The 115,343-nt window shown below is 66.4% G+C and carries 93 protein-coding genes (2 of these 93 cut by a window edge); 35 read left to right on the forward strand and 58 right to left on the reverse strand.

All coding sequences use genetic code 11. The features are described from left to right. From ACFWF1_RS07715 to ACFWF1_RS07735, 5 genes are all read left to right on the forward strand, one after another. A protein-coding gene (locus tag ACFWF1_RS07715) for a GntR family transcriptional regulator (protein WP_379290780.1) crosses the window boundary here: on the forward strand, positions 1–36 show its final stretch. It extends 759 nt beyond the left edge of the window; 36 of the gene's 795 nt are visible here — the last part of the coding sequence; its start codon lies off the left edge, out of view; the stop codon is at positions 34–36. 1 nt (position 37) lies between these two features. After that, positions 38–847, forward strand: a complete 810-nt coding sequence (locus tag ACFWF1_RS07720; RefSeq protein ID WP_379290778.1) for a glycosyltransferase — start codon at positions 38–40, stop codon at positions 845–847. Positions 848–903: 56 nt separating this feature from the next. Then, the gene (locus ACFWF1_RS07725; protein ID WP_379290776.1) at positions 904–1,224 is read left to right on the forward strand and encodes a hypothetical protein; all 321 of its coding nucleotides are present in this window, start codon (positions 904–906) and stop codon (positions 1,222–1,224) included. A gap of 1,537 nt (positions 1,225–2,761) precedes the next feature. After that, positions 2,762–4,126 (forward strand): AAA family ATPase, encoded by a 1,365-nt coding sequence (locus ACFWF1_RS07730; RefSeq protein WP_379290774.1) that lies wholly within the window; start codon positions 2,762–2,764, stop codon positions 4,124–4,126. Beyond that, on the forward strand, positions 4,123–4,977 hold the full coding sequence (locus tag ACFWF1_RS07735) for a hypothetical protein (protein WP_379290772.1): 855 nt from the start codon (positions 4,123–4,125) through the stop codon (positions 4,975–4,977). Before ACFWF1_RS07730 ends, ACFWF1_RS07735 begins: the two co-directional genes overlap by 4 nt. A gap of 472 nt (positions 4,978–5,449) precedes the next feature. Here the strand turns inward: ACFWF1_RS07735 and ACFWF1_RS07740 are convergent, their stop codons facing one another. The 8 genes from ACFWF1_RS07740 to ACFWF1_RS07775 all read right to left on the reverse strand — a co-directional run bounded on the left by ACFWF1_RS07740 (position 5,450) and on the right by ACFWF1_RS07775 (position 12,824). Next, complete coding sequence (locus ACFWF1_RS07740) at positions 5,450–6,547, reverse strand: glycosyltransferase (RefSeq protein WP_379290770.1); 1,098 nt, start codon at positions 6,545–6,547, stop codon at positions 5,450–5,452. A 29-nt stretch (positions 6,548–6,576) separates the two neighbouring features. Beyond that, on the reverse strand, positions 6,577–7,557 hold the full coding sequence (locus ACFWF1_RS07745) for an alpha/beta hydrolase (RefSeq protein ID WP_379290768.1): 981 nt from the start codon (positions 7,555–7,557) through the stop codon (positions 6,577–6,579). Continuing rightward, entirely contained in the window at positions 7,554–8,420 is an 867-nt protein-coding gene (locus ACFWF1_RS07750; protein WP_379290766.1) for a PIG-L deacetylase family protein, read from the reverse strand. The genes ACFWF1_RS07745 and ACFWF1_RS07750 overlap by 4 nt, the downstream gene beginning before the upstream one ends. A gap of 155 nt (positions 8,421–8,575) precedes the next feature. After that, the gene (locus tag ACFWF1_RS07755; RefSeq protein ID WP_379290765.1) at positions 8,576–9,091 is read right to left on the reverse strand and encodes a DUF2231 domain-containing protein; all 516 of its coding nucleotides are present in this window, start codon (positions 9,089–9,091) and stop codon (positions 8,576–8,578) included. 45 nt (positions 9,092–9,136) lie between these two features. Beyond that, the gene (locus ACFWF1_RS07760; protein ID WP_379290763.1) at positions 9,137–10,402 is read right to left on the reverse strand and encodes a sensor histidine kinase; all 1,266 of its coding nucleotides are present in this window, start codon (positions 10,400–10,402) and stop codon (positions 9,137–9,139) included. Beyond that, positions 10,399–11,079, reverse strand: a complete 681-nt coding sequence (locus tag ACFWF1_RS07765; protein WP_379290761.1) for a response regulator transcription factor — start codon at positions 11,077–11,079, stop codon at positions 10,399–10,401. Before ACFWF1_RS07765 ends, ACFWF1_RS07760 begins: the two co-directional genes overlap by 4 nt. Before the next feature lie 125 nt (positions 11,080–11,204). After that, positions 11,205–11,741 carry a sigma-70 family RNA polymerase sigma factor gene (locus ACFWF1_RS07770; RefSeq protein WP_379290863.1) on the reverse strand — a complete coding sequence of 179 codons (537 nt, stop codon included), beginning with the start codon at positions 11,739–11,741 and terminating at the stop codon, positions 11,205–11,207. A gap of 192 nt (positions 11,742–11,933) precedes the next feature. Next, positions 11,934–12,824: an alkaline phosphatase family protein gene (locus tag ACFWF1_RS07775; RefSeq protein ID WP_379290759.1), complete on the reverse strand. Its 891-nt coding sequence runs from the start codon at positions 12,822–12,824 to the stop codon at positions 11,934–11,936. Positions 12,825–12,992: 168 nt separating this feature from the next. On the opposite strand from ACFWF1_RS07775, the gene ACFWF1_RS07780 reads away from it, so the two are divergent. Both ACFWF1_RS07780 and ACFWF1_RS07785 read left to right on the forward strand, forming a co-directional pair. Then, positions 12,993–13,556 (forward strand): superoxide dismutase, encoded by a 564-nt coding sequence (locus ACFWF1_RS07780; RefSeq protein ID WP_379290757.1) that lies wholly within the window; start codon positions 12,993–12,995, stop codon positions 13,554–13,556. A 62-nt stretch (positions 13,557–13,618) separates the two neighbouring features. Continuing rightward, on the forward strand, positions 13,619–14,317 hold the full coding sequence (locus ACFWF1_RS07785) for a histidine phosphatase family protein (protein ID WP_379290756.1): 699 nt from the start codon (positions 13,619–13,621) through the stop codon (positions 14,315–14,317). Positions 14,318–14,348: 31 nt separating this feature from the next. Here the strand turns inward: ACFWF1_RS07785 and ACFWF1_RS07790 are convergent, their stop codons facing one another. The 3 genes from ACFWF1_RS07790 to ACFWF1_RS07800 all read right to left on the reverse strand — a co-directional run bounded on the left by ACFWF1_RS07790 (position 14,349) and on the right by ACFWF1_RS07800 (position 17,731). Then, a complete protein-coding gene (locus tag ACFWF1_RS07790; RefSeq protein WP_379290754.1) occupies positions 14,349–15,770 on the reverse strand; it encodes a threonine/serine exporter ThrE family protein in 1,422 nt (473 codons plus the stop codon). Between the two features lie 647 nt (positions 15,771–16,417). Next, on the reverse strand, positions 16,418–16,966 hold the full coding sequence (locus tag ACFWF1_RS07795; RefSeq protein WP_379290753.1) for a carbonic anhydrase: 549 nt from the start codon (positions 16,964–16,966) through the stop codon (positions 16,418–16,420). A gap of 15 nt (positions 16,967–16,981) precedes the next feature. After that, complete coding sequence (locus ACFWF1_RS07800; protein WP_379290751.1) at positions 16,982–17,731, reverse strand: alpha/beta fold hydrolase; 750 nt, start codon at positions 17,729–17,731, stop codon at positions 16,982–16,984. A gap of 66 nt (positions 17,732–17,797) precedes the next feature. Between ACFWF1_RS07800 and ACFWF1_RS07805 the strand changes: the two genes are divergently transcribed. Continuing rightward, positions 17,798–18,358 carry a TetR/AcrR family transcriptional regulator gene (locus ACFWF1_RS07805; protein WP_379290749.1) on the forward strand — a complete coding sequence of 187 codons (561 nt, stop codon included), beginning with the start codon at positions 17,798–17,800 and terminating at the stop codon, positions 18,356–18,358. Positions 18,359–18,477: 119 nt separating this feature from the next. Here ACFWF1_RS07805 and ACFWF1_RS07810 read toward each other — a convergent pair whose 3' ends face one another. Then, positions 18,478–18,861 (reverse strand): hypothetical protein, encoded by a 384-nt coding sequence (locus tag ACFWF1_RS07810; protein ID WP_379290747.1) that lies wholly within the window; start codon positions 18,859–18,861, stop codon positions 18,478–18,480. A gap of 674 nt (positions 18,862–19,535) precedes the next feature. On the opposite strand from ACFWF1_RS07810, the gene ACFWF1_RS07815 reads away from it, so the two are divergent. Further along, positions 19,536–21,083, forward strand: coding sequence for a S8 family serine peptidase (locus tag ACFWF1_RS07815; RefSeq protein WP_379290744.1), 1,548 nt, complete (start codon positions 19,536–19,538; stop codon positions 21,081–21,083). A gap of 17 nt (positions 21,084–21,100) precedes the next feature. On the opposite strand, the gene ACFWF1_RS07820 is transcribed toward ACFWF1_RS07815, so the two are convergent. After that, entirely contained in the window at positions 21,101–22,156 is a 1,056-nt protein-coding gene (locus ACFWF1_RS07820; protein ID WP_379290742.1) for a helix-turn-helix transcriptional regulator, read from the reverse strand. A 76-nt stretch (positions 22,157–22,232) separates the two neighbouring features. Further along, a complete protein-coding gene (locus ACFWF1_RS07825) occupies positions 22,233–24,263 on the reverse strand; it encodes a BTAD domain-containing putative transcriptional regulator (protein WP_379290740.1) in 2,031 nt (676 codons plus the stop codon). A 358-nt stretch (positions 24,264–24,621) separates the two neighbouring features. Here ACFWF1_RS07825 and ACFWF1_RS07830 point away from each other — a divergent pair, with 358 nt between their 5' ends. Continuing rightward, positions 24,622–25,254 (forward strand): TetR/AcrR family transcriptional regulator, encoded by a 633-nt coding sequence (locus ACFWF1_RS07830; protein WP_379290738.1) that lies wholly within the window; start codon positions 24,622–24,624, stop codon positions 25,252–25,254. A 2-nt stretch (positions 25,255–25,256) separates the two neighbouring features. Here the strand turns inward: ACFWF1_RS07830 and ACFWF1_RS07835 are convergent, their stop codons facing one another. From ACFWF1_RS07835 to ACFWF1_RS07965, 27 genes are all read right to left on the reverse strand, one after another. After that, positions 25,257–28,457 (reverse strand): arabinosyltransferase domain-containing protein, encoded by a 3,201-nt coding sequence (locus ACFWF1_RS07835; protein ID WP_379290736.1) that lies wholly within the window; start codon positions 28,455–28,457, stop codon positions 25,257–25,259. A 9-nt stretch (positions 28,458–28,466) separates the two neighbouring features. Next, positions 28,467–28,883, reverse strand: a complete 417-nt coding sequence (locus ACFWF1_RS07840; RefSeq protein ID WP_379290734.1) for a VOC family protein — start codon at positions 28,881–28,883, stop codon at positions 28,467–28,469. Then, on the reverse strand, positions 28,880–29,116 hold the full coding sequence (locus ACFWF1_RS07845) for a phosphopantetheine-binding protein (protein WP_379290732.1): 237 nt from the start codon (positions 29,114–29,116) through the stop codon (positions 28,880–28,882). Before ACFWF1_RS07845 ends, ACFWF1_RS07840 begins: the two co-directional genes overlap by 4 nt. Next, on the reverse strand, positions 29,109–31,016 hold the full coding sequence (locus ACFWF1_RS07850; protein WP_379290731.1) for an HAD-IIIC family phosphatase: 1,908 nt from the start codon (positions 31,014–31,016) through the stop codon (positions 29,109–29,111). The genes ACFWF1_RS07845 and ACFWF1_RS07850 overlap by 8 nt, the downstream gene beginning before the upstream one ends. Continuing rightward, a complete protein-coding gene (locus ACFWF1_RS07855) occupies positions 31,013–33,100 on the reverse strand; it encodes a 3-oxoacyl-ACP synthase III family protein (RefSeq protein WP_379290729.1) in 2,088 nt (695 codons plus the stop codon). The genes ACFWF1_RS07850 and ACFWF1_RS07855 overlap by 4 nt, the downstream gene beginning before the upstream one ends. Further along, positions 33,097–34,431: an MFS transporter gene (locus ACFWF1_RS07860; protein WP_379290727.1), complete on the reverse strand. Its 1,335-nt coding sequence runs from the start codon at positions 34,429–34,431 to the stop codon at positions 33,097–33,099. Before ACFWF1_RS07860 ends, ACFWF1_RS07855 begins: the two co-directional genes overlap by 4 nt. A gap of 39 nt (positions 34,432–34,470) precedes the next feature. Further along, positions 34,471–40,689, reverse strand: a complete 6,219-nt coding sequence (locus ACFWF1_RS07865; protein WP_379290725.1) for a condensation domain-containing protein — start codon at positions 40,687–40,689, stop codon at positions 34,471–34,473. Then, positions 40,686–43,661, reverse strand: coding sequence for a type I polyketide synthase (locus ACFWF1_RS07870; protein ID WP_379290723.1), 2,976 nt, complete (start codon positions 43,659–43,661; stop codon positions 40,686–40,688). Before ACFWF1_RS07870 ends, ACFWF1_RS07865 begins: the two co-directional genes overlap by 4 nt. Continuing rightward, positions 43,658–46,834: an amino acid adenylation domain-containing protein gene (locus tag ACFWF1_RS07875; protein WP_379290721.1), complete on the reverse strand. Its 3,177-nt coding sequence runs from the start codon at positions 46,832–46,834 to the stop codon at positions 43,658–43,660. Before ACFWF1_RS07875 ends, ACFWF1_RS07870 begins: the two co-directional genes overlap by 4 nt. 8 nt (positions 46,835–46,842) lie before the next feature. Continuing rightward, entirely contained in the window at positions 46,843–48,690 is a 1,848-nt protein-coding gene (locus ACFWF1_RS07880) for an amino acid adenylation domain-containing protein (RefSeq protein WP_379290719.1), read from the reverse strand. Positions 48,691–48,778: 88 nt separating this feature from the next. Continuing rightward, positions 48,779–49,846 (reverse strand): helix-turn-helix transcriptional regulator, encoded by a 1,068-nt coding sequence (locus ACFWF1_RS07885; protein ID WP_379290717.1) that lies wholly within the window; start codon positions 49,844–49,846, stop codon positions 48,779–48,781. Between the two features lie 190 nt (positions 49,847–50,036). Then, on the reverse strand, positions 50,037–51,215 hold the full coding sequence (locus ACFWF1_RS07890; RefSeq protein ID WP_379290715.1) for an MFS transporter: 1,179 nt from the start codon (positions 51,213–51,215) through the stop codon (positions 50,037–50,039). Beyond that, positions 51,212–51,826 carry a thioesterase II family protein gene (locus ACFWF1_RS07895; protein ID WP_379290714.1) on the reverse strand — a complete coding sequence of 205 codons (615 nt, stop codon included), beginning with the start codon at positions 51,824–51,826 and terminating at the stop codon, positions 51,212–51,214. Before ACFWF1_RS07895 ends, ACFWF1_RS07890 begins: the two co-directional genes overlap by 4 nt. Further along, positions 51,823–55,656, reverse strand: a complete 3,834-nt coding sequence (locus tag ACFWF1_RS07900) for an amino acid adenylation domain-containing protein (protein WP_379290712.1) — start codon at positions 55,654–55,656, stop codon at positions 51,823–51,825. The genes ACFWF1_RS07895 and ACFWF1_RS07900 overlap by 4 nt, the downstream gene beginning before the upstream one ends. Further along, on the reverse strand, positions 55,656–56,894 hold the full coding sequence (locus tag ACFWF1_RS07905) for an ATP-grasp domain-containing protein (RefSeq protein WP_379290710.1): 1,239 nt from the start codon (positions 56,892–56,894) through the stop codon (positions 55,656–55,658). Before ACFWF1_RS07905 ends, ACFWF1_RS07900 begins: the two co-directional genes overlap by 1 nt. Before the next feature lie 42 nt (positions 56,895–56,936). Next, entirely contained in the window at positions 56,937–57,761 is an 825-nt protein-coding gene (locus ACFWF1_RS07910) for a 2,3,4,5-tetrahydropyridine-2,6-dicarboxylate N-succinyltransferase (RefSeq protein WP_379290708.1), read from the reverse strand. Positions 57,762–57,766: 5 nt separating this feature from the next. Then, positions 57,767–58,780, reverse strand: coding sequence for an isopenicillin N synthase family dioxygenase (locus tag ACFWF1_RS07915; protein WP_379290706.1), 1,014 nt, complete (start codon positions 58,778–58,780; stop codon positions 57,767–57,769). Between the two features lie 50 nt (positions 58,781–58,830). Next, positions 58,831–59,946: a pyridoxal phosphate-dependent aminotransferase gene (locus ACFWF1_RS07920; RefSeq protein ID WP_379290704.1), complete on the reverse strand. Its 1,116-nt coding sequence runs from the start codon at positions 59,944–59,946 to the stop codon at positions 58,831–58,833. Then, entirely contained in the window at positions 59,943–61,235 is a 1,293-nt protein-coding gene (lysA, locus tag ACFWF1_RS07925; RefSeq protein WP_379290702.1) for a diaminopimelate decarboxylase, read from the reverse strand. Before lysA ends, ACFWF1_RS07920 begins: the two co-directional genes overlap by 4 nt. Beyond that, on the reverse strand, positions 61,222–61,941 hold the full coding sequence (locus tag ACFWF1_RS07930) for a class I SAM-dependent methyltransferase (RefSeq protein ID WP_379290701.1): 720 nt from the start codon (positions 61,939–61,941) through the stop codon (positions 61,222–61,224). Before ACFWF1_RS07930 ends, lysA begins: the two co-directional genes overlap by 14 nt. A gap of 14 nt (positions 61,942–61,955) precedes the next feature. Next, a complete protein-coding gene (gene folE, locus ACFWF1_RS07935) occupies positions 61,956–62,573 on the reverse strand; it encodes a GTP cyclohydrolase I (RefSeq protein WP_379290699.1) in 618 nt (205 codons plus the stop codon). A 1-nt stretch (position 62,574) separates the two neighbouring features. Then, a complete protein-coding gene (locus ACFWF1_RS07940; RefSeq protein WP_379290697.1) occupies positions 62,575–63,354 on the reverse strand; it encodes a 7-carboxy-7-deazaguanine synthase QueE in 780 nt (259 codons plus the stop codon). Next, complete coding sequence (gene queD, locus ACFWF1_RS07945) at positions 63,351–63,716, reverse strand: 6-carboxytetrahydropterin synthase QueD (protein WP_379290696.1); 366 nt, start codon at positions 63,714–63,716, stop codon at positions 63,351–63,353. The genes ACFWF1_RS07940 and queD overlap by 4 nt, the downstream gene beginning before the upstream one ends. 5 nt (positions 63,717–63,721) lie before the next feature. Further along, positions 63,722–64,387 carry a 7-cyano-7-deazaguanine synthase gene (locus ACFWF1_RS07950; RefSeq protein WP_379290694.1) on the reverse strand — a complete coding sequence of 222 codons (666 nt, stop codon included), beginning with the start codon at positions 64,385–64,387 and terminating at the stop codon, positions 63,722–63,724. 173 nt (positions 64,388–64,560) lie between these two features. After that, a complete protein-coding gene (locus ACFWF1_RS07955; protein WP_379290692.1) occupies positions 64,561–65,199 on the reverse strand; it encodes a response regulator transcription factor in 639 nt (212 codons plus the stop codon). Positions 65,200–65,344: 145 nt separating this feature from the next. Further along, on the reverse strand, positions 65,345–66,277 hold the full coding sequence (locus ACFWF1_RS07960; protein WP_379290691.1) for a LysR family transcriptional regulator: 933 nt from the start codon (positions 66,275–66,277) through the stop codon (positions 65,345–65,347). A gap of 145 nt (positions 66,278–66,422) precedes the next feature. Beyond that, complete coding sequence (locus tag ACFWF1_RS07965; protein WP_379290689.1) at positions 66,423–67,139, reverse strand: DUF2306 domain-containing protein; 717 nt, start codon at positions 67,137–67,139, stop codon at positions 66,423–66,425. A 147-nt stretch (positions 67,140–67,286) separates the two neighbouring features. On the opposite strand from ACFWF1_RS07965, the gene ACFWF1_RS07970 reads away from it, so the two are divergent. Then, a complete protein-coding gene (locus ACFWF1_RS07970) occupies positions 67,287–67,895 on the forward strand; it encodes a TetR/AcrR family transcriptional regulator (protein WP_379290687.1) in 609 nt (202 codons plus the stop codon). Here ACFWF1_RS07970 and ACFWF1_RS07975 read toward each other — a convergent pair. Continuing rightward, positions 67,879–68,730 carry an IclR family transcriptional regulator gene (locus tag ACFWF1_RS07975; RefSeq protein WP_379290685.1) on the reverse strand — a complete coding sequence of 284 codons (852 nt, stop codon included), beginning with the start codon at positions 68,728–68,730 and terminating at the stop codon, positions 67,879–67,881. The genes ACFWF1_RS07970 and ACFWF1_RS07975 overlap by 17 nt on opposite strands. Before the next feature lie 146 nt (positions 68,731–68,876). On the opposite strand from ACFWF1_RS07975, the gene hsaA reads away from it, so the two are divergent. After that, positions 68,877–70,049: a 3-hydroxy-9,10-secoandrosta-1,3,5(10)-triene-9,17-dione monooxygenase oxygenase subunit gene (gene hsaA / locus ACFWF1_RS07980; RefSeq protein WP_379290684.1), complete on the forward strand. Its 1,173-nt coding sequence runs from the start codon at positions 68,877–68,879 to the stop codon at positions 70,047–70,049. A 40-nt stretch (positions 70,050–70,089) separates the two neighbouring features. After that, positions 70,090–71,028 (forward strand): VOC family protein, encoded by a 939-nt coding sequence (locus tag ACFWF1_RS07985; RefSeq protein WP_379290682.1) that lies wholly within the window; start codon positions 70,090–70,092, stop codon positions 71,026–71,028. Position 71,029: 1 nt separating this feature from the next. Here ACFWF1_RS07985 and ACFWF1_RS07990 read toward each other — a convergent pair whose 3' ends face one another. Continuing rightward, positions 71,030–71,503 (reverse strand): MarR family winged helix-turn-helix transcriptional regulator, encoded by a 474-nt coding sequence (locus ACFWF1_RS07990; RefSeq protein WP_379322159.1) that lies wholly within the window; start codon positions 71,501–71,503, stop codon positions 71,030–71,032. Between the two features lie 44 nt (positions 71,504–71,547). Here ACFWF1_RS07990 and ACFWF1_RS07995 point away from each other — a divergent pair, with 44 nt between their 5' ends. Next, positions 71,548–73,122 (forward strand): FAD-dependent monooxygenase, encoded by a 1,575-nt coding sequence (locus ACFWF1_RS07995; RefSeq protein WP_379291941.1) that lies wholly within the window; start codon positions 71,548–71,550, stop codon positions 73,120–73,122. Between the two features lie 220 nt (positions 73,123–73,342). Next, entirely contained in the window at positions 73,343–74,554 is a 1,212-nt protein-coding gene (locus ACFWF1_RS08000) for an FAD-dependent oxidoreductase (RefSeq protein ID WP_379291940.1), read from the forward strand. A 17-nt stretch (positions 74,555–74,571) separates the two neighbouring features. On the opposite strand, the gene ACFWF1_RS08005 is transcribed toward ACFWF1_RS08000, so the two are convergent. Beyond that, a complete protein-coding gene (locus ACFWF1_RS08005) occupies positions 74,572–77,946 on the reverse strand; it encodes a BTAD domain-containing putative transcriptional regulator (RefSeq protein ID WP_379291939.1) in 3,375 nt (1,124 codons plus the stop codon). Between the two features lie 167 nt (positions 77,947–78,113). Here ACFWF1_RS08005 and ACFWF1_RS08010 point away from each other — a divergent pair, with 167 nt between their 5' ends. Further along, entirely contained in the window at positions 78,114–79,625 is a 1,512-nt protein-coding gene (locus ACFWF1_RS08010) for an FAD-dependent oxidoreductase (RefSeq protein ID WP_379291938.1), read from the forward strand. Positions 79,626–80,190: 565 nt separating this feature from the next. On the opposite strand, the gene ACFWF1_RS08015 is transcribed toward ACFWF1_RS08010, so the two are convergent. Then, positions 80,191–81,036: a hypothetical protein gene (locus ACFWF1_RS08015; RefSeq protein WP_379291937.1), complete on the reverse strand. Its 846-nt coding sequence runs from the start codon at positions 81,034–81,036 to the stop codon at positions 80,191–80,193. A 96-nt stretch (positions 81,037–81,132) separates the two neighbouring features. Here ACFWF1_RS08015 and pnuC point away from each other — a divergent pair, with 96 nt between their 5' ends. The 3 genes from pnuC (at position 81,133) to ACFWF1_RS08030 (ending at position 84,565) form a co-directional block, all read left to right on the forward strand. Next, positions 81,133–81,774, forward strand: coding sequence for a nicotinamide riboside transporter PnuC (gene pnuC, locus ACFWF1_RS08020; protein ID WP_379291936.1), 642 nt, complete (start codon positions 81,133–81,135; stop codon positions 81,772–81,774). Then, the gene (locus ACFWF1_RS08025) at positions 81,771–82,856 is read left to right on the forward strand and encodes an AAA family ATPase (protein ID WP_379291935.1); all 1,086 of its coding nucleotides are present in this window, start codon (positions 81,771–81,773) and stop codon (positions 82,854–82,856) included. Before pnuC ends, ACFWF1_RS08025 begins: the two co-directional genes overlap by 4 nt. 116 nt (positions 82,857–82,972) lie before the next feature. Then, positions 82,973–84,565, forward strand: coding sequence for a PQQ-binding-like beta-propeller repeat protein (locus tag ACFWF1_RS08030; RefSeq protein ID WP_379291934.1), 1,593 nt, complete (start codon positions 82,973–82,975; stop codon positions 84,563–84,565). Between the two features lie 19 nt (positions 84,566–84,584). On the opposite strand, the gene ACFWF1_RS08035 is transcribed toward ACFWF1_RS08030, so the two are convergent. Both ACFWF1_RS08035 and ACFWF1_RS08040 read right to left on the reverse strand, forming a co-directional pair. Beyond that, complete coding sequence (locus ACFWF1_RS08035; protein ID WP_379291933.1) at positions 84,585–85,628, reverse strand: fused (3R)-hydroxyacyl-ACP dehydratase subunits HadA/HadB; 1,044 nt, start codon at positions 85,626–85,628, stop codon at positions 84,585–84,587. Between the two features lie 186 nt (positions 85,629–85,814). Next, a complete protein-coding gene (locus ACFWF1_RS08040) occupies positions 85,815–87,110 on the reverse strand; it encodes an alpha/beta hydrolase (RefSeq protein ID WP_379291932.1) in 1,296 nt (431 codons plus the stop codon). A gap of 273 nt (positions 87,111–87,383) precedes the next feature. Here ACFWF1_RS08040 and ACFWF1_RS08045 point away from each other — a divergent pair, with 273 nt between their 5' ends. Further along, positions 87,384–89,015 carry an alkaline phosphatase family protein gene (locus ACFWF1_RS08045; protein WP_379291931.1) on the forward strand — a complete coding sequence of 544 codons (1,632 nt, stop codon included), beginning with the start codon at positions 87,384–87,386 and terminating at the stop codon, positions 89,013–89,015. Between the two features lie 170 nt (positions 89,016–89,185). Here ACFWF1_RS08045 and ACFWF1_RS08050 read toward each other — a convergent pair whose 3' ends face one another. Together ACFWF1_RS08050 and ACFWF1_RS08055 are read right to left on the reverse strand one after the other, a co-directional pair. Continuing rightward, positions 89,186–90,724, reverse strand: a complete 1,539-nt coding sequence (locus ACFWF1_RS08050; protein WP_379291930.1) for a M4 family metallopeptidase — start codon at positions 90,722–90,724, stop codon at positions 89,186–89,188. A gap of 593 nt (positions 90,725–91,317) precedes the next feature. Then, positions 91,318–91,851 (reverse strand): DUF3558 family protein, encoded by a 534-nt coding sequence (locus tag ACFWF1_RS08055; protein WP_379291929.1) that lies wholly within the window; start codon positions 91,849–91,851, stop codon positions 91,318–91,320. A gap of 182 nt (positions 91,852–92,033) precedes the next feature. Here ACFWF1_RS08055 and ACFWF1_RS08060 point away from each other — a divergent pair, with 182 nt between their 5' ends. Next, on the forward strand, positions 92,034–92,660 hold the full coding sequence (locus tag ACFWF1_RS08060; RefSeq protein ID WP_379291928.1) for a TetR/AcrR family transcriptional regulator: 627 nt from the start codon (positions 92,034–92,036) through the stop codon (positions 92,658–92,660). 207 nt (positions 92,661–92,867) lie between these two features. Beyond that, positions 92,868–93,860: an amidohydrolase family protein gene (locus ACFWF1_RS08065; RefSeq protein ID WP_379322160.1), complete on the forward strand. Its 993-nt coding sequence runs from the start codon at positions 92,868–92,870 to the stop codon at positions 93,858–93,860. Positions 93,861–93,893: 33 nt separating this feature from the next. Here the strand turns inward: ACFWF1_RS08065 and ACFWF1_RS08070 are convergent, their stop codons facing one another. Together ACFWF1_RS08070 and ACFWF1_RS08075 are read right to left on the reverse strand one after the other, a co-directional pair. Next, on the reverse strand, positions 93,894–95,036 hold the full coding sequence (locus ACFWF1_RS08070) for a PLP-dependent lyase/thiolase (protein WP_379291926.1): 1,143 nt from the start codon (positions 95,034–95,036) through the stop codon (positions 93,894–93,896). A 61-nt stretch (positions 95,037–95,097) separates the two neighbouring features. After that, positions 95,098–95,928, reverse strand: a complete 831-nt coding sequence (locus ACFWF1_RS08075) for an SDR family NAD(P)-dependent oxidoreductase (RefSeq protein WP_379291925.1) — start codon at positions 95,926–95,928, stop codon at positions 95,098–95,100. A gap of 122 nt (positions 95,929–96,050) precedes the next feature. Between ACFWF1_RS08075 and ACFWF1_RS08080 the strand changes: the two genes are divergently transcribed. Next, the gene (locus ACFWF1_RS08080; RefSeq protein ID WP_379291924.1) at positions 96,051–96,653 is read left to right on the forward strand and encodes a TetR/AcrR family transcriptional regulator; all 603 of its coding nucleotides are present in this window, start codon (positions 96,051–96,053) and stop codon (positions 96,651–96,653) included. Positions 96,654–96,718: 65 nt separating this feature from the next. On the opposite strand, the gene ACFWF1_RS08085 is transcribed toward ACFWF1_RS08080, so the two are convergent. Beyond that, entirely contained in the window at positions 96,719–97,693 is a 975-nt protein-coding gene (locus tag ACFWF1_RS08085) for an ArsR family transcriptional regulator (RefSeq protein ID WP_379291923.1), read from the reverse strand. Between the two features lie 66 nt (positions 97,694–97,759). On the opposite strand from ACFWF1_RS08085, the gene ACFWF1_RS08090 reads away from it, so the two are divergent. The 4 genes from ACFWF1_RS08090 to ACFWF1_RS08105 all read left to right on the forward strand — a co-directional run bounded on the left by ACFWF1_RS08090 (position 97,760) and on the right by ACFWF1_RS08105 (position 103,166). Continuing rightward, positions 97,760–99,058, forward strand: a complete 1,299-nt coding sequence (locus tag ACFWF1_RS08090; RefSeq protein ID WP_379291922.1) for an MFS transporter — start codon at positions 97,760–97,762, stop codon at positions 99,056–99,058. Between the two features lie 69 nt (positions 99,059–99,127). Then, positions 99,128–100,111, forward strand: coding sequence for an aldo/keto reductase (locus ACFWF1_RS08095; protein WP_379291921.1), 984 nt, complete (start codon positions 99,128–99,130; stop codon positions 100,109–100,111). A 757-nt stretch (positions 100,112–100,868) separates the two neighbouring features. After that, complete coding sequence (locus ACFWF1_RS08100) at positions 100,869–102,017, forward strand: MAB_1171c family putative transporter (protein ID WP_379291920.1); 1,149 nt, start codon at positions 100,869–100,871, stop codon at positions 102,015–102,017. Between the two features lie 39 nt (positions 102,018–102,056). Continuing rightward, complete coding sequence (locus tag ACFWF1_RS08105) at positions 102,057–103,166, forward strand: serine hydrolase domain-containing protein (protein WP_379291919.1); 1,110 nt, start codon at positions 102,057–102,059, stop codon at positions 103,164–103,166. On the opposite strand, the gene ACFWF1_RS08110 is transcribed toward ACFWF1_RS08105, so the two are convergent. Then, positions 103,163–103,759, reverse strand: a complete 597-nt coding sequence (locus ACFWF1_RS08110; protein WP_379322161.1) for a hypothetical protein — start codon at positions 103,757–103,759, stop codon at positions 103,163–103,165. The genes ACFWF1_RS08105 and ACFWF1_RS08110 overlap by 4 nt on opposite strands. A 29-nt stretch (positions 103,760–103,788) precedes the next feature. After that, a complete protein-coding gene (locus tag ACFWF1_RS08115) occupies positions 103,789–104,241 on the reverse strand; it encodes a hypothetical protein (RefSeq protein ID WP_379291917.1) in 453 nt (150 codons plus the stop codon). Positions 104,242–104,609: 368 nt separating this feature from the next. Between ACFWF1_RS08115 and ACFWF1_RS08120 the strand changes: the two genes are divergently transcribed. The 4 genes from ACFWF1_RS08120 to ACFWF1_RS08135 are packed head-to-tail and all read left to right on the forward strand — an operon-like array spanning position 104,610 to position 109,841. Next, positions 104,610–105,479: an ABC transporter permease gene (locus tag ACFWF1_RS08120; RefSeq protein WP_379291916.1), complete on the forward strand. Its 870-nt coding sequence runs from the start codon at positions 104,610–104,612 to the stop codon at positions 105,477–105,479. After that, complete coding sequence (locus tag ACFWF1_RS08125) at positions 105,476–106,483, forward strand: ABC transporter permease (protein ID WP_379322162.1); 1,008 nt, start codon at positions 105,476–105,478, stop codon at positions 106,481–106,483. Before ACFWF1_RS08120 ends, ACFWF1_RS08125 begins: the two co-directional genes overlap by 4 nt. Further along, entirely contained in the window at positions 106,483–108,165 is a 1,683-nt protein-coding gene (locus ACFWF1_RS08130; RefSeq protein ID WP_379291914.1) for an ABC transporter substrate-binding protein, read from the forward strand. Before ACFWF1_RS08125 ends, ACFWF1_RS08130 begins: the two co-directional genes overlap by 1 nt. Then, complete coding sequence (locus tag ACFWF1_RS08135; RefSeq protein WP_379291913.1) at positions 108,162–109,841, forward strand: dipeptide ABC transporter ATP-binding protein; 1,680 nt, start codon at positions 108,162–108,164, stop codon at positions 109,839–109,841. The genes ACFWF1_RS08130 and ACFWF1_RS08135 overlap by 4 nt, the downstream gene beginning before the upstream one ends. A 119-nt stretch (positions 109,842–109,960) precedes the next feature. Here the strand turns inward: ACFWF1_RS08135 and ACFWF1_RS08140 are convergent, their stop codons facing one another. Continuing rightward, a complete protein-coding gene (locus tag ACFWF1_RS08140; RefSeq protein WP_379291912.1) occupies positions 109,961–110,347 on the reverse strand; it encodes a winged helix-turn-helix transcriptional regulator in 387 nt (128 codons plus the stop codon). A gap of 99 nt (positions 110,348–110,446) precedes the next feature. On the opposite strand from ACFWF1_RS08140, the gene ACFWF1_RS08145 reads away from it, so the two are divergent. After that, entirely contained in the window at positions 110,447–111,343 is an 897-nt protein-coding gene (locus ACFWF1_RS08145; protein ID WP_379291911.1) for an alpha/beta fold hydrolase, read from the forward strand. Between the two features lie 43 nt (positions 111,344–111,386). On the opposite strand, the gene ACFWF1_RS08150 is transcribed toward ACFWF1_RS08145, so the two are convergent. Together ACFWF1_RS08150 and ACFWF1_RS08155 are read right to left on the reverse strand one after the other, a co-directional pair. Then, positions 111,387–112,790, reverse strand: coding sequence for a DUF2252 domain-containing protein (locus ACFWF1_RS08150; RefSeq protein WP_379291910.1), 1,404 nt, complete (start codon positions 112,788–112,790; stop codon positions 111,387–111,389). Between the two features lie 117 nt (positions 112,791–112,907). Continuing rightward, positions 112,908–113,615 carry an SDR family oxidoreductase gene (locus ACFWF1_RS08155; RefSeq protein WP_379291909.1) on the reverse strand — a complete coding sequence of 236 codons (708 nt, stop codon included), beginning with the start codon at positions 113,613–113,615 and terminating at the stop codon, positions 112,908–112,910. Positions 113,616–113,744: 129 nt separating this feature from the next. Here ACFWF1_RS08155 and ACFWF1_RS08160 point away from each other — a divergent pair, with 129 nt between their 5' ends. After that, positions 113,745–114,245, forward strand: a complete 501-nt coding sequence (locus tag ACFWF1_RS08160) for a winged helix-turn-helix transcriptional regulator (RefSeq protein WP_379291908.1) — start codon at positions 113,745–113,747, stop codon at positions 114,243–114,245. A gap of 373 nt (positions 114,246–114,618) precedes the next feature. Then, positions 114,619–114,942 (forward strand): hypothetical protein, encoded by a 324-nt coding sequence (locus ACFWF1_RS08165; protein ID WP_379291906.1) that lies wholly within the window; start codon positions 114,619–114,621, stop codon positions 114,940–114,942. Between the two features lie 41 nt (positions 114,943–114,983). On the opposite strand, the gene ACFWF1_RS08170 is transcribed toward ACFWF1_RS08165, so the two are convergent. Beyond that, positions 114,984–115,109 (reverse strand): hypothetical protein, encoded by a 126-nt coding sequence (locus ACFWF1_RS08170; protein ID WP_379291904.1) that lies wholly within the window; start codon positions 115,107–115,109, stop codon positions 114,984–114,986. Between the two features lie 49 nt (positions 115,110–115,158). On the opposite strand from ACFWF1_RS08170, the gene ACFWF1_RS08175 reads away from it, so the two are divergent. Then, positions 115,159–115,343 carry the 5' end (the start) of a dipeptidase gene (locus tag ACFWF1_RS08175; protein WP_379291902.1) on the forward strand. Its footprint extends 1,015 nt past the window's final position, so 185 of the gene's 1,200 nt are visible here — the first part of the coding sequence; it begins with the start codon at positions 115,159–115,161; its stop codon lies beyond the right edge, outside the window.

Consider the following 115,343-nt stretch of genomic DNA (forward strand, 5'->3'; position numbering starts at 1 on the left):
TTGGTGTACACGACGAAACTGAGCCGATGGAGCTGATGTGGATCGACTGATCTCAGTCATAACACCGCTTCACAATCCGGATCCGGAGCATCTCAAGGCTGCCTGCGACTCCGTCACCACGCAGGACTTGCCCGCTGGATGGTCTCTTGAATGGGTAATTCAGGAGGACGGCGACAGCGGCATTGCCGAAGAAATTCTCCAAGGTGCCGACGACCGGATCGTGTTCCGGACCGGCCGCAAGGGCGGCGTCGCGCTGACCCGGAACCTCGCGCTCGCCAACTCCCGCGGCGAGCTGGTCAAGAACCTGGACGCTGACGACATTCTGACTCCTGGCGTCCTGGTTCGGGACATCACGAATCTGCTCCGGCCCGAGAACAGCGACGTTGGTTGGACCACTTGCCGACTACTTGACTTGTTGCCCGACGGAACGACGGTGGGATTCGACAACGATCCGCCTCATGGGAAGCTCGCACCCGGCGCGGTTCTCGATCATTGGCGGACACATAACTTCCGGCTACCGGTTCACCCAACAACCATCTGCATCCGCCGGCCGTTGGTGACGGCGCTCGGCGGATGGATGGGTGTTCCGGGTTCCGACGACACAGGCGTACTGATAGGCGCCAGCATCGTGTCGGCCGGATTCTTCGATGCCGAAGTCGGGCTGCTGTACCGGAAGTGGCCAGGACAGGTCACTGCACAGACCGATCACAATCACCCTGACGAGTGGCACGCACGAATGAGCCTCATCGACGAGCGAGCGAACGCCCTACTGCAACTTCGCTCGAGCTTTCCACTGCGTTTCGGACCTGACCAGGACTTCGTGTCTCCCGAAACGTGCTCCCGCTAATCCGGATGCTCGGTTTCTCGCGGAGGGCCTGGCGGGAGTAGCAAATCTCGTTCAGGGTGGCCCGCTCCGGTTACGGCGCCCTGAACTCCGAGGTCCTTTCGGGCCGCGTCATGAAAGTCGTTGATTGCCCGGAACACGGCACGACTCCGAGCGAGGTAATCCTGCTGCCCGCCTGCGACGTGACCCTCGGCAAGCCAGACAAGGTGGCCTGCAACGGCGTTCAAGTCATGTGCAGCCTCGACGACGTCGTCGCCAGCGAGCAACATCACACGCTCGAACGCGCGATCGCGTGTCCTGATCGCCTGCGCCAATTCTGCGCGGAGCCCGTCCTCAGTCTCACTGACCAGGCTGCGCCCTTCTACACGGTGTCCATATAGCCGTGAGGCAGCGAAGATCATCGTCCGAACCTTGTCAACGTAACCCTCGTACGCCTCGAGCTTCTTCCCATCCCATCGAGTGAGCAGCTCGTGCCGATTCCGCTGCCTCGACATCATGTAGGTAGTCAAATGCGACATCAGCGCACCCAACAGCACGGCGGCGATTGTGACGACCTGATCTACCAAGTTCGACTCCCCCAGACGCCGCCCACCGGACGGCACAGCGGCGACTGATCCAACGGCGCGTCTGTCCAGTCGCAAACCCACAGTGCTGCAAGACGATTAAGTGGAAAGGTTACGTCCTCGAACGATGGACCGCAGCCGTTCCCCTCCGACCGCGCCCGTCAACTGACTGTCGCGACGAGACGCTCGCGGCTCGCGTCCTGCAGCGCACAGACCTGTCTGGACCGCACATGGTTCAAGTTCAACACGAGTCGAACGAGCAATCGCTACAGACCAGTGCGACCTCGCCATCGCCGCCGTCGCGGACGTCTGGCAGGCCGATTGTTTGCTCCAGATCTTCGTCCCGTTCGATCGTCTCCACCCGCCCACATTCGGCACACCTCCACTGCTGACCGACTTCGTAACTGAACCCGCGCCTGTGCATGCGTCGACTACTACCGGAACATGCCCGCCTATGGGTGACGCGGCACTGATCGTTGTGGTTCCTTTGCGTACCGCGACTGCGCTACACGGCCCACCGACCGTGAGCTTGCGCGCTCGAAACTGCCACTACTGCACCTGAAACGAACTCCCGCACTGAGCGCGCCCTGTCGCGCGAACACGTCACCGTAGGTGACGCAGTCCTAGACGCAACTGACCCGCCTGACGCACCCGGCTCCCAACTCTCCCTTTGTGGTCTCTCTTTGTGGTCCTTCCTTCCTGATCTTCCTTCCTCTTGATCTTTTGTTTGGTGTTGTCTCTTCTTCTGCCCGGTCCCCACTCTCTATGAACAGCGAAGCCATAGAGAGTGGGGACCGGGCAGAAGAAGAGGCGGCGCCAAACACCGCAGGTAGAACCATATTTTCAGTAAAGAGTGCCGGGACTATGCCGGGACTCGCCAAGTCCCGGCACAGTCCCGTCCGACTCCCGGCATAGTCCCGGCACTGTCCCGGCAGCGGCGAGGGTTCTACCCTCTCCGGACCCTCCGTAGAGGAGTTCATCGGAGCGCCGCCGTTGGGCCTTCCGCGATAACCGGCACGGGGCGCGTTAGGCATCTAAGCCCCTCCGGACCTTGAACAAGCGACCAATACCCGAACGACGGACACAATCTGACTGCAGCGCGGCTCGATGTCACACGTAACACACCCGGCGGGTGGTAGATATTCCAGTTGTGGAAGGGAAAATTCACGCGCCGCTACCCAGGACGACCGCGAGTACTCACACCAAAGACCTGCCCCAAACCGTCGCCTAGAGACATTGAACTAGACGGTCGGTTCAGTGAGGCGAGCTCCGCGGGATGTTGCTACTCAACTCTCCATGCTCCTACAGCAAACCCGTAACGGGCGTTTCTAAAACCTAGAAAGGTGACGCACTCTTGGTCGACATTACTGGCATCGCGGTGACGCGGCTACTCGACGACTACGACCATTCCGTAGAATTTCCGGAGCACTCACCATTCATCTTGCTCTACGGCCCAAACGGCGTCGGGAAGACCAAGCTGCTTGAACTAATTTACAACCTCTGTACGCGAAACTTTCAAGCGCTTTCTGAAATCCCGTTTCGCGAGCTCAAGCTGGATTACAGTGATGGATCGATAATGAAGGTACTGCGATCGCCTGCTTTCCCGGAAGAAGACGATCCCGAGCGTGAAACTATACTACTTGAATTAACGCTATATAAAAGTGGGCGAAAAAAGAGCTCTGCATCACTTAGCTTTGAAGAACCCTCCGGCACGGGGGCAGCAGCCCTCAAGAGGATGCTTGAGCGGGAAACTACCTGGCGACAGATAGGCCCCATTACATGGCGCGATGATTCAGATGGCGAGATTGCAGAGTGGGAAGACTTGCAGCGGCGTTTCGGTCTGCCAGAACACCGGAAGTCCTCACCGAAGTACTATGAACTGCCAGCGCCCATTAGGGATTTGCTAAGACATTCACCGGCACACCTCATTGCAACGCAGCGTCTACTCATCGAGGAGGCACCAACCATTCTGCGCGGCAGCCGACGACAACGTGGCCGATCGACAATCGCCGAGTTTGCCGAGGATATCAAAGCCAAGCTCAGCCGAGCGCTCGCCGAGAATTCGCGAACAACTCAGCAGCTCGATCGGTCATTCCCTAGCCGTATCTTGTCGACTCCGCAAACGCCAATAACCGAAGATGAGGTGCGCACACACTACGAACAACAGAACGCCCGTAGGGCCACGCTCGCAGAGATCGGATTAATTGGAAACGAAATCGATGTTTCTCTTCCAAACAAGGCGCTAACGTCTTGGGAGTTGAATGTACTTCACACCTATCTAGACGATACGGACCGCAAGCTCGACACCTTCTCCAGCCTGGTCGCGCGCGTAACCCTCTTCCTGGACATCATAAACACCAGATTCGTAAGGAAATCTGCACGAGTAAATATTGATGCAGGTATTGAAATCGTGAGGAGCTCAGACCTTAAAGTTATACCGGCGAGCTCACTCTCCTCGGGGGAGCAGCATGAATTTGTCTTGATGTACGACCTGATATTCAATGTACCCCGCGGTGCACTGGTCCTGATCGATGAGCCAGAGATATCGCTACATGTCGCGTGGCAGAAGAATTTTACGCGCGATATCGCGCGTATCGCAGACCTCGCATCATTGCGGTTTATTATTGCGACGCATTCCCCTCAAATTATCCACAAATCTTGGGACAAGACCGTTCAGCTCGGCCCGTCCGAACCCGACGAGGTGACAGTTAAAAGATGAGGGAAGCGCTCGACGGCGACACCGTATTTGCAGACATGATGATGATGCGCCAAGTTGATTCGCGCATTGTACTTCTCGTTGAAGGCGAGGAAGACACGGACGTAGTCGATCCTCATTTAAATGAAGACAACTGCCGCTCCGAGATCGGACACGGCAAGCATGCCGTGCTTCGCGCAGCAGAGCTCGTAACACAGAATAAGGTTAGCGGAGTACTCTTTGCAGTCGACAAAGATTTCGACGACCCTACCAAAATCAGGCTAACACATAGGCACATATCCGTATCTGAGTACTACGATCTCCATTCGGACATACTGATCAATTGTCACGAATCAATAAAGCGGTTGACTATCTGTCACACCAAGCGGGACAAATTTAAGATTCCCCCCTCTAGCGGTTCAATAACTACCACCATCATAGAAATAGCGGGCCCTCTCGGCATGCTACGATACTGGTCGGTGAAGAATCAAATCGGGCTCAACCTGGCGAAGTTTCCCTCACATTTGCTCGTAGAAGCCTCTGAACGTAATTCCCTATTTGACGAGACGGTCCACATCGCTTACTTGAGATCGACTGGTCTGACTGTCTCTGAGACAGATATGATAAATGCTTTAAAGCAGATGGCGTCCGCAAATTCAAATCTTGCGCCTTTTTGTCAAAGTCACGATATGATCGATATCTTTTCAGCACTGATCCGCCAGCGCTGGGGCGGAAGCGTCGGCAAGGACTACTTAGCAAACGCCCTGCGCGCGTCAGTTGCGTTCGACTGCTTCCAGAGGCTACAGATCTATAAGGACTTAGATGAGTGGGGCCAGGAGTACGGCACCGCAATATGGACAGCTTCTGCTGCCTGACCTCCCTGGCGCGGAAGCCGTAATACTCCCAAATAGGCAGATGAGCACCTGATGGCTTCGGGGCGGCCCACCCCTTGATGGACTGATGGCCGCCCAGCCTAAATGCGCCGTCCGGACCGTAGAAGTGTGGGGACCAGATGGGGACCACACGCTCCGCGTGCCAACGAACATTACGAGGTCACGCAGGTCCCGGGCGCGATGCGAACTGTGCGTGACGTGCGCAAATGCCTGGTTTTCAGTCCTGGGGGTCAGGTGGTCGCAGGTTCAAATCCTGTCAGCCCGACCAAGAAGATCCCCTCCGACCTGTGGTTGGAGGGGATCTTCTCGTTTGACGATCCGGAGTTGGGACCATTTGGGGACCGTTCGCTGTCCATGGCCGCCCTTCGTATACGCGGATCAGACCTGGTTCGATCGTGCCGTAACGACCGCCTGCGTTCACCATGAATGTCGCCAGCTCGGGCGGCCGGCATCATCAGCGTCCGACGAGACCTGGCAGCCGGGCAGCGATGGTAGCGGGGGCGGGCATCGCGGCGATTTCGGCGGCGATGCGGGTTGCGTTGGCGGCGAGGGTCGGGTCGGTGACGAGGGTGGTGAGGTGCTGGTGGGTGAGGCGCTTGGCGGGGATCGAGAGGCCGGTGCGGCTCGTGGCAAGCAGGGTCGCGTTCCATGCGCGGTCGCCGGGTGCGGGAGTCGCGATCTGCGGAATGCCTGCGGCCAGGGCAGCGTAGATGGAGCCTGCGCCACCGTGATTGAGCATGCCGGCACAGTATGGGAGGACCTCGCTCAGGACTGTCCAGCCGACGGTGCGTACGTTGTCGGGCAGACTGCGGGCGTGTTCGAGGGGGCGGTTGGGCCGGACGATCACGAATTCGGCATCGACGTACGGTGCGGCGCGGATCAGCGACGTCAGCATGGTGTCGGGCCCGTCACCCAGCATGGTGCTGCGGGTGACGAGGATGCGCGGACGAGCCGGTACGGTGCGTAACCAGTCTGCGGGATCCGGCGCGGGCAAGGAGTACGGCACGTAACGCATCGGCCATCCTGGGACCGTCACCAGGCTCGGCGGCGCGACGGACAGCACTGCGGCGCACGCAGGTACGTCAGCGCTCAACATTGTCAAAGTTTCGCGCAGGATGTCCTCGCCGCGGTCGAGCGCGATGTTGTGCAGCACCGTCGGTGCGCCGACGGCAACAGCGGCGATGGCACCCGAGGCAGCGAAGGGTTCGTGGATCACCAGGTCCGGCCGGAAGCGGCGGGCGAGCGCGATCAACGCCGCACTCATCGGCCGGTTGATGCGCGCGAACAGCCGAGCGCCTGCGCGAGCGTCGGCCATGCCCGACAACGATTGCAATGCCGCTTGCGGATGCGCAAGGTAGGCACGCATTGACGAGCGAGCCAAATTCACCACGGGCGCCACCGATTCGACGGCGAGTTCTGTGCGCAGCGCGGTGGCAGCGGCGCCGCCGGTGGCCAGCAGCACATCGTTGCCGGTCGATTGCAGATGCAGGGCCAGCGGCATCATCGGGAACGCATGACCGATCAGCGGGGTGGCGACGAACAATACACGCACACTTACCCTTTCGTCCGATGCCGGCTCGGCTAGCGAGGCGGCGCCAGCGCGCCCCATATGGTCGGCCAGCTGGCGACGAGCTGGTCTACCCAGTACGGCCAACTGTGTGTTCCCTGTGGGGTGTAGTTGTAAGTGGCCGCGATTCCGGCCTCTTGCAGGCGGGCTTGCAACGCTAGCGTGCACTGCGCGGTCACTGCTTCGAGAAGTCCGCCATTGATAGCGACGTCCGGCAGATTCGGGGTATCGGGGGTTTCGTGTGGACCGGACAGGCCCGAGCCTGCCGACAGGTACACCGCCTTGCCACGGAGTTCGGGCGCATGGGCAACGACGTCGTGTGCTGCCCAGTCCGCGTCGTCGGGTGGTCCCCACATCTCGTCGGCGTCGCCGCGCTTGGATTCGACGATATACCGCGTCGCGGTCTGACCGAGCTGGTCGCTGGTTGCGTAGCAGCCGCTGAAGGCGGCCACCGCGCGGTACAGCGGACCGGAGCGCTCGGTCAACGCGAGTGCGGCGTGCGCGCCCATCGACGGCCCGAGGATCGCGTTGACACCATTACCGCCGAAGGCACTGTCCAACAGTGGCGGTAATTCTCGGGTGAGCAGCGTTTCCCATTTCTGCCGTCCATGAACCGGGTCGTCGTTGTGCCAGTCGGTGTAGAAGCTGCCCGCACCGCCTACGGGCAGGACAACGGTGACGTCTTTGTCGGCGAAGAAATCGACAGCACCGCCCTGCGCGGTCCAGTCGTTCTCGTCTGGCCTGAGGTTGTCGCCGCCTTCTAGCAGGTAAACCATGGGAGCTACCGCCGCCCGATCCGGCGGTAGCAGCATATCCACCTGTACTTCACGACCCATCGCAGGCGAATCGACATACACCTGGAGCCACCGGTCGGTGACCGCATGAACCCGCTCGATCCGCGCCTCGACGGTCTCGGAATGGCCGAACGCGGTCGGCGCGACGACAGCTGCCGCGCTGAGCACGACCGCGAGTAGCAGGCGTATCCAGCCGGTCACGGGGTGCGCTGCCCGGAAGTCGAATACCGACGCCAGATCAGTTCGCCACCGCGTCGCTCGTGGCTGCGTCGAATCATCGAAACAAGGGCACCTTCCCCGCCGAGCACCGCGGTCTGCGACCGATATTGACGGACCGCGTCGATCTTCATGTCCTCGGCGTCCTTGGTCAGCGCGACAGCGACGGCACTCCACCGCGCCACGCCGGCCCGGCCCGCCCGCTCAACGAGTTGGTTCGCCGAGGGCCCGCGTACCAGCAGCGACATGGCTTCGAGTTTGATTCCACTGCCGGGCCGGGCCCAGCCGGGCGCCGCACGCAAGCCGAAGCGAGCGGTGCGCGCGACGGGATGGCGCCGACGGCAGCATTCGGAGAGTGCGTTGAAATCCTCGTAGTACATAACGCGCTCGTCACCGTCGGCGACCGCGGCGGCCGCGCACATCGCGGCAGCAGCTACCGTGACGTGGTCGACATGATTGCCGATACCCAGCGGCGCGAAGACCAAAACATCTGGGCGAGTGAGCAATTCGGCGATCACCGCCTCGATCTCGGCAATGTGCCGCAGATCTTCGAGCCGGCCGGGAGAACGAAACAGCGGCAGCGGACCCGACGGCGGCGGTTCCCGGAACAGGCGCTCCCGGAAGCCGAGCCGTCGCCCAGGTATCGCCCAGACCATCAACGCACGATCATCCTCGGCCTGGCGTACGACGTAATCCGCGAACGCGCGACGACGTCTCCCCTCGACCGATACCGGCGGGCCGTCGGTGAACACGGTCACCACCTCGACCGGCAGCCCAGCGCGAACGGCTTGAGCGATCAGACCACCCACAGCCAGGGCCGCATCATCGAAGTGTGGAGACAAAACCACCAAGGCTCCGACGCGGCAGCATATTTCCGACAGGGCCACCTGCAACGGGCGGCTGTTTCCGGGCATGCGCACTCTCCCGCTGCCGATTCTGAGCACTTCGCTATCTATTGCTACGAAGAATCGGACCATCTGGTTCGAAGCGGCCGGGCCAATCGTTACGGTGACGGATCAGGGGTGACCCGGTCATGCCAGACGGCTTTCGCGCCGCTGTCGCCGATTCGGTAGACCTCGACGACCGATCCTACCGATATCACTAACGCCACAATCGCGATTGCCACGACGACGACCCTGCTCGAAACGCTCGCCTTCGGCCGGTCGGCAGGCGATTTCCATCGGCGGCTGAACCATTCGGTGTGGATCCCCCACCACACGGTGGACAGCAGGAACACCCCGACCGACCAGTACAGCATCTGGTCTCCGAGGTGAGCGTGGATACGGATCAAGGGGTCGCGGCCGGAGTTGCGTTCGAGCCACTCACCGGCGTTCGTGGTCAGTGGCACCGCAATGAGAGTGATAAGGGCCGCGAGCGGGGTGATGACGCCGAGGCGCCGCCGCGCGGCGGGCCAGAGAATCGACAGCACCAGTAACAGGGCGGTGAGCGGCACCATCACTACGACGATATGAACGAACAGGGCGTGGGCAGGCAGCCCGTTGATCGTGGTCGGCCCCAAGACGATTCAGCTCCTTGGTGATGCTGTGCGATCGATCGGTCGAGGTCAGCCTATGGGCCGGTTCTTGGAAAATTCTGGGAATCCGCTCGCCGCATCGTCCGCGATCGGCAGATACACCGTGAAGGTCGCGCCGCCGCCCCGCGCACCGTCGACGGCGATATGCCCGTCATGGGCTTCGACGACCTCACGAACCAGGGCCAGCCCGATCCCGTGTGCCCGAACACCCGCGCTGTGCCCGTCACCGTGCGCGAACCGACGGAACAACTGCTCGGCGTTTCGAGGATCGAGCCCGGCACCGGTGTCGGCGACCGCGATACGCGCCAGGTCGTCGACTCGATCGACGCTCACAATGACAGTGCCCCCGGGCTTTTCGTGGTTCAACGCGTTGTCGACGAGCGCGAGGACCGCCCGCCGCAGCGAGGCGCGGACACCGTCGACCATCACCTCACCGGTCCGCCCGGGGCCGGCCTCGACCGTGATGCCACGGGAATCTGCCTGTGCGGCAACACTTTCTCGGACGTCTCGGCACAGCTGGACCAGGTCGACGCGCTCCCTGCGACCGGGCTCGTGCCGCGCGGACGCCGTCAGCAGGAGGTCGTCGACGACGTCGGTGAGGGCGCGGGTATCGGCGACAAGTCCGCGCAGCTGGTTGCCGAGCGTCTCGTCGAGATCGGTGCGACGGGCCAGCAACTGGGCGCGGGTGTGCAGCACCGTCAGCGGCGCACGCAGTTCGTGCGAGGCGTCGGCGACGAAACGTCGTTGCAGCGTGAGCGCGTCGGCCAACGGCCGGATCGTGCGGCGTGAAAGCGCCACTGCCACACTGGCAGCGGCGGCCAGGCCGGCGAGCTCGGCGGCCAGCAGTGCGAGCAGCAGCCGTTGCCTGCCCTCCTGCCAGGGTGTCAGGTCCAGTAGCACGGCGATGGTGCGATCCGATTCCGCTATTACCAGCGCCCGGTAGTCCACGCCGCCGGCCACGATGGTCCGATAGCCGGTCGGTCCGGTCACCGTGGCGGCCGTCGGCGCGGGGGCGCGCGCGCTGACAACGATGTCTCCGTTCCGCTGTGCGATGGCTATCGCCATTCCCGGCGGCGGGTCGTCCACATCGTCGACGGTTGCCGCTACTTGCGACAGCTGATCATTGATCTGACGATTTTGGATACGCGTATCCGCGATATAGAGCACGACACCGACCAGGATCAGCACCGCGGCGAGCGCGAGCGCGGACTGGGTCGCGGCGACCCGGGCGGTGCGTCGCAGTACGGCCAGTTCGGTCGGGATCACGGCCGGGCGGTCGCGACGGCGCAGCTTCACCTGCCGAGCCGATAGCCGAGGCCACGAACGGTATCGACGACTTCGCGACCGAGTTTGCGGCGCAAATAGTGCACATAGGTATCAACGGTGCCGACGGTGTCGGCCCGCTCGAAGACCAGCTCGAGCAACTGTGGCCGGGTGAACACCTGCCCCGGTGACCTGGACAGCACAGCGAGCAACGCGCACTCGCGTTCAGACAACGACACCTCATCACCGGTGCCGTGATGATCGATCACCGTACGGGTCGCCAGCACGAGCCGGCCCGCACCGACGGGAATCGCCGACGCGGCGGCGCGGTGCCGACGGTGCAGCGCCCGAACCCGCGCCAGCAGCTCCGGGATCTCGAACGGTTTGACCAGGTAATCCTCGGCTCCGGCGTCGAGACCCGCGACCCGGTCCGCCAGCGCCCCCCACGCGGTGAGGACCAGTATCGGCGTTGTCACCGACCGCTCGCGCAGCACCCGAACCAGCTCCAGCCCCTCCAGAACCGGTAGCCCCCGGTCGATGATCATCACCTCGAACTCACCGGTCAGTCCCTGATGTAGTCCGCTTTGCCCATCCAGGGCAGTCTCGACCCGGTACCCCTCCTCGACGAGGAGTGTCGAGACCATGACGGCGAGTTGCCGGTCGTCTTCGACCAGCAGCACCCGCGGTCCCGAGGTGTCGGTGGCGAACATGCTTCCAGCCTGCCACTCATTGCCTCGGAACTATCCGCTCACAGCTTTCGCGAGGCGAATTCACAACGCGTGCCAAGGCTGGCTCTGCCCACCGTGGGTCAGCGTTCGCCGAACGGGACCGGAGTTCACGCGTCGATCGTCACACCTTGTGCCGCGCAAGCGGTTCGGAGTGCGCGCATCGCGTAGTGCAGACGTGATTTGACGGTGCCGGGCGGGATGGCGAGTTCGCCGGCGATGAATTTTGTGCTCGCGCCTGCGTAATAGGCGTAGAGAACGATAGTTCGATGGTCTCGGCTGAGCGTTGCCAGCGCCCGCTGGACGACCACGGTAACGGCCAGGCTCGCACACGGATCAGCTATGCCACGGTCGGGCAGGCTGTCCGTGCCAACGACGAATTCGTGGTGCCGCCGACCGCACCGCAGTTCGTCATAGGCCAGGTTGCGCGTCACCGTGAATAGCCACGAGCGCAGCGTCCCCGCCGACTCACCGAGTACCTGCGGGTGCTGCCACAGCCTGACCAAAGCCTCCTGCGCTATGTCATCGGCGCGACCCGAATCGCCGACGAGGCGATGGGCGAAGCGCGACAACACCCGGCGATATTGCCTGTCGGCCTCGCCGAGGCGATCGGTCCTGCAGCGTTGCTCAGCGCAGCCGGGACTCACCTGATCCGCCGCGCCGCGCACCGACCAGGTCGTAAGCCGCGGCCAGTACGGCTGGATTGCCGAACCACCATGGCGCACTTCCTGTTCGTCGACCCCTGAACACCATCGTGCGCACCGATTCTTGGAACGCTCTGAGAATTCGCCCCACGGGCCGAGAGAAACATTCCGAGAAATTGTGGCGGTATCCGTGAGTTATCGTGGGCCGCCTGCGGCGGTACTCCACACGTCGGTGATCGGGGTTGCCTTGGCGGCGTTCGCCAGCGGCGGTAAGCCGTAAGCGTTTTCGAAGGTGCGCAGGACCGAGTAGTGGTCGATTCGCTCGTTGTATCGGCCGGGATTTACGCCGGCGCCGTAGAAGATTGTCGGGATGCGGTTGACGCCGGTGCCTTCGTCCTCGTCGAAGGTGACGACGAGCAGGCTGTTGTTGGCCTTGGCCCACTCCGCATAGCCGGACAGGTTCTTGTTCAGCCAGCTGTCGCCGGTGGCCACCGGGCAGTCGTGGATGTCGTTGCACATGTTCGGCGATACGAACGAGACGGTGGGCAGCTGGGCGTAGTCCGCGGGGAACGCCGAGAACGGCACATTCGACGTGGCCGCGACATTGTCGAAGTTCACCCAGCCGTTGTGTTTGCGCCGGTAGCTACCGCCGCTGCCGCTGCACCCGGTGTAGCCGGCGTTCGGCATGTCCTCGGCGTAGCCGATGAACCGCAGCCCGGCCTTGCTGAGCTGGTTGCCGAGGTTGTCGACGCCTCTGAAGTTGTGCGGGCAGCTGTCACTGGTGACGCCCTGCGTGTCGCCGGAGAACAGTGCGATGTAGTTCGGCTGGCTGGGGTGGGTGAGGGCGTGCGAGTTGGTGAACAATGCGCCGTTGTCGGCGAGCTTGTTGAAATAGGGGGCGTCGGTGCTGCCGACGATGGCGTCGTACCCCGTGTTCTCGAACATCACCAGGACGATGTGATCGAACTTCCGGACGGTCGTGGCGTCCGTACCGGGGTCGGCCGGGGACACGGCGGTCGATGTGGCCAGGGCCAAGGCCCCGGCGAGGACGGAAAACACTTGGGCGAGTGGGGCAATCCGCACCATGACACTCCTCGCGTCTGCGGCGATCCACGATGGTTATTAACAGCCTCGCGCGTCACCACGTCCGCGTCCAGTCGGCTCGAGTGGGGAAGTCGTGTGGTGCCGGGGTGGGGCGGGAATCCCCAAACGGATGCATTGACGTGCTCTGATACCGCGGCGGAGCCTGATCGCATGAATGACAAGCCACTCTTCCTCGGCGCCATTGCCGCCGCTCTGCTGATCCCTTCGATACCCGCGAGTGCCTGCGGACCCATCGTGTCTGCGGGAACCTTCGCGCCCTGGCAGGACGGCGCGGTCGCCGTCACCTACGATCAGACGCTCGCCCCCGCCGGCAGTCACGCCATGATCGTCATCGACAGTGACGACGAGACGACCACCGCGACCCTGACCGTCACCGGTCTGCTCCCCCACCGCGTCTACGGCTCACACGCACACCTGAAGTCCTGTGGCGCGAAACCAGCCGACTCCGGCTTCCACTATCAGAACGTCGAAGACCCGAACGCCAAGGGCAAGATGTCCATGGACGCGAAATACGCCAACCCCGGCAACGAACTCTGGCTCGACTTCACCACCGATGAGCACGGCAACGCCACCCAGGTGTCCACCGTCGAGTGGACCTTCCGCAAGAGCGAACCCGCCTCGATCGTCGTGCACGAGAAGCAGACCGACACCACCGACGGCAACGCCGGCATGGCCGGCGCCAGGGTCGCCTGCCTGAGCATCCCGCAGCCCTGAGCATCCGCTGCCCTGAGTTCGCGCCGAGCGTGCGTGAGTCAGCGCTCTGCTAGCGTCGCCGCATGCGGGCGAAGCTGGATCGACGGACCATGTTCGCGGCGTTGGGCGCCGGGGCCGTGACGATCGGGCTGACCGCCTGTGGTGGTGGTGCGAAGCCTGCCCGGGCCACCCCGGCGCCGATCCCGGCGGGCACGGGTGCGCTGCCGGATACGGTGATGATCATCCGGCACGCGGAGAAACCGACCGGCTCGGGCGGTCCGCACGGCGTCACCGAGGACGGCGGCAAGGACAACGAATCCCTCACAGTGCGGGGATGGATCCGGGCCGGGGCGCTGGCAGCACTGTTCGACCCCAGGGCCGGCGACGGCACCCCCGCTCCGCTGCGGGTCGGGTTGTCCAGGCCCGCAACGATTTTCGCTTCGAATCCGGGCGGTGACGGCAGTAAACGCCCGCAACAGACCGTGACCCCGCTCGCGCAAGCGCTGTCGGTCTCGGTGGACACCCGGTTCTCGAAGGGGCAGGAAGCCGAACTGGTCGCGGCACTGCCGGGCGCCAACGGCCCAGTCCTGATCTCCTGGCAGCACGAGAGCATCGGCGCGATTGTCGAGCACCTGGGCGCGGTCGATCCCACTCCGCCCAAATCCTGGCCGGGCCAGCGTTTCGACATGGTGTACGTCTTCACCCACCGCGGTGGCGGCTGGAGTTTCACCCAGATCCCTCAGATACTGCTGGCCGGCGATTCCCCGACGCCGATCTCGTGACCCGATCGGATCCCACAGTCTGCACAGTCGGCTAGCCCCCCTGGCGATCCGCCAGCCCGTTGGTCTCCGGAGCGGTCGGTCGCGGTTCGGTATCGAGGCTCGCCGAGCGGATCCGGGTTCGAGTGCTCACCATCCGACGGGCCCCGCCCGTGGCCACGATGTTGCCCAGAACCAGGCCTGCGCCTATTGCCAATGTGGTGAGCACGGACAAAGCGAACGCCACTCCCGATCCTGGCGAATGCCCGATGAACTGCAGTAATGAGTGGGCGACGATCAGCGACGGCAGCAGGGCGCCGCAGAATGCGGGAACAATTATCGATGCCGAGGAAATGCGCAGGCGGGCGGCCGTCCAGGTGCTGAGGGCACCGAGTATCGCCGCGCCGAGCATCAACGATAATTGCAGGCCGATATGGGCACGTGCACATAGCTGCACAATAAGTTGAGTGAATACCGCTGCCGCCATAGAAATAGGCACGACCCGCGCGGTCGCCCCTTGTGCGAAGGCATTGGCCGCTGCCGCGATCGCCGACGCGAACAGCGCCCAGAACGGCGTCAAACCGGTCAAGTGGATCGCCGACGGATCGACCTCGAGGTTCATCCACCGGGTGGAAATCAGGCCCGCCTGGATTCCGGCGACCATACCGAGCACCACCAGGCCGATGCCGAGTCCGCGCACCAGAGCCAGGCTCCGGAATCCGGAGATCGCGTCCTGTGCCGTCGCGACGATCGATGGGTGCGGCAGGAGCAGCACTACGCACGCAGCGACCATACTGGCTGCCGCGCCCGGATCGGCCGGGGTGTATGCCATCGCCAAGCTGCCGACCATGGTCGCCAGCGCCATTTGCGCGATCGCGACGAAAAATGCTGGCAGATAACGTCTGCCGAGTAACTTGCCGAGGTACATCAGCGCGAACATCAGGATGAACGCGCCGCCGGCCGACCAGTAGGTCCCGCCCGCCTGCAGCGCGACGACAACGCCCAGCACTCCCATGGCGCCCGCGACCACTCGATAGGGCCATCGCGGAGCCGACCGGATTTCCTCGATGAGACGCTGGCTGGCCTGGGTCATGTCGGTCTCGTGGCCGACGATGTCGTCGACGACTCCATACACATTGTTGAGCCGATGCAGGTCGGCGCCCGTGTCACGCACGGCCCGCAATCCGGCGATGGTCGGCTCGCCGTGCACGGCGTACACCATATGGATCGAGGAACCGGGAAAGTCGAGTTCCACGGCGGCCAGATTCCAGGTCGCCGACACCGCGACGATCGCTACCTCGACACTGCGCGCATCAGCCCCCGACGACAACATCACCTCCCCCAGGTCCAAGCAGAAGTCGATGACCTGCCGGGCGGAATACTCTTCTCCGGTCGCCGTCGGCGAGGGCGAGACGCCCGAGTAGATGCTCCCCCGCAGCAACAGCGCGATGTCACGCCGCTGCTCGGCCGTCGTCACCCGCGGCCTCCGCTGCCGGACAGGACGCCGAGCACCGTTGGCGGTATTGCTCACCGACGTGCGAGGGCGACGCTTCGCAGGCCCGCGTGACCGGCCGCGGTCGCCGAGCTCTGCCGCACCGGCCACGGGCCGGTCGGCTGGTTCAGGTGTGCGCCCGATCCGGATACGTCCCATATGCGGCCTACTCAGCCCGCGCGAGGGACGGGCACCGTGGCATCAGCACACCTATCGACGCGCCGGGGTCAGTGATCTGCCCGTAGTCGACTGTGCGAAGGCAGAGCTGACGCACAGCACGTCTGGTCGAGTTCGCGTGCACATCAATTGTTTTGAGCATGATCTCCAATCCAGTGCTGGACGGGATGACGAACCCAGACGCGCAGTCCGCTCGGCATCCGGGCCGGAAACTGCGCTAGCCGAGTTCGCTGACAGCAGTATGGTTCGGGTGCACCACACCAGCGTTGCTGCCAGATTGCCCATTGGCAGTACAAAAACTCGGATTGTGACGACAATTACTGGTCATCGCCGGATCACCCGCCATATTTCCCGAGCGAATGCGCCGAGCTGGACGCGGGCGAGTAGTAGTCCGTAGTCCGCGCAGCCAACCCGGCGAGCCCACATGTCGCGCCGGATTGACTGCGGACCCGTGCTCACGATGGCGGAACGACGGTGGTCAGCAGGCCGGTCTTCAGATCGTAGGTATATCCCCCGATGGCGAAATGCTCACTACTGGGCCGTAGTTCAGGCGCCGCCCGCAGTAGTGCGACGTCTGCGCGCACGGTGACGGCGGGGTCGAGGACCGCCATGTCCTTCGCGGTCTGTTCGTCGTAGCCGCCACGAGCGGCGAAGGTATGGCGAAGATCGTCGTCGGCGAATAGTGCTGAACCGCAGTCGGTGTGGTGGATGACCGCTACCTCGAACCAGTCGGCACCGGGGGTCTTGGTCTCGTGCAGGTGACAGATCCAGGCCAGGTCCTTGATGACGGCGGGGGTGACCCGCCCGCCGACGTTGCGCGCGACGACGGCCTCACCGAGCCGGAGTCCGAGTGTCGCGGCGGGCTCGACTCGTGGGTCTATGCAGGTGATGAGGTACAGCTGACGGAAGGGAAGGAACGGAATCGCGGGGATGTCGTGCTTGGCCTCGGTGGCGGCGAAGTGCTGGTTGCGGTCCAGCAGGGCGGTGAAGTTCGAGGAGGTCATGGTCAACGGTTCCGATCAGGGAGTAGCGAGGCGGTCGATCGCGCGGGCGGCGTCGAGGATGACCTCGGCGACCGGCTCGGGTCGGGCGGCGGGCACGGCGTGTGCGGAATCGACTTCGGTGACGCGGGATTCGGCGCGTTCGGCCATGAAACGCATGGTTTGCGCGGGAAGGGAGCGATCGCGGGTCGAGATCAGCGCCCAGGACGGAATCGAGCGCCAGGCGGGCTCGCCGGGCAGTGTCTCGGCGAGGGCGGCGGGCTCGATGGGCCGCTGAGCGGCGGCCAGCACGGCGGCAAGTGCCGGGTCGAGATCGCCGGCGTAAACCTCGGCGAAACGCTCGGGCCGCAGTGTGAGGTCTTGTCCGCCAAGGGGATTGGGGGCGATAGCAAGATTGTCGGGGGTGAGCAGGCTGCCGGAAAATTTGGCGTTGAGTTCACCGACGCTCTCGCCCGTGTCGGGCTGGAAGGCGGCGACATAGACGAGCGCGCGCACGGCGCCGGTCGCGGTGATGGCCGGGTGGGATATCACCGCGCCTGCGTATGAGTGCGCGGCCAGCACGACCGGCCGCCCGGTATCGGCGATCACCGCGGCCAGGTAGGCGGCGTCTTGTTCGAGGCTGCGCATGGGCAGGGCGGGTGCGAGCACCGTGTGCCCGGACGAGTGCAGCCGAGCGATGACCGGATGCCAGATCGAGGCGTCGGTGAGTGCGCCGTGGACGAGGATCAGTACCGGGTCTGAGGTAGACAGAATGTTCGTTCTCTCCATGCCGAGAACCCTAAGCGCGCCCCCGGGCACGTGTCAACAGAACGTTCTGCCTCTATGGTGGAGTCCATGGTTGCCGCCGAATCGAAGCCGCGTGACCGGCTACTGGAGACCGCACGCCGCCTGTTCTACGGCGAAGGGATCCACAGCGTGCCGGTCGACCGGCTGGTGACCGAGGCCGGCGTCACCAGGGCGACCTTCTACCGGCACTTCCCCACCAAGGAGAGCCTGGTCGAGGCGTATCTGCGCGCTACCGACGCAGATCTGCGCGCGGCGGTCGGCGAGGCGCTGGATCAGGAAAGTCCGCAGCACAGTGCCGCCGCGCTGCTGGAACTGATCGGCCAGGTCACCTGCTCGGCCGGCTTCCGCGGCTGCCATTTCATCAATGCCTCGGCCGAATACCCGGATCCGGCCGACCCGGTGCGGATCGCGGTCGCCGAACACCGCGCCTGGTTTCAAGAGACCGTGACCCTGCTGGCCGAGCGCGCCGGGCACCCCGATCCGAACTATGCCGGGCGAGTCCTCGTGCTGCTGCATGACGGAGCACTGTCAGCCGCAGAACTCGACGATCCCCGAGAAGTACGCGACACCGTGATTCGGGCCGGCCGCGAACTACTCGGGCTCCCCTGACACCGGTTATTTATGGGTCCTCGGTGAGGCTCTGCTCTGCCACCGACCTCGCAGGCTCTGACGGAAGACCGGCTGGCAGGCGCTGACACCCCGCACAGTCGCACCACGGCAATTGATCCCTATTTACCGGTGGGATGGCCGACTGTCGCCAGTGCGGTGGTCCAGTCGGTGGTGATCGCGCTTTGGGCCTGGGCGAGTGGTACTTTCCCGTTGCAGACCAGCGCGTGCAGGCTGTTTTCCACCTGGTCTTTCGGATTGTTCACGCCGTCTTTGGTTTGGTGGCCTGGTGACGGCGGCTCGACCCAGAGGTTGCGCGGGTCATTGGGATCGCCGCCGAGTTCTAGCGAAATCAGGTGGTCGTACTCAGCCTGGTGTGGATCGCCGGTATAGCTGTAGGACTCGGCGTTGGCCTTCTTCTCCGCGTCGGTGATCGCCTCGGCGGGGCGAATCGACTTGGTGTACCCGGATTTACAGATCGTGTTCGCGAGATTCGATTGTGTCACCTTCGGATTCAACGCTCCCGGCGTACACGCGGGATCCGGCAACGGTTGACCGGCCGGTGTCAACCGGACGTGGCAGCTCCCCGGTCCAGGTTGGTGCTGCACAGTGTAATTCGTGGGGCCTGGACCGACCGGAACACCTGCCGCGGGCGGCGCCTCCACGGAAGGGCCCGACCCGGCCTCGCTCGCCGGCGCGGAATTCGTTGGCGTGCAGGCGTTGATCGACAACGCGACCGCCAGCGCCGCCATAACCAGGACCGGGGTAGGGAATCGCCTGGACACTGGATCGAAGCACCGGCCGTTCGTTGCGCCGGTGTAATGCCCGCTGGTGAAACCCATATCGTCCTCCGGCTCAATTATGCGATAGCCGAAGCGGATTCGCGACCTTCCCGGCGGGTCAGCGGATCCGGGATCTCGCGCCGGAGCTGAGCAGCGGTTGTTCGGCCGCAGGCTGTTGTCGGCCTTGGCCCACTTCGCATAGCCGGACAGGTTCTGGTGCCGGGGCGGGGCGGAAATTCCCCGAACGATCTCATAGTTGTAGTCTGGTATCTGTTCTTCTTCCGCCAGGAAGCACGGCCTACGATTGCCTGCCTGCACGGAGACCCGGCATCCTCGGTGGATCCTGTTGCAGGACAACCCGTTCTGCCAGGTCCCGGAATCTTTTGGAAAGAAGAGCCATGACAGATTCCACGCACGTCCTGTTACCTGGAAGCTCGCCGGCTCCGATCGCCGGTGTCACGGATCTCGGTCCGGTGGCCCCGGACGAGACGATCGGATTCACCCTGGTGCTGCGACGCCGAGCGCCGCTGCCCGACCGGTTGGTCTTCGGTAGCGAGACGGTAGCCTCGGCCGAGTTCGCCGCGCGATACGGGGCCGATCCCGCCGACATCACGCTGGTCGCTTCGACACTCACGGCGGCGGGGGCGCGCATAGTCGACCAGGACATCCCGTCGCGCCGCGTGCAGGCGCTCGCTACGACATCGGTGGTGCAGCAGCTGTTCGACACCGAACTGCGTGCGGTTCGCGGTACCGATCCGGTGACCGGAAACCCCATCGAGTTCCGCATTCATGTCGGAGACCTGCGGCTACCCGCCGAACTGGGCGGTGTCGTCGTCGCGGTGCTCGGCGTGGACACCCGGCCGGTGGCCCGGCCGCATGTGCAGACCGCCGTCAGTCCGGCGGTGTCGTACGTGCCAACGCAATTGGCGACGGTCTACCGCTTCCCCACCGGGGACGGCTCCGGTCAGACGGCAGCCATCCTCGAGTTCGGCGGCGGCTTCTTCACCGCCGACCTGAGCGCCTATTTCACCAGCGCCGGCCTCGCCGCACCGAATGTCACCGCGGTGAGCGTCGATGGTGCCGTGAACCGCCCCGGCACCGACGGTGCCACCATCGAGACCACCTTGGATATCGAGGTGCTGGGCGCCATGGCACCCCGGGCAGCTCAGCTGGTCTACTTCGCGCCCAACAGCGAACAGGGTTTCATCGACGCGATAAGCCGAGCGGTACATGCCACTCCCACACCGACTGTGGTGAGCATCAGCTGGGGCGGCCCCGAGCGATCCTGGTCCGCACAGGGCCGTCAGGCCATGGACGCCGCCTTCAGCGACGGCAACGCACTCGGCGTCACCGTGACCGCCGCGGCGGGCGACGGCGGCAGCGGCGACGGTGTCGGCGACGGTGCCGATCACGTCGACTACCCGGCCTCGAGTCCCTATGTGCTCGGTGTCGGCGGCACCACACTACAACTCGACTCGAGCGGTGGCGTGCGGTCGGAGACCGTCTGGAACGACGGACCGAGCTCCGCTACCGGTGGTGGTGTCAGCACTCTCTACCCCGTGCCGGTCTGGCAGGGCAACGTCGGCGTGCCGGGCTCCGGGCGCGGTGTACCGGATGTCGCCGCCGATGCCGATCCGCAGACCGGCTACCGGATCTACGTGAACGGAACCACCCAGGTCGTCGGCGGGACCAGCGCGTCCGCCCCACTGTGGGCCGGTTTGGTGTGCAGGCTCGCCCAAGCTCTCGGTCGTAAGCAGGGCCTGCTGCAGACGGCCCTCTATCAGGGTGCGACTCGCGGCCGAGCGGCGCCGGGCTTCCGCGACATCACCACCGGCACCAACGGCTCCTACTCGGCCGGCCCCGGCTGGGACGCGTGCACCGGACTGGGCGTTCCGGTCGGTACCGAGCTGCTGACCGTGCTGGGCGGGACTAACGCACCGTCGTGACACCTCGCGCGTTGCACCTACGTCGTGACCGCGGCGAGTAACTCGTCGCGTCCGTCGGCGGCCGTCTTGCGATATATCGATTTGAGGTGGTCATTGACCGTGTGTGCCGACAGGTCCAGGGCTTTGGCGATCATTCTCGGCGACTCGCCGCGACAGAGCAGTTCGAGTACCGACCGCTCGCGTGCGGTGATGCCATACCAGTGGCAGAACGACGGCAACAGCACGTCGCCGCGCGCGGCCTGGATCACCACCGCGATATCGTCGGCTCCGGCGCTGTCCAGCAGCTGACCGTGCACCGCGATCCAGCGCCCCGCACCCGCCACGGACGCACAGATCAACGGCTTGTCTTCGCGGCAGGCACCCACTCGGGCCCGGATCCGCATCGACAGTTCCTCCGCGAACGGCGTTGCTACCCAATCCAGAACGCCCCGCTCCTCGGGCATCCACAGCCGCGCGAACCAGGCCTGAGCGTCCGAGGTGACCCCCCGGACGCGATGATCGGGCCCGATGGTGAACACGCCCGGGCGGAGTGCGGGCGCGGCGGGTACGAGCGAACAATCCCGCGCGAACTCGCGGATCGCCTTGGCCAAGATCGGGCCGAGCCGGGTGATCCGTTCGACGTCTTGGTGATCGAACGGCCGGGCACCGTATTCACGGGCCAACCCGAGAAACCCCCAAACCCCGCTACGGTCGCGCAGCAACGCCCGCAACTCGCAATGCACACCGTGCGCCGCGAGCAGCTCGCCCGTGCACCGTGCCCGCGACCCGCGATCGTCTGCGACGTCGACGATGCCGACCGGGGCTTGCCTGCCTACCAAATCCTCTGGGCGGCAGGGATCGCCGCCCCGAAACCGATCCAGCACCAGCGCCTCGAGCAGATCGCGGTCGTAACGATGCCAGCAGCTGAACGAGCCGAGCGCGAGCACCGACGCCGGATTGGTACACACCAGGCGCACCGCGTCGAATGCCACCCACTTGCCGACCGCATCGGCGATCATCTGCCCGAACCCATCGGGTCCGACACCGTGCACCGCCGCGCTCAGGTCGCGCGACAACTGTTCTGGATCTACCATTTTCGTTACCATCGCGCCCTCGGCTGTGCGTACCCGAACTGTCCTCACGCGAGTACGGATCAGACACAGATCCGGCTCACTGACGGTTCGATGAATGGACCAGCACTTCGTCAAAAGCACTGTGCCGAGGTGGATTGCCGCGGTGCTGCCGGATACCGAGGGACTGCAAGTGGTCCCCGAGGCCGTCGGCGGCCCGGTCGGCCGAGGCAGGCAGGCGCGCTGATTCGGCGAACCGGTCCGGCAGTGCCGGCTCGCCTCTTGACGCCACGCTCTGGCACCACGCCACATGCCGCTGCCGGGCGAGCGGCGCCTCCCCCGCAGCGGCCAGCATGGTCGACGCGTAGTCGCGCACCGTCTCCAAGAGCACGAAACGACGGTTCCCGCCGTCGACCAGCACCATGGCCAGCCCACGGTCCACCAGACCCGCCAATGCCGGTGCGACGTCTGCTGTTTCGAGTATTCCGAAGGGCACCACTCGCTCGGCGGCCTCGAGCCCGAACCCACCGGCGAACACCGAAATCCGGCGCAGCACCGCCTGTTCCGTCGGGTCGAGCAGTTCATGGCTCCAGTCGAGGGCCGCACGCAAACTGCTGTGCCGACCGCCACCGATGCCGCGGCGACTACCCATGCGCAGCCGGATACGTCCGTCGATCCGTTGGGCGAGTTGGGAAATCGTGAACGTCCTGGTCATACCGGCGGCCAGTTCGATGCCGAGCGGCAGCCAATCGACCGCCGTGCACACCGCGACCACATCGGCCCGATCGGCTGCGGTGACCGGGCACATCGCCCGCTCGGCGAACAATTCGAGCCCGGCCGCGCGGTCCAGCGCCCCGATCCGGAGCACGACCTCCCTCGGCAACTCGAGCGCCGACTGGGAGGTGATCAGGAAGGTCAACCCGGGCACCCGCACCGCAAGGGCCTCGACGGTCGCCCGGACTTCCTCGGTGACGTGCTCGGCGCTGTCGAGCACGAGCACCGCTCCGGTCAGGGCGGCGCAGACGGCCTCCGGGGCCGCGTCGACGGCTACGGCGATCGCCTGGTTGATGGTGTCGCCGCGCCGCAGTGGCGCCAATTCGACGAATACGACGGTCCGTTCGGCGGCGGCCTTGCGCGCAGCCTCGAGCGCGAGCCGGGTTTTGCCGCTGCCCGGCCCGCCGAGCAGCGTCACCACGGCCGACTGTCGGAGACTTTCCAGCACTGCCGCCAGCTCCTGACGTCTGCCGACAAAGGTGTCCGTGGGCGTCGGATACGTTGTGTCCGTTGAACTGTCGGCGATGGCGAGGGCGTGGGTTGGGCGCGGCGGTTGCAGCGAAGGATCGTGGCGCAGTATCCGCAGCTCCAGCTCGGCCGTTTCCGGGGTGGGATCGACGCCGAGCTCATCGGACAAGGCTCGGCGTAGTCGGTGCAGCCGATCGAGGGCGTCGGCCTGACTGCCGGTCCGATACAAGGTGAGCGCATACAAGCGGGCGAGTGGTTCGTGCTGTGGATGCTCGCGCACCAATGTGGCCAGCTCCCTGGCGATTTCGGCGCCCGAACCGAGGTGCAGCGCCGCGTCCAACCTGGCCACGGTCAAACCGAGCCGCCACTGTTCGAGCCGGGTCGATTCCGCGATGGCGAACGGTGTGGACGTCAAGTCGACCAGCGTGGGGCCGCGCCACCAGCGCAGGGCGTCTTCGGCGGCCGACCGCACCGCGGCATGCTGTCCGGCGCGCTGCGCCGCGTGCATCCGGTCCGCGGCCGCCTCGACGGCAATCAGATCGGCTGCGGCGATGGTGGTCCGGTATCCAGACGGCGACCGGGTCACCGTGGCACTGTGGTCACCCAGGGCCGTCCGCAGCCGCGAAATCAACACGCGCAGACGCTCGATCGGGCGAGGCAGGTCCTCGTCACCCCACAGATCGGCCACCAGTCGCCCGTCCGGAACGGGCACCCCGCGGGCCAGTGCCAGCCGGACCAGCGCGGCCTGCTCCAGCGGACGGTCTATGCCGAGATTCCGGCCGCCGGTCATTGCCCGTACCGGGCCGAGTATGTGCACTTCGGCGCCCGCGTCGCCCGGCCAAGGGCGCGAACGCCGAACCGACTCCCCTGTCGTGTGCTCGATCACCACGTCGTCTCCCACTCTCGACGGACTGCCCGTCCGCCGTTTCGAGTCCGCAGTCGACGCCTACCGCGCGGCGCATCGTGCTCGTTGAATGAGTTGTCCGCCAACCACTTCGACAGTCGAAGCGGTCGGCGTCGCGCCGTCCGGAAACCGGTGGCCCGCTGCCCCGCCGAGGCGCACCCCACGCCTTCGGTCAGAGCATTGAATACCTGAAGCTAGGCCGCCTCGGTCGCGCCGAGTGATACCACCGCCCACCTCGAATTCCTCCCAGTGCACTCAATTCACAGCTGTGCACTTAATGCAGTTGAGTATATTGACTACACAGCACCCGCTGTCAAGACATAGAACTGAGGCACCGGAACCGATGACCCGAGCTACCTCCGCAGCGGACGGGCCGGGCCGCGCCGCCCAACGGCGCCGCACCCGCAATGCCATCGTCGAGGCGACGATGGCATTGATCAGCGAGGGCGGCGAACCTTCCGTCAACGACATCGCCGTCGCCGCCGAGGTATCGCGGCGCACGGTCTATCTGCACTTCCCCAGCCTCGACCAGCTCATGCTCGATGCGACCCTCGGCCTGCTCAGCTCCGATACCGACGCGATCCTCGACCACGTCACCTCCACCGACCCCCGCGTCCGAGTCGCCGCGCTGACCCACGCCCTGGGTGTCAACATCGTCGAATCACTCCCGCTGGGAAGACGATTGGTGAAACTCACCATCGACGCCGCGCCACCGGCACCGGACACACCCCGCCGCGGCTACCGTCGGGTTCGCTGGATCGAGTGGGCCTTGGCGCCGATACGCGATCGGATGCCGGCAGCGGAGTTCGACGAACTCGTTTCCGCCGTGGCGACGGTCGTCGGCTGGGAGGCCTTCATGGTCCTCATCGATATCCGCGCGCTGTCACCGGAACGTGCCGTCGACCTGTGCGCGCGGACCGCCACCACCCTGGTCGACGCCGCCATCCGCGTCCTCGATGACACCACGGGAAGCTGACCTCATCGGATGCCGAGGTTCAACGGTCCGGGGCTCCACCATCCCGGGCGGCGGACGATGGCGAGGTCGAGCCGTGCCGGTGTCGCAGCCGCATCGAGCGGGACAAATCGGTCGATGCTGCCCCAGTCGCGTTTCCAGTCGTCCTTCAGGTAGGAGGGCAGCGTTTCGGATCGGGTCAGCAGTTGGGTGTAGCCGAGGACGCCTCCGGCGTCGTGCGCTTCCCAGTTGCCGGTCACCATCGCGCCCGAATAGTCCGGGGTAATGCGGTATTCGGGTATTTCGGCGACGCCGTCGCGATGCCGGAACGGTTGCTGGCACGGGAAGTGCAGGCCGACAAGCCAATCCAGCAGCACGGGGTCGGTGTGGCCGACGAGCGCGTCCAGGGTTCGCAGCTGCGGCACGCGCGGCGGCGTCACGGCCACCCACTGGGTGGGATCGGAGCTGTCGACCACGGCAACGATGCGTACCACGTTCGCTTCGGCAGGCAAGCGCGGCAAGGGGATCCGCAGGTTCCGCCAGGACGGCGGGAGCCCGCTCACATCGTCGGGGGCGATCGCGCCGAGCGCTCGCACGCCGTCGTCGCCGGTGACACCGTATTCGAGGCGCACGTTCGCGCCGCCGACGGCGACGTTGTCGACATCGGTCGAGGCGACGTGTCCGGCAGCGGTGATGGTGACGAGCTCGCCGCGGCTGCCGCTCGGGTCCGGGGCCGGCAGCCGGTACCAGTCGGAGATCAGCTTCTTCGTCGGCGCCGCCGGGCCGCCGTAGCTGCCGAGGACAGGGGTGATCGCCGGATCCAGGGTGTAGGGCAACGGGATTGTGCTGCCGTTGATTCCGGGCTTCCCGGGCTTGCCGGAACCGCCGCCGGGTGCGGAGCTGTTCGCGCCTGCCACGGTTTTCCCGACCGTTCCGGTCGCGGCGTCGGAGGGATCGGGTGTCAGGTCGTCGAGGTCGGCACCGTCGGGGGTGAATCCGGCATCGGTGCCCGCACCGAGCGCGGTGCCCGGGTTGCCCGAGAGCGGTTGTAGCAGACCCGCATTCGGATCGGGTTCGACGAGTACGGCGTCGGCCAGCCCACACGGTTTGCCGGCCAGCGCCGAAAAGTTCGATGTCGCGGGCGAATACGCGGGGTAGCGCAGCACGGCGGCATAGCCGAGCGAGATCACCTCGAAGGCGATCATCAGCGCCACGGCGACGGCCAGCACGGGTATCCGTTGTCGCGCCCGGCGCGGCGTCCGGCGGAACGGTTCACGAATGTGGAACCAGCCCGCGATCAACGCCAGCACCACGGCGATGGCCAGCGCCGCCGTGCCCGCCGAGATACCTTGCACCGCAACAGGTTTATCCCACCAAGGCACACCGTAACCGGCCACATACCACCAACCGTTCTCGCTCGCCAGCGCGAGGGCGAGCACCGCGACGGCTGCGGCGGCGACCATCGTTCTGTTACGTGCCGATCGCATTGATCGCGGCCCCACCGCGACCACCGCGACCACCGCGACGGCACCGGCGAGCCCGGCGAACACCCCGAAGTGGTGAGTGAATTTGGTTGGTGTGAACGCCATCAACGCGACAGCACCGAGGGTGGTGCCGACGATCCGCCGCGCGGGCCCGGCCGCGAGCCCCGGAATCCGGCCCTTCCGGTACAGCAGCGCCGACACCGCGACGGCAAGGGTGAGGAACATGAACAGCATCGCGAACCGCCGCGCCACCGACCCGTCCGGGGTCGACTGGAACAGCAGCCGGTACCTGAAGTACTCGTCGTACCAATGGAACTCGGGCCCTACGACAGTGTGCGCCTGCCACATCGTCGCGACTTCGGACACCGGTAGTCCGGCGAACACGATCGTCAGCACGACCACGCCCGCTGCCGCGGCGGGCGCCAGCACCGACGCGTAGCCGGACGTTCTGGCGCGCGCGACGACGAGCTGCGCCAGCGGGCGCGCGCCGGCCAGTAGCGCCGCGAGACAGATCAATCCCGCCGGGTTGGTCACCGCGGACAGGGCAGCCGGGATCAGCGCGGCGACCGCGGGCGTCAGTCGCCGGGTGGCCAGTGCCCGTTCGATCAGCACCCACGTCAGCAAAACCCCAAGGGCGACAGGTGGTTCCGGCCGAAGACCGTTGTTGTACGGGAGCCAGAACGCCAGCAGCGCCCCCGCACCGGCCCAGAGCGCGGCCCGCTCGGTCCGTGCGGCGATGCCGAGTCGCGGCACGACTTCACGGCTGATCAGCAGCCAGCACAGCACACCCGCGACGAGCTCGGGCAACCGCAGCACGATACTCGCGGTCGACACGTGGGCCAACAGCTCGAACAGGTGGTAATAAGGGAGCCCCATCGGCGACTCGGGCACCCCGAAGTACGTGAAGTAGTTCGCCAGATAGCCTGCGTGCCCGCGGGCGCGGACCATTCCGTATACGTAGCCGTCGTCGGTGGTGCCCGCGCCGATGAAATACCACAGCACCAGAATCCCGACGACCACCCCATCGATCGGCCGCGGCCGCCACCTGCGCCACCGCGACACCCGGCGGCGCCGGCGGCCGTCCAGGCGGTCGAGCCGATGCACGGCCACCAGCGCCAACGCGGTGGCCACCAGCGCACCGATAATCGCACACAATTTCAACACCGTCGGCGAGGTGGTGAACCGCGAATCGATCAGCACCCGCACCTGCATGCCGGACGGCGCCGCGCCGGTCAGATCGGTGAACAACCCCACCAGCTGTGGCCGGTAATCACCGTCCAGCACAACCGGATTGCCGCCGAGATCGACGGTGGTGCGGGTGCTGTCCGACGCGATCAGCAGTCGGCAGTCCGGCGGCAGCTCAGCGACCGCGGTATCGATCAGCGTGCGATCACGAAGCCCCACCTGTAGCCGATTCCCCTGCGTGACTGTGACATTCAAGCCGTAGCGGTGCGCGGTAGCGGAGGCGGGCGGCACCGTGGACAGCAGCGTCCCGCCCTGCGGACCCAGGGTGCTGATTGCCGCGCACGGGACCTGCGCGTCCACCCGCACCGGCGAGTACGACAGCAGCGGGGCGGTGACATTCGCCAAGTGCGTTGCCGGCCAAGAGAACGAGGCCTGTTCCTGGTTCACCGGCAGCAGCGGAACCGACACCGCGAGCAGCGCGCCGACCGCACCGGCCAGCATCGCGATGATCCGCCACAGTCGCCTGGTGCGTGGTGCGGCGGTGTTCACTTCGTTCATGGTGCGGTCCTACTGCTGGTTCGAATATTCGACGAGCTCGACTAGCAGGCCGGTCGCCGGGCCCAGATGGACAAAGGCGATCCGCAACCCGTCCTGCCCGCCCGGCCTCGGCTCGCTGTCCACCAGCACGGCGCCGCGGCCCCGGAGCGCGTGTAGCGCCGCGTCGATGTCGTCGACCTCGAAGGCGATGTGGTGCAGGCCCGGCCCCTGGCGACGGAGATGTCCGCTCACCTGGTCGCCCGGCTCATCGGGTGCGACGACCTCGAGCGCGACGCGATCGCCCGCGCAGTGCCAGAACTGGCAGGCGACGCCGTAGGTCTGCACCACGTCCGTCGCGTCCGGGCGCATGGTCAGCATGCGCAGGCCGGTCGCGGCGGCGTCGAGGTCCCGCGCGACCAGGCCGACGTGATCGATGCGGCGGATCATCGGACGGCCAGGGTGTCGGAGACCAATGCGGACAGTTGGCCGACGTCGGTGACCGCGAGATAGGCCCGCAGATCCAGCTGTACGCCGAAGGCGTCCTCGATATCGGTCAGCAGGCGCAGTGCGACGAGGCTGGTCCAGTTGTCCAGGCTCTCGAACTTCAGCGCAGTCGTGATGCCGGGGTGCTCGGTGACCCGCTCGACAAGGTCGACCAGGTCGACGGTGATATCAGACATCAGCGGGTTCCTCGTTTCGGTTCAGGGTGATCCAGGGGGGTTTGCGGAAACGCGTAGCGGTCAGGTCGAGCCGGTACCGCGCGATACCATCGGTCTCGTCGAGCAAGCCGAATTCGGTAACGAGGCTGCCCGCAGCTTGATTGCGATCGCCGCGCCGGTACAACGCCTGCAACTCGCGAACTCCTTCGCGCCGTGCGGTGTCGATGAGATCGGACAGCACGGCGTGTTCGATGCCTCGGGAGAAGACCCGGCAGCTCATCACGAAGTTCTCGATCAGCCAGTGGGTCGATTCCTTTGCCACCCACACCGCGCCGACCAGTCCCTCGCGGCCGAATCGATCCTCGACCTCGAAGCCGAGCACGAGATACGTGGCGGCGTCGGCCATTTCGCGGGTACGGCTCTCGGTGTGGGCGCGCGGGTTGAGGTTGAACTGGTTGGTGCGCAGTCCGAGCTGGATCAGCCGCGGCAGGCTGAACTCGTCGGCGGGTGCGACCCGCACGCGCAGGTCGAGCCCGCCCAGGTAGTCCTCGGCGGAGGCGAACGACGCGGCGAATTCTTCGCGCCCGGCCCGCGACCGATACAACGACGTGCGGTCTCGATCGGTGGCGACCGTCGCGAGGGCGCCGAAGAACTGAGGCTCCAGCAAGGCCGAGCGGTACCGCGCCGGGTCGCCGTCCAGGTGCACGACGTCGATCTCGGGAATCTGCTCGCGGACCAGATCGCATTCGAACGGGCTGTCGTCGGCGAACACCACGCTGTCCAGCCCGATGTTGAGGGTCTGCACGATCTGGCGGATGTTGTGATCCTTCCTGCCCCAGTTGGCCACTCGCGCGACGAAGTCGTCCGGCCGCAAGACCAGCTCGGGATGGGAAGCCAACACGCTATCGACCGCCGCCTGCTCGTTCTTGCTGCACACCGCGAGCAGTACGCCCTGGCTGCGCAGGGCCGCCAGCGCCTGTTGCAGGTGGGTGTAGCAGTTGCCGGGGTAACCCCCGCCGATCTGGATCCCCTCGGGGCCGTCGTCGCCGAGGACACCACCCCACAGCGTGTTGTCCAGGTCGACGACGAGCAGCTTCTTGCTGAGTCCCGCGGTCGCCCGGCAGAACGCCGCCGCCTCCCGCGCATAGGCCAGTTCGACGGCGGGAGTCCATGCCATCCCGGCGAATTGGTAGAGGCGATCGTCGCGCACGGGGCCGGGATGGTCGCTGAGCAGCGCTTCGAAGTCGAGGACGTACACCGAGGGATGTCGCTCGGCCAGCCCGAGCAACCGTCCGTTCAGCTCGCGCCATCGGCGCCCGAGTTCGGCCCGCCCGGCGAAGCCGATCACGACGCGCTGCTCCGGCCGGGAGAGCGGAACCGTGTGCAGCACAACGGCGCTCGCCGACCGCGCGGCGAAACCGGCCACCGCCTGTTCGATGCGGGCGGTTCGTTCCGTGAGTTGCTCGGCGAGTTCGGACAGCTCGGCCGGATCCCACCGCTGTGGCAGCAGCGCGTGGTCGTGCAGTAGACACAACGTGACGTCCGGGTCGAACCGGGACAGGTCCGAGTCCGGATCGCTCAATTGCGCGAGCAGCTGGTCGAATCCGCTGACCTGGATCCGCGGCTCGATCCCACTGTGCAACAGTTCGACGCGCAGCATCGGCGCGACATATTCGGCGGTGAAGGTTCCGGCGATCGCGATCCGCAGGGGTCGCAGGGTGCGGCCCTCGGCCGTAATGCGCGCGGTGGGGACATCGGCCAGCAGGCGGCCCGCATCCCGTTGTGCGGCAGGTAGATTCAGCTCAAGCAAGGAGCCGAACGCGTCGAGCAGGGTCGGATCCGGTGCCGTGTCCGGGTTCCGGACCGCTCGAATTCGGGTCAGGATGTCGTGGGTGTCGTGCACGGTTCTCTCGTTTCTCATACCCGCAGCAGCGTGCAGATCCAGTGCATGCCGCTGCTCGTGCTGGTCAGCGCCACCAGGTCGCCGGCGGCGAGGTCCCCCTCGGCCAGCAGGTGCTGCAAGGTGAGCAGCTGGTCGGCGCATCCGACATGCCCGTGGTCGAGTGCGATGTCCACATTCGTCCGCGCCGTGGGGATGCCGAGTTCGGTTGCGAGTTCGGCGAGTTGGCGGGCGTTGTCGTTGAAATGGATCACCCGGCGCAGGTCGGCGCGGGTGCTGCCGACCCGGGCGCACGCGGCGTCGACCACCTCGCGACTGCGGGCCCGGAGGGTCGACAGGAAGGCGAACATCTTGCGGACGTCACCGGCGAAGAACTCGTCCAGCCGGTCCTGCGGACTCCGCACTCGCGGGTGGCCGGCCGTCTCCGGGGTGAACGGGTGCGCGGCGGCGCCGACATCCATCCGCATGAAATCCGCGTAAGTGCCGTCGGTGATGAATTCGGTGGCCAGCCACCGGCAGGTGCCGTAGTCACGCCGGAGCACGGCGGCCGCGGCACCGTCGGAGTAGATGCTGGTGTTGATCTCCATCCGATTCCAGTACGGCTCGCATACCCGATTCGCGCCGATCAGCAACGCCGTGCGATAGCCGGGGTGTGCGGCGAACTTGCCCGCCACCAGGTCGAACGCCGCGACGCCGCCGCCGCACGCCTGGTTGATCAACACCGCCTCGGCGTGGTGTGCGCCCAGCCGGGCCTGAGTCGCCGCCGCCGGGTCCCAGTACAGGTATTCGGCGAGGTCCGCGATCGCGAGCACGACCAGATCGACGTCGCTAGCGGCAACACCGGCCGCGGCGAGGGCCTCGGTCCCGGCCGCGACGGCGAGGTCGGTGAGTCCGACACCGTCGGGAGCCCGGTGGAACCGCCGGTATCCCCAGCCGCGGACCCGGTCGAGTTCCGCGGTGTAATCCACTGCGGCACTGGCTACTTCGGACGGCTCCGGCAACGATTTCCCGAAGGCGACGATGCCGAACGGGACGGCCGGACCGGACGGGTCGGCTTCGTCCGGCCCGGGTACGGCGTCGACCGAAGACCGGCGAGCCACGAAATCCGTTGGCGGTGCGATGGTTTCGGCAAGCAGCACCGGTCCGATCGTGGTCGCGAGCGGGGCGGGGCGGTCGAAGAGCCCGCCGTCACGTAACCGGCCCGGCCAGGACTCGGGCCGGTCACCGAGTAGCAGACCCGCGTCGGCCAGTTCGGGATCGGCCGTGACCAGCACCGTGCGCGATGTCGGCACGTCCAGCTCGGCGGCGATCACCGCGAGCTGCTCAGTGACCGGGCGTCCGTCCACGACAGACGTTTCGGCACCTGCCACCAGCTCCGGGCACGCGGCCGCCACCGATGCCCACACGCCGGACGGATTGCCCGCGCCGCGCACGGCGAGCCGGATCCCGGCCCGCCGCAGATCGCGAACCGGTTCGCGCAGGATTGCGGCACCCTCGCCGAACACACTGTCCGCATCGAATACCACGGCCTGACAGGATGTTCCATATCGCGTACTGAGAATCCGAGCGAGTTGTGTTGCGAGACAGGCGAACAGATCGTCGGTATAGCGCCTTGGCCGCGCGGCCGCCGGGTGATAGGACAAGCGGGCGCCCACGGCCCGCACCGCATCTTCGGCGTCGGCCAGGTACACGTTAGGCAACGCAATAAGCTTGGCGCGCATCGCTTCCCGGACGCGTGTCGCCTCCGCCGCCACCCCGGCGAGCGCTCCGGTGTCACCGACTCCGAACGCTCGGTCCTCCGGCATCGGAGGAAGCACGAACAGCAGGGATCCACTCGTGCGGCCGACGGTGCCTGCCGCACAATCCGCGAGGTCCAGCAGATTCGCCGGACCGGGCTCATCGAACTGGGGCGCCACGATCAGCACATCTGCTGCACTGCACGATGTTTCGCCGGTAGCGTCGAGGCTCTGCCGAAGCTGGCCGAGCAGGCCGGTGTGGCAGGTCGCCGGCAGCCCGGCGAGGCGCAGCGCCAGATCGAGATGGGGAACGAACGGGTCGAGGGGGTAGTCGGCAAGCACACCGATCCGCAGCAGGGTGGTACTCATGCCGTTGCCCCCTCGACCGACTTCAGCGATTCGTGGTCGGGCAGCAGTGTTTCGATTCGCCGGACGCTCGGCATGCGGAACCCGGCAACGGCGACCCCGACGCCGAGCACGCCGATCACCGCGAAGATAAGTCCGATGCCGCCGGACTGCCCGGTCCCGAACAGGCTGCCGAACAGGTGGGCGCCCGCGGCGTCCGGCTGCATCCACGGCGTCAGCACGTTGTCGACGAGCGGGCCCGCGATGAGCGTTGCGATCGGAACGGTGAGCTCCTCGGTGAACTGCCGAGCGGCGAAAACGCGGCCCTGGAACCGCGGTTCGACCTTCTCCTGCCAGATGCTGTTCGTGTAGCCGTCGATGATCGGAATGGTGAACGAGACGAACATGAGCGAAATCGCCAGGAGCGCAACAACATCGGCGAGGCCGTACATCAGCCGGCCGAGGATGCTGAAGATGAGGATCGCGCCGAGCACGCGCAGCATCTTGTCGCGCGGCGCCTTCGTGGCGCCGAGCAGCACGGCACCGAGTACGCCGCCGAACGCACCGGTGGTCATCACCACGCTGAGCGCGCCGACACTGTTGCCGGTCCTGGTGAGCACCAGCGGGCGCAGCAGCACGAAGCCCAGCGAAGCCAGGATGTTGATCACGATCAACATCGCCTGCAGGTTGCGGAACGATCGGCTGCGGAGGATGTATTGGAAGCCGAACAGGCAGTCCTGCCACATCTTCGCCGGCGAGGTACCGGGTTGCTGTGGCGTCTGCGGTATCCCCACCACCAGCACCGCGGCGATGGCGATGCCGTAGGAGACGGTGTCCACCAGCAGGATCGCCTGGATGTTCGTCGCCGCGAGCAGCGCGGCGGCCGCGGCGGGTGCGAAAAGCCCTGGGCCGGAACGCGCCACGAACATCATCGCGTTCGCCCGCGGGTACTGCCCGCGCTCCATCAGCAAGGTGATGGTCGAGGAGAAGACCGGGACCTGGAAGGCCAGGAACGCGCCGGTGGCGAAGTTGACCAGGTACAGCTGCCACATCTGCACCGAGCCGGACAGGAAGAAGATCAGCAGCACGCCGGTGGCCGCCGCCGAGCCGAGGTCGCTCATCATCATCGTCAGCCGCCGGTTCCACCGGTCGATGAACACACCGACTATCGGGCTGAATATCACCGTCGCGGCGAAGGACGACAGGAGGACGCTCGCGAACTGGGTCGCGCTGCCGGTGGCATCCCACACCCAGATGCTGATCGCGAAGTTGGTCATTCGGGTGCCGACCACGGAGAGCAGTTGGCCTAGCCACACCACGGTGAACGTGGCGAATCCGGATTGTTGTCGTCGCATTGTCGGGTAGTCCTTTCGAAGGAAATCTCGGTGCTCGCCTCAGCCGAGCAGGCTGAGCAGACGTGACCGCACGTCGTCGAGGAACGCGGCGGCGGTCTCCGCCAGGTAGACGTCGGCGCCGTATCCGAGGTCGAGCCGGAGTCGGCCGCCGAGGAGCGTGCCGCTCACCTCGAGGTCGTAGGGCCAGACACCGGTGCCGTCCTCGGTGTCGCCGTAGGGGGCCGAGCACACGTCGAAGAGCTCCTCGGCCTGCGACACTTCGTCGAAACCGAAGGTGCCCATGTAGTTGACCGCGATGCGCGGTTCGCCGGTGGCGGCGAGCCGTTTTCGCAGCGCCGGGTCCTGGCCGAAGCACTCGAGCATCCCGTACCCGATCCCGTTGTGCGGCACCATGGCGAGCTGTCCGGCGACGGCTGCGGCCGAGACGGCGGCGGCATCCTCGGTTTCGGGCAGACGCACGCGGATCGGATACATCACCTGGAACCAGCCGGTCGTCCGGCTCAGGTCTACGTCGGCGAACAGGTCTTCACGTCCGTGGCCGGTTGTCGCCACCACGCACTCGCGGCTACCGGTGCGTACCGCGACGGCCTCCGCGACTCCCCAGACGATGAGGTCGCGCATAGTGGCGCGCAGCCGCCGGGTGGCCTCCTGCAGGCCCGCTGTTTCCTCGGCCGACAGAACGGTGTTCATCATGCGACCGGTCGCGAGGGTCGTGACAGTGCCCGGCCGATCCGGCGGCGGCGCCGTATCCTCGTGCGGTATTTGGGCGAGCCAGAACGGGATTTCGGCCGTCATATCCGCAGTGGAAAGCCTTCTGGCCCAAGCACTGTAGGCCGTGGTCTTGGCGGGCAGACAGGTCGTCTCACCGCGCTCGAGCTGCGCACACAAGGTCTGCAGATCGTTCAGCAACAGTTCTCGCGAGATCGCGTCCACCACCAGGTGGTGCGCCACGATGAGCAATCGATCCCGGCCACGGCCGCCGGTGGCTAGGTGCAGCACCCGGCAGGTCGGGCCGTCGGTGAGGTGCAGTTTCAGCTGTTCCGCACCGGCCAGTGACAGCATGGCCTCAGTCAGCGCGGCTGCGGGTACAGCTGTCAGGTCATGGCTGGTGAACGGCACGGCCGTGGCACCGTCGGCGTGGTGCTGCCACAGCATTCCGGTGTCGTCCCTGCGGAATCGCAGCCGGAGTGAGTCGTGGTGGGCGGCGAGCAACCGGACGGCCTCGGCCAGGTGCGCGGCCGCGATCGGCCGACGCAGTTCCAGGTAGTAGGGGTGATTGAACCAGGCCGGGTTGCGCATCGTCGTCGCCACGGTGTCGAACCACCACAGTTGCGCTGGGGCGAGCGGCACTTCGCCCTCGACGATCTCGGGCGCGGCCCGCGTGACCACCTCGGTCGTGTCCAAGTCCAGCTCGGCGATGGTCCGACGCTCGGTGAGCTGCCGGGCGGACAGGTTGATGCCCGCCTCGGCGGCGTGAAAAGCAACCGTGATCGCCAGCAGTGAGTCGCCGCCCAGTTCGTAGAAGTCGTCGTGGATGCCGACCTCGGCCAAATTGAGTACCTCGGCCCAGATTTGGGCTATCGCGCGTTCGCGGCCGGTCCTCGGCTGAGTCGTCAACCGCTGCGCGGGACGACGGACCCCGGACCGCACCGCCGCCGCGATCCGCTCGGCGGTATTCAACTCGGTGGCGATGTCGACCAACAGGTCCACTGGGATAAGTTGCGGCGCAACCGATCCGATAACCGGCCCGTCGAGCGACCAGAGGTGCGCGACGAAGGCCGCCAGCCCCTCCCCCGCAGGCGCGCCCCCGACGGTCGCGCGATCGGTAGCCGTCGCCGAGCTGAGGCTCAGGCTCGACTCGGGTGCCTCGCCGACCGCGATCGCCCCGACGGCGACCAGTGCGGCCAGTTCCGGCGCGGCCGGCGGCCTGGTCAGCACGACGCCGCGGCCGTGTGCGAGCTGATCGCGCACCACGCGGATCAGCTCGGCCTGCGCGGAGAATTCCGCCGGGTCCAGGACGACTGCCGAGACCGGCGGATGGGTTCGGCAGTGCGCCCAGCGGGCGAGCATGGTCGCCGCCACCGTCTCGAATTCCGCGGAATACGGGAACCCGTCGCGGCCCCGGCCGGGATCCTCGACACCGTAGCGCTCGGCCCACCGGTTCATCGAAACCACCCGCACCGCAGGCTGTTCCGCGGCGAACGCCCGCAGCCGCTGGTCGAGACCGCCGAAGATGCCGGCCCACCGGTCGTCCGCGAAACGCGGCGACGCCGGGCAGCTGCCGAGCACGAGTTCCGCATCGGTCCGGGCACGGTAGCGCGCTATCGCAGCACAAAGCTCGGCGAGAACCTCTTCCAGCATGGTAACCGCCACGGGGACAGTGGGATTCGCGTCGGTGAGCCAGTCCTCCCACCGCAGCAGGACAACGTTCAGTGCGTGTCCGCGGAACGGCCCGTTCGCGTCGAGCAGCGGCCGCAGCACCTGCCCGGCGGGCGCCGAGGTGACGGCGAGCGGCGATTCGCCGAGCAGGTCCGACCAGAACCGCAGCGTCGGCTCGACCGGGCCGAGCGGGAACGACGCGGCCAACCCGATCGCCGCGGACGACTCGACAGGATCAGTGAATTGTGTTGCGAGCGTGCCTATTACCGTGTCCGCGCGCTGGACCAACTCGGCCAGCAGTTCGCCGAACCGCTCGACCAGTCCGTCCGCGTGGTTCGCACTGAACAGCTCGGTGGCGTAGGTGAGGTCGGCCTGAAGTTGCTCATCGTGCCAGTCCAGGGTGAACAGCGCATCGAAGTCGGCGCCCGCGGCTCCGGTGGACAGCGGCACGACCTCGAGGCCGGACAGCGACAGTTCCTCGTCGGGCAGGTCGACGTAGTTGAGCACGCACTTGAGCGGGTGGCGTGCTGAATCACGCGGCAGCCGAAGCGTTTCCATGATGGCCGGGAAGGGCAGTCGCTGGTGTGCCATCGCGTCCCGCACCGTCGAGTGCACCCGGCGGACGAGCCGGCGGAAGGTCGGCCTGCCGGTGACGTCCAGCCGCAACGGGAGCAGCTCCGCGAAGCAGCCGATGACGCCCGCCAGCTCGGGCCGATCACGCCCGGACGTCGGCATGCCGATGACCAGGTCGGGCTGCCCGCTCTCGCGGTACAGCAAGACGCTGAACGCGGCGAGGAGCACGCTGTACGGCGTCACGCTCTCGGCGCGGGCGAGCGCCCGGACCGCTCGGCCGACGTCGACCGGGAGTAGCCGCACCGCGCGCCCGGCCACCTCGTCCCCGGCCGGATCCGGCCGGTCGCCCGGAAGTTCGAGCGGCGCCGGGGCGCCACGCAGGTTCTCGCGCCAGTAGGCGATGTGTGGTTCGACGGCACTGCCGCCGAGCCAGTTCTGCTGGTCGTAGGCGAAATCGCCGAACTGCAACCGAGGTTGGGGCAGTGTCGAGGGCCGTCCGGCGGAGTAGGCGGCGTACAGGGTGGTGAGCTCGTCGAGAAATATGCTCCAGGACGTGTTGTCGCAGATGATGTGGTGCATCCCGATCAGCAGGTGCTGCTCGTCGGGACCGACGCGGATCACCTGGACGCGCAGCAGCGGCCCGGCGGCGAGGTCGTAGGGATAGCCGCTGTGCTCGTCGAGGTAGTCGGCCACCAGCGCCGCGCGCCGGTCGTGCGGCACCTCCGAAAGGTCTACCGGCACACACCATGCCGACAGCTGCGGGTGCACGACCGGTTTCGGACGGCCGCGGTGGGCGGTGAAGGTGGTCCGCAATACGTCGTGCCTGCGCACGATCTCCCCCACCGCGCGCTCCAACGCCACGAGGTCGAGCGCACCACGCAGAGTCGCGGCGAACATCGTGTTGTGGCGCGCGTCCGCGCTGTCGAGTTGGCCTGTCGCCCAAAGCCTTTGCTGAATCGAGGACGCTACGGGTTCGGCTTCGCGTGGCATCGGCTCGAGCGGCGGATCGGCCGGTTCTTCGTTCTCCTCGAGGATCGCGGCGAGCTGCGCGATGGTCGGGTTGGTGAACAGCGTCGGCAACGAGACCGCCCGATCGAACTCCCGCTGGAGTCCGGACAGGAGCTGGACCACCAGCAGCGAATGTCCGCCGAGCGCAAAGAAATTGGAGTTCGTCCCGACCGTATCGATGCTGAGAACCGCCCGCCAGACGGCGGCGATCCGCTTCTCGGTAGGCGTGCTCGGCTCGATGATCGGCGCTGAGCTCGCCGGGGCCTGCGCGGTCCGCACCGCAACCCGCTCGGCCACCGCGGCCGGGTCGGCGAGATATTCGGCGCGGTATGCCGCGCGCTCGGGTCCCGGTTCCGGGGTGGGTAGCCACCGGGCGGCCAGTGTGGCGAGTGCGGCGAAATACTCGGGGTTGTACCGCACGTGGTCGTATCCCTGGGCCGTCGGGTTCTCCTCGGCCCATTCCACGTACATGTTCGGAATCCGTTCGCGCAGCAGGGCGAGACGATCGTCGAGCCGGGCGAACAGCCGGGACTCCCCGTCCCGCGACGAGCTCGGGCACCGGACCAGGATCAGCGGCGCGTCCGTGCGCCGGCGGTAGGTGACCACGGCCGTCTCGAACGCACGCATGGCCTGGTCGAGCACGACGCCCGGCTCGGCGTCCGATGCCGACTGCCACAGCCAGTCCTCCCAGCGCAGCAGCCCGACGGTGGCCGCGTTGTCGCCGCCGGTCAGCAGGTGCTGGACCAGCTGCCCGTAGGGGACGGCCTCGACCGACGCGGGAGCGCGGCAGAAGTCCAGCCAGAACTGCAGCGGTGCGGCGGCGGGGTCGACAACGAAGGTCCCGGCGAGCGCGACCACGTCCCGGCGCAGCGCGGGCACCGAGCCGAGTGGTGCGTCGGGCGCGTGGACCATCCCGGTGAGCACCTCGATGACCCGCTCGCTGAGCAGCTCGATCGTCTCGGCCAAATAGAGATCGACGTTGTAGTCCACCACTAGTTCACCGTCGTCGCCTGGGGTGAGCGTGACGAAGAGATCGAAGTCGGTCAGCTGGTTGTCCACCGGCACCGGCGCGAACTCGACACCGGCCGCCGAGCGCGCGCCGCTGCCGGGCTCGGCCACGGTGAACAGGATCTGGAACATCGGGTTGATCCCCGGATCGCGGGGCGGGGCAACCGTTTCGACGACTCGCGCGTACGGCGCATCCGAATGCCGGTACGCCTCGCCTACCGTCCGGTGCGCCCGCTCGACCAGCGTCCGCACCGTGGGATCGCCGCCGAGGTCCATCCGCAACACCAGCATGTTGGCGAACGGACCGATCAGCTGTTCCAGCTCGACGCGCGAGCGACCGGCCGACGGCACGCCGAGGAGCAGGTCGGCCTGGCCGGTCAACTGGTGCAGCGCCGCCGAAAACCCAGCCAGCGCAACCGCATTGAGTGTGGCGCCGCAGTCGCGCGCCAGCTTGGTCATCGCCGTGGTCAGCTCGCCGGGGAGCACCCTGGCGCACCGGCCGCCGCGATGGGTTTGCACTACCGGACGCGGCCGGTCCGGACGCAGGGTGGACGTCGACGGGGCATCGGCGAGCTTGACCTGCCAGTGCGTCAGCTGCGCGTCCATCGCGGCGCACGCGGCCGGTTCGCGCCCGTGCCACGCGAAGTCGCCGAAGCTTCCGGGCAACGCCGGGCGATCGGCGGGTGTGCCGCAAGCGAATTGGCGATAACACTCGACCAGCTCCGCCATGAAGATCTCACCGGACGACGCGTCGAAGGCGATGTGATGCACGGTGGTCAGCAGCAGATGCTCCGAGTCGTCGAGCACCACCAGCCTGGTATCCAGCAGCGGGCCGCCGCACAGGTCGAACGAGACTCGCCCCTGCGCGGTCGCCTCCCGGGTTGCCGCCGCCGCCCGCTCATCGACGGGCAGGTACCGCAGGTCGACGATCGGCAGGTCGATATCGAGCGCGGCGCGGATAACCTGGTATGGCCCGGTCTCGTTCTCGCCGAACACGATCCGCAGGGCTTCCTGTCGTGCCACCACCGCATTGAGAGCCGAGCGCAACGCGCCGGTGTCGAGTGGTCCGCGCAGCCGCAACGCGAACGGGATGTTGTAGAGCGGAGTGCCGGGGTCCATGCGGTCGAGGAACCAGAGCTGTTCCTGGGTGAAGGACAACGGAATTCGCTCGGGACGTGCGGGGTGGCTGGTCGCCTCGGCGAGCCGGAGCAGCAGCTCCCGCTGATCCGGGGTCAGCTCGGCGAGCTCCGGCGAAAGGTCATAGGTCATGGGTTCGGTGTCCTCAATCATTGCGAGTCCGCGCGCCGCAGTTCGGCGAGCCGGGCCTGCAGTTCCGTCGGCGACAGCGCGCGGATCTCGGCCATCAGGTCCGGCAGCTGGACGGACTCCTGTCGTGGTTGCCGTTGTGCGGCAAGGAGTTCTTCGACGGATTCGGCAAGGGTGGCGATCGTCGGCGTGTCGAACAGGGCGCTCGCGGGCAGGTCGACGCCGAGCGCTTCGCGGATGCGCGCGATGACCTGGGTGCCGAGCAGCGAATGCCCGCCCAGCTGAAAGAAGTCCTGATCGTCACGCACATCCGGGATGCCGAGCAGGTTGGCCCAGATATCGCGGATCGCCTCTCGCGGCGACAATCTCGGGCGCGCTGCCGGGGCGTCGGGTACGACCGGGCTCCCCCGGTCGATCCAATACCGTTCTCGCTGAAACGGATACGTCGGCAGCGGCACCCGGCGACGGCGTTCGCCATCGGCCGTCCAGTCGACCTCGACCCCGGCCAGCCACAGTCTGCCCAGTGCGCTCGCCATGGCGAGCCGCTCGGGTTGCGGAGCTTTCGATTCGCCCAGCGAGGGGGTGCTGCGCGCGTAGGCGTCCGGGTGCTGGCGGACCAGCGTGGTCAGCGTCGTGCCCGGCCCGACCTCCAGGAGCGCGTGCGGCCGGTCGAGCAGCCGCCGGGCGCAGTCGGCGAAGCGGACCGGTTCGCGCAGCTGCCGCGCCCAGTATTTCGGGTCGCGCGCCTCGGCGTCGCCGAGCCAGTCCCCGGTGACGTTGGACAGCACCGGGATCTGTGGCGTGTGCAGCGTGAATCCGCTGACGTACTCGGCGAATTCGGCGACGACCGGTTCCATCATCGATGTGTGGAAGGCATGCGATGTGTGCAGTTCCGTGCACTTCACCCCGTCCGCTCGCAGTGACTGCGCGAACGCGGCGATCCGGCGCGGTTCGCCCGCTACCACGCACAGCCGCGGCGCATTGGCCGCAGCGAGCTCGACCTCGTCCGGCAGTCGCTCGGCCAACTCGCGCCAGGGCAGCGCGACGGAGAGCATCGCGCCGGGCGGCATCGACTGCATCCGCTCGCCCCTGGCGGCCACGATCGCCAGCGCGTCCTCGAAGTCGAAAACCCCCGCGAGACAAGCGGCGACATACTCTCCGACGCTGTGCCCGGCCATCGCGGCAGGCCGAATGCCCCGGTGCTGCCAGAGCCGCGCGAGCGCGTACTCGACAACGAACAGCGCGGGCTGGGTGATCCGGGTCTGTCGCAGTAACTCGTTGTCGCGGTCCTGGTAGAGCACGTCGCGTAGGTCGAGGCCGAGGTGGCTGCGCAGTGCCGCCGCACCGGCGTCCATCGACTCGCGGAAGACCGGCTCGGTCCGATAGAGCTCACCGCCCATGCCCGGGTACTGGGTGCCCTGGCCCGGGAACAGAAAGGCGACCGAACCATCGGTTTCCGCCTCGGAACTGCTGTCGAGCCCATCGGCCAGCCGGGCGATCGCCTCGTCCCGATCGCGGCAGGCCACCGCGAGCCGGTGCTCGAACCGGCGGCGGGTTGTCTGCAGCGTGTACGCCACATCGGCCAGCGGGTCGGCCGTCCGGATCAGATGCTCGCGCAACCGATCACGCGCCTCGGTCAAGGCCGCGCGGGAACGCGCCGAAAGCACCAGAATGTGCTCGGTCCCAACGGATTCGGTGGTGGCGACGGCCGGGGCTTGTTCAAGGACGACGTGCGCGTTGGTGCCGCCGATGCCGAACGAGCTCACCGCAGCCCGCCGGGGCGAGCCGGTCACCGGCCACGGCTCGGGTTCGGGGTTGACGTAGAACGAACTGCCCGCCATCGGCAGATCAGGGTGCGGCGCAATGAAATACGGGCTGGGCGGGACCACCCCGTGCTGCACCGCGAGACAGGCCTTGATCAGTCCGGTCACTCCGGCGGCGACGTCCAGGTGCCCGGTGACCGCCTTGACCGAGCCGAGCGCGCGGCGTCCCGCCGGACCGAAAGCCCGGTGCAGGGCGGCGAACTCGATCTGGTCGCCGAGCGCGGTCCCGGTGCCGTGCGCCTCGACATAGCCGATGGTTGCCGGATCGACCCCGGCGGCTTGCTGAGCGGCCCGGATAACCGCGATCTGGCCGTCGACACTCGGCGCGGTGTAGCCGACTTTGGCTCGGCCGTCGTTGTTGACCGCCGAACCCTTGATCACCGCGTAGATCGTGTCGCCGTCGGTTTCGGCGTCATCCAGGCGACGCAGCACCACGATTCCCGCGCCATTGCCGCCGACCGCACCGGTCGCCGCCGCATCGAACGGGCGGCAGACGCCGTCGGCGGCCATGATCCCACCGGGTTCGTAGCGATAGCCGGACCGCATCGGCAGCCGCATGTGCGCGGCACCGGCCAGCGCGAGATCGCATTCCCCGGTGAGCAATGCCTGGCAGGCCACGTGCACCGCGACCAGAGACGACGAGCAGGCCGTCTGGATCGTGCAGGCCGGGCCGCGCAAACCCAGGTGATAGGCCACCCGGGTGGCGACCCCGTCCTTGTCGTTGCCAAGCAACAGTTCATATTCGGACCCCGCGGCATCGCCCGCGGCGAGCAGGTTCTTCAGCAGGTAGGTGCTCATGGCGGTGGCGGCATAGACGCCGACCAACTCGTCGTCCGTCAGCGCGAGGTGTCCGGACGACTCCAGCGCCTGCCACGCGCATTCCAGGAAGAGCCGTTGCTGCGGGTCGATCAACCGGGCGTCGCGCGGTGTGTAGCCGAAGAATTCGGCGTCGAATCGGTCGATGTCGTCCAGCACGCCGTAGACGGGCACGTAGTCGGGTCTGCGGTACTCTCGCGCGGGCACACCGGACGCGGCCAATTCTTCCGGCGTGAACCGCGACACCGTTGGTTTCCCGCGCAGGATGCGCTGCCAGAGGCCGTCGATGTCGGCGGCACCGGGGAACCGGCCGGCCAGGCCGACGATCGCGATGTCCAATCCCGAATTCTCGGTCATTTTTCCCCCTGTCCTACCCGCACCCGACGGGCGCGCATCGCGGCGGCACGCCGGTGCCCGCTGGTCGTCGATTCGGCAGTGGATTCGCCGTCGACCAGGAACCGGGCCAGCTGTGCCACCGTCGGGTAGCGGAACAACTCAACCGCGGGCACCTTGACACCCGTCGCCGCCTCCAGCCCGGTATGGACCGGCACCAGCAGCATCGAATTGCCGCCCAGATCGAAGAAGTTGTCGTCCGCGCCGATCCTGTTCAGCCCGAGCACTTTCCGCCACACCGCGGCCACCGTCTGCTCCGCTTCGCCGCGCGGCGGACGGAACGTGGTGCCGAGCCGGGGGCGGCGCGCGCTCGGCGCGGGCAGCGCGCGGTGGTCGAGTTTTCCGTTCGGCGTCATCGGAAGCCGGGGCACCTCGACGAATGCGGTCGGCACCAAGTAGTCCGGCAGGGTGCGCAGCAGCTCGGCGCGCAACGCGTCCGTATTCGGACCGTCGGCCTGCGGCTCGGCGACGATGTAGCCGACGAGCCGCTTGTCGCCTGGCCGATCCTCGCGCACGACGACCGCGCAGCGGGCGACTCCGGCGCACTCGCGCAGGCGCGCCTCGGCCTCGCCGGGCTCGACCCGGTGCCCGCGGATCTGCACCTGGGCGTCGGCCCGGCCGAGGAAGTCCAGCGACCCGTCCGGCAGCCACCGAGCGAGGTCGCCGGTGCGATACATGCGCTGCCCCAGCTCGGCGAACGGGTCGGGCACGAACGCGGCCGCGGTCATCGCCGAGCGACCCAGGTAACCCCGGCCCACGCCCGCGCCGCCGATGTACAGCTCGCCGGCCACCCCGGCCGGGACCAGGCGAAGCCGATTGTCCAGCAAGTAGATTCGACTGCCTGTCGTCGGCCGTCCGATGGGAACGGTCGGGCCGTCGAGGTAGCGGCCGCTGGTCACCGTCACCGACGCTTCGGTCGGGCCGTACGAGTTGTAGAACTCGCGACCGGACGCCCAGGCCCGCGCGACGTCGGCCGGGCAAGCCTCGCCGCCGACGGTCAGCACGCGCAGCTCGGGTACTGCGGCCGGGTCCATCGCCTGCAAGGCGACCGGCGGGAGATCCGCCACGGTGATCCGGTTCTCGCGCAGGGTGCGGACCAGATCCGGGCCGGGGACTCGATCGTGTTGCGGCACGAGGTGCAGTTCGGCCCCGGCGCAGAGCGTGGTCACCAGGTCGGAGACCGCGACATCGAACCCGGTCGAATGGAATTGCAGGATCCGATCATCCGGCCGGAGAGCGAGCAGATCCCGCATCGCCGCGGCAAGGTTGCTCAGCCCGCGGTGCGTGTTCACCACGCCCTTCGGCCGCCCGGTGGATCCGGAGGTATAGATCAGGTAGGCGGCCGCCGCAGGCGGGATCACGACCTTCGGTGGCCCGCCCGGCTCGATGGTCGGCTCGTCCAATGCCAGCACAGTTGTGCTGTGCGGCAACAGGATCGCGGTCTCCGCGTGCGCGAGGACGACATCGACCCCGGCGTCGTCGATGAGGTAGTGGATCCGCTCGGCCGGCAGTTCGGGGTTGAGCGGGACATACATTCCGCCCGCGCCCAGCACTCCGAGAAATGCCGCCACGGCGTCGGGACACGTCGGCAGGCAGACGCCGACCGGCCGCTCGGCGGTAATCCCGTTGCGGTGCAACAGAGTTGCGATCTGGTTGGCGCGCGCATCGAGTTCGCCGTAGGTGACGCGATGGCCGCGACAGACCACCGCGATACGTTCCGGTGCGATCTCGGCGATCAGTTCGTGCACCGGCCGCTCATCGGAACGCGCCGGCTTCGAGGTGCCCCAGACGGTGATCGTTCGGCGTTCCGAATCCGCGAGCAACGGCAGCTCCCCGACCTGGCGTTGCGGTTCGGCGAGCGCGGCGGTGAGCAGCGTGTGGACGTGTCCGGCCAGGCGCTCGGCGGTAGCGCGGTCGAACAGGGCGGTCCGGTACTCCAGTCGCCCGCTGATCTCCCGTTGTCGTGGGGTCAGCGTCATAGTGAGGTCGTAAGTGGCTGTGCCGGTGGACTGCTCGACACAGTGGACGGCGATCCCGGGCAACCTGAGCCGGTCCGCCCAGCCGTCCTCGACCGCGAACATCACCTGCGCCACCGGCGTACGACTCGGGTCGCGCTCCTGGCGCAGCCGGTCGACCAGGGTGTCGAACGGCAGGGCCTGATGCTCGAACGCGGCGACCGCCCGATCCCGGACCTGTCGCACCAGCGCGCGGAACGTGGTTGCGGGATCCACCTCGGCGCGCAGCGCGAGCGTGTTCACGAACAGGCCGACAACGCCTTCGGTGGACTGTTCGGTCCGGCCCGCGACGGGCGTCGCCACCACAAAGTCCGCGTCCGGCCCGTAACGGCGGAGCACGGCCTCCCAGGCCGCCAGCAACACCATGAACGGTGTGGCACCGAGCTCGGCGGCCAGCGTGGTGACCCCGTCTGCGACTGCGGCGGGCCAGGTAAAGGCGAACTCGTCGCCGGCCTCGTCGACGAGCGCCGGGCGCGGCCGGTCCAGCGGGAGAGTGATCGTGGGCGGTGCGCCATCGAGTTCGGACAACCAGAACCGGACGAGCTCCTCATCCAGCGGACCGGCCGCCATATCGACGTGACGCGGGGCAGGGCGGACGTCCTCACCGCCATAGCACCGGGAGAGATCGTCGAAGATCAGTCCCATACTCCAGCCGTCGCAAACGATATGGTGCAGCTCGAGGACAAGCACCCACCGATCGGGTCCGGCCGCAGTCAGCGTCGCCCGCACCGGTGGTGCGCCGTCGAGGTCGACCGGCAGCCGCGCGGCGACGTCACCCACCCGCAGCCGCGTCACCGCCGGAGCCTCGGGCAGCACCAGTTGCCAAGGCTCGCCGTCGATCTCGACGAACAGCGTGCGAAGCGCCTGATGTCGTGCCAGCACCTGGTCGAAAGCCGTTGTCAATGCCGGGATTTCGAGGGCACCGTGCAGATCGATCCGGAAAGTGACCCGGTACATCGGGCTGCCGGGCCGGAGCCGGTCGTGCAGCCACATCCGGCGCTGCGCGGCGGTCAGCGGATGAAGGTCGTAGCGTTCGTGCTGGCGGCGTAGGGCCCGCAGGAACGCAACCTTACGGTCGACGGGGAGCGCATGCAGTCGCTGCGCCACATCAGGCGTTGTCATCGAATCCCTCAGATCTCGAATTCGGCCAGCAGGTCGGCCACGCTCAGCCGCGCTGCCTGCGGGGCCGGGGCCGCGGCCGGGAGTGCCTGCGGGAGACCCTCGACCGCGCGAGCCAGCGCACCGATCGTGGTGTGCTCGAAGACAATTCGCAGCGGAACGTGCGCACCGAAGACCGCCGACAGCCGCGACCGCACCCGGGCGGCGGCCAGCGAATGCCCGCCGAGTTCGAAGAAGTCCGCGTCCGTCCTCGTGACGGCGACACCGAGGACGTCCTGCCAAATAGCCTGTACCACTTGCTCAGTCGGCGTTGCGGCCATCTCCGGCGGGTCGCCCGGGGCTATCGCGACGGGGGCGGGCAGGGCTGCCGTATCGACCTTGCCGTTCGGGTTCAATGGCAGCCGGGCCATCGTCACGAACACGGCCGGTATCAGATGGTGCGGTATCCGCCCCGCGAGATAGGCGCGCAGGCTGTCGACGCTCACGCCGGCCCGCAGCACGACGTAGGCGATCAACTGGGTGTCCCCGCCCGCGTCCCGCCCGGCCAGCACGACGACCTCGGAAAGTCCGGGAAATTCGCCGAGCGCGTCCTCGACCTCGGCCGGTTCGACACGATGTCCGCGCACCTTGACCTGGCGGTCCACCCGACCGAGAAACTCGAGCTCGCCGTCGGCGCGCCGACGCACGAGATCGCCGGTGCGGTACATTCGCGCGCCCGGTTCGGTAGTGAAGGGGTCGGCCACGAATCGTTGCGCGGTCGCCCCCGGCCTGCCGAGATAGCCTCGGGCCACGCCGTCGCCACCGAGGTACAGTTCGCCGGGACGCTCGGCACGCACCGGCCGCAGCGTGTCGTCGAGCACGTACGCGCTGCTGTTCGCGGCGGCCCGGCCGATCGGCACGCTCGACTCGTCACCGGACAGCCCGTTGCAGCGGTATGCGGTCGCGTAGGTGGTGATTTCCGTTGGGCCGTAAAGGTTTACGAGTTCGGTGTCCGGGCAGTGCCGCAGCAGCGCGGTGACCGCGCGGACGTCGGCCTTCTCGCCGCCGAACGACAGCTGCCGTACGGTGCGGAACGTACTCGGATCCTCCAGCGCCAACTGCCGGAGCAGAGCGGTCGGCAGGAACAGGACGTCGACGCCGTGCGCCCGCAGCGCCTGTCCGAGCCGCTCGGGCACGAGCACCTCGTCGAGGCCGAGACCGACCAGCCGAGCCCCGTTGAGCAACGCACCCCATGTTTCGAGCGTGGCCGCGTCGAACGAGATGTTGGCCGCCTGCACGGCAGTGTCGTTGTGCCGCACGGTGATCGAGTCCCGGCTGCGGACCAGCCGGACGATATTTCGGTGCCCGACCGCGACCCCTTTGGGGGTGCCGGTGGACCCGGAGGTGTACATGATGTACGCCAGCGACTGCGGCCCGACCGAAACGCCCAGCCGACCGGACGGCTCGCAGTCGATCTCGAGGGTGTCCAGAAATACCTGTCTCCCAGGCAGTTTCACGGTTTCGCCGTGCGCCCTCAGCACCACCTGGACACCGGCATCCCGGCACATGTGGTCCAGCCGTTCGGGCGGGTATGACGGATCGAGCGGCACATAGACACCGCCCGCTTTCAACGTCGCCAAGGCGCCGATGACCCAGTTCTCGTCCCGTACACACAGCCCGACGCGCGCCTCCGCGCCGATCCCCGATCGGCGCAGGTAGTGCCCGAGTCGATTGGCCCGAATGTCGAGTTCCCGGTAGGACAATGCCACCTCGCCATAGCGCACGGCGGGCGCGTCCGGTGCCCGGTCCACCCACGCCTCGAAGAGTTCGTGGACGGTCCGTCCACGCGGATACATATAGCGAAAATGACTGTCCGCCACCGTAATACACCCCTTGCGGGTCGAAATAGCTGTGCTCGCAGACTATGACGGTGTCGACAACGGTCGATATCCCTAAATTTGGGTATCTTCAACAAGCCAAGGCGGCCATGAGCTCATCGCGGCCGTCGGCTCCGGTCTTGTGGTACAAAGCTTTTAGATGAGCGTTGACCGTATGTGTCGACACCGCAAGGGTCTTGGCGATCGTTCGAGGCGGATCCCCGGTGCAGAGCTGTTCGAGAATAGCTCGCTGACGAGCAGTGAGCTCATGCCAGTGACAGAACGACGGCAAGAGCAGATCGCCCCGGGCGGCCTGAATGACGATGGCGACCTCGCCGTCGTCACCGGCCAGCGCCCGGCCGTGAATCGCGATCCAGCGGCCGGAACCGGCCGCCGCAGCACAGATCAGCGGCTTCGGAGCAACGCCCTGGCGCATTAGTTCCCTTGCCCGGCAGTATAATTCGGGAGCGAATGGCGCTACCACCCAGTCGACGGGATCGCCGCGGCCCGGCGTCCAGAGCTGCTCGAGCCAGTAATGCGCCTCGTCGCTGATCCCCTTGACGGCATGGTCGGATCCGACCGTGATGATCCCGGGCGCGGACGGGCCGGGCGCGATCGGCGACGGCCGACTGCGCGCGAACTCGCGGATGGCTGCGTTGAACGCCGGTCCGAGCTCGGCGACCCGGTTCAGATCCGCGCGGTCGAACGGCCGGGCGTCCTCGGCTCGTAAGAGTCCGAGAAACCCCCACACTCCCCGGCGATCTCGTAACAGCGCACGCAGTTCACCGCTCGCGCCATGTTCGGACAGCAGTCGTGCGGTGCGGCGCCCGCGGTCCTCGTACTGGCCGTCGACGCCGACCACGGCCACCGGCACCGATAACCGGTTCAAGTCCTCGGGCCGACAGGGATCACCGCCCAGATATTGGTCGAGCACGAGCGCCGAGAGCAGTCCGGAATCATAGCGATGCCAGCAGCTGAACGAGCCGAGCCCCAGTTCTGCCGCCGGATCGGTGGCTACCAGCCGAACCGCGTCGAAAGCCACGCAGGAACGCAACGTCTCGGCAATTGCCGCACCGAGATCGTCCGGTTCGACCGCGTGCGCCACCAGCCCGCGCAGGTCGCGGGCCAACCTGTCCATGTCCGGAGCGATTATGACCATGCCATCCCCTGAATTCCCTGTCACGCGACCGAGACTGACGACCATCGGGCCGCACCCGACAGCACTCAGTTCTCGGTCTCAGGGCGTTCAATACAGATGAACGATGTTCGCTCCCTCCAGGTTCACCGTCGTCCGCAGATCCTTCGCAATCACCGCCACCGAGCAGTCGGTCCGGTGGCTGGAATGGGTACTAGGCGAGCGACGCGCTGCGTCGAGGTCGCGCTCGGAGGACGAGCGCGGCGGCGATCAGTGCGGTGGGTGCGCTCAGCAACACGAAAGTCGGTGCGGCCGTGAGTCCGGCGACCACGGCACCCGCAGCGGATCCGGCCGCGGCGCCGGTCGTCGTGAGGCTGGTGGCCCAGCCTTGTGTCTCGTTCTCGTAGCCGGTCGGTCCGACCGTCCACACCGCCGTGTACAGGTGGGTGAAGGTGCTGCCGATCGCCAGGCCGGCGAGTGGGCAGATGGCCAGCACGACGAGCGGCCCGATGGTCATCGCGAACCCGAGCAGCAGCGCGCCGGCGACGAACAGACCGAGCAGTATGGGCAGTATCGGTCGCCTCGGCGAGGACATCGGACCGAAAACCAGCGCACCGACGATGCTGCCCACCGACAGTCCCGCGAGGAACCCGCCGCTGTACCCGCTGACCTGGTGTTGCTGGGCGTAGATGGGCAGCACCACCTCGATCACCGAGAGCGCCGCGGAGAAGAACAGCAGCGCACCGAGCACCAGCAGCAGTGGCCGCGCCCGCAGCGGCCCCGCCCAGTCACCCGGGTGCTCCGCCGGCGCACGCGGTCCGACGCGCACCGTCGACATCAAGGCCACCGCGACCGCCATCAGCGCGCTGGTCGCGAAGAACGGCGCGAATGGCGAGGCCGCGACGCTCAGCCAGGCGGCCAGCGCGGGGCCGGTGATGAGGGTCAGATCCATGAGCGCGGACTCCACCGAATTGGCCGCGGTGAGTCCGCGCTCCCCCGCGATCGCGACCCAGTGGCCGCGCAGCAGGATGCTCACCGGCGGGAACGACAGCCCGATCAGCGCGGCCGAGGCGAACACCAGCCCGAGTGGCAGTCGGGCAGCCGCGCAGACACAGAGTCCGGCGATGCCGATCAGGTAGCCGACGAGGCACCCGCCGAGGACGGCAGGCGCCGAGTACCGGTCGGCGAGCCTGCCGCGCGCCGGACTGCTCACCGCGTTCGCCACCAGCATCGTGGCGATCACCAAACCCGCTGCGGCGTAGGAATACCGGGGAGACAACAGCAGCAGGGCACTCACGGAGAAGGCGTTGATGGGCAGCTTCGACGCCAGACTGGCCGACAGCAGCCTGCCGCTGCCCGGCGCGGCGAGCAGCACGCGATAGGCGGCCTTCATGTAGCGGCCTGGCGGGCGTCGTCCAGGAGATCCTTGGCGAGTGCCCGAGCCAGGTAGGTGCCGCCCTCGCGCAGGAGATCATGCGAGCCCGGCAGCATCCGAAGCCGGCACGTGCCGACCGTATGGTCCTGCCAGGCGGCCAACTCGTCGCGGCGCACGGTCGTGTCGGTCAGCCCACCGAAGACCGAGATCGGGCACGTCAACGGCGGCCGTGGCCGATGGCGATAGCCGTCGGCCAGCGTGAACCACGCCGCCAGCCGAGCTGAATCGGCAACGAAGTCGCCACGCGCCGAGGCAGCGAGATGCGGTGGCGCACTGGCGGAGACGGCGAGACGGGCAAGGGGCAGACGGCGATCCTGGAGGCGCTGCGCGAGCTCGTACGAGACCAGTCCGCCGAAGCTGTGGCCGAACAGCACCGTCGGGCGATCGACCAGCGCCGCCACCGACGAATCTAGTACCGCCAGCAGGGAATCCACGTCGGCGCAGCCCTCGGGCAGGTCCACTGGATGAACCTCCACCTCGGGGGGCAGCATCGTGCGCCAGGCCCGATACGGCGCGCTGTAGCCACCCGCTGCGGGGAAACACAGGAGCCTGATGCTCGCCGACCTCATGCGCCGTCCTGCCGGACCATCGCGACGAGTTCACCCAATGCCGGTGTGGCGAGCAGCATGTCCAGCGTCAGCGGCAGTTTCAGGTCTCGCGTCGCACGGGTGACCAGTTGTGCTGCGCTCAGCGAATCTCCGCCCAGCGCAAAGAATTCGTCGTCAACGGTGACCTCCGCGAGCCCGAGCAGTTCCGCGACAAGTCCGGTCAGGGCTGCCGCCCGGTCGCCGGGACGATCCGTCGACGGCCGATCGATCGGCGGGTCGGCCAGGTCGCGCAGTCGCGCGTAGTCGATCTTGCCCGACGGGCCCCGGACCAGTTCCGCGACCGGCACCAGGCGGGCGGGCACGAGGTGATCCGGGAGTTGTCCGCGCAGCCGCGAGCGCAGATCCCGAACGTCCGACGGGCCGACCACGAACGCGCACAGCCGCCCGTTCGTCGCGACCACCGCGACCTCCTCGAGGTCGAGCAGTCGCCGCAGCGCGACCTCGACCTCCGCGGGCTCGACGCGATGCCCGCGAATCTTCGCCTGACGATCGATCCGGCCGAGGAACTCCAGACCGCCATCGGCCATGCGGCGCACCCGATCCCCGGTGCGATAGACGCGTGAACCCGGCGCACCCGCCGGATCGGGCCGGAAGGCGTCGGCCGTCTCGGCCGGCCGGCCCCAGTAGCCCCTGGCCAGTCCGTCCCCGCCGATCCACAGCTCGCCGACCTGCCCGGCACCGACCTCGGTCAGGTCGCCGTCCCGCACGGACACCGACACTCCGCCGATGGGGTACCCGATCGGTACCGGCCCCTCGAATCGACCGGATCGCCATGCGGTGGCGTCGATCGCGGCCTCGGTCGGTCCGTACATGTTGTAGAGCGTGGGCGACCGGTCCGGCGGGAACAGCCGGGCCAGCGCAGGCGGAAGAACGTCGCCGCCACAGAACACGTACCGCAGTGACGGACAGTCCAGCAGTCCGGGTTGCTGCTCGACCAACAGGGTGATCTGCGACGGCACGCCCGTCAGCGCGGTCACCCGCTCGGCCATGACGACGTCGACGACGGTGCGCGGGTCGAGGTTGGCCTGCGGCGGCAGGATGATCAGGCGGGCGCCGCTGGTGAGTGCCGCGAAGATCTCCCACACCGACGGGTCGAAGCTCATGGACGTCAGCTGCAGTACCGCATCGGTTTCGGACAGCGGGAACGTCGTCCGGTCCCAAGCCATGCGATTGGCGATCGCGCTGTGCGGCACCATCACGCCCTTCGGCCGCCCGGTCGACCCCGAGGTGTACATGATGTACATCAAGTTGCCGGGGTTCGGTGTGCCTTGCAAATCGGTGATCGGCTGGGCCGGCAGCGATTCGTCGCTATCCAGGCAGAGCAGTAGACGTTCGTCGGAAAGCCACTCGCGCATCCAGTCGTGCGTGACGACAACGGCCGGGTCGGCGTCATCGATCATGTCGCGCAGGCGATTCGGCGGATGCGCCGGATCGAGCGGAACGTAGGCGCCGCCGGATTTGAGCACGCCGAGCACCGCGACCACCAGGTCGATCGATCGCTCCACACAGACGCCGACCGGTACGTCCGGCCCGACGCCGTAGTCGCGCAGGGCATGGGCGACGCGATTGGCCCGAGCGTTCAGGTCCGCGTAGGTCACCCGCTCGCCGCCGCTGACGAGCGCGACCGCGGTCGGCGTCAGCCGGGCCTGTCGTTCGACGAGCCGGTATTCCGGAGTGATCGCGGCGGGAGTCGGCGAATCCGCCACGGCGGGAACGGTTTCGACCGCATGATCGGGCAGCGTCGCCGCGCTGTCGGTGGCTTCGGTGCGGACGGCCGCGAGCGTGCCGAGCGCCGCCGCGGGATATCGCGCGAGACGGGCGAAGTCCTGGATCGGCCCGCGGCGCAAGAGTCCGTGCGCGCCGCACATCCGCGTCGCGAGCCGGGTCACCTCGGCGGCCGCCTCGGCCGCGAGAACCACTGCGCCGACGGTCTCCTCGGGTGCGAGGAGACCGTCGGCCAGCTCCGCCGCCACCTGTTCGGTCAGCAGCCAGGCGCCCTGGGTTCGTGCCCATGCGGCGGCCATGGCGTGTCCGACCGACTGGTTGGCCGACAGCGGACGGCCGAATTGCCGGCGAGCGTCGGTCCATTCCTGCGCGGCACGCAGCATCCGGCGGCAGCCGCCGAGCAGATATCCGGCGGCGACGAGGCGGGCCTGGGCGACGGCGGCCGGAAAGTCGGCCGACCGCAGCACGTCGCCGGGCTCGATCCGCACATCGTTCAGATGAATCCGGCACGACACCGGCGACTCCGGCGCCCGAGCCGGTTCGATGACAACGCCGGCCCGAGCCGCGGGCACCACCGCGACCGTGATCGTCGAATCGTCGAGCACCAGCGGGAGCAGCACTTCGATCGGTCCGGTGCCGTCGCCGCGCGCCTGTGCCCAGCGGGTCCCCCTGGCCGACCACCCGCCGCCGAGCCGGCTCTCGACCTTCAGCGGGCCGGGTCGCAGCGGGCTGTCATACCCGTGTTCCACCGCCGCGACGAGCATCTCCGATCCCGGCAGGCCGGCGCGTTCGGCGTCGAGGCGGGCCAGCACCACCCGGCCGAGGTCGGGCGGCGCGGCCCCGGTGTCGCCGAGCCGATAGGCAGATCGCAACTCCCCCAACAGGTCTCGCGGCCCGGCCGGCCGCACGGCGTCGACGACCGGGCCGCCGAGCAGCCCGCGCAGGTTCGCCTGGATGATCGAGAGCATCATTTCCGAGGTGCCCGCCGCCAGCGTGAGGCCCACCGCTTCCCGTTGCGCCGCAACCAAACTCGATTCGGACGCACCGTCGGACAACTCCGCGTCGACCGAACGAGCGTGGTCGACGATGTCGGCGGCGAGTTCGGTGTTGAACCATTTCGCGATCGCGGCGGGCACCGCGGCGGCCTCGGGCCCCTGCGCGGCGAGCACGCGCACCGCATGCCAGGCCAGTTCGCGACCGGCCCGGGTGCTGCGCGCCAGCCCCGCGATTCGATGGTCGCTCTCGACGCCGAGCGGCCCGTCGATGCGCCGCAGGTGGTCGGCCAGTGCGGTGAGCCACCGGGCCGCGCGCCCGTGATAACCGAGCCCCGCTCGTTCCAGGGTCAGCGCGCCGACCAGCAGCGGCCACCCCTGCCCGACCGGGCCGAGTAGCCGATCGTCGTCGACCGGCAACTGGTCGAAGACGACCTCGTACAACGTCTCGACGTTGGTCGTATCGAGGGCGGTGACCCGAATTTCCTTGGCGCGCAACGGGACAAGGAACAGGCTGAGTCCCGCGTAGCCGTCCCCGTCGCCGGTGCGCGCCACGCAGATCGCCAGGTCGGCCAGGTGCGCCTTGGCATTCCACACCTTGGTCCCGCTCAGCAGCCACCCGGTCGCCGTCTTGGTCGCCACACTCCGCAGGGAGGCCAGGTCCGAACCGGCCTCCGGCTCCGTGAGCAGTGCGGTGGCGAGGCTGCGACCGGAGGCGAGGCCGGGCAGGACGCGCTGCCGTTGGGCCGGCGTGCCCGCGAGCAACACGACCTGCCCGACGTTGTAGATGCCGTTGACGATCGCGGTGTCCGGCACACCGTGCAGCGCAAGCTCTTCGGCGACGATACCCGCCGCCACCCACCCCAGTCCGCGTCCGCCGTAGCGAACCGGCCAGTGCGGCGCGATCAAGCCGCGCGCGCCGAGCAGCCGGTACACGCCCCACGGATGCCGCTCCGGGCGACCGGCGCTCGCGCCGCCGCCCAGCCCGGCCAGCTCCTCCTGAACATCGCTGCGGGACAGCAACTCTCGAACCTCGCCACGCAGGCGCCGTTGCTCGACCGTAAATCGGGTCATCATGCCTGCCCGTGCGCGATTTCCAGCGACACCTCGGCGCGGATGGTCGCGAGGGTGCGCAGCACGTCGTCGCTGTCCGCGCCGGACACATAGAACCCGAGCGGGATGGTGAGATCGTCGCGGGTCACCGGAACATGGTCGCCGGGCCGACAATCGACGAGCACCTCGTCGATACCGGGAAGGCCGCGCACCACCTCGAGTCCGTGAATAGCGACCAAGGTTCCGGGGCCCTGCTCGTTGTGGATCGCCAGCGCACCGCATCGGGCGGTGAACTCGAGGGGCGCGTCGAACATCAGCGGGCGGGTACCGAGGAAGCACCGAATCGAATCATGGAAGGGGCGGAAATCGCTGTGCTCGAGCCACATTCCGACCATCGGACCGCCGGGCAGGCGGGCGGCGATCTCCATCAGGTAGATGCCGTCCGCCGCGCACTTGACCTCGACGTGGCTCGGGCCGCGCTCGATACCGAAGGCGTCGAGGACGGTCCGCACGTACTCGTCGACGCGATACCACTCGGGGTGGGTGTCGTCGAGCTGGATGTTGTCCCAGATCGGGAAGTCGTAGTCGCGGTCGTCGGGCTGCAGGTATTCCCACATGTCGACCAGGCGGTGCTCGCCCTCGAAACTGTAGTAGTTCGCCGAGATCTCGCGGCCCCGGATGTAGCGCTCCACCAACCATTCCGAGATAGGCACGTCGAAGGCGTCGAGGGTTTCGAGGTGGCCGAGGTCGGCCAGGGACGCGGCGTCCGGCAACAGTGTCACGCCCCGCGAACCGGCGCTGGCGGTGGGTTTCAGGATGGCCGGGAATCCGATGTCGTGTGCCGCCGCAACGATGTCGTCCTTGGCATGCACCAGGCGGAACTCCGGGATGCGCAGACCGGCGGCGCGGGCATGCTCGCGCATGGCCGCCTTGTTGCGGCGCGCCCAGGCCAGTGTGTGATCGTTGCCCGGCAGGCCGAACAGCTGGGCGATCCGGTCCGCGATGTGCGTGCTCACCTCCATCGCGGGCACGATCGCCCTGATCGGCAGTCCGGCTTCGGTCAGCATGCGCACCGCCTGATCCGGGGAGCTCGCGTAGTACGTCAGGTCGTCCCCATCGGCGTGATCCGATGCGGCGGTGGTGTATTCGCAGGTATACACCGAGACGACAGTGAACCCGAGCTCACGTGCCGCCGACTTGTAGCCTGCACCATTGCGAGTCGGATCCACCAACACGACGGCCGGGCGATCTGTGCTCATAACGCGCTCTTTCCTCGGTCGAAACAGGTAGTGGGCAGCCGCCTAGGCGGCACTGCCGTGTTCTCGAAACAGGCTGTCCAGCAGCAACTTGTCGTGCCGTTCGCCCGGTGCCAGCCGTTTGATCACCAGCAGGCACGGCACCCCGAAATCGCCGCCGGGAAAGGAGCGAACCCGGGTGGCGTTCACGCAGACCGACCAGGCGGGGGCCTCGCCGCGCGGCAGTTCGGCACCGGTCTCGGCGTCGAACACGCGGCTGGTGCCGGTCAGCAGCACCCCGGCGCCGAGTTTGGCACCCTGGCGCACCCTGGCGCCCTCGACGACGATCGAACGCGAGCCGACGAACGCGTCGTCCTCCACCACGACGGGCACCGCGCCGGCCGGCTCCAGCACGCCGCCGAGGCCGACCCCACCGGACAGGTGCACGTTCGCACCGACCTGCGCGCACGACCCGACCGTCGCCCATGTGTCGACCAGCGTTCCCGCCCCGACCCGCGCGCCGATATTCACGAACGACGGCATCAGCACCACGCCGGCGGCAAGGTGGCAGCCGTACCGGGCGATGGCGCCCGGCACCAGCCGGACGCCCGGGAACGCCGACTTCAACGGCAGCCGGTCGTGCTGGCGAAACGGCCCGACCGCGCTCTCGCGCATCGGAAACAGCTTGAACGACAACAAGATCGCGCGTCGGGCTCGCTCGTCCACGACCACCCGGTCGGTGTCCGGTTCGATCCACGCGACCGCGGCCGCGCCGCAATCCAGCAGATCGAGCGCCGCCACCACCACGGGCAGCGCGCCCGGGTCACTCGCGGAGAGGTCGGCGCGCCGCTCCCATAACTCGTCGACGGCCTCGGGCATCGGGCTCGCCATTCCCATCACCGTGACGCGGAACGATCGAGCACCTCGGGATGGTGCAGCGCGATCAACTCCGGAAATGCCCGCACCATGCCGCGCAGCACGTTGGCCCCGTAGCTGGCCGTGAGCGGATTCTCCGGGTCGGGAACCACGCCGGCCGCGTTCCGGACCGCGTCGGTGTGCAGCGGGCGCATGATCGCGTCGAGCCTCGGGTTGTAGAAGAACGGGGTGGAATAGCGATCGACCCCGGGCGGCGGGCTGACCACCCGATGGGTGGTGGCCCGGAGGTAACCACGTGTCGACACCTCCAGCAGCTCACCGAGATTGACCACGAACGCGCCGGAAAGCGGTGGCACGTCCAGGAATTCGCCCTCGGTCAGCGAAACCTGCAGGCCCCCATGGTCGTCCTGCAGCAGCAGCGTAAGCAGGCCGTAGTCCTTGTGCACGCCGATGCCTTGGTCGCCGGACGGTCGTTCGCCGCCGCGCCCGGGGTAGTGCAGCAGTTTCATGTGCACCTGGGGATCGGGTGCGACGACGTCGTCCAGGAAATCTTCCGGTGCGTCGAGGGACGCGAGGATCAGCCGGAGCAGCCGGTAGGACAGCCTCGTCAGGGCGGCCATCCAGTCGGTGATCGCCGGTTCGAGTTCCGGCATCGCGGCCGGCCACTGGTTCGGGCCCGCCAACCACGCCCACGGTGCGGCGCCCGGACCTTCCGGCCCCGGCGCGCGTTCGGGTCCGATGTCGAGCTGGCGCCGCCGGTCCGGCGCGCCCTTGGTGAGTTCCCGCCCGACCTCGGAGTACCCGCGCAGGTGCGGCGACCCGAGGATGCTCAGCTCGGCGAGCTCCGATTCCGGCCGGGAGAAGAACTCTCTGGTCAGCCGCAGGATATCGGCGCCGTTGTCGACACCGTGCCCGACGAGCTGGAAAAAGCCGACGTCGTGCACAGCGGCCGACAGCTCGGTCAGAAACGTCGCACGCGCCGACGGTCCCCGGTCGGCGTCCCGCAGATCCAGGACAGGAAGGACGTTCGTCATGGTGTTCCTCTTCGCTGGTGCAAGTAGGGGGTCGATTCGACGTGGTCAACTCACGACACGCCGACCAGTCGCTCTGACAGCAACGCGAGCCGAGGCGCGACTACCTCGCGGTCGTGCACGGCGGCGATCCGCACGTGTCCGTGCCCGGCCGGCCCGTACGAGTCACCTTGCGCCAGCACGATTCCCGCGTGGATGGCCGCGTCACGCACGAAGGTGGCGGCGGCGCGGTCCGGCACCCGCAGCCAGACGAACAGACCGCCTTCGGGCGCGCTGCACCGCAGACCGTTGGCATTCAGCTCCGCGACGAGGTCGGTGAGCCGCTGCCGGTTGCGGGCCTGTTGTGCCGCCGCCTGCTGATCGTCGCCGAATAGCAGCGCCGCCCTAGCCTGGGCGAGACCGGCGGCCATGAACCCGGCCGCGCGCCTGCGGTCGGCCAGGTGCTCGACCACTCGGCGATCGCCGGAATAGCTGGCGACACGCAGACCCGGGGCGTTGGAACGCTTGGACAGACTGTGCACCGCCAGCACGCCGTCCGGGCCACTGGACAGGATCGTGCGCGGCGGGCCGGACCAGGTGGTGTCCGCGTAGGCCTCGTCGGAGAGCACCAGCACACCGCGTTCCCGGCCCCACTCGGCACACCGTGTCAAGGGTTCGAGCACGCCGGTCGGATTCGCCGGACTGTTCACCCACAGGCAAAGCGCCCGCGCCGCAACATCTTCCGGCAACAAATCCAGTCGCATCCGGAACTCGGCATCCACCGGCACCCGGTAGGGTCGCAGCCCGGCCAGCCGCGCACCCAGTTCGTACGGTGGATAGCCGAGGGCCGGAATCAACACGGTGTCCCGAGCGTCCGCACCGGTGCGGCTGTCGCGCAGCAACAGTGGCGCCGTGGCGATGAACTCCTTGGCGCCGGCACAGACGCCTATCGAGTCGACGGGCACGGACACGCCGAACCGGCGCGCGAGGTACCCGCGCACTGCGGCAAGCAGTTCCGCTGTGCCCCGGCTGGGTGGGTACTGCGCTGGCCCGCCCCGCCGCTCATCGACCTGAGCAACCACCGGCTCCGGATCCGCGGCGACCCCGAGCGAAAGGTCGAGCGGCACATGGCCGTGCTCGGTCGCCAACGCGAGCAGCTGCGCCCTGCCCCACACCTGTCCGGCCGTCACACCGCACCCACCGGCAGTTCGCTCGGCGCCAGCCGCAGTGGCGCGAAGTCCAGGGTGGCGAAATAGTCGCCCTCGTTTTCCGCCCTGCGGATCCGTTCGACGCTGCCATCGCGACGAAACAGCAACTCCTGCGGGCGAAGTCGGCCGTTGTAGGCGAACCCCATGGACAGCGCGTGCGCCCCGGTGTCGTGGATGAGCACGAAGTCGCCCTCGCGCGTCGCGGGAATCTCGCGCTGCTGCGCGAACTTGTCGTTGTTCTCGCACAGCGACCCGACAACGTCCACGACCTCCCGCGGCCGGTCCGCGCCACCGGGCACGGTGACGTGGTGGTACGCGCCGTACAGTGCCGGTCGCATGAGCGCGCTCATCCCCGCGTCGACGCCGACGTACTCGCGCCCCTTGCTCATCCGGTTGACCACCCGGGTGACCAGAACACCGTGTGGTCCGGTGACGAAGCGTCCGCTCTCGAACAGCACCCGCGGGCGCGGTACGCGGTGGCGCCGCTCCCACTGCGCCAGCCGGTCACGGATGGCACGGCCGAGCCCTGCGAGATCGAACGCGTCCTCGTCCGGCCGGTAGGGAATGCCGATTCCCCCACCCAGATTCACGAATTCTATTGCTAAGCCCAACGATTCGCGCAACCGGTCGCCCTGCTCCAGCAGCAGATCCAGGCTACGCAGAAACGGTTGATAGGACAGGAAACCCGAGCCCAACATCATGTGCAGGCCGATCGACCGCACCCCGTGCCGGCGCGCACGGGCGCACAGCTCGACCAGTCGGCCGGTCGGCACACCGAACTTCGCCGACTCGGCCTTGCCGAGATACGACTCACCGACCTCCGCGCCGCCGATGCCGGGATGCACTCGGAAACACAGGGTTTCGGGCATATCGCCGATCTCTACCAGCTTGTCGAACACGGTGACGTCGTCCACCGTGATCAGCGCGCCGAGCCGCAGCGCCGCCTCGAGTTCGACTCGGCTGGTGTTGTTCGAGGTGAAGCAGATGTCGTGGCCGACGGCGCCCGCCTGGGTGGCCAGCGTCAGCTCCGGCAGTGAGCTGCAGTCGAAGCCGAGCCCGCGTTCGGCCAGCATGCGCAGCATCACCGGGTTGGGCAGCCCCTTCACCGCGAAGTGCTCGCGGTAGGCGGTGTGCTGGAACGCGGTCTCGAACGCCGTGCACGTTTCGTGAATGCCGAGCTCGTCATAGATGTGGAACGGCGTACCGAAACGTTGTGCGACCGTGGACAATACCGGATGGAGGCGACTCTCGAAGTCCTTACTCATCGGCATGGCGCGCGTGCTCCTCCGGTGCGGGCGATTCGAGGTTCGCGGTGATCACCGCGCGCGTTCGCCGACCCGACAGCGGTCGGTCGTAGTCGAACGTATCGACGGTCACCTCGGTGAAACCGGCCCGCAGCGCTTCGTCTCGCAGGTAGGGCGCGGACAACCAATGAAAACCGGGGACACCGGGCGCGGCCTGCGCCGAATGTGTCTCGGCCGGACTGTCGTTCGAGACTATGAAGGTGCCGCGGCCTGGTCCGTCGGACAGCCACGAGTGGATGCGGCGGAACACCGGCAGCAGGCCGTCGTCCGGGTCATAGAGATGCCCGAGCAGACCATCGGCGTACACCACCGGCCAATTGCCGTCCGGTGACCAGGTCAGCACGTCCGCGCACAGCGCGTCGACCCCTTTCGAGCGGGCCAGATCGACCGCTTCCTGCATCGCGTCGACGGCGAGGACGCGGTAGCCGTCCTGCACCACGCCCCGCTCTATCGCCGCGTTGCCGCTGCCGAGGCTCAACAGCCGGTCGGTCTCGTTTTCCTTGAGCGCGACAACGAGCTTGTAGTGCATCCACGCCCGATAGGGTGCCGAGTAGGTGGCGGGCGTGACGGAATCACCGCGCGCCTCGCCCCGCTCCCACACCTGGAACAGGCTGGGCTCGTCGACATTTCGAGAAAGGTAGAAATTCTGCAGAGCAGCAACTGAGGTGCTCATGTGCTCGTCCGTTCTCACCAGCGGGATTGGCCACCGGAGGTGTGCGCGAGGGCAAGTAGTTGGGATCGTTCTGGGCCGTCTGTCTCGAAAACCCCGCTGAAAAAGGCCGAGGTCATCTGGGCTCCGGTGCGTATACCGCGCATCGTCATACACAGGTGCTCGCCCCTGCCGATCACGGCGACGTCCGCCGAACCGGTGACGGCCGAAATCTCCGCCGCCACATCGGAAACCAGGCGTTCCTGCACCTGCAACTTGTGCGCGTGCTTGTGTGCGATTCTGGCGAACTTCGACAGACCGAGCAGTCGTTTGTCGCTGCGATAGGCGATGCTCAACGTGCAGTTGAACGGCAGCAAGTGGTGTTCGCACAATGACCAGACGCGAATGTCCGAGACGAAAACCAGTTGGTTGTCGGTGAATCCCTCGAACAGCGTCTCGATGCTGCCGGGGTCGTATTCGGAGAACTCCCGCCACCAGCGCGCATAACGGCGCGGCGTCTGCGCGAGACCCTCTCTGTCCGGATCCTCGCCGATGGCAATGAGTAGTTTTCTGGCGATCGCCTCCAGCGGATCAGGATTACGATCCGGTTCGTCCTGATAATCGCCGACATGTTCCGGCTCCAGCGTCACTGCCATTCTATACTCCTCGCTTGTCGCCCCAGGCGAGAATGTGCAGCCGAGTGGTCAGATTCCACCCGCGCCGCACCGTCTCGTCAGCGATCGCCCGCATGTTGTCGACGATCTGCTGCTGAGTCTTTCCTTCGGGCATGATCCAGATATTCTCGAGACCGATCTCGTCGCGCAGCGCCGCCACCTCGGCCAAATCGTCGAGCGACTGGCACACGAATTTGAAAGCCACACCCGGTGTTTCGCCGAGCTTTCGCAATGCGACCGGCTTTATCCGCCGATGCTCCGGGTCGCCGGAGTGGTTCAGTTTGGGCGACACGTTGAATCGCACGCCGAGTTCGAGCACGGCGTCGGACGGGGTAACCGTGCCGTTCGTCTCGATCTCCACCGCGACACCGCGCTCCGACAGCGCACGCAGCACCGGAATCAGCCTGTCCTGCTGCGCCATCGGTTCACCACCGCTGATCACCACGAGCGGCACCCGCATCGCGAACAGTTCCGCGAGCACGTCCTCGATCGAACGCACCACGAGTTCCTTGTGCGGGTCGAATGCCGCCCCGGCGTCGCTGACGCCACGCCAGTCCCAGGTATACGGAGTGTCGCACCAATGGCAGGACAGATTGCAGCCACCGAGCCGCAGAAATCCGCACCGCCTGCCCGCCGACGGCCCCTCACCCTGTACGGTCGGGCCGAATATCTCGTTGACGACAAGCGCACGGTCCGAACGCTTTTCGCCCTTGCCGAGCACCACCGGATCGGTGACGACCGCGCCTGGCTGCCGCTCGCTCACGGGCGGTACTCCGCCCAGGTCTTCGGCGTCTCCGATACCCGGACGGCGCTGATCTCGGCGAAGCGCGCCGACCAGGTTTCGTAGATCCAGACGGCCAGGTTCTCCGCCGACGGGTTCCGGTCGGGCAGCACGTCATTCAGATGCCGGTGGTCGATTTCCGCGTCGATCCATTTCTTGAAATCCGACAGATCACCGTAGTCACGCACGAAACCGGCTTCGTTGAGATCGTCCGGCGAGGCCGCGGACAGTTCCAACTGAACGACATAGTTGTGCCCGTGCAACCGCGCGCACTGGTGGTCGGCAGGCAGATGATCCAGCCGGTGGCTTGCCGAGAACTGAAAGTCCTTGGTGATACGTAACATTGCGATCAGTCCTTCAGATAAAGAGTAGGGTCGTCCACTCCTGCTTTACGAAAGGCGGAGCGACGGTCGTAGCAGGTCGCGCACGTACCGCACTGTGCGTCACCGCCCCGAAAACAACTCCAGGTCTCGTCCCACGGAATCCCCAATGACTCGCCGAGACGGATCACCTCGAACTTCTCCATACCGATCAGCGGTGCCACCACGGCGATCTGCTCGGGGAAATCCGCCGTGACCACCCGTTCCATCGCGTTGAACGCGGCGATGAAATCCTTCGAGCAATCCCCGGTGCGCGCGTCGCCCGCGATCGAGCCGATGACCACTCGATCCGCGCCCAGCACAACGGCTCTCGCGACGGCGATGGCGAGCAGCACCGCATTGCGGTTGGGTACCACATGCGCCACACCGAGCGGCGCCGCTTCGTAATCGGTCACGTCCACCCGGGGATCGGTCAGTGAATTCCCCGGCAGCATGGCACCGATGCCGCGCACATCGAGTTCGTCGAACGACGCGTCGAGTCGCTCGGCGGTGCCGAGTGCGAACGCATGCTCGTTCCGATGACGTTGCCCGTAATCGATGGCCAGTAGGTGCAGATCATGTCCCTGGCTGTGTAATTGATAGGCGAGCACCGTCGATTCGACGCCACCAGAGAACAACACAACCGACTTCGGCATTTCGACATCCATTCGTAAGGAGAGACCGCCGCGCGACTCTCCACCTGTCGATTACGATTTCGCAGCCGATCTCGATCGCCATCGTCAGGCCGCGCTGGTTTCCATCCTGTCGGAAGTGGACCGGGTAGCGAAACGTCCAGCCGGACAGTCTTTTCGGGCAATCGCAGGCTGGCTCATATGTAGCCCTCCCGGACCGCGAAGGCGACCGCGTGTGCCCGGTTCCGCAGCCGCAGCCGGGTCGTCAACTCGTGCAGCACCCCTTTGACCGTGCGTTCGGAGTAGGACAGCTGTTCCGCGATTTCCTTGGTATCCAACCCGTCGGCGAGGAGTTCCAGTACGGCGAGTTCGCGCCGGGTCGGCACGGCGGTCTCGGCCGAACTATCCGCGCTGTCGCGGCGTATTCTGCGCAGTTGGGCAAGCACTTTGACCAGGAGATCTCCGGGAATATGCCCCTCGCCCCGCGACGCCGTCTCCACCGCCTTCGCCAACCGCTCGGCGGTCACCTGGTGCCGCCAGATCACACTCTGCACTCCGGCATCGATGACCAGTTGCACCTGGGCCTCGTCCAACTCGCCGGTCACCAGCACGAGTCTCCGGTCGGTATCGATAACCAGCTTCCGCAGCCTGGCCAGTGCTAATTCGTCCAAAAGGTCGACGACGACGAGCCCGACATTCCCGTTCCGGTGGTCACCGGCCGCGCCGGGATCGAGCAGCACGACCGTGTCGCGCCGCCGCTCCAGCAGCGCGACCACGCCCGCGCGAGAAAGTGGGTCATCGTCGTACACCGTCACCACGACATCGGGTGTCGACATGAATTCTCAATTCGTGCTGGTCTATCGATTTACTTATCCGGCAACACATTACGAGTCGGCGAGGTTATGCAAAAGTTACGCGCCGGTGATGGGGCGCATCGACGGCGACGATGCCCGACGCCGCGGGCCCCGCGAGCACGAGGGCTTACAGGTTCGCGGCCAGCCGCTGGACGCGTTCCCGTAGCCACCGATGGCTCGGGTCGATCGTGTGCCCTGGGTGCCAGTACATCGCCTCGATCAGCGTCGGGTATTCGGGCTCCAGTCGCGCGGCCCGCAACCCGATGGCGCGGCCGAACTGCTCGAACAGTCGTCGCTGAATGATCAGCACCAATCGGGTGCCCGGCACCAGGATCGCCCCGCTCAGAAAGGATCCCGTGGTGACAGCTACCTGCCGATGCACGCTGCGCTCGTCCAGGTAAGCGTCGATCACCGTGGCGGTCGGGCCCTCGACGCGGATATACGGCAGCGCCGACAACTGTGCGGTAGGCAGTTCCGACCCGACCTCCGGATGATGCTCGTCCACCACCGCGACGAACTCGTCCGTGAACAGCGGCACGTTCGGAAAGGCCGACAACTCTTCGAACGGCAGGCTGGGCGGCCAGATCAACAGGTCGAATCGGTTCCGGCGCAATTGGTCCACCATGTCCGGCCGCAGTGACACGATTCTTATCCGGACATTCGGCGTATCGACACCCAGTTCGCGGATCAGCGGCCGGAGCAATACTGCGATCACGTAGTCGCTGGCGACGATGGTGAACACCCGATGGTCGCTGGCCGGTTCGAAGTGCGCTCCGGTGCCGAGCAGGGACCTGAGTCCGGTCAGCAGCTCGTCGAGTTGTGGCAGCAGCGATTCCGCCAGCGGCGTCAGCTCCATCTGGCGGCCGATGCGGACCAGCAGCGGGTCGTTGAACACGCGCCGCAGCCGGCTCAGTGACGCACTCATCGCCGGTTGGCCGATCAGCATCCGCTCGGCGGCCCTGGTGACACTGCGTTCCATCAGCAACGCGTGCAGCGGGATCAGCAAATTGAGATCGAAGTTGCGCAGCCTGACACCGGTCACCTCCTCGGCTATGTCCACGACACGTACACCGGGTAACAGACGAGGCTCGAGTAGTCGACCACCGAGGAAACCCTACGGGATGGACGCGCCCCGCGATCAGGTTACGAATCGACTGTCCAACAACGGGATTGCGCGGCGGGCTCAACATATATGCGACCTGGGCCTACCGGGAGGCGCGCAGGCCGGGCAGCCCGCGGCCGCGGATGATGAGCTCGGCGATGACGATGTTGGGTAGCCAGCACAGGAACGGTAGCGGTGCGTAGGCCTCGCGCATGATGGTGGCGAACGGGTCGTCGCTGTGTACGAAGGGAATTTGGGCGAAGATCAGCACGCCGAACCACAGTCGCAGCGTCACTGCCGCGTAGGTGAGCGCGAAGCTGCGGATCATCCACGCCTGATGATCGGCGAAGTCGCGCGCCCGGATGGCGCGATACCCCCGCCAGGACGTCCAGCCCCACAGCACGGCCAGCGTGCCGAAGCCGAAAAAGCCGTTGAGTCCGATCGAGCTGAACATCGACATCACCAGTGCCGCAATCGAACCGATGGCGACGCTGATGAGGTAAGCCCGTCCGATGGCACGGTGGATGCGGGGTCGTCGGCTGCGCAGCCGGGTGGCGAATTGCCATGGGCCCAAGGCAAGGGCGAGTCCAGCGAAGGTGATGTGCAGGTAGAAGGCCGCCTGGATCGGCCATGCGCGGAAGGCGTAGCTGGCCGCGAGTCCGACGTGGCGATGGGCGAGGGAATCGAGGGTGCCCTGGGCGTACTGGCCGACGAAGTATCCGGCGATGGTGACCGAGGACAGCGTGACCCAGGCCCAGCTCCAGCGTGCGCGCTGTCGGGATGGCTGTCGCCGGTCTTGGCGGGGAGGTGCGGAAACCATTGGCGCTCCTGATGTTCGGCGGCTTCCCGGAATGTAAGTAGTTCTAACATAGCAGGATGTTAGTGTTACTTACATAGCGAGTTCCGGCGGAGCCCGACGGCGCGTCGGCCGGTGCCGGCACGGAGAGAAAGGGCGGACGGGAGCAACGTGGCACGCACGACCTACCATCACGGCGCACTCCGGCAGGCGCTGATCGACGGCGCGCGGGAGATCCTCACCGAGCAGGGGCACGAGCACTTCAGCCTCAATGAAGTCGCCCGTCGTGCGGGCGTGAGCACCGCCGCACCCTATCGCCACTTCGCCGGAAAGGAGGAGCTGCTCACGGCGGTGGCCGAGCAGGGCTATGAGACGCTGCGGCAAGACCTCGCGCGGGCGGCTGCCGCCACGCCGGAGGTCGGCGCGCGATTGCTGAGCCTGGGCGGAGCCTATGTGCGGTTCGCGCGCGAGCATCCGGATTTGTTCGCGACGATGTTCCGCAGTCGCCCGGGTACCGGCCCGGTCGGTCTGGAATCATTCGACATCTTGCTGAATACCGTTGCCGAGGCCCAGCATTCCGGCGTGATCCGCCGCGGCCCGACGCCGGAACTCATGGCCCGATCCATCTGGTCGACGCTGCACGGCATCGCGGTGCTGAGCCTGCGCCGACCCCACGACCTGTTCGGCTTCAACGCACCGCCGGAAGAGCTTGCGGCCGAAAGTCTCTCGGCGCTACTCGGACTCGAGGGCCCACCGCAGGCCGCTACTGCCACTCGCTGAAGCGCAGCCAGGTGGTGACCGCGGCGATGTCGGGGTCGGCGGGCGCCGTGGTTCGGGGCTGGTGCTGCTGCCCGTATCGGCGGCGGGATTCGAGCAGTGCCGCCCAGATCGTCCGGGCGCACTGGCCCGCCAGAATCCCCATGCGCTCGCGGTCGACGCGAGTTCCCTTCCAGGACAGGGAGATCGCGCCCAGGGCCTGACCGGATCCGCGTAGCGGCGCGGCCGCGCACAGCACGCCGGGGAAGGTCTCCTCGCGATCGAAGGCCACCCCCTGCCGGTGGGCCGCCGTCAACTCGTTACGCAGCGAATCGGCCCGGATGATGGTGCGGCGGGTGCGCGGGACGAGGTCACCGGCCAGTGTTTCGGCGGTACCGGGCTGGCCGAACGCGAGCAGGATCTTGCCCGCCGCCGTGCAGTGCACCGGCAGCCGGGTGCCGATCTCCACCGGCAGGGTCGAGCGGCTCGGATCGCCGATCTGGTCGAGATAGAGCACCTCGGCGCCGTCGATGACCGACAGGTGCGCCCAGTGACCGGTCGTGTGGTGCAACGAAATCAAGTGCGGCAACGCGGCGCGGCGCAGCTGGTTGTGGCGGGAGGCGTAGGCGCCGAGCTCGAACAGGCGCAGCCCGAGGCGATATCTGCGTCCCTCGCGCTCCAGCCATCCGAGGGTGAGCAGCTGATCCATGAGCCGGTGCACGGTGCTCTGGGACAGTCCCGTGCGGCGCACCACATCGGTGAGGGTAAGTGTGGCCACCGCGCCCTCGAAGCAGCCGAGGATCTTGGCCGCTTTGTCCAGCAAGGACGGTGCGGCCGGGGGGTCGACTGAATCCGGCATCGTTGCGCCCCTTGTTCTTCCGGTCAGTGGGAGAATACCGGTCTTCCGCTGAGCGGGAAAAAACTATGTCCCGCCGGCTGCCCGATCCGTACCGTTCGCCTGGCTCGCACACCGCGAGTAGCGGCAACGAGCATCCGGAGCAGCCCATGAGTGAACACGACGTCCTAGCCGCGGTTCGCGGGCTGGCTCCGGCGGTACGTGATCGTGCCGCCGAGGCCGAGGCCGCACGCTGCGTTCCGATAGCGACGATCAAGGAATTGACCGAGGCGGGAGTCTTCCGCCTGCTGCGGCCCCGGCGCTACGGCGGCTACGCGGCCGACCCGATGATCTTCCTGTGCTGCCTGCGCGAGCTGGCCCGCGCATGCGGTTCCACGGGCTGGGTGACCGGCGTGCTCGGCGTGAACACCTGGCAGCTGGGTTTGTTCGACGCCCGCGCGCAGGACGATGTCTGGGGCGCCGATCACGATGCGCGAGTATGCCTTTCGCTGGCGCCCATGGGAAAAGTGACCGTCGTACCCGACGGCTATGTGCTGTCGGGGCGATGGAGTTTCGCGTCCGGGTGCGATCACGCCGACTGGGCGATGCTCGGCGCCATTGTGCGCGACGACGGCGGCAATCCGGTCGGCATGCGCACCTTCCTGCTGCCGAGCTCCGACTTCCGCATCGACCCGGTGTGGGACACCGTCGGGTTGCGCGGCACCGGCAGTAACGACATCGCGGTCGAGGAGGTCTTCGTCCCCGCGTACCGGACCATCTCCGCCGGCCAGATCGCCGCGCCGGTGCGTCCCGGGCATGCCGTCAATCCCGAGGCGGTGTACCGGCTGCCGCTGGGTTCACTGTTCACCACGTCGATTTCGACACCGATCGTCGGCATGGCCGAGGCCGCCTACGAGTCGTATCTGACCGCGATGCGCGACCGCATCCGGGTCAGTGGCCGGGGCACACCGGCGGCCGAGGATCCCTTCGCGCAGATCAGGGCCGGCCGTGCGGCGAGCGAGATCGACGCCGCGTGGCTGCAGCTGTCCCGCAACATCTCCGAGGTCTATGCGTACGCCAAGGAGGGCCACCCGCCGCCGGTCCGGTTGCGGACCCGGCTGCGCCGCGACCAGGTGCTGGCCACCGAGCGGGCGATGGCCGCCGTCGATCTGCTGATGGAGAACGCGGGCGGCGGCGCGATGCGCACGGGCGGCAACGTGCTGCAGCGGGCCTGGCGGGACGTGCATACCGGCCGCGGTCATGTCACCAACGATCCGGAGCGGGCGCTGGTGTTGTTCGGGCGCAGCGAATTCGGGTTCGACGTCGACGACCCGATGCTGTGACGGCGCGACAGCCCTCCGGCGAAATAGCAAGGACGACACCATGACACAGCGTCTGCTCACCCATCTCCGGCACGTCGATCTGGCCGTTCCCGACTACCGGCGCCAGCTCGAATTCTTCTCGACGCTATGGGGACTCATGCCGGTCGCGGAGGACTCCGGGATCTCCTTCCTGGCCGCGGAGGGCTCACCCGAGCACTACGTCGTGCGGTTGCGCCGGGCCGAGGAGAAGCGCCTGGATCTCCTCGCCTTCGGGGCCGCGACCCGGACTGATGTCGATGCGCTCGCCGAACGTCTGCTGGCGGCCGGTGAGCGGCTGATCTCACGGCCGGGCACCCTCGACACACCGGGCGGCGGCTACGGTTTCCGGTTCTTCGACGTCGACGGCCGCACCGTCGAGGTGTCCGCGGACGTGACGGCGCGGGTGCACCGCAAAATCGAAGAGCGCGAAGCCATTCCGGTCCGGCTGTCGCACGTGGTGGTGAACAGCCCCGGCATCGCCGCGACCCGGACCTGGTACGAACGGCACCTGGGTTTCGCACTGTCCGATGCGATCGGCTCGCCGCATACCGGCGACGTCATGAACTTCCTGCGCATCAATCCGCAACACCACAGTCTCGGCATCGCGGCGGGCCCGCATGCGTCGGTGCACCACGTCTCGTTCGAGCTGCGCGGGTTGGACGAATTCATGCGGGGCACCGGCCGCCTGCTCCGCGCGGGCGCGCCCCTGACGTGGGGACCAGGCCGGCATCTGGCCGGTGACAACACCTTCTCGTACTTCGCCGATCCGCACGGCAACACCATGGAATACACCACCGAGATGGAGCAGCTGGACGAGGACATCTGGCATCCGCACCAGTACACGTTCTTGGACGAGCAGGTGAGCGATCAGTGGGGCACCGCGAATCCGATGAACGAGGCCGTCGGCAAGGAGCTGCACAACGACGTCGACCGCGGCGTCTTCGTGGCTCCGCCGGTGTAGCTCACGACCGTCCTGGAGCAGCTGATTCGTCGGCGATTGCCGCTTTCGTCCGGTCGAGATTGTTGCCGACCCGGGTCAGCAGGTCCTTCAGGATGCCGATCTCGGCGGCGGTGAGCCCGGTGACGGCCCGGTCGTCGAGGGCGGCCAGCCGATCGTGGGCGTCGGCGACCACCGCACCCCCGCCGGGCGTCAGCGCGATCGTCTGGCTGCGCGCATCGCGCGGGTGCGGCGTGCGGCGGATCAGCCCGTCGCGGTCCATCCGGGAGAGCAACTGGGCCATCGACGGCTGCTCGATGCCGGTGGCCTCGGCCAGTTCCTTCTGCGTCCGTTCCGCGTCCTCGCGCAGCAGCGCGAGGACGGGTACCTGGGCGTAGCGCAGGCCGAGCGGTTTAAGGGTGGCGTCTCCGTCGCGCGCGAGCGCGCGGGATGCGCGGTTGATCAGCTGGGCCAGGCTCGGTGCGGTGATGGGGTCCATATCATCCTTTACATAGGGTCCTATCTAGTGTTACATAGGAACCTATGAACTCTAACTCTTCAGTGGCGCAAGCCCAAGTCATCATCGCCGGCGCCGGCCCGACCGGCCTCATGCTGGCCGCCGAATTGCGGCTCGGCGGCGTCGACGTCGTCGTGGTCGAGCGGCGCGCGGCCGGTACCGTCGGCGAGTCACGCGCACCCGGCATCAACGCCCGCAGCATCGAGATCCTCACCCAGCGCGGGCTGGCCGAGGAATTCCTCAGCCGCGGCAAAGTCCTTCCCGGCGTACTGTTTTCCGGGCTCCCGATGGCCCCGCACGAACTCGATCCGGGCTGGCCGTCGGCCCTGATCCTGCCGCAGCACGAAACCGAGCGGATCCTGGCCGCCCGGGCCACCGAACTCGGCATCCGGTTCCTGTGGTCCACCGCCGTGGTCGACCTGCGGCAAGACGACGACGATGTCGAGGTATTCGTCGAAGGACCAACGGGCCCGGCCACGATCCGTGCCGACTACCTCGTCGGCTGCGACGGCGGCCACAGCACGGTGCGACGAATCTGCCAGGTCCCGTTCCCCGGCGACGAGCCCGTGTCCTATTGGGTAGTCGGCGATGTGCAACTGGATTCCCCGCCCGACGGCCGCGGCGTCTTCGGCCGCAACGAGCGAATCGGCACCTACCAGATATCTCGGGCCGAACCGGGCTGGTTCCGGCTGAGCCTGATGCGAGCCACCCCGCCGGCCGACCGCACCGCGCCGGTCACCCTCGACGAACTGCGCGAGGTCATGCGCGACGGACTCGGCACCGACTACGGCCTGCGGGAGGCCCGATGGATGTCACGATTCTCCGACGGGTTCCGGCAGATCACCGAATACCGGCACGGGCGGGTCTTCCTGGCCGGCGATGCCGGGCACACTCATTCGCCCATCGGCGGGCAAGGCTTGAATCTCGGAATCCAGGACGCGGTGAACCTGGGGTGGAAACTGGCCGCCGTGCTGAACGGCGCCGCGCCCGACTCGCTGCTCGACACCTATCACCAGGAGCGGCACCCGGTCGCGTCCACCGTGCTCCAACTGACCAAAGCACAGACGGCACTGATCAAGCCCGGAGCACAGATGGACGCGCTGCGCGGCGTCGTAACGGACATGCTCGCGGTGCCCGAGACCTGCCTGCGGCTCAGCGGGATTCTCAGCGGACTGAACCTGCGCTACCCGCTCGGCGACACCCATCCCCTGCTCGGGCGTCGCATGCCCGATCTGCCCCTGTCCACCGAACAGGGCACCACCGGGGTGTTCGACCTGCTGCATCAGGCAAGGCCGGTGCTGATCAACCTCGGTACCGCCGAGTTGACCGGTGCGTCGGCCCCGTGGGCGGATCGGGTGGACTACATCGAAGCCCGGCTCGACCTCACCTCGTCAACAGACACCTGGCATCTGCCCGTCTTCGGCGATGTCCCCGCCTGCGACGCGGTATTCATCAGGCCCGACGGCTATGTCGCGTGGATCAACCCCGCTGGCGCACCTGTCGCCCACAACACCCTGACCGACGCCCTCGACCAATGGCTGGGCTCCGCCGACAGCGCGGTGGCCGACCGCAGCACCGGTCCCCTCGTGCCTACTGCGTGATCTCGGCGGAAAGCACCGAATTCTGCCGTGCGGATGGAGGATTCAGCTTTCCTGGTCGCGCTGGGCTCGTAGTGTCGAGCGTTCATAGGCTACGTTCGGGTCGGACGTACGGAAGTCACGGTCCGGTTGGTAGTCCGGATGGCGCATGGCCGCTCGTACGATGCCCTGGCGGCATATCCGGTGCGTCCCTTTTCATTTCGTGATCGAGAAGGGACTTACCATGTCGGATCTGCATGTCGTCGTCGCCGGGGCGGGGCTGGGTGGGCTGGCTCTCGCACAGGGACTTCGGCGGGCGGGGATCAGCGTCGCCGTCTACGAGAAGGACCCCACACCGGAATTCCGCGACCAGGGCTATCGCATCCGCATCAACGCCGACGGCATCACCGCGCTGCGCGCAGTGCTGACGCCGGAGGCATTCGAGGTATTCGCGGCCACCGCCGGAAACCCCGGAACGCGAATGAATACGTTCGACCAGCAGTTGAATCTGCTGCACGCCCAAGAACTTCCATCCGTCGCGGGCCTGCCCGGTGGTGGCCACTTGGCGGTCAACCGCCGGACATTGCGGCAGATCCTGGCCACCGGCCTGGACACGGCCATCAACTACGGCGCGCGGCTCACCCACTACACCGAGGGTGTATCCGAAGTGACCGCGCACTTCGCGAACGGCACCACCGCCACCGGTGCCGTCCTGATCGGAGCCGACGGGGTCAATTCGGCGATCCGCAGGCAGTACCTGCCCCAGGCACGTGTCGTCGATGCCGGACTGCGGCTGTGCTACGGCAAGATACCGTTCGTCGACGACGAGGTCCGAGCCTTGGTCCCGCCGCAGTTGCTCGGGCTCTGGACCACCGTCGTCGGCCCGGGCAAACGGTTTGTCGGCCTCGCCCCCGTGCAATTTCGTGAGCCCATCCACCAGGTGACCGAACGGCTGGCTCCGGGCGTCCTGCTCGATGATGAAAGCGATTATCTCACTTGCGTTTTCGGCGCCCGCACCGAGCAGTTCCCCTGCTCGGACGAGGAGCTGCTCGCCATGGACGGGGCTGGTCTGCGCGCGTTGACCCGCTCGCTGCTGGCGGGTTGGCATCCCCGGCTGATCGATATCGTGTCCCACCAGGATCCGGCGTCGATCTTCCCGGTTTCGGTCCGCACGAGTGTGCCCCGCACCGCGTGGGACACCACCTCGGTGACCGTGCTCGGCGATGCGATCCACGTCATGAGCCCCGCCCTCGGTATCGGCGCGAACACAGCGTTGCGTGACGCGCAGGTGCTCACCGCTCGACTGGCCGAGACCGCCCAGGGCCGGCCACTACGAGAAGCCCTGCGCGCCTACGAAACTCAGATGCTCGGCTACGGCTTCGACGCGGTACGCGAATCGGCTGCCCTCGGGCACACCCTGGTCGGCCAGGACCCTTTGCCGACCGCGCATCAATAGCCCTGAGCCGCACGGGGTTACGTCCGCCGCGTGCCGCCCGGCTCGGGAGGCGCGGCGGGCGTAAGCCCCGTGCGACGCAACCGGGCGGGATCGGCCTGGGTCAGGGCCAGCCGTGTGGTCAGTTGCCTGCCGGTCTGGTACTTCTCGGCGAAGCGCTCGTCGCCGAGCGCGGTCCGGCAGTGCTTGCTCAGCGTGTCGATCTGCGGATCTGTCGGGTCGTCGGCACCGCGCAGGCGGGCCGCCGCGCCGAGCAGGACGGCCGCGTCGCGGTGCCGATCGTAGTGTGCGGCAAGGCCGGCCACGGTCACCGCCACCGTCGCCACGAGAGGCAGGTCCGTGCTGTCGACCGCCGCCGCGTAGGCCCGGCTCAGCGCCTGTTCGGCGCCCGGCCCGTCGCCGAGTTCGAGACACAGCGCGCCCCGCGCCGCGCCGACCACCGCTTGCCCGTGGTGGTCGCCGAACGAGAGCTGCTCGGACAGCTCGGCTTCGGCCGACTCGACCAACTCCCGCGCCCGGTCGAGGTCACCGAGCCGCACCCGCAGGGCGGCCTCGCGCGCGTCGAGCAGAATCGCCAGCTCGGGCGATGCCGAGCCCTGCACGCGCGCCCTGGTCGCGGCGATCATCTCGATCACCCGCGCAGTGTCGAGCCGCATGCGCAGATCGATCGAGCGCAGATCGAGGAAGAACTCGTCGGCGGGACCGAGCGCCCCGAACTGACGGGCCAGCCGTTCGGCCTCGGCAAGGTCGGCCAGCGCGCCGTCGAGATCGCTGTCGTATTGCCGCAGCAACGCGCGCAACGGCAGCGCTTTCGCGCGGCCCCACTGGTCACCCGCCCGGACGAAGCATTCCAGGGCGGCGGTCACGTCGCTGCGAACCTGGTCGAGGCGGCCCGCGTTCTCGGCGAGGTGGGCGCGAACCATGCGGGCCAGCCCGGCCAGCCATCCGTCCGGACCGTCGACCAGCCGTTGGATGATCGCCGGCGACGCCTCGGTCCCCGCCAGCGAGACCAGCCTGAGCGCGGTCAGCGCGCCGACGCCCGGCAGTTCCGGATGGCTCAGCAGCCGGTCGGCGAGCGCCTGCAGCTCCTCGAGTGCGTCGCTCATGGAAGCGATGGTGTTGAGAAGCAGTGTCCCCGAAGCGATATCGCGTGCCACGCTCGCTCGCGCGGTCGGCATCGCGACCGCTCGGCCGAGCCAGTAGCTGATGTCGGTGTGTCGGCCGAGCATGTGCCAGTACCAGGTTAGGTTCACCGCGAGCCCGATGGCGCGCTCGGCGTCGCCGGTGTCGCAGCGGTACCGCAGCGCGGCGAGCACGTTGTCGTACTCGACGCGCAGCACGTGCAGTGCGTCGAGCTGGCCGGGACCGCGCAGCAGCGGATCGTAGCGGGCGGCCAACTCGGCGAAGTACTGCGCGGCCAGGTCCCGCACGCCGCCGAGGGTGCCTTGCTCGGCGAGACGCTGGAGGCCGTACTCGCGGATCGTTTCCAACATCCGATATCCGCCGGTATCCGGCGCGAGCTGCAGCAACGACCGGTCGACCAGGCGTGCGAGCAATTCCGAGATGTCATCGGCCGGTATCGCGGTACCGCAAGGTATACCGCCGAGCGCGGGTCCGACGTCGGCCTCTTCGAAATCGCGGGTGGCCGACGCCAGTGTGCCGCCGTTGCGGGTGACCGAGATCGGTTCGACGCTGTTGTCCGCCGGCATCGCGTTGTCGGCACAGACGGCGGTCGCCGAGGCAGGCGTGACGCCGCCGGGCAGAGCCGAGATCCGTTCCGCGACAATCCGTTCGGGATCGGTCAGCAGGTCCCAGCTCCATCCGATGACGGCCCGCAGCGTGCGGTGGCGCGGCAACGCGGCGCGGCTGCCCGCGGTGAGCAGGCGGAATCGGTCGGCGAGTCCAGCGGTCAGGTCGGTCAGCGATAACGTGCGCAGGCGGGCGGCGGCCAGTTCGAGAGCGAGCGGCATGCCGTCCAGCGCGCGAACGATCCGCAGCACCTCGTCGAGATTCTGTTCGTCGACGTCGAACCCGGGCCGCACGGCCGCCGCGCGTTCAGCGAACAGGCGCACCGACGCCGTACCGCGGGCCTGCTCGACGTTCGCACCCGGCTCGGGCAGGGCGAGCGGACCGAGCGGGACCAGCGCCTCGCCGTCGATCGCCAACGGCTCCCGGCTGGTGGCCAGCACCCGCAGCTCGGCGCAGCGGGCCAGCAGCGCCGAAACCAGTTGTGCCACAGCGTCGATCAGGTGCTCGCAGTTGTCGAGCACGAGCAGGCTCTCGCGCCCGCCCAGTTGGTCGGCCAGCACGACCACCTCGCCGATCGGGTCGCCCCGCAGCTTGGCTGAAGCCTCGAACAGTGCCGCACCGCGCAACCCGATCGCGGCGAGCAGCGCCGCACCGACCTTGGCCGGTTCGGTGATCGCGGCGAGGTCGATCAGCCATGCGCCGTCACGATATTCGTGCCGATGGCGACGGGCCGCCTCGACCGCGAGCCGGGTTTTGCCCGCGCCGCCGGGACCGAGCACGGTCACCAAACGTCCGGCGGCGAGCAGCGTTTCGATTCGGGCGAGGTCGTCGGCGCGGCCGATGAAGCTGGTCAGCGACGCGGGCAGGTTACTCAAGATCGTCTGCGGCGCAGGCTGATCCGTACGCAGCAGACTCAGGTGGCGCTCGCGCAGAGCGGCGCCCGGATCAGCGCCGAGGACGTCGGCCAGGGTCTCGCGTATCCGCTCATATACGGCGAGGGCCTCAGCCTGGCGACCCTGAGCGGCGAGCGCGTCCATCAGCAGTGCGGCCGCTCGCTCGTCGACGGACTGCTCGGCAAGCAATGCGGTCAACCGATCGGCGGCCGCATCGGCCCGGCCCAGCGACAGCTCCACCTCGGCCAAATCGGTGACGACCTCGATCGAGACCTTGGCCAGCCGGGTCGCCGCGGCGGGCGAAACAGCAGCGACGACCGTAGGTTCGGCACCGGGACGGTCACCCCACAACCGCACGGCCTGGCCGAGCACACCCGCTGCGGCGTTCCAGTCGCCGGTGCGCAAGTAGTCACGGCCGGCCACCGCGAGTTGCTCGAATCGCAGCGCGTCCACATCGACGGCGTCCACCGCGAGCCGATAGCCGCCCGCGACCTGCGTGACGTCACCGGCCGAACCGAGGCTCCGGCGCAACCGCGAGACCAGGGTCTGCAACGCGTGCGCGGGACCGGCCGGTGGATCCTCGGCCCAGACCGCGTCGACCAGAACGCCCTGCTCGACCGCCCGTCCACCCGCCAGCGCCAGCCGAACAACCAGCCCCTGCAACCGCGCACCCGGAACGGCCAGTACGGCATCACCGTGCGACACCTGAAAGGCGCCGAGCACCTTAACCCTGAGCCGCGCACCCCCGTCCATCCCCCGATCTTCGCGTACGCACTCGCGAGTCCGCCAATCAATCATGGCGATGCCTGCCTTTCACCAGCGCATTCATGCCCGTGTGAGCGCCGTGTGTGCCCCGTGTGAGCGGCCCGCGTCAGTCTTTGCGTGCCCGAACAGAACAAGCATCGAAAAGTGGAGTTCTCATGCATGACGTAGTGATAGTGGGCGCAGGCCCGGTCGGTCTTTTTCTCGCCTGCGAGCTCGGCCTCGCGGGCTGCTCGGTCCTGGTGCTCGAGCAAGACGCCGAGCCCGGCTCCCCCTGGCGGACGGCACCGCTCGGGATGCGGGGTCTGTCCGCACCATCGGTCGAGGCGTTCTATCGGCGCGGGATGCTGCACCCGCTGCTGACCGCGTCGGGCGTCACCGACGCGAACCTCGACACGGACGAGCCGTCACCCCCGCCCATCGCGGGTCATTTCGCCGGCATCGTGCTCGATCCGGCCGACATCGACCTCGCCGCCCTGCCGTTCCGGTTACCCAGCCCCGCACCGGAATTCATGATGACCAGCCTCGAAACGGTCGAGACGGTGCTGTCGAAGCGGGCCGCCGAGCTCGGCGTCGAGGTCAGGCACGGCGCCGCAGTCTCGGCCGTTGCGCAGGGAGAAGACAGCGTGATCGTCCGCGCCGGCGAGCACGAGTACGCGACGCGCTGGGTCGTCGGCTGCGATGGCGGCCACAGCACGGTGCGTCGACTCGCGGGCTTCGAATTCGTCGGCACCGAACCACAATTCACCGGCTACACCATGCTCGCCACCATCGCCGATCCGGCGAAGCTGAGCCATGGATTCAACCTGACGCCGACGGGCATGTACATCCAGATGCCCACGCCCGGGCACATCGGCATGATGGACTTCGACGGCGGCGCGTTCGATCGCACACAGCAGCCGACTCGCGAGCATCTGCAGGCGGTGCTGCGACGGGTGTCAGGCACCGACGTGACGCTAAGCGAGGTCGAGCTCGCTTCCAGCTTCACCGACCGGGCCATGCAAGCGACGACCTACCGGCGGGGCCGCATCCTGCTCGCAGGCGACGCCGCGCACATCCACTCCCCCCTCGGCGGGCAAGGACTCAACACCGGGATCGGCGACGCCATGAACCTGGGCTGGAAGCTCGCGGCGACCGTGCACGGAAACGCGCCGGACGGCCTGCTCGACACCTACACCCGTGAGCGTCACCTGATCGGCGCCCAGGTGCTCGACTGGTCGCGCGCCCAAGTGGCGGTGATGAAACCGGACCCGCATGCCCAGGCGACCCAACGAGTGATTCGCGACCTGATCGCGACCCGTGCCGGAACAACCTACGTGTTCCAGCAGACCTCGGGCTCGGCCACCCGCTACGACCTCGGCAGCGAGCACCCGCTGGTCGGGCGCGACAGCCCCGACTTCCGCCTCGCCGACGGCACTCGTCTCGGCGATCTGATGCAGGACGGACGTTGCGTCACACTCGATTTCAGCACCGACCGACGCCTGCGCGATTCCGCGATCGCGCGGGACAGCCGGATACGGTATGCCGCCGGTCCGGCGAGAAACGACCTCGGATTGAGCGCGGTGCTCGTCCGACCCGACGGAATAGTCGGCTGGGCAACCGATCACGCCCCTGATCGCGAAGAATTCGAGCGGGCCGCAGACCGCTGGCTCGGCAGTCCCGCAAACTAGCATCACACCGCCTTCGCGCGAAACCCGCGGCAGGCCAGGCTAATCGAACCGTCAGGCCTGACGCGAGTGATCGACAGGTAGCGGGCCCACCTGTTCACGACCCACCTTCGACGCACCCCCGAGTCCCGGGCGCGTGCGCCGTCGATTGATCACTCAGTTCGGGAAAGTTGTGGCGAAGCCGATCCAAACAGCGGCCAACCTCCCGCAGGTCTCGTTCCAGGCGCCGCCCTTCCGTTGTCGGGATTCCGCGCCGGGGCACCATGGCTCGAAGAGCCGAGGTCAGGGAAACGGCCTCGGCACTGAGTAGTTCGTAGAACACCGCGGCCTGCGCCACATCGGATTCGTCGTGCACGGGACACCTACCTCGGCACCGCCACCCCGCACGTAGTTCGCCTGCTGTCCACCCCATCGTTGCCCATGATTCATGATCGCAGGTCGACAGACCCACTGGTCACGTTTCCGTGCTCGCCCGATGCCGATCTCGACAGCCGTCCGCCCGGACGAATCCGACTTCGTCTGCCGCAGAATATCGTCGACCGCGCGAAGTTGATGGCGGCGGGGAGTGTCACCCGGCGGTCGGCTTCTCCGAATTGCCGGTGAGCGCGGCCTCGGACGGACGCACGGTCGCCGCGGTGCGGCGGGTACGGTAGGCGAACCCGATGCCCCCGATCAGAATCGCCAGCAGCACAGCGGATGTGCCGTAGGTGCCGAACGCGAGCCCGCCGCTGGCCCGCGGTTTGGACAGGAAGTCCCCCACCGTCGCGCCCAACGGCCGGGTCAGCACGAATGCCATCCAGAACAGCAGCACACCGGAAACACGCGTGAAGTAGTGCACGGCCAGGATCGCCACCATAATCGCGGCGATCAATGCCGCGCTGCCCCAGTAGCCCAATCCTGAACTGTCGGAAAGGTAGTCGCCCAGCGAGGTACCCAGGGTGTTGGACAGCAGGATCGCGGCCCAGTACAACATTTCGCCGCGGAAGGTGGTGATGTTCTCGACATCGAAGGTCTGCCCGCTCACCTTCCAGACGGTGAAGACGAGCGTCAACCCGGTGATGAGCACGATCGCGCCACCACCGTAGCCGAGTCCACCGTCGGTAGACGTCCCCGAGCCAGGTCCCCGGTTGATCAGGTCCGACATGGTCGTGCCCGCGGTGCTGGTCGCCGCGATCACCGTCCAGTACAACGCGGGATGAAACCGGTTGGCCCGCAACTGCGTTGCCAAACTGATCACGAACAGCGCCAGGAACAGTAGCGACGCCTGGGCGTAGCCGAGCCCCAACGTCTGCGCGAGCAGATCCCCGCCGGTCTCGCCCAGGGTGGTCGCGGCGATCTTGAGTAGCCAGAACATCGCCGTGATCTGCGGCAGCTTGTAATCCACGAGCAACGTCCGAGCCGAACTCCGCACCATCCACGCGCTCCATTCCTAGTGCCGAAACCTCCGGCATGCAGTGTGCAGGAATCTCGCTGAGAAGACGCTGAAAGCTTGCTCTGACAAAATCGGGCCATGTCACTGTTGGACACCATTCTGGTCCCGTTCCACACGACGGCGATCACGCTGGCCGGGGCCGCCACCAGCTGGGGCGAGATCGTCAGTTTCGTCACCGGCGCACTCTGCGTCTGGCTGGTGGCCCAGCAGAACGTCTGGAATTGGCCGATCGGGATCCTGAACAACCTCGCGTTCCTCGCGCTGTTCTTCTCCAGCGGGCTGTACGCGGACGGCTGGTTGCAGGTCGTGTACGTAACGTTGGCCGTATACGGCTGGTGGTCGTGGCTGCGCGGCGGCCGGGCGCATACGACGCTTCCGGTCAGCCGGACAACCCGGCGGCAATGGTCGGTGTTGTTCGGCGCGGGCGTCGCGGCGACCGTGTTGCTCACCTGGGTCCTGGTCACGTGGACGGACTCCACGGTGCCGTTCCCTGACGCCGTCACGACCGTCTTGTCCTTGCTCGCGACCTGGGGCCAGGCGCGCAAGAAGCTGGAATCCTGGTGGCTGTGGATCACCGCGGACGTCATCTACATTCCGCTCTACGCCTACAAAGAGTTGTGGCTCACCGCGATCCTCTACTGCATCTTCCTCGCACTGTGTCTGCTCGGAGTGCGCAACTGGCGTGCGGACCTGCGGACGAGGGCTCAGGTCGCGGCGTGAAACAGTTCCGGCACGCTCTCGTCGTCGGCAAGTTCTATCCGCCGCACGTCGGGCATCATCACCTGATCCGCACCGCCGCAGCCGCGAGCGAACGGACCACGGTCGCGGTGCTCGCGTCCGCTGTCGAGTCGATTCCCTTGCGCGACAGGGTCTCCTGGCTGGTCGCAGCACACCGCGACGACCCAGGTGTTGTCGTGCTCGGCGATGTCGACGACCATCCCATCGATTACGCGGACGACGCGATCTGGGAGGCGCACGTCGCCATCTTCCGATCGGTACTGTGCCGACGCGCGATCCTGGACGCCAATCCTTCGACCGCCGCGGTGGATGCCGTGTTCACATCCGAGGAGTATGGCGACGAACTGGCCAAACGCCTTGGCGCACAGCATGTTCTCGTCGACATGGGCCGAGTTTCGCATCCCGTCTCCGGCACCGCGATCCGCGCCGACGCACAGGGCCACTGGCCGGATCTGGCGCCGCCGACCCGCGCAGGCCTGGCGGCCCGGATCGTCGTCGTGGGCGCGGAATCCACCGGAACCACCACACTGTCGAAAGCTCTTGCCGCGCATTACCGTGCGCCGTGGGTCCCCGAGCACGGCCGGTTACACACCGAGGAGAAGCTCTGTGCCGCACAATCGTTCGGCGGACGAGTCGCCCTCGAGGATCTGGTGTGGACGGTCGGCGACTTCGTGGACATCGCCACGCGACAAGCTCGCGCCGAGGACGAAGAAGCCGGTACCAGACCAATCCTGTTGTGCGACAACGACCCCTGGGCCGCGACCGTCTGGTGCGAGCGCTACCTCGGCTACCCCCACCCCGCCGTCGCCGAGGCGGTGGGAGATCGCAAACCCGCGCTCTACCTACTGACCGACCACCACAATGTGCCGTTCGAACAGGACGGCTGGCGCGACGGCGAGCAGCTACGCGAATGGATGACCGACCTCTTCGAACGCAGACTCAACGAACGCGGCGTCGCCTGGATCCACCTGACCGGCCCCCCGGAAATGCGGCTCAATCAGGCGATTGCGGCGTGCGAGGAAGCGTTCGAACGCCACTTCCGCTACACAGATCCGATGAGGTGAAACCCCGACCAGGACGGCAACCCCCACCGCAGTGCAGATATCGCTTGAATCACACTTTGGCACTTCACGTTTACATTGCGACGGGCAGCGGCCGACGGTGCGAAGCTACCTCCACCATGAACGGGAACTCCTTCCTCCGGGCCGTGCGCATGCCGATGCTGGCGGTCGCGATACTGCTGCTGTCGACCGGTATCACCACTGCGGATCCGGCCCCGAACGCGGATTGGCCGATGTGGCAATTCGATGCCAAGGGATCGCGGTACAACCCGAACGAAGCCGCGCTCACCCCCGCCAATGTCGGTTCACTGCAGCTGAAGTGGGCGTTCGCCTTCCCCAACGCCGTAGCGCAGTCCAGTCAGCCCGCAGTAGTCGACGGTGTCCTCTATTCCGGCGGACGCGACGGAAAGATGTATGCGCTCGACGCCCGGACCGGCGCCACCAGATGGGTCTTCGACACCGGTACGGCGCTCGAACACATTCCGGCTTACGGGCTGCGGGACGGACCGGCGGTGGCAGGCGGACGGGTCTTCTTCGGTGACAACGCGGCCAACCTCTGGGCCGTCGACGCCGGCACCGGCCATGAGCTGTGGCATACCCGCCTGGACAACCATCCCCTCTCGATCATCACGAGTTCGCCGCTGGTCTTCGAGAACCACGTCTACATCGGCGTGTCGAGTCAGGAGGAGGGCGGCGGCCTGCTCGATCCGCTCTACCCGTGCTGCTCCTTCCGCGGCAGCGTGGTGTCGGTCGACGCGGCGAGCGGCGCGGTGCAATGGAAGTACTCGACGCTGGCGCAGCCGACGACGCGAACAGGTCCGCCGGGCCCGTCGCTGAGTCCCAGCGGCGGGGCGGTCTGGTCGTCACCGACCATCGACCCGGCAACCCGCACCCTGTACTACACCTCCGGCAACCCCTACACCGGCACGCCCGACGATCTGGAATCGATCGGCGCGATCGATGTCGACACCGGCACGCGCCGCTGGGTGAACTCGCTGACCCCCAACGACACCTGGAACGTGCGCTGCATCATCCCGCCGGCGGGCGGTGCCTGCCCCATCCCCGGACGTGATTTCGATTTCGGCGCCCACGCCAACGTCTTCGACATCGGTGGCCGCAAGGTCGTCGGCGCGGGCCAGAAGACCGGCATCTACCACCTGCTCGACGCCGCCGACGGCTCGATTGTCTGGCAGACCCAACTGTCGGTTCCGACCTCACCGCTGCCCATCGAGGGCGCCGAGTCGCTGGCCGGAATCCAGTGGGGCGCAAGCTATGACGGCAATCGACTGTATGTGGCGACCTATGGGGCGATCCCCGGCACGCTGTTCGCGCTGGACCCCGGCGACGGTCACCTCCTGTGGCGCACACCCAATCCGGCCGATGGCTGCCTGATCGATCTGCCGCCCGTGCCGATGGACCCGCTGTGCCAGGAGTCCATGCCCAACGCGGTCTCCTCGTCACCCGGCCTGGTCTATGAGGGCAGCCTGGACGGGAAGATGCGGGTCTTCGCCGCCGACACCGGCGCCATCCTCTGGGAGTACAACACCCACCGGCTATTCCGCACCGTGAACGGCGTGCCAGGAATCGGCGGCGGCCTCAACGGCAACGGCGCCGTCGTCGCCAACGGCATGCTGTACACGAATTCCGGTTACGCACACCCGATCACCACCGGCATGCCGGGAAATGTGTTGCTGGCCTTCGGCTTACCGTGACACCCAGTCGATCGCGCGGTCAGCTGAGTTGGACTGTCGCGGTGGCGCGGCCGAAAATCTTGGCTCCGCCCTGCGACGCGGTGAGTGCGACTACCGCGGTACGTGACTCGGTGTCGACCGACTTGATCCGGCCGCGGAATTCGATGCGGGCCGTGGTGTTGTCCACCAGCCGGACCGGGCTGGTCATCCGGACGCTGTAATTCCGGATCGCGCCGGGATCACCGAGCCATGCGGTGACGAACGCGGCGCCGAAGGCCATCGACAGCATGCCGTGCGCGATGACGCCGTGCTCGAGCCCGACCATCCTCGCGGCGTCGGCGTGCCAGTGGATCGGATTCGGATCACCGGACACGCCTGCGTAGTTGACCAGATCGCCGAGGGAGACATCGACGTAGCGCGGCGGCAGCTCCGTGCCGACCTGCGCCGCGGCGAGCGGGAGCGCACGCAGGCTTCGATGCGGTTCCGTTCCTACCCAGGGCATTTCGCCGATCGGGGTATAGGTACTCATCGGCCCGGCGGCCGAAACGACATCACCACGAACCAACGCGGTCAAAGCGCCGGCGACGGCGTGGTCGCGTTCGGTAGGGGCCGAGCGGGCGACGAGGCCGGTGTCCGCGACCAGCACCCGCGCACCGTGCTGATCGGTGACCGTGTTGCGCACGACCATGAGATCGCCGCCGAAGGCTTGCCGGAACGACTGCAGCGAGAGATTGCTGGTCAATCGATCACCGGCGACGACGGGACGGGTGAAGTCGATCGTCTGATCGGTCTGGATCGCTGTGGTCAGGTTGTAGCCGTCCAGCACGTCGGTCAAGATCTTCTGCACGGTACCGCCGAGCAGGCAGATGAAGGCAGGTGGCGCGACCAGATCCGGGTAGCCGAAGTCGACCGCGGTGGCCACGTCCCGGTGGACCGGGTGATGATCCTGCACCGCGCGGGCGTATTCACGGATCTTCTCCCGGCCGACCTCGTAGTAGTCGTCCACTCGATACTGGCGTCCGACGATCGCTCGAATACGCGCTACCGGTTCGGTTTCCAGCGTGTGCGGGGTATCGATGTCCACTGCCGAGTCCTCTCCCCTTGCGTCAATGATGTCGAGTGGTAGTCGCGTCGAGTGAGCTCGCGGATTGTCCGGCCCGGCAGCCAACTTCTCGATTGTGATCCATGTCACATGGCCGTGCGCCAACTGCGCCAGTAGCTCCTGCCGAAGAAGAGGAGACGGCATGTGGGCACCACCGGAGCGACCAGGTTACGAAGAAACTCCCATCCGCGCGGCGAGCCAATCCATTTCGGTCCGCAACCCCGCCGACCACACGGCCCAACTGTGTTCGCCGGGTAGCTCTCGGGCGCGGATCTGCATGCCCGCCGCGGCAGCCGCCGCGGCGACCGTGGCCTGTGCCGATCGGGCCACGTTGTCTCCGGCGCCGGTGATCAATACCCCGGCCGAATCCGGGTATCGGCGAGTGCGCAGCAGGTGGATCGGATTGACTCGGTCGAAGGCGGCGGCATCGGCGCCGAAGGCGGCTTTGACCGTTTGGCGGCGATCGCCGAGCGTGGGTTCCGCATCACCGGACAATCCGAGGAATGTGGGAAAGGCGCCGGGATAATTGGTAGCCATCTGCAGGGCGCAAGTTCCGCCGTACGATATTCCGCCGATCGCCCATCGCCGCGGATCAGGGTCCACCTGGAGCTTCCCGATTACCCAGGTCCGGAGATCGACGGCCAAGTAGGTGGCGACATTGCCGAGTCGGGAGTCCATGCACAGCGGGTTGCTCCAGGTACCGCCCGTCGCGTCGGCCACGACCACGACGGGCGCGAGACCGCCGTGCGTCGCGGCATAGGCATCCATCGTTTGGATCAGGCGGCCACCGTTGAACCAGTCGATCGGGCTGCCGGGCTGTCCGGACAGCAGGACCAGCACCGGAAGCAACGGCCGCGGTGTGGCGAAATATGCTGGGGGCAGGTATATCTCGGCAGGCCGCGCGATGAATCGGGAGACCGCGCCTGGCACTGCGGCGCGCAACACTCGACCATTGGCAGGCAGACCGGCCGGCGGAAACCAGACCGAATCCAACGGCCACCCCGTTACCGGCGCTGCCTGTCCGGAAGGTACGGCGGTGAAACTGATGCGATTGTCTGCGCCCAATCCGAGCGCGTCCTCGACGGTGGGATACGCGGCGAATACCAGATTGACCTGAACGGCCGACGCCACCACCATCGCGGCCGCCGCGGCGAGCGACAACGTCTTTGCCGTCCATAAGCGTGCGGCGCGAATCCGCCTCGGCGCCAAGGCGACCGCCCACACCGCGAGCCCGAACCACAGGTACACCGGTCTCGGCATCGCGTCCGGAAACGGGCGCCACCAGCGCTCCACCACGACATACACCGCCACTGCCGCCGACATCGCCAGCCAGGACGCCCGCACCCCGGCGCGGCCGACAGATCGGCCGCCACCGAGTAGCCACAACGCCGCGGCTAAACCGAGTATCGACAGCGTCCACGGCAATGGACCGGACAATAGTGACAGTTCTGCGGTCGACTTCATCGTGCTCGAAATCCTCGGCTGATCAGGCCAGCGCAAACGCCACTGGCCCGCCGCAGTAAAACAGGAATCCACAATACGGACAAGTCGGCCCCGCAACCGTTCCCGGACACATCGTCAGCCCGGCGGTGACCCGCAACCCAGGTACCGAGGATGCCGTCACTCACAGCCGCCGAATGTCTGCCTTGCCGTCGCCCGTCGTTCGTTCGGCATTCACCACACGCCAATCGAGTAGGCGTGTGCTGCAACGGATCCGTTCGACGAAGGAGTCATGCGATGAGGTTCCGGCATCTCGGCAAGCTGGCCGTGGCGACGATGATGGTCGCCCTTACCGCCGGGTGCGGGAACGGGGGCGACGATACCCGCTCCGGAAAGCACGTACTGTTGGTATCGATCGACGGTATGCATGAGGCCGATCTGGCCGCTTACGTTGCGGCACACACGGATTCGACGCTGGCAAAGCTGGCTTCCGGCGGACTCCGCTACACCAACGCAACGACCCCGACGCCGTCGGATTCGTTCCCCGGTCTGCTCGCACAGGTCACCGGCGGGACACCGAAAACCACTGGGGTGTACTACGACGCGTCCTGGGACCGCACCCTGCTTCCGGCGGGCACGACCAACTGTGCCGGGGCCAAGCCGGGCGCGGATGTGGAACTGACCGAGGTACTGGACCGGGATTCGCACAAAATCGACGGTGGCTCAGGGCTTTCCGGCCTGCCCGACGGGATCGGCACGCTGACCGGTGATCCGACCAGCGTGCTCGACCCGGCGAAGCTGCCGGTCGATCCGACAACCTGCAAGCCGATCAGCCCGGGCGACTACCTGAAGGTCAACACCATCTTCGGTGTCGCGCACAAGGCCGGACTGCGCACCGCATGGTCGGACAAGCACCCCGCCTACACAATCCTGAACGGCCCGGGCGGCAACACCATCGACGATCTGTTCACTCCCGAAATCGACAGCGCCGCCGACGGGACCGCGGACGGCGCCACCTGGACCAAGGACAACGACCTCACCCAACGCTACGACAAATACAAAGTCGATGCGATCGTCAACGAGATCGACGGTAAGGACCACTCCGGCGCGAAAGACGTTGGCGTGCCTGCGGTCTTCGGGATGAACTTCCAGTCGGTGTCGACCGCGCAGAAGTTGCCCAAGTCCGGCGGCAAGGCGGGCGGATATGCGGCCGACGGCATCACCCCCGGACCGGTGCTCGGCTCCGCGCTGGCGTTCGTTGACGCCCAGCTCGGCCGGATCGTCACCGAACTCGACGCCAAGGGACTGACCGGCAGCACCACGATCATTGTCTCGGCCAAGCACGGTCAGGGCCCGATGAAGCCGGAGACGCTGACCAGAATCGATGCCGACAAGATCATCGAGGACATCGATAAGGAATGGGGCGCAACGCATTCAGGGAATGCCGAACTGATTGCCCACGGCGCCAACGATGACGGGATCACCCTCTGGCTGTCGGATCGGTCGCCCGAGGCCAGCGGATTCGTCAAGGACCGGCTGCTGGCGCGCAATGGCGACGGCACCGATATCGCCGGAAACCCCAAACCATTCCACGCATCCGGCATCGACAAGATCTATGCCGGGGCAGACGCGGCAGCGTACTTCGGTACCGGGCCCGGCGACGCACGCGTGCCCGACATCTACGCGGTCGAGCAGCCAGGAACCGTCTACACCGGCGGTAAGTCCAAGATCGCCGAACACGGCGGCGGCACACCGGAAGACCGGCACGTTCCACTGATCATCGCGGGTGCGGGCACCGCGCACGCGGAGATCGCCGACGAGGTCGCCACCACCCGGATCGCGCCGACCGTCCTGACCCGTCTCGGCCTGAACCCGCAGGACCTGCAGGCGGTCGCGGCCGAACACACGCAGACGCTGCCGAAGAGCTGAAAGACGTTGGGCGCGAGGCGGCCTACTCGGTAGCGCCGATCTTCGGCCCAGGATCACCAGAAAGGTGCTCCGAACCGCGAATTCAACCATCATAGGTTGAATATTCGCGGATCAGAGCACCTTTCGCCGTACCAGCGCTCGCTACCGGAGAACTCGGTGAATGACCGAGGTCAGGTGCGAGTCTGGAGTTGCGGCAGCTTGGTCGCCTTGGTGGCGTTGGCCACCTGGACGCAGTCAGCGGCCGTTGTCCCCGCGGTGTTGTTTTGCACATTGGTGTTGCACGCGTTCTTCAGCGCGCTGGACAACGCACCGTAGTTGGAGTTGGACGACAGCAGGGTCTGCGTCGTCCAGTACAGTGCCGCGGTCTTCTCGATACCCAGCGGGGCGACGGTCACGCCGTTGAGGGTGCCGCCGTCGACGATGATCGACGCGGTCCGGTTGCCCACTCCGCTGTTGGTGTGCACGCCACCGCTGTCGCCGCTACCGGCATACCAGTAGGTGCCCTTGTAGGTGTCGGGATTCCGGTGCGACTTCGGGTTCGCCATATCCCGGATCACGCCGATCGAGCTGCACGCGCCCAGCTGCCACCGGTTCTCCGGGGTGTTGCACGGGTTGGCGGTGTCCACCAGGAAGGTGAGCTCGCCGAAGACATCCGACATGGACTCGTTGATCGCGCCCGGCTCATTGCGGTACACCAGACCATTGGTGTTCTGGGTGACACCGTGGGTGAGCTCGTGTGCGGTGATGTCCTCGGTGGTCAGACCCGAACCGTAGGCCATGTAACTGCCGGACCAGAAAGCGTTCTGGTACGGGCATTCATCGTAGGTGCAGAGCCGGACGGTGGCGCGCAGCGCCTGACCGTGGCCGTCCCCGGTGTCGGAGCCGATCAGGTTGGTCAGGTTCGCGACCTTGGTGTATTGGGCGTAGAAATTCTCGGTGTTGCCCAGGTAGTCGTAGATCTTGTCGACATCCTCGATACCGCTGGGCGCCTCACCCTCCGCCCTGGTGGACTGGATGCTGTCCGTGCCGCAGCCGGCGTTGTTGGGGTCGATCGGCTGGCTCGCGTTGTCACAGACGACCCGGTTGAGATGCCTGGTCTCGCTCCAACTGTCGAGCACCTTGCCGGTGCTGTTGGCGTCGACGAACACCACCCACGTCGCGGGCTCGCCCTTCTTGTCGGCGCTGCTACCTTTGATGTCGACCTTGAATGCCGGCACCGCGATGCTCTGTGCCTCGTCCTTGGCCGCCAGTTTCGAGTCGTACCAGTAGGCCTTGGTCTCAGTGACACTCAGCTTGTCGGGCGCCGATTTGCTCTGCTCGGCAACCTTTTTCAGCGCGGTCTGCTGTACCGCGGCGGACGGTGTGGTCGTCGAGAACTTGCCCTTCGACTTCTTCGACAGCGAGCCGGTGACCGAGATGAGCGAACCGTTGGCGGTCAGCGATTCCGCCGCCGAGGCGCCGAACACCGGGACCTTGTCGATCTCCTGACGTAACCGGACGGTGGATCCGTCACCAACGCGGAACACCGACTGCACGACGAGATTGCCTGCGGTTTCACCATTTCCGCCGAGCGCCTTCTGCGCGCCGTTCGCGTGCGCCTGCGCCGCGGCAGGGGCTTCGGCAGGTGTGCCCGCGGGCGCTTTCAGCGGCTCCTTGGGGACCACCTGCTGGACGGCGCCTTGCTGATCCGTCGTGACTTCTTTCGGCACAGCGGAAAGATCGGAACCCGCCGGCGCTGAGGGACTGGCCGGTGGCGCTCCACTGGCACCAGGGCCAGACGCGAAGACCATTGCCCCGACAGCAATTATCGCGAAGGCGGTATTTCGACCCGCCCGTTTATGTGTGGGTTTCATTACCAAGTAGAAACACATACCGGCGGTCAACTCGACTGGCGACGAGACTGGGGAACGGCGATGAATGTGCCGGGAATCTTTGAGCTATCCGCGCAGCGTGGGCTTAAATTGTTATGCGCGACTATCTTTCGACTTTGCCCGCTAGCAGCGACACAAACGCATGCTCATCATCGGCGCACCCCGAAGCGGGCCACATTCTTGCCACAGTGGCGAATTACCCTGCTACACAGAGTGATTCGACTCGCCCATAGGTACCCGAGCGGTGCACTTCATGACACGCTTTCCAGCCGAGGACGCACCCGCCGCAAGGCGCGCTAAATGCGACAAATGCCACTATTTGCGACATCATCCAGATCCGCAAGATTGCCGGCGACGACGTGTTCATCCCCAGTCAGGCGGAACAATCCCGCACCTTGCGGGCCATCGAGAACGCACTCGGCAAAGCCTGGCTACGGAGACAGATCGACTGTGAGAGTAGTTAATTCGAGCGCTTCGGCGCACGGATCGGCGCGCGGGATATGGTTGCGATTCTGGATACGCCAGGTGATCGCCGCATTGGCCTGGGCAGACACGGCGCAATCGCCGGGATCGGCCGGGTTGTGCGTGTAGAACCCGGTCGCGGTGACCTTGGTCCCGAGCACATCCCGCACAACCGTCACGTGTTCGGTCCCGAGCCCGTCGCGACGCGCGCGATCCCACAACTGCTGCAGTGACTCGTGCTCGTCATAGGTGAACGTGATGTCGAATGCACCATCGGCATTCGTCGAATTCCACAGACACGTCGGCGGCGTGCGATGCGCGATCAGCGTATCGGCATGCACCGCTTCGGTGATCTGTTCATCGGTCAGCGGCTCGCAACGCGCCAGCGGATTGACGGCCGCCGCCGGTGCCGCGTCCGGCGCTGAATTCGCCGAACATGCCGACAACAGCGCAGCTACCACCGCGATAGTCAGCACAGCACCGCGAGCCGAAGAATCCGTCACAACGCGCTCCGTTCACCAGAGAGATCGAGCTCAGAAGCTGCCGCCAGACTACGCCCGACAAGGTCCGCGACGCCCGCCATCAGACCCACGACCCCTGCGTTTGGCGCCGACCACTCGATAACCGGCCGAAACGACCGTGACCTCCGCAACGGCCGGGCGGCTCGGGTAGTAAGAATGGGTACGTGTCAGAAGAGGTCCAGGTCGGCGCGCCTCGCGCGCGCAACCGGTGGGGTGAGGGCGAGCGGCTGCGCGGGGAGATCCTCGCCGCGGCCAGCCGGTTGCTGTCCGAGCTCGAGGGGGAGGACGGGCTGACCATCCGTGGCGTCGCCCGCGCCGCCGGTATCGCGCCGTCCAGCATCTACCAGCACTTCACCGATCGCACCGCGCTCGTCGCAGGCCTGGCCGAGTACGAGTTCACCCGGCTGCGCGCCGCGATGACGGCGGCCGACGGCAGCGTGGACTCCGGCGACGTGGTCGGCCGGGTCCGGGCGATGATCCATGCCTCCTGCCGGTTCGCGGTGGACAACCCAGGGCACTACCGGCTGATGACGGCCACCGGGCCGCCCCGGACCGCGCCCGATGTCCGGCCCGCCGGTTCGCTGATCGACGTGGTCGACCTGCTCGTCGCCGGTTTCGAGCGTTGCGCCGCAGCGGGTTTCGCGCTCCGGGTGCCCGCGGAACGAGCCGCGGTGATAGCCTTCGTCGGCGCGCACGGCCGCGTCGCTCTCTTCCCGAACTCCGCCGGGTACGCCGATGCGGACTCGGTGCTGTCGTTCGTCGACGAGTTCGTCTCGCTCGTCTTCGCCTGAACATGGCCTCTACCCGGGGGTGGACAAGTCTCGCCAAGATTCCTAACATTTGTTCAGTAACTATCTGAACAACTGTTCGGTGACTCTCGGTGGGCGGACCGCAATGTCTGAGGTTCAGGCCAGCGCACCCAGTGCCCGATGGCACGGGGCCGCTGCCCGTTCGACGCCACCCGAGCTCGGCCGCGGGAGAAGGAAGCAGAGCCCGACATGATCGTCGACGTACACACCCACTACTTGCCCACTTCGCATCGGCCCATGGTGGAAACACTGACCGCGATGTCCGGGCCGCCGACCGCGCCCGCAGCCAACTCGACCTCAGTCGCACGTCGGATGTTCGCAGCAATGTCCGATGCACCGGGGATGATCGATCAGCGCATCGACATGATGGACGATGCCGGAGTGGAACGGCAGATTCTCTCTCCTGGCAGCCTGGCGCCTTACGCAACGGAATCTCGGTTGGCAGTCGAAGCGGCACATATGCTCAACGACAGTTACTGCGAGCTGACGAGTTCGCGGCCAAGTCGATTCTCCGCCTTCGTTTCACTGCCCTTGCCGCATATCGATGCGTCACTCGAGGAAATGCGGCGCGGGCTGGACGAGTTGGGCATGGTCGGCGTGGCCGTCAGCTGTTCAGTGTTCAACCGGTCCACCGCCGAAGCGGAATTCGAACCACTCTACGAGGAGATGAACGCACGTGGCACGGCCCTTTTCTTTCATCCATGCCAAAACGGCATCTGTTCACCATTGATCAATGACTACGGCTTCACGGCGGCGGCCGGAGCTTCCTTGGAGGACACCGCTATCGTGCTCCATCTGATCAAGCGAAACATTCCGGTTCGCTATCCGAATATCAAAATCATCATTCCGCATCTCGGCGGTCTGATCCCGATGCAACTGGCGCGACTCGACGGCCAAGCACACACGCCTGACCTGCTCAGTCCACCCAGCGCGATGGCTCGCAGCCTCTACTACGACACCGTTGGATGGGGTTCCCAAGCCGCTCTCCGGTGTGCCTGCGAAGCTTTCGGCGCCGACCATCTCGTGCCGGGGAGCGACTTCTCCGCGCTGCTGGCGGTCGAGTCCTACAGCCGGACATTCGAGTACATCAAGGAATCCCGATTGTCCGACGAGGACATCGAGAAGATCCTCCACTGCAACGCGTCGGCTCTATTCGACTTCGACAAGGCGCCATGCCGGTGACCTGGCATGGGCGGTCGGCGAAGCGACGGCTGTTCACAGCCCTTTGAAGCCATGCGAGGACGCCACCACAACCGTGACCTCCGTAGGCCGGATGCGACCCTGTTGATGCAGAAGTTCGAGTGCGGCGAACGCGGCGTTCGAGCTGGGTTCCCAGCAATACCCGAGCGACCACATCCGCCGATGCCATTGCGCGGCAATCGGATCGGACACGACGACCGCTCCGCCATCAGAACCGCTGGCCGCCATGACCGACTGACGCGTGGTGGTGTCTCCGGCGATCGACGGGAGTAGCCGGGTGTCACCATTGAACGTTGTTCGCCAGTCGGCGCCCAGCTCGAGGACCGCGTGCAGCCGGGAAAACGGTTCCACCAAGTACAGCCTGGGCATGCCCTGCCCGATCTCGGTGAACCCTCGATAGATCCCGTGTGCCAGATCCCCACGCGAACTGGGAATCACCATGGCGTCGGGCACCGCGCCACGCGTCGTCACGATCTCGTGGGCAATGCCCTTGAAATACTCGATACCGAAAGGTGAGCACCCGACAACGGGCACAACATAATTGGTGGCATTGAACGCCTGCCCCGACGAACAGTGCGTAGCAACGAATTCCCAACGCTCGTCATAGCTGTCGAATATCTTCACGTCCGCCCCGAGAGCACGGATGCTCTCGACAAGCTGTTGCGGCACATCCGAAGTCATCGCGATGACGCCCTGGATGTCGTTGGCCGCACAGAAGGCACTGATAGACAAGGCGGCGTTACCCGAAGACGCCGCAACGACGGTGTCGAACCCGATGGCCTTCGCCCAACCGACCGCACCGAGGGCGAACCTATCCTTGTGCGATCCCGTCGGGTTGCGACTCTCGTCCTTGACCCACACCATCGAACCGAGCCCGACTCGCTCAGTCAGACGATGTAGAGGTGTCGCACCGGCCCCCAACGTGATCGGGTCAACGAGCGGAAACTGAACTGCGCCATCGTTCCCCGCAGGGCGGTAGACGCAGTACAGGTTGGACGGCACACCCGCCTTCAGACACGCCGGGCATCCCGACGGGAAGTGCACCGGCTCGTACTCGCACGAACAGGACAGGCAGCGCAGAGCGCTGAGTAGCGGATTGATCGACACCGTCACAGATAACAGCCTAGATACGAAGCGTTGGTAGACAATGCCTTTCACCGTCCGAGTGTGCTTCCTGCCATGTCCCGCCGGAACCGCCGTGACCAGGAGCTGAGCGGGGTCAGTGGACCAGGGAGGCCAATTCCGCGCTGCGATCCCACAATTGGGCGGCGAGTTCGGTGTCGTCGGCTTGACGGGAGGTCGTGGCAGGCTTGCGCTTGACGTAATAGCGGCCGGGTTCCCAAGTGCGGCCGGGTTGTTCGTCGATGAGCCAGTTCAGGGTGTCGGCGCCCTTTTCCGGCGAGATCAACGCCCACCGCAGGGCCGTGTAGGCCAACCGAATCGTGATGGTGCTGGCGCCGCTGCCGAAGTTGCTGGCGACGGGGCCGGGGTGGAATGCCGCCGCGGCGAGGCCTTGGTCGCGGTATCGGCGATCGAGTTCCCGGGTGAACAGAATGTTCGCCAGCTTCGAATCACCGTAGGCCTTCGACGGTGCGTATTTGCGTTCGTTCTGCAGATCGTCGATGTCGATGTTGCCGAACGTTTTCGCGCCGACGCTCGAGGTCTGGATCACCTTGGCGGACCCGGCCAGCAGCGCGGGCAGCAGGAGGGTGGTGAGCAGGAATCCGGCCAGGTGATTGACCTGGAAGGTCTTCTCGTAGCCGTCGACGGTGACTTCGCGCTCGCTCACCCACCCACCGGCGTTGTTGGCCAGCACATCGATGCGCGGATAGGCAGCGAGCAAGGTCTCACCGAGCGCGCGCACCTGGTCCAACTCCGCGAAATCGGCGACATGGTGGTCGATGCCGAGTTCGGTGCCGAGCGCCGCGGTCTTGGCGCGGTTGCGCCCGATGATCACCACCCGATGACCTCGGTCCACGGCGTGGCGTGCGGCGGCGGCTCCGACACCATCACTGCCTCCGGTGATCAGAACGGTCTTCTTCTCGCTCATCACTGCTCCTACTGCTGGGGAGTGCCGGCCAGGCGCGTGCTGCGCCGGGCCGAGGTACGTGACTTAGCATGTCGTCTTTGGCACAGTGTGTCAAGCATGTCTGATTGTGTAAGATTCGGTCTATGAGTGGAACGAAGGACCCCGGGTTACGCGAACGCTCTCGCCGCGCGGTGCAGGGCGAGATCGTGTCCGTAGCGATCGAGTTGTTCCTGTCCCAGGGTTACGACGACACCACCATCGAGCAGGTCACCAAAGCGGCAGGAATGTCCTATCGCAGCTTTTTCCGCTACTTCGCCTCCAAGGACGACCTGCTCATGCAGGCGATGGTCGCGACCGGAGCCGAAATCGCCGCGACCTTGCAAGCCCGCCCCCACGACGAAACACCCTGGCAAGCACTGCGCCGCGCCTTCGACCCACTGCTCGCACAGTTGTCCAAAGAAGAGCAAGCCCTGGCAACAACGAAGCTGATGATGGAAAGCCCGTCCCTACAAGCTGCTCACCAAGCAAAACAAGCAAGCTGGCGACAAGCGATCACCGAACCCCTTGCCGCCCGCCTCACCCACATCGCCGACGAGCGCGACCGCGAGATGGTCGCCGACGCCCTCGCCGGCGCCGCCCTGGCCTGCCTGCACAGCGTCCAAATGCGCTGGATCGTCGAAGGAAACACCCCGCAACTACCCAATCTCCTCGATACCGCCATGCGATCGGTGCACCCGCTCCCCTAGTCGATGCCGTCTCCGATTCGTGGTGTTACGAATTCGACTGCGGTGACTGGGTTTTCGCCCTCGCACTACGCGAGCAGGCGCATGCCGAGGGCAGTGGTGACATACCGGACGTTGCGCCCCGATCGTTCCCGAGCGACGAGCCCGCTGTCGTGCAGTACGCGCAAATGTTGCGACACCGCGCTGGGTGTGACACCGAACATCCGAGCCAAATCCCCTGTCGTTGCGGGGGATCGCAATGTTTCGAGCAGTTCGGTCCGAACCCGACCGAGTAAGCGGACGGTGCTACCCGCAGGCTTCTGCTTCCCGGCAGTCCACAGTGGCCCTATCCCCCTTGCTGGATATCGCACCGTCGTCTGGGTGGACGTGCTCTTCTTGATCAGCACCTCGGGAGAGCCGAGAACGACCGGGATCAGGACAAGCCCACCCGGTCCGAGGTTCACGGGACGTTCGGTCCGTCGTCGCCGCAGCAGCAGCCGACCGTCACGCCAATGCAGATCCGAGTGCAGGTCGGCGAACAACTTCTCGGCACCACCGGTGACCAGGTGTCCAGCACGATAGCTGACGTCGGCATCGAGGACCGCCCGGATCCGTGACCAGTGCGGTGCGACGATCCGGTCATGTGCCGCAAGCAATTCCGCCGCGATCGCACGCAATCCGACGGTCGGCCGGACCGCGAGCGAAGCGACGTTCTCCGGGAGTGTCGCACCGAACACGTTGCGTAGGCTGGCCCGCACCTGCCCGGCGCTGGTGCGTTGCAACGCTGCCAGATCATCGGTTATCGATGACGCGGTGCCTACCGGTGCGGGGACCAGAAACTCGGGCCAGCTCGCGCGCCCGTTCGCGATCAGCGGCCAGGTGAGTGAAAGGTCGAGTGGATCCCCGGCAAGCTCGTCGGCCACCCACTGCAGCCAGGGCCGGTTACTCGTCCTGCGCTGCCAGCCCGCAAGTTGTTGCAGCCCGGACACCGTCTCTGACAGCGGTGAGGTCGCGAAGCGCGTAGCCGCCAATTCGGCAACGCCCAAGTCGATCCGCAACGTCATCATTCGAGTGTGTAGCACTGACCTAAATAGTGTCGCGACAGAGCTGGAAAACCAGACGATCTCGAAATGCCCCGGACACACATAGCGCCACGCCTGTCTCGCGCCTACTGGCGGTCCTGGTGGGCGGCGGGTATCAGCAACGCCGGCGATGGCGCCTTCGCCGCAGCGATTCCGCTGCTGGCACTGACGATCACCCACGACCCTCGACTCATGTCGGTCGTGGCCGCCGCGATGTACCTGCCCTGGTTGCTGTTGTCCCTGCAAGCGGGTGCCCTGATAGACTGGCGCGATCCGGTCGGCCTGATGTGGAGCTCGCAAGCGATCCAGGCGGTGATCGTCGGCGTCGTCGCGATCCTTGTCGCATTCGGCCACGTCGACATGTATGTGCTGACATGCGCCGCCTTCGGGGTGGGGGCGTGCGATGTCGTTTTCAGCATCGCAGCACAAGCCAATCTGACGAACATTGTCGCGAAGTCGTTGCTACACAAGGCGAATGGCTATCAGCAGACGGCGGAAACGGTCGGCAAGCAGTTCCTGGGACCACCGTTGGGCAGTCTCCTGTTCGCGGTCGCCCCGGCACTGCCGTTCGGGATAGACGCAGCGACCTTCGTTGTGTCCGCCGTGTTGCTGTCGAAACTGCCCAGGCGGAACAGATTAGCGGTCGAGCGTCGACCGATCGCCGACGGCTTGTGCTGGTTGGCCCGGCACCGGCTGCTGCGCACGCTCGCAATCCTGCTCGGTGTCAACACTTTCTGCGGACAGGTCGGCAACGTAGTGCTCGTCTTGCTCGCGACTCAGACGTTGCGGGTAGACGCCGCCGACTACGGTCTGCTGCTCGCCAGCGCCGCGGTCGGCAGCGTTTTCGGTGGTCTGATCAACGCGCGCATCATCGAAAAGATCGGTACGCTTCCCGCGCTTCTCACCGCGCTCGCCACGAATGTCGTTGTCTTCGTTGGCATCGGGCTGAGTCCGAACGGATTCGTGCTGGGCAGCATGCTGGCTGTCAACGGTTTCGTCGTCACGCTCTGGAACATCGTGGTCGTCAGCCTCCGACAGGAAATCGTGCCGACCGAGCTGTTCGGACGAGTCAGCAGCGTCTACAAGATGATCGGTTGGGGACTGATTCCGCTCGGCGCGCTGACCGGCGGACTGGTGGCACACCAACTCGGACTGCGCGCGCCCTACCTCGCCGCCGGCGGACTTCGCGGGATCGCGTTACTGCTCGCGGCCCCCACACTGCTCCACGCGATGCGCGACCAGCCGGGCTCTCCGGGAGGCGATTCACGCCAAGACCAGGTCGATACCTGCCCGGCCTATCGGACATACGGTGGTGCTGGTGCACGACAGCGGCGACTACCGCAGTGACATCGCCTCCTTGGGGCATCTTGAACGCGCATTCGACAACGTCCCATCGTCAGCGAGGATGAAAAGGTCATGAGATACACGACTCTGGGAGCCGGACAACTGCGGGTGTCAGCGGTGGGGCTGGGCTGTATGGGCATGACCAGCTCCGACAGCCGTGAATCGCTGCGCACCCTGGATCGCGCCGCAGAGCTGGGCATCACGCTGCTCGACACTGCTGACGCCTACGACCGCGGTGCCAACGAGGAACTGCTCGGGCGATGGCTGCGGCATGCTCGCCGCGAGGAGGTCGTCGTGTCCACGAAGTTCGGACTGCGCCACGACCCCGATACCGGGATGGTCGCTACCGTCGACACTTCTCCGGAATATGTTCCCGTCGCCTGCGATGCGTCATTGCGGCGCCTCGGCACCGACTACATCGACGTGTACTACATCCATCGGCGCAACCCCGAAGTGCCGATCGAGGACACTGTCGGCGCGATGGCGGCACTGGTTTCCGCGGGCAAGGTCGCCCACCTGGGACTATCGGAGGTCAGTGTCGAGACACTGCGCAGCGCCCACGCGGTCCATCCGATCGCAGCGATCCAATTGGAATATTCGCTGTTCACTCGGGATGTCGTGGAAGGAGACATGCTGCGAACCTGCCGAGAGCTCGGCGTCGCGGTGGTCGCTTATTCGCCGCTGGGGCGAGGCATGCTGGCGGGCCTGCTGTCGTCCCGTGCGGACCTGGGCGATAGTGACGGCCGACGACGCTGGCCACGGTTCGCCGCCGAGAACATCGCTGCGAACCTCGCCCTAGTCCACAGCCTCAAACAAATCGCTGCGACGATCGGTTGCACACCTGCGCAGGCTGCTGTGGCTTGGTTGCTGGCTCAGGGCGACGACATCGTGCCCATCCCCGGCACCAAACAGGTCCGGTACCTCGAGCAAAACATCGCCGCGGCCGAGCTGACGCTCACTACTGACCAGGTTCGACAGCTCGCGGAGGCAGTCCCTATGTCCGGCGTGGCAGGCGACCGTTACCCGAAGGCAGCGCTTGACCGAATGGGGCACTAGAAGCTCTGGCCAAGTGCGCTTCTTTCCGGTAGCCAGTCCCACAGGCAAGATCAATTTCCAAACATTTTGCAGTACAAGTTGCTTGAGCCCATATACCGCCAACATGGTTGCAGTGCAGATAGATTCAAGTAACACGCCACTAGCCGATACCGCGCGCCGAATCCCCCATCAGGTTTCATTGACGGCGGAGAGTGGATCCTCCCCTCCGGGATCCACTCTCCGCACCTGACGGCCGGATATCGGATACTGCGCTGATTCGCGAATCGAAAAGTTCTGCGACGGTGGACGGTTGGCCTCGTTACGAACCGACAGCAGCGCACGACACCTCGACCTGCGTTCGGCAGACATTCCACCCGTGCCGCAAATCCGAAGACCTTCGGTCATCCATGACCCCCCTTCGCAGTACGTGACGCGACGGCCAGCTTGCCGCCCCCCAGCGCCGCTCTATCCGCTGAAGCGAATAGACCAGTACAAGCCACGACACTAGCACCGGGCCAATCCTTGTGCAGCCGTGTGTGATTGAAACAAATTGTCAGCTCGAGCGGGCGCGCTGGAAAGCAATATCGCCGGGCGCGCGCGTCCGCACGAAGGGTTAGAGTCGATCCCGCATCGATGGATGCAACGGGCAAAGTTGGTTGAGCGAGGGGGTCCGGGTGGGAGTGCGCTGGGGACGAGGGACTGTGCAGGGCCGCAAGACGTGTCGGCGCTCAGCCGCCGAATTTCCTCTGCCACAGTCGTTTGCGGAGTTCACTCCGTCATGATGCCGTGGCTGGAAACGACCGGATTCGTGTGCGTATGGATCGTCACGGTGCTGCGGGCACCGGCGGCGGTGCGTGATCGGCGTCAGCGTGACCTGTGGCTCGCTGTCGGGCTCATCGCCTTGACCACCACCCTGTATCAGGATCCGATCAGCGAGGGGCTGAGCAGGATTGTTGGCGGTCCGGTCCATCTGATTGATCTGGGCCGGAATCTGTGCGACGTCGCCGCGGCCACCGCATTGATTTATCTCGTGCTGCGAGCCGCCGATCGCCGTCAGCACACCAAGGTGTTGTTCACCGCGGCCGCGGTGATGGCGGTCGTGCTGATCTATTTCGATCTCTCCTCACCTCCGCATCAGCACTTCAACGGGCGGACACCCGAAATCCCGGTCCTGTGCTGGTATCTGCTGATGGGGTACCACCTGGTCGCCGACGCCATCGTCGCCGCGATCTGCTGGCGGTACTGGCGTCGCGCCCGCGAATGGCCGGTCCGCTGGGGCTTGCTCATATTCGGTGTCGGTGCGGCCTTCGCCTGCCTGCTGTGGCTGGTTTTCATCTGCTATCTGATCATCCCGAACCGGGCGATCCTCAGCTACGTCCCGCCACTCACCGGGATCGAAGAGATCCTGCAAGCCGCAGGCGTAGCGCTGCCGATGGCGCCCGCGGTATACCGGTGGGCCAAGAACCTCCGGACGGTGTGGACGCTGTGGCCCCTATGGTCTGAACTCTGCACGGCCACCCCACAGGTGACACTCATGCGGCCCCGAGTCCGGGCCGTCGACACCCTCACCGCGGTGTCCTCACCGGAATTCCATCTGTATCGCATGGTCATCGAAATCCGTGACGCCCTACTGATTCTCACCGATCACGTCGCGCCGTCGGTGCTAGATCGCGTCCGCGTCACGGTCGAGAATATCGGTTCCGACCGCGTCGATGCGGTGACCGCCGCATGCCTCATCCAGGCCGCGCAACGCGCCAGGCTGCACAGCCGCACCCATCCGCGCATTGCGACCATGGCGGAGCTGGGCGGCGCGGATCTCGAAACCGAACTCGTCTTCCTGCTCCAAGTCACTCGAGCCCGCAACTCACCGCTGGTGAAAGACTTCGTCGACCAGCTCACCCCGGCGGGCAACACTGTCGCGCGATAACGTCATCGACACCCCACTACAGACAGTAGGAGGCTCCTAGTGACCGCGACCGTCGCCATTCACGGCAGCTGCGCTCCCCAGTTCGCGGTTGTGGGTGACGCTTTCGCGGAGAACTTCGCTCGGCACGGCGAGATCGGTGCCTCGTTGAGTGTCTTTCACCACGGTGAATGCGTGGTCGACCTGTGGGGTGGTGTGGCCGATCCCCGCACCGGCCGCCCTTGGCAGGAAGACACGCTCTGCGGGCTCTTCTCGACCGCGAAGGGCGTGACGGCCACCTGCGTGCACAGTCTCATCGACCGCGGCATGCTGGATCCCGCCGCACCTGTCGCCGCCTACTGGCCCGAATTCGCGCAATCGGGCAAAGCTGAGGTCACCGTGGCGTGGCTGCTCAGTCATCAAGCCGGATTGCCCAGAATCGACAATCCCTTGCCACTCGAGCAGGCTCTGCGGTGGACGCCGATGATCACCGCGCTCGCCGCGCAAAAGCCCTATTGGACACCAGGAACCGCCCACGGCTACCACCCACTGACTTTCGGCTGGCTGGCCGGTGAGCTCATCCGGCGGATCGACGGTCGCAGTGTCTCGGCCTTTCTCGCCGAGGAGATCGCGCAACCCTTACAGCTCGATCTGCACCTCGCGCTGCCCGCCGACCAGCTGCACCGCCTCGCGCACCTCATCTTCACCGAATCACCGGATCGCGCAGCGTCTCGACGGCCGTCGCTCGCGGTCACCACGTCACCGATCGACCTCACCGACACCAGAACCTATCTCGCCGAGATCCCTTCGTTCGGTGTCGCCACGGCTCGCGCCCTGGCCCACCTCTACGCCGCGCTCATCGATCCGGCAGCCCCGTTGCTCTCGCCCGCGACGCTCGCGGCCGCGACCGCTGAACAAGTCAGTGGTCACGACCTCACTCTCCGAGCACCGACGCGCTTCGGCCTCGGCTACAGCCTCCCCAGCCGAACGTTCCCGCTGCTCACCGACACTTCCTTCGGACACAGCGGCAAAGGTGGCTCCCTAGCGTTCGCCGACCCCGCCTATCACCTCGCGGTCGGCTACATCCCCAACCACCTGCTCTCCGGATACGGCCACGACCCGCGTCGATCCGTCCTGTTCGAGGCGTTGCACAAGGCACTCGGCCCGGGCTAGAACCGGAGCCGAGATTCCAATCCACCGAGCAGTCCAGGCGACAACGGTTCGGCCGCGTTGCGGGCGCGCGCGTGCAGCAGGCCGGCAATCATCTCGGCTTCCTGCTCTTGGCGGGTCGTGTAGTTCGTTCGCCCGAGCAGCCGCCGGATCAAACCTTGGCCCAGATCGGTGAATACGTAACCGGCGGCGTCACTTTCGGCGATTCCCTGCATGTCGTGGTCGCACAACATATGGCCGAGTTCGTGATACAGGATGTGGTCCTGATGTAGGAGCGAGGTCTGCTGTTCGAAGAAGATGTGGTCGTCTTCATCGGTTTCCAGCCATAGCCCACACGCCTGAGTCTCGTTCTGCGGCGGCAGGGGATGCAGGAAAATCGGCCGACCCCGCCGCTCGGACAGGCTGCGGCACAGGCTCTGAGCGTCGGCGTAGGCGGGCAGATCCATCTGGCTCACCAACGATCGACATCGCCGACGCAGTCGCATGAACCCCATCCAAACCCCCATGCTGACAACAGCACCCGGTCCAGCGACGTCTTCCTGAACCGCCACCACAAAAGTAGCAGACATGCGACCGCATTCGGCCAAGAGCGGCACCGCGATCGGGCACCGACATGGGCGCCACGTCAGTCGCTGGTCTTCGGGTTGTCCGGCGGGGTGAGAGCCTGAAGTTTGCGGGCCTCGTTGACCATCGTGAGGATCGAGTCCAAGGCACCGGCGGACAGTCCGTCCGCGCGCATGACGAGCCGGCGAATCTTGGCATCACGTAACGCGGTCGCGAGCTCGAGCTGGGCGCTGACGCGCTCGGCTACCTCGTCGTTGAAGAAGTACTCCGGCGGAACCCCGAAGAATTCGGCGAGGATATCCAGCTGTCCCAGGGTGAGATTGCGCTTCTTCCCGGTAGCCAGTTCCCACAGATAGGTACCGGAGATCGTGCCGCCTGTCGCCGCCCGAATCTCGGTCGCCAGCCGCCCATATCCGGGACGTTTGAGCTGGTCCGGGTACAGCGCAACGATCAGCTCGGTGAGCCGCTGGCCGATTTTCTGCACGAGCGGCCGATCAGCCAGCTCGTCAGCCATGCTCGACTCCTTCCTCGAAGTCGGGGAGCGAAGTACTCCTGCGCTTTTCGCTGGTCTCGCTCGGTGCAGACAGCGAACCTGATGAGGGTATCGGCCCCGGGGCTGATAGTCATAGCGGCGAGCCGACTTCGACGTCCGCGAGCGGCCTGCGGGGTAAGCGTCCGGATCAGAACAGAGTCGCGCGACCGGACGGCGGCAGGTCGGGCTGCGGCCAGTCGTGGGCGTCCGCGCGGGCGACATTGTCGAAATATGCTGGTAGGCAGCGGTTCTCGCGGTGTCGTCGGATTAGGATCTGGCTGAGGGAATCTGTGGATCTCCCCCTACCCCTTGTCTACAGTGACGCAGACATCCGATGAATTGAGGGGTTAGTGCGTTCGCGTTGGTATCGATTTTCAAGCGATCGCTGGAGTGTTTTCGGCCTCATCGTGGTCGGGTTCTTCGTCATTGTTGCGGCTTTCGCGCCGGTGATCAACGGGCTGCTCGATATCGATCCGTATACGTTCCATTCGGAGACCTTGGATGCGCAGAGTGTGCCGTCCGGCAGTTTCGGTGGTGCGAGTGCGGCGCATCCGCTGGGTGTCGAGCCGTTGACCGGCCGGGATCTGCTGGCCGTCGTTGTCGCCGGTAGCCGGACGTCGTTGTTCATCGCGCTCGGCGCGCTGGTGATATCGACGGTGCTCGGCCTTGTGATCGGCGTTACCGCCGGGTTCGCCGGCGGCTGGGTGGATCGGGTGCTTTCCGGAGCGATCAATGTGCTCTTCGGATTTCCGTCGCTGCTGTTCATGATCGCGCTGAGCGCGGTACTACCCGCGACCTTCCCGCGTCCCGTGCTTGTCGTGTTCATCGTGGGCATCTTCGGCTGGCCCGGAATGGCGAGAGTGATTCGCGCGCAAGCTTTGTCGCTGCGCAACCGAAACTTTGTCCGGGCCGCGCTGGTGATCGGCGTTTCGCCGCTGCATGCGCTGGCGCGCGAGGTGCTGCCGAATTTGCGGGCGCTGGTGGTGGTTTTCGCCACCACGAGCATGCCGGGGCTCATCGCGACGGAGGCGTCGCTGTCGTTCTTGGGGGTGGGTGTGCCCGCGCCGACGCCGTCTTGGGGGAGGTCGATCGGCGATGCCGTCGGGTGGGTGCAAACAGATCCGTGGTTCCTCATCTTTCCTGGAATCGCTTTGGTGCTACTGACATTGGGGTTCAATCTCGTGGGTGACGGTCTACGGAATGCGTTCAGCGCGGGATGAGGTGGACAATCGTCAGTCGTCGGCTCTCGTCGTCGGCGGTGAAGCTGCTGGTGGCGCTCGGCGTACTACTCATCGTCGCGTTCTTGACCTATGCGGTGTTCTACCTACTGCCCGCCGATCCGGCTCAGCTCGCATGTGGAAAGCCTTGCACGCCAGACAATCTGCTCAAGGCGCAGTTGTACATGGGACTCGACCATCCGTGGTATCAGCAGTTCTTCGACTTCGTCGCCGGAGTCGTGGTCGGTCGCAGCTACGGTTCGGGGTTGGCGACGATCCAATGCGCCGCACCATGTTTCGGCTATTCCTTCCAGCAGAACGAGTCGGTGGCCTCGCTGATTTTCGAGCGCTTCCCGATCACGTTGTCCATCGCGATCGGCGCGGGCGTGCTGTGGCTGATCCTCGGTGTCGGTGCGGGATTGGTCGCGGCGCGTCGGCAGGGCAAGCTGACCGATCGGGCTGTCACCTCGTTGGCCGCGCTCGGCCTGTCGACACCGACCTATCTGCTCGGCCTGCTCGTAGTCCTGCTGTTCGGGTTCACGCTCAACGTCATTCCGGTGAGCGGCTATGTGCCGTTGAGTTCGGGCGTCGTGCAGTGGGCCTGGCATCTGGTGGCGGCGTGGATCGTGCTCGCACTGGTGAATGCGGCGATGTACGCGCGGATTTCGCGCAACCAGCTGATCGAGATCTTCCGTGAGGACTTCATTCGCACCGCGCGGGCCAACGGCCTGGATGAGCGGCGCGTCGTCTTCGGTCATGCGGTGCGCAATATTCTCGCGCCGATTCTGACGTTGTTCGCGGTCGACCTCGGCGCGCTACTGGGCGGCGCGGTCATCACCGAACAAGTCTTCGGCATGCCCGGCCTCGGCCGACTCCTCATCGATGCGGTCCATACCGTCGACCTCCCGGTAATCGTCGGGGTCACCATCTTTTCCGCCGCGATCGTTCTGGTCGCCAATTTCCTCGTAGACGCGGTTCTCGGACTGCTCGATCCCAGGGTGAAGTGATGAAAAAACAATCGAAGTCGGCGCTCGCCGCCGCCGTGCTGGCCGTGGCGTTGTCGGTAACGTCCTGCAATGCCAACCCGACCAACGGCGCCAAAGACACGACCCAATCGGTCCCCCCGCAAAAGGGTGGGACATTGCGGATCCTGTCGACGAACACCGACTTCAATTTCGATCCGGCCAAGTCGACGAACTTGGCGATCACCTCGCTCAGTTTCGTGGCGCGGCGGCTCACCACCTGGCAGGCCGAACCGGGCAAGGAGATGACGCCGATCCCGGATCTGGCCACCGATACCGGAACGACCACCGACGCAGGGCGCACCTGGAAGTACACCCTCAAGGACGGCCTGAAATTCCAGGACGGTTCGCCGATCACTTCGGCCGACATCAAGTACGGTCTTGAACGTTCGTTCGCGCCATTGCTGTCGGGTGGTTTCACCTACCATCGCACGCTGCTGCAAGGCGGCGAAGCGTATGACGGTCCCTACAACGGCAAGTCGCTCGACTCCATCGAAACACCCGATGCGAAGACGGTGATCTTCCACCTCAACAAGCCGTTCGGCGACTTCCCTTGGATCGCATCGCAACCCGCCTTCACGCCGGTGCCCCAGGCGAAGGACAATCCGGCAACGTACTTCCAGGCACCCGTCGCATCGGGTCCCTACCAGGTGGAGAAGTTCGACAAGGCGTCCGAGGTTGTCCTGGTGCGCAATCCGAACTGGGATCCGAAGACCGATCCCGCGCGCACGGCCGGTCCCGACCGGGTGATTTTCCAGCTCGGTATGCAGCAGACGACGATCAGCCAGGAACTCATCGCCGATACCGGTGCGGCCAAATCAGCGTTTTCCGCCTCGTTCGTACCGGCCTCGCAACTACCGCTGATTCGGTCGAACCCGTCGGCGAAGAACCGGATAGCCGAGGCCGGCGGCGGCTCGCTCTATCAACTGCAGCTCAACGTCAGCAAGTCGCCGCTCAACGATCCGAAGGTCCGTCAGGCCATCGTCTACGCGACGGATAAGCAAGCGTTTCGCACTTCGCTCGGCGGTGAGTCCCGCGGCGACTACGCGACCACCAACATTCCACCGGCCATCCCGGGTTACCAGAAGTTCGATGCTTTCCCGACCCAGCCGACGGGTGACGTCGAGAAGGCGAAGCAACTCCTCGCCGAAGCGGGACACCCCAACGGCATCGACCTGGTCCTGGTGACGAAGAACGACGCCACGAACTCCGCGGGCGGCCAGGCCATCGAGGCCGGTTTGCGCCGCGCGGGTATCCGGGTCACCATCCAGGCGCTCGACAACGCCAGCTACGACGACATCACCCAGCACAAGGACGGCTCCGGCTACGACCTGGTGCTGTCCAGCTGGCAGGCCGACTTCCCCAGTGCCGCTTCGATGTTGCAGCCGGGTTTCGGCACCTCGGAGATCGGCAACGGTGGCTTCAACATCTCGCGCTACAGCAATCCGCGGGTCGATGACCTGATCGCACGCGCCACCGCCGAGGTCGATCCGAAGCGAGCCGGTGAACTGTGGCTGGAGGTCGACCGGATCGTCACCGGGGAGGTCGCGAACGTTCCGCTGATCAACTCGGTGAACACCTTCATCTATGGCAGCGACGTCCGTAACTTCTACGTGCCGCCGTTCCCGGCCTACCCGGTGTACTTCAAAGTCTCACTCGCGCAATGACAACACCGCCGGTCCTGGCAGTCCACGATCTCGGCATCGCCATCAACGGCCGAACCTTGGTGAGCGGACTCGGTTTCGAGATCGAGCGTGGCAAAACCCTTGCGCTGGTCGGCGAATCCGGCTCCGGCAAGTCGCTCACCGCTCTGTCGGTGCTCGGCTTGCTGCCGCCGGGGTCGACCACGTCCGGCACCGTGACGCTGTCGGGAAAGAGCCTGTTCGGGATGACGCCCGAAGCGCTCCGGCAGGTGCGCAGGAGCGATGTCGGGGTGGTGTTCCAGGACCCGGCGGCCGCGTTCGACCCGGTGTATCGGATCGGGCAGCAACTGCGTGAGGTGATCCGCACCAACCGCAAATACTCGAAGCAACAGGCTGATTCGTTGGTGCTGGAACTCTTCGAGCGAGTCAAGATCAGCGATCCGGAGCGGGTGGCGGCCAGCTATCCACATGAGATCTCCGGCGGGCAGCTGCAGCGCGCCATGATCGCGATGGCGATTTCCCGGGCACCCCAACTGATCATCGCCGACGAACCGACTACCGCGCTCGATGCGAATGTGCAGGCCGAGGTGCTGCAGCTCTTTCGAGAGCTGCAGCAGGACAACGACATCACCATGCTGCTGATCACCCACGACATGGGTGTTGTCGCCGACCTGGCCGATGATGTCGTTGTGCTCCGCAATGGCAGCCCGGTCGAAGCGGGGTCGGCTCGGCAAGTGCTCACCGCACCACAGCAGGACTATACGAAGACGCTACTCGCCGCGGTGTTGCAGCTCGAGCCGCCGGTGTCGACGCCGAGTTCTGTTGCTGAGCAGGCGAAGCCGGTGCTCGAGGTGGAAGATCTCACCGTCGACTACCGCAAGGCAGGCGTCAAGTTCACCGCCCTGCGGGACGCGAATCTCGTGGTCCGCGAACATCAAATCGTGGCACTCGTCGGTGAGTCCGGCGCCGGAAAGTCGACGCTGGGTCGCGCACTGTGCGGGCTGGTTACCCCTGCCGCGGGCCGGGTCACCTTGAATGGCGAGCCGATTCCGTTGCTGCAGAAGCGGAGTCGCCGTGCCCTCGGCAAACAGCTCGGCGTGGTGTTCCAAGATCCGATGTCCTCGTTGAATCCGCAACACACAGTGCTGCAATCGGTGGAACTACCGCTACGCGTACACACCGCGCTCGACAGCCGGCAACGACGCGAACGAGTCGAGGAACTCCTCGACGAGGTCTCGCTCGCCCCCGAGTTGATCACGCGCTACCCGCGCCAACTCTCCGGCGGCCAGCGCCAGCGCGTCGCCATCGCCCGCGCGCTGGCCGTCCAGCCCGATGTCCTGGTGATGGACGAGCCGACGAGCGCCCTCGACGCGGCCGTCCAGGCCTCGGTCCTGGCGCTGATCCGGCGACTTCAGTCCAAACTCGGTTTCGCGGCGGTCTTCATCACGCACGATTTCGCCATCGTCCAGCAACTCGCCGACCACGTCGTCGTCCTGCGCGATGGCGCCATCGTCGAACAAGGTCCCACCGCACAGGTGCTCACCACGCCCGAATCGCCCTACACCCAACGCCTGCTGCTGGCGGTGCCCGTCGCCGAACCCGCAGCACAGCAACGTCGTCGGGCACTGTGGGCGCAAACAAACCCACCTGCGGTCAGCCCGACAGACCATGCGACAGCGCGGCCGCTGGTGAAGCACTGACCGCCAACGGCCGGAATCACCACGCACGCCTAAGTTTTCGTCGCGGTACGGCGGACCCGTTCCGGCTCTGCCCGCGGACCACTGAGCGGCAAAACGGCTGGCCATCTGCGGAGCAGAGCTCAGCGCGGCGAAGGCTCCGGCACGAGTGCTCGGTCGATCTCGGACATATGCTCCTCGGCCCACGCCCGGAGCGCGGCGAGCGGCACCTCGAGTGACAGACCCAGGTCGGTGAGCCGATAGTGCACGCGCGGCGGCACCGTCGGCTCCACCCGCCGGGCGATGAGACCGTCCTGGGTCAAACCCTGCAAGGTCACCGACAGCATCTTCTGCGAGACGCCGGGCATCCGACGCCGAAGCTCGGCGAAACGCACCTCGCCGGGGGCGGCCTCGGCGAGCAGCTTGACGACCATCGACACCCACTTGGTACCGATACGGTCCAGCAGATGACGCGTCGGGCACTTCGCATCGAACACATCGCCACGTCCACCGACGGAACGGGTAGTCACCTGGAACTCACCACCTGAGGTAAAAGTGCCTTCTTGGCACCGCGATCCACGTTACCTAACCTCAGTTGGTAACTAATGGTTACCAACCAGGAGGATCGAGTGACGCTGCCCACTATCTCGTTGCGGTACATCGCAACCAACGGCATCCGAACCGAAGTCGCGATCGCCGGCCAAGGCCCAGCAGTGTTGCTCCTGCACGGATTCCCGCACACCTGGCAACTGTGGCGTCAGGTGATCGGCCCACTCGCCCAACAGCATCGGGTCATCGCACCAGATCTGCGCGGCCTCGGCGCGGCCACCCGCGCGACCGGCGGCTACGACGCGGACAACCTGGCCATCGATGTCGAAGGGCTGCTCGACGCACTCGGCGAACCTGCCGCGACAATCGTGGCGATCGACGCGAGCACTCCGGCCGCGTTCCTGCTGGCCATGCGACGCCCCGAGCGAGTGCGACGGCTCGTACTGATGGAATCGCTGCTGGGCGCACTACCCGGCGCCGAGGGCTTCCTGGCCGGCGGCGCGCCCTGGTGGTTCGGCTTCCATTCTGTGCCGGGACTCGCCGAAACCGTGCTCGCCGGAAACGAATCCGCCTACATCGACTGGTTCCTCAGCACCGGCACCCACGGCCGCGGCATACCCGATCAGATCCGTGACGCCTTCGCCACCGCCTACACCGGACCAGACGCACTGCGCTGCGCATTCTCCTACTACCGAGCCATGCCCACCAGCGCCCGCCAGATCGAGCAAGCCGCCGCGACCGGCAGGCTTACCGTCCCCACCATGGCCATCGGCGCCCACCCCGTCGGCGACGCCCTGGAGCGCCAACTGCGTCCGATCACCGACAACCTGGTGGGCCACGTGATCCCCGATTGCGGGCACATCATTCCACTGGACGGCAGCGCACAACTACTCGACCTCTTGACCGATTTCCTTGCCGCCGAAGATGGTTCAGCGCTCCGGCCAGCACTCCTCGGCAGCAATGAGATTCGCCGCTAGTCGATCGAATATTCAGGCCGGTGCAGGCGAACACCGGTAGCGATCACCAGCCCCGCTCAGCAGCTTTCACGTCGCCCACCGCGATAGCCTGCACCAAATCGGCGTGATCGGTATGAGTTTGCGCTGCGTACCCTCGGGCGAACTCGAGCATCCCGGCCGCGAACGCCGCACCTTTTCCGATATACGCGTCGATCGCCTCGGGTTCGCCGCTGCGGGCGTGTGATTTGGCCAGCGCGGTGCCACACGTCTCGGCGAACTGCGGCAGGTAGCCTGCGATCCGACTGCCACTGGGGATGATCTTCATGTCGCGGAATTGTCTTGTGTAGTAATCGATCCCGTCTACGCGGACATGACCGAGAAAGATGTCACTCGCCGATTGCATCAACCGCTGACCGACACACACCCGCTCGCCGTGATTGCCGCACGCACTCGGGCCGAGGAATTCCTCGTACACCGAGGCGGTGGCCTGCTTCATCTGGAAGAACACCAACTCCCCGCTGTCGCCCTCCATCAGATGGAGGTAGACGCGCATTCCGACACTGCCGACCCCGACCACCTGTTGAACGGTATCCAGCCGGGAGAATCGCCCGACGAGCCGAATCAGGTGGGGCGGGATCGATGCCAAGTAGGTGTCGAAGATTTGTTCATACACCCTGATCTCATCCGCATCGGTGAGATCGACATGGCGGCGTTTGATCGGATCATCGACAATACGGCGCTGCCCGTTCTCTTCGGTGACCAACTGACGGGCCGTACCTTCTTGCGAGCGTTTCTTGCTCTCCTTGCCGATCGTTTTCTTCGCGTCTTTGGCGAACTGGGAGGTGAGGTGCCGCAGCGGCACATCCGCGGTGATCAGGTCGTACCACACCTCGAGTTCACCCAATTGCGCATAACGGCGCATCGCCGAGCGATAGCCGTCGATCGCCGCCGCGGCCGCCGCGTCCGCCGTCGATGTCGCGATCCCCTCGGTGGCGGCGAGCACATACACACTCGTGCAGAGGCGTTTGAGGTCCCACTCGAACGGGCCGGGCAGTGTCTCGTCGAAGTCGCGCGCATCGAACAGCAATTGCCGTTCCGGCGATGCCCACAATCCGAAGTTGAGGATGTGCGCATCCCCGCACATCTGCACCGTCAATCCGGAATGCTCGCGGGTAGCCAGGTCCGCGGCCATCACCGCCGCCGCGCCCCGCAGATACGCCCACGCCGACGACGACATCCTGGCGTACCGCAACGGAAGCAACTCGGCGTCACGCACCGCTTCCTGGGCTTGCAACCTGCCCAGCGCCGACACGGTGCGTTCACTCGGATTCCACTGTCCCGCAGATCTTCGCGGGGCACGCGCTCGCGCCGCGCGGCCTGCCTCGCCGTCGCGGTCGATCGCGGGGAGCGCCCTGACCCGGGCCGATGACGGCGAGATCGCGTCGGCCGTGGAAAGTTCTGTGCTCATCGTGGTCCCTTCGTCGCACTCGGCCCGGGAGGAAACAAACCAGCAACAGCGTCATCTCATAGAGCGACAGGCAACATACAGCAAACCATCAAGTGCACGAGTTGACCAGTATCGAAGTCAGCCCGCGACCAGTTGCGGGTACATGGTTTCGATCGGCGCCGAGAGATTGTGCTTCACCTGCGCGCTGACGTCGTCTGCGAGGATCTCGAGTTCGCCCGCTTCGACGCCGTCGAGCGCGATCCGCACGATGTCGGCCGGGTCGTTCTTCGGTACGTCGAGACGCGCCGTCATCGGGGTGTCGGTGTAGCCGAGGTGCAGTCCGACAACGTGCGTTCCGTGCGGCGCGAGTTCGAGGCGAAGCGAGTTGGTCGCCGACCACAGGGCCGCCTTCGAGGCGCTGTAGGCGTTGCCGATGCCGATCCAGCTGAGCACCGACAGCACGTTGACCAGCACCCCACCCCCATTGCGGCGCAGTATCGGCGCGAACGTGGTTGCGACATCAAGGGCACCGAAGAAGTTGGTGTCGAACAGGGCGCGGACATCGTCGCTCGCGGCTTCGGACAGCGGTCCCGGCGAGCTGGCACCCGCGTTGTTGATGACCACGGTGACGTCGGCCGCGCTCTCGGCGGCGGCCGCGACCGAGGCATGATCGGTGACGTCGAGAACGAGCGGCACGACGCGAGAGTCGTTCCACTCGAGCGGCTTTCGGGCGCTGGCATAAACCTTCCGCGCGCCGCGCGCCAGGACCTGGGCGACGAACTCTTGCCCGAGTCCGCCGTTGGCACCGGTGATGAGGACGACGGAACCGTCGATGTTGTGCGTCATGAGAACGCTCCCCTTTCTACAGCCGATCGGCCGGATGATCTGACTTGCACTTTGCAAGTCAGATGCCAGACGCTAACATGACTACTTGTCACTTGCAAGTAGCAAGTCGCAGACCGAAGGAGGCACGGGATGCCCGTCAAGGACACGTCATCCGGCCCCTGCCCGATCGGCCGCGCGGCCGACGTCCTCGGCGACCGCTGGTCACTGCTGATCATGCGCAACGCCGTACTCGGCCAGACCCGCTTCGACCAGTTCCGCAACGACCTCGGCATCGCCGACAACATCCTGTCCGCCCGCCTCGCCCGCCTAATCGACGCAGGACTACTGACCAAAGCGCCCTACCTCGACGGCAACCGCACCCGCCAGCACTACGTCATCACCCCCGCAGGCGTAGCCCTCCGCCCCGTCTTCGAAGCCCTATCGGAATGGGCCTGCGAATTCGTCAACCCCGCAAAACCCGCCACCATGGCCCAAACCGTGCACACCCCCTGCGGTCAGATCAGCCAGGACCGACGCCACTGCGCCACCTGCGAGACCGACATCGAAGACGGCGACGTCGCCTGGCTGCTGCCCTGGCTCTCCCCGTCGCCCCTCCCACTGGCGACGGCCGGGCCGACCTCAGCCGGATAGGAAAGCGTTGCCGCACTGCGACAATCAGTAGGCCGACGGCAGTGAGACTCCCAAAGGCCAAGCAATGCAATCTCTTTCCTTTGCGGCCGCGACGGTGACCGGACCAATCCTTACGCTCGGTGGCAACGAATCGCTCCTAGAGCTGCCCTGATCGGTCGTGCGCCGCAGGGCGGGACGACTACCCGCGAGGAGCGCTGTGATGGTGAAGTGCCTGTCCGGACGTGCCATATTCGGAACCTGTGCGGTGGCGGTGGCCGCCGCTGTCGTTCCGGCATTACCTACCGCGGTCGCCGATACACCGGCCTCGACGATCCGAATAAGCGGTGCCGGCGAATACATCGAGATGTACGCGCACACAGAGCAAACGGGGAACATGAGGGTCAGGGTCTTCTACACCTGTCCGAAGGACAACCTGCAGATTCATCAGGTCACAGTCACCGCCACCACGATCAGCAACGGTGACGCGAAGTCCGACGCCGACCGGAAGGTGCCGGCGTGCACCGGCAGCGAGCAGTCCGTCGACCTCCCGTTCATCATCTCGATGTACACCAAGAAGGGCTTCAGCAGCGGTTCGCTGATCGAGTTCAAGTCCTCGCTGACCGGCTGGAACAGGGGCCCGGCGGATTTCACCCAACTGGCGGCCAACACCGAGCGAATCTGCCCGGCACACAGCGCGAACGCCTGCCCGCAAGGGTGATCGGCCCGCGGGAACGACCAAGCTTCCCGGCACCGACCCGCCTACGCGATGACCAGACTCGGTACGGATTCAATCCGCAGTCCCCGAATGTCCGGTCCGCCACCGTGATTGCCGCCGTCACCCAGCCCGTTGGCGAGCAGTAGCACCAGCATAATGACCAAGCCCATCCCGGCCAAAGCATTCGACACGGTTGCGGCGCACGTATAGAACGGAGTCGTGACTTCTCCTCTGCTCGCTCGTGCGCATGCCATCCTCCGCGATACCCCGGTCGTGGACGGGCACAACGATCTGCCGTGGGCCATGCGGATCGAAGCCGGCTACGATCTCGACGCTGTTGATCTGGCGACGGATCAGAGTGGACGGTTGCACACCGATCTCGGTCGGCTTCGCGCCGGTGGGGT

Origin of the sequence: Nocardia sp. NPDC060255, from assembly GCF_042727395.1 — a bacterium.
Lineage (GTDB): Bacteria > Actinomycetota > Actinomycetes > Mycobacteriales > Mycobacteriaceae > Nocardia.

What these genes read in the sequence shown, in the direction of transcription:
- ACFWF1_RS07735 (WP_379290772.1), top strand. Translation starts at nt 4,123, where the DNA reads ATGAGGGAAGCGCTCGACGGCGACACCGTATTTGCAGACATGATGATG.
- ACFWF1_RS07765 (WP_379290761.1), bottom strand. Translation starts at nt 11,079, where the DNA reads ATGTTCGCCACCGACACCTCGGGACCGCGGGTGCTGCTGGTCGAAGAC.
- ACFWF1_RS07775 (WP_379290759.1), bottom strand. Translation starts at nt 12,824, where the DNA reads ATGGTGCGGATTGCCCCACTCGCCCAAGTGTTTTCCGTCCTCGCCGGG.
- ACFWF1_RS07780 (WP_379290757.1), top strand. Translation starts at nt 12,993, where the DNA reads ATGAATGACAAGCCACTCTTCCTCGGCGCCATTGCCGCCGCTCTGCTG.
- ACFWF1_RS07785 (WP_379290756.1), top strand. Translation starts at nt 13,619, where the DNA reads ATGCGGGCGAAGCTGGATCGACGGACCATGTTCGCGGCGTTGGGCGCC.
- ACFWF1_RS07795 (WP_379290753.1), bottom strand. Translation starts at nt 16,966, where the DNA reads ATGACCTCCTCGAACTTCACCGCCCTGCTGGACCGCAACCAGCACTTC.
- ACFWF1_RS07800 (WP_379290751.1), bottom strand. Translation starts at nt 17,731, where the DNA reads ATGGAGAGAACGAACATTCTGTCTACCTCAGACCCGGTACTGATCCTC.
- ACFWF1_RS07805 (WP_379290749.1), top strand. Translation starts at nt 17,798, where the DNA reads ATGGTTGCCGCCGAATCGAAGCCGCGTGACCGGCTACTGGAGACCGCA.
- ACFWF1_RS07815 (WP_379290744.1), top strand. Translation starts at nt 19,536, where the DNA reads ATGACAGATTCCACGCACGTCCTGTTACCTGGAAGCTCGCCGGCTCCG.
- ACFWF1_RS07820 (WP_379290742.1), bottom strand. Translation starts at nt 22,156, where the DNA reads ATGGTAGATCCAGAACAGTTGTCGCGCGACCTGAGCGCGGCGGTGCAC.
- ACFWF1_RS07830 (WP_379290738.1), top strand. Translation starts at nt 24,622, where the DNA reads ATGACCCGAGCTACCTCCGCAGCGGACGGGCCGGGCCGCGCCGCCCAA.
- ACFWF1_RS07835 (WP_379290736.1), bottom strand. Translation starts at nt 28,457, where the DNA reads ATGAACGAAGTGAACACCGCCGCACCACGCACCAGGCGACTGTGGCGG.
- ACFWF1_RS07840 (WP_379290734.1), bottom strand. Translation starts at nt 28,883, where the DNA reads ATGATCCGCCGCATCGATCACGTCGGCCTGGTCGCGCGGGACCTCGAC.
- ACFWF1_RS07845 (WP_379290732.1), bottom strand. Translation starts at nt 29,116, where the DNA reads ATGTCTGATATCACCGTCGACCTGGTCGACCTTGTCGAGCGGGTCACC.
- ACFWF1_RS07850 (WP_379290731.1), bottom strand. Translation starts at nt 31,016, where the DNA reads ATGAGAAACGAGAGAACCGTGCACGACACCCACGACATCCTGACCCGA.
- ACFWF1_RS07855 (WP_379290729.1), bottom strand. Translation starts at nt 33,100, where the DNA reads ATGAGTACCACCCTGCTGCGGATCGGTGTGCTTGCCGACTACCCCCTC.
- ACFWF1_RS07860 (WP_379290727.1), bottom strand. Translation starts at nt 34,431, where the DNA reads ATGCGACGACAACAATCCGGATTCGCCACGTTCACCGTGGTGTGGCTA.
- ACFWF1_RS07865 (WP_379290725.1), bottom strand. Translation starts at nt 40,689, where the DNA reads ATGATTGAGGACACCGAACCCATGACCTATGACCTTTCGCCGGAGCTC.
- ACFWF1_RS07870 (WP_379290723.1), bottom strand. Translation starts at nt 43,661, where the DNA reads ATGACCGAGAATTCGGGATTGGACATCGCGATCGTCGGCCTGGCCGGC.
- ACFWF1_RS07875 (WP_379290721.1), bottom strand. Translation starts at nt 46,834, where the DNA reads ATGACAACGCCTGATGTGGCGCAGCGACTGCATGCGCTCCCCGTCGAC.
- ACFWF1_RS07885 (WP_379290717.1), bottom strand. Translation starts at nt 49,846, where the DNA reads ATGGTCATAATCGCTCCGGACATGGACAGGTTGGCCCGCGACCTGCGC.
- ACFWF1_RS07890 (WP_379290715.1), bottom strand. Translation starts at nt 51,215, where the DNA reads ATGAAGGCCGCCTATCGCGTGCTGCTCGCCGCGCCGGGCAGCGGCAGG.
- ACFWF1_RS07895 (WP_379290714.1), bottom strand. Translation starts at nt 51,826, where the DNA reads ATGAGGTCGGCGAGCATCAGGCTCCTGTGTTTCCCCGCAGCGGGTGGC.
- ACFWF1_RS07900 (WP_379290712.1), bottom strand. Translation starts at nt 55,656, where the DNA reads ATGACCCGATTTACGGTCGAGCAACGGCGCCTGCGTGGCGAGGTTCGA.
- ACFWF1_RS07905 (WP_379290710.1), bottom strand. Translation starts at nt 56,894, where the DNA reads ATGAGCACAGATCGCCCGGCCGTCGTGTTGGTGGATCCGACTCGCAAT.
- ACFWF1_RS07910 (WP_379290708.1), bottom strand. Translation starts at nt 57,761, where the DNA reads ATGGCGAGCCCGATGCCCGAGGCCGTCGACGAGTTATGGGAGCGGCGC.
- ACFWF1_RS07915 (WP_379290706.1), bottom strand. Translation starts at nt 58,780, where the DNA reads ATGACGAACGTCCTTCCTGTCCTGGATCTGCGGGACGCCGACCGGGGA.
- lysA (WP_379290702.1), bottom strand. Translation starts at nt 61,235, where the DNA reads ATGCCGATGAGTAAGGACTTCGAGAGTCGCCTCCATCCGGTATTGTCC.
- ACFWF1_RS07930 (WP_379290701.1), bottom strand. Translation starts at nt 61,941, where the DNA reads ATGAGCACCTCAGTTGCTGCTCTGCAGAATTTCTACCTTTCTCGAAAT.
- folE (WP_379290699.1), bottom strand. Translation starts at nt 62,573, where the DNA reads ATGGCAGTGACGCTGGAGCCGGAACATGTCGGCGATTATCAGGACGAA.
- queD (WP_379290696.1), bottom strand. Translation starts at nt 63,716, where the DNA reads ATGTTACGTATCACCAAGGACTTTCAGTTCTCGGCAAGCCACCGGCTG.
- ACFWF1_RS07950 (WP_379290694.1), bottom strand. Translation starts at nt 64,387, where the DNA reads ATGCCGAAGTCGGTTGTGTTGTTCTCTGGTGGCGTCGAATCGACGGTG.
- ACFWF1_RS07955 (WP_379290692.1), bottom strand. Translation starts at nt 65,199, where the DNA reads ATGTCGACACCCGATGTCGTGGTGACGGTGTACGACGATGACCCACTT.
- ACFWF1_RS07965 (WP_379290689.1), bottom strand. Translation starts at nt 67,139, where the DNA reads ATGGTTTCCGCACCTCCCCGCCAAGACCGGCGACAGCCATCCCGACAG.
- ACFWF1_RS07975 (WP_379290685.1), bottom strand. Translation starts at nt 68,730, where the DNA reads ATGCCGGATTCAGTCGACCCCCCGGCCGCACCGTCCTTGCTGGACAAA.
- hsaA (WP_379290684.1), top strand. Translation starts at nt 68,877, where the DNA reads ATGAGTGAACACGACGTCCTAGCCGCGGTTCGCGGGCTGGCTCCGGCG.
- ACFWF1_RS07985 (WP_379290682.1), top strand. Translation starts at nt 70,090, where the DNA reads ATGACACAGCGTCTGCTCACCCATCTCCGGCACGTCGATCTGGCCGTT.
- ACFWF1_RS07990 (WP_379322159.1), bottom strand. Translation starts at nt 71,503, where the DNA reads ATGGACCCCATCACCGCACCGAGCCTGGCCCAGCTGATCAACCGCGCA.
- ACFWF1_RS07995 (WP_379291941.1), top strand. Translation starts at nt 71,548, where the DNA reads ATGAACTCTAACTCTTCAGTGGCGCAAGCCCAAGTCATCATCGCCGGC.
- ACFWF1_RS08000 (WP_379291940.1), top strand. Translation starts at nt 73,343, where the DNA reads ATGTCGGATCTGCATGTCGTCGTCGCCGGGGCGGGGCTGGGTGGGCTG.
- ACFWF1_RS08005 (WP_379291939.1), bottom strand. Translation starts at nt 77,946, where the DNA reads ATGGACGGGGGTGCGCGGCTCAGGGTTAAGGTGCTCGGCGCCTTTCAG.
- ACFWF1_RS08010 (WP_379291938.1), top strand. Translation starts at nt 78,114, where the DNA reads ATGCATGACGTAGTGATAGTGGGCGCAGGCCCGGTCGGTCTTTTTCTC.
- ACFWF1_RS08015 (WP_379291937.1), bottom strand. Translation starts at nt 81,036, where the DNA reads ATGGTGCGGAGTTCGGCTCGGACGTTGCTCGTGGATTACAAGCTGCCG.
- pnuC (WP_379291936.1), top strand. Translation starts at nt 81,133, where the DNA reads ATGTCACTGTTGGACACCATTCTGGTCCCGTTCCACACGACGGCGATC.
- ACFWF1_RS08030 (WP_379291934.1), top strand. Translation starts at nt 82,973, where the DNA reads ATGAACGGGAACTCCTTCCTCCGGGCCGTGCGCATGCCGATGCTGGCG.
- ACFWF1_RS08040 (WP_379291932.1), bottom strand. Translation starts at nt 87,110, where the DNA reads ATGAAGTCGACCGCAGAACTGTCACTATTGTCCGGTCCATTGCCGTGG.
- ACFWF1_RS08045 (WP_379291931.1), top strand. Translation starts at nt 87,384, where the DNA reads ATGAGGTTCCGGCATCTCGGCAAGCTGGCCGTGGCGACGATGATGGTC.
- ACFWF1_RS08065 (WP_379322160.1), top strand. Translation starts at nt 92,868, where the DNA reads ATGATCGTCGACGTACACACCCACTACTTGCCCACTTCGCATCGGCCC.
- ACFWF1_RS08075 (WP_379291925.1), bottom strand. Translation starts at nt 95,928, where the DNA reads ATGAGCGAGAAGAAGACCGTTCTGATCACCGGAGGCAGTGATGGTGTC.
- ACFWF1_RS08080 (WP_379291924.1), top strand. Translation starts at nt 96,051, where the DNA reads ATGAGTGGAACGAAGGACCCCGGGTTACGCGAACGCTCTCGCCGCGCG.
- ACFWF1_RS08085 (WP_379291923.1), bottom strand. Translation starts at nt 97,693, where the DNA reads ATGACGTTGCGGATCGACTTGGGCGTTGCCGAATTGGCGGCTACGCGC.
- ACFWF1_RS08090 (WP_379291922.1), top strand. Translation starts at nt 97,760, where the DNA reads ATGCCCCGGACACACATAGCGCCACGCCTGTCTCGCGCCTACTGGCGG.
- ACFWF1_RS08095 (WP_379291921.1), top strand. Translation starts at nt 99,128, where the DNA reads ATGAGATACACGACTCTGGGAGCCGGACAACTGCGGGTGTCAGCGGTG.
- ACFWF1_RS08100 (WP_379291920.1), top strand. Translation starts at nt 100,869, where the DNA reads ATGATGCCGTGGCTGGAAACGACCGGATTCGTGTGCGTATGGATCGTC.
- ACFWF1_RS08115 (WP_379291917.1), bottom strand. Translation starts at nt 104,241, where the DNA reads ATGGCTGACGAGCTGGCTGATCGGCCGCTCGTGCAGAAAATCGGCCAG.
- ACFWF1_RS08125 (WP_379322162.1), top strand. Translation starts at nt 105,476, where the DNA reads ATGAGGTGGACAATCGTCAGTCGTCGGCTCTCGTCGTCGGCGGTGAAG.
- ACFWF1_RS08130 (WP_379291914.1), top strand. Translation starts at nt 106,483, where the DNA reads ATGAAAAAACAATCGAAGTCGGCGCTCGCCGCCGCCGTGCTGGCCGTG.
- ACFWF1_RS08135 (WP_379291913.1), top strand. Translation starts at nt 108,162, where the DNA reads ATGACAACACCGCCGGTCCTGGCAGTCCACGATCTCGGCATCGCCATC.
- ACFWF1_RS08150 (WP_379291910.1), bottom strand. Translation starts at nt 112,790, where the DNA reads ATGAGCACAGAACTTTCCACGGCCGACGCGATCTCGCCGTCATCGGCC.
- ACFWF1_RS08155 (WP_379291909.1), bottom strand. Translation starts at nt 113,615, where the DNA reads ATGACGCACAACATCGACGGTTCCGTCGTCCTCATCACCGGTGCCAAC.
- ACFWF1_RS08160 (WP_379291908.1), top strand. Translation starts at nt 113,745, where the DNA reads ATGCCCGTCAAGGACACGTCATCCGGCCCCTGCCCGATCGGCCGCGCG.
- ACFWF1_RS08165 (WP_379291906.1), top strand. Translation starts at nt 114,619, where the DNA reads ATGAGGGTCAGGGTCTTCTACACCTGTCCGAAGGACAACCTGCAGATT.
- ACFWF1_RS08170 (WP_379291904.1), bottom strand. Translation starts at nt 115,109, where the DNA reads ATGGGCTTGGTCATTATGCTGGTGCTACTGCTCGCCAACGGGCTGGGT.